Origin of the sequence: Pseudomonas sp. lyk4-R2A-10, assembly GCF_030209075.1 — a bacterium.
GTDB lineage: Bacteria > Pseudomonadota > Gammaproteobacteria > Pseudomonadales > Pseudomonadaceae > Aquipseudomonas > Aquipseudomonas glycinae.
On the sequence record NZ_JARVSR010000002.1, the window covers coordinates 283,579 to 394,789 of the forward strand.

General features: G+C 59.4%; 111 protein-coding genes and 3 pseudogenes (2 of these 114 running past the window's edge). 53 read left to right on the plus strand and 61 right to left on the minus strand.

The window, feature by feature from the left end; genetic code table 11:
* The 3 genes in view from QRN46_RS03535 to QRN46_RS03545 are tightly spaced (at most 51 nt apart) and all read left to right on the plus strand, a layout consistent with a single transcriptional unit that may run on beyond the window.
* On the plus strand, positions 1–438 hold the 3' portion of the coding sequence (locus QRN46_RS03535; RefSeq protein WP_201819846.1) for a lysozyme inhibitor LprI family protein. It extends 318 nt beyond the left edge of the window; the window shows 438 of its 756 coding nt (coding positions 319–756); its start codon lies beyond the left edge, outside the window; its stop codon occupies positions 436–438.
* Positions 439–489: 51 nt separating this feature from the next.
* Complete coding sequence (locus QRN46_RS03540; protein WP_236676646.1) at positions 490–1,482, plus strand: hypothetical protein; 993 nt, start codon at positions 490–492, stop codon at positions 1,480–1,482.
* Between the two features lie 28 nt (positions 1,483–1,510).
* Positions 1,511–2,599 (plus strand): hypothetical protein, encoded by a 1,089-nt coding sequence (locus QRN46_RS03545; protein ID WP_285354286.1) that lies wholly within the window; start codon positions 1,511–1,513, stop codon positions 2,597–2,599.
* A 62-nt stretch (positions 2,600–2,661) separates the two neighbouring features.
* On the opposite strand, the gene QRN46_RS03550 is transcribed toward QRN46_RS03545, so the two are convergent.
* Positions 2,662–3,039, minus strand: coding sequence for a DUF6124 family protein (locus QRN46_RS03550; RefSeq protein ID WP_285354287.1), 378 nt, complete (start codon positions 3,037–3,039; stop codon positions 2,662–2,664).
* A 587-nt stretch (positions 3,040–3,626) separates the two neighbouring features.
* On the opposite strand from QRN46_RS03550, the gene QRN46_RS03555 reads away from it, so the two are divergent.
* Positions 3,627–4,010, plus strand: a complete 384-nt coding sequence (locus QRN46_RS03555) for an SCP2 sterol-binding domain-containing protein (protein WP_039765176.1) — start codon at positions 3,627–3,629, stop codon at positions 4,008–4,010.
* A 36-nt stretch (positions 4,011–4,046) separates the two neighbouring features.
* Here QRN46_RS03555 and QRN46_RS03560 read toward each other — a convergent pair whose 3' ends face one another.
* The 8 genes from QRN46_RS03560 to exbB all read right to left on the minus strand — a co-directional run bounded on the left by QRN46_RS03560 (position 4,047) and on the right by exbB (position 11,998).
* Positions 4,047–4,808, minus strand: coding sequence for a Fic/DOC family protein (locus QRN46_RS03560; protein ID WP_285354288.1), 762 nt, complete (start codon positions 4,806–4,808; stop codon positions 4,047–4,049).
* Positions 4,805–5,062, minus strand: a complete 258-nt coding sequence (locus tag QRN46_RS03565; RefSeq protein ID WP_039765180.1) for a hypothetical protein — start codon at positions 5,060–5,062, stop codon at positions 4,805–4,807. The genes QRN46_RS03560 and QRN46_RS03565 overlap by 4 nt, the downstream gene beginning before the upstream one ends.
* A gap of 137 nt (positions 5,063–5,199) precedes the next feature.
* Positions 5,200–6,600, minus strand: a complete 1,401-nt coding sequence (locus QRN46_RS03570; RefSeq protein WP_085696810.1) for an aminoacyl-tRNA deacylase and HDOD domain-containing protein — start codon at positions 6,598–6,600, stop codon at positions 5,200–5,202.
* A 79-nt stretch (positions 6,601–6,679) separates the two neighbouring features.
* Entirely contained in the window at positions 6,680–8,755 is a 2,076-nt protein-coding gene (gene recG / locus QRN46_RS03575) for an ATP-dependent DNA helicase RecG (RefSeq protein ID WP_285354289.1), read from the minus strand.
* A 9-nt stretch (positions 8,756–8,764) separates the two neighbouring features.
* Complete coding sequence (locus tag QRN46_RS03580; protein WP_007954418.1) at positions 8,765–9,694, minus strand: hydrogen peroxide-inducible genes activator; 930 nt, start codon at positions 9,692–9,694, stop codon at positions 8,765–8,767.
* Between the two features lie 175 nt (positions 9,695–9,869).
* Positions 9,870–10,616: a TonB family protein gene (locus QRN46_RS03585; protein WP_085606139.1), complete on the minus strand. Its 747-nt coding sequence runs from the start codon at positions 10,614–10,616 to the stop codon at positions 9,870–9,872.
* The gene (exbD, locus tag QRN46_RS03590; RefSeq protein ID WP_011336565.1) at positions 10,613–11,041 is read right to left on the minus strand and encodes a TonB system transport protein ExbD; all 429 of its coding nucleotides are present in this window, start codon (positions 11,039–11,041) and stop codon (positions 10,613–10,615) included. The genes QRN46_RS03585 and exbD overlap by 4 nt, the downstream gene beginning before the upstream one ends.
* 6 nt (positions 11,042–11,047) lie before the next feature.
* On the minus strand, positions 11,048–11,998 hold the full coding sequence (exbB, locus tag QRN46_RS03595; protein WP_285354290.1) for a tonB-system energizer ExbB: 951 nt from the start codon (positions 11,996–11,998) through the stop codon (positions 11,048–11,050).
* A gap of 188 nt (positions 11,999–12,186) precedes the next feature.
* Here exbB and QRN46_RS03600 point away from each other — a divergent pair, with 188 nt between their 5' ends.
* A complete protein-coding gene (locus QRN46_RS03600; RefSeq protein WP_011336563.1) occupies positions 12,187–13,044 on the plus strand; it encodes an SDR family oxidoreductase in 858 nt (285 codons plus the stop codon).
* A 63-nt stretch (positions 13,045–13,107) separates the two neighbouring features.
* On the opposite strand, the gene QRN46_RS03605 is transcribed toward QRN46_RS03600, so the two are convergent.
* The 6 genes from QRN46_RS03605 to QRN46_RS03630 form a co-directional block, all read right to left on the minus strand.
* Positions 13,108–13,848: a putative periplasmic lipoprotein gene (locus QRN46_RS03605; RefSeq protein ID WP_007954437.1), complete on the minus strand. Its 741-nt coding sequence runs from the start codon at positions 13,846–13,848 to the stop codon at positions 13,108–13,110.
* A gap of 72 nt (positions 13,849–13,920) precedes the next feature.
* A complete protein-coding gene (gene ridA / locus QRN46_RS03610) occupies positions 13,921–14,301 on the minus strand; it encodes a deaminase RidA (RefSeq protein WP_285354291.1) in 381 nt (126 codons plus the stop codon).
* Between the two features lie 24 nt (positions 14,302–14,325).
* Positions 14,326–16,431 carry a bifunctional GTP diphosphokinase/guanosine-3',5'-bis pyrophosphate 3'-pyrophosphohydrolase gene (gene spoT / locus QRN46_RS03615; RefSeq protein WP_007954439.1) on the minus strand — a complete coding sequence of 702 codons (2,106 nt, stop codon included), beginning with the start codon at positions 16,429–16,431 and terminating at the stop codon, positions 14,326–14,328.
* A 57-nt stretch (positions 16,432–16,488) separates the two neighbouring features.
* Positions 16,489–16,752 carry a DNA-directed RNA polymerase subunit omega gene (gene rpoZ / locus QRN46_RS03620; RefSeq protein ID WP_003229503.1) on the minus strand — a complete coding sequence of 88 codons (264 nt, stop codon included), beginning with the start codon at positions 16,750–16,752 and terminating at the stop codon, positions 16,489–16,491.
* A gap of 168 nt (positions 16,753–16,920) precedes the next feature.
* Positions 16,921–17,541, minus strand: coding sequence for a guanylate kinase (gmk, locus tag QRN46_RS03625; protein WP_011336561.1), 621 nt, complete (start codon positions 17,539–17,541; stop codon positions 16,921–16,923).
* Between the two features lie 12 nt (positions 17,542–17,553).
* Complete coding sequence (locus QRN46_RS03630) at positions 17,554–18,417, minus strand: YicC/YloC family endoribonuclease (RefSeq protein ID WP_011336560.1); 864 nt, start codon at positions 18,415–18,417, stop codon at positions 17,554–17,556.
* Between the two features lie 267 nt (positions 18,418–18,684).
* Here QRN46_RS03630 and rph point away from each other — a divergent pair, with 267 nt between their 5' ends.
* Positions 18,685–19,407 carry a ribonuclease PH gene (gene rph / locus QRN46_RS03635; RefSeq protein ID WP_003229494.1) on the plus strand — a complete coding sequence of 241 codons (723 nt, stop codon included), beginning with the start codon at positions 18,685–18,687 and terminating at the stop codon, positions 19,405–19,407.
* Between the two features lie 29 nt (positions 19,408–19,436).
* A complete protein-coding gene (locus QRN46_RS03640; RefSeq protein ID WP_007954441.1) occupies positions 19,437–19,805 on the plus strand; it encodes a DUF4870 domain-containing protein in 369 nt (122 codons plus the stop codon).
* Positions 19,806–19,868: 63 nt separating this feature from the next.
* Here QRN46_RS03640 and crc read toward each other — a convergent pair whose 3' ends face one another.
* Complete coding sequence (gene crc, locus QRN46_RS03645) at positions 19,869–20,648, minus strand: catabolite repression control protein Crc (protein WP_007920349.1); 780 nt, start codon at positions 20,646–20,648, stop codon at positions 19,869–19,871.
* Between the two features lie 82 nt (positions 20,649–20,730).
* Between crc and pyrE the strand changes: the two genes are divergently transcribed.
* Positions 20,731–21,375 carry an orotate phosphoribosyltransferase gene (gene pyrE, locus QRN46_RS03650; protein ID WP_011336558.1) on the plus strand — a complete coding sequence of 215 codons (645 nt, stop codon included), beginning with the start codon at positions 20,731–20,733 and terminating at the stop codon, positions 21,373–21,375.
* 71 nt (positions 21,376–21,446) lie between these two features.
* On the opposite strand, the gene argB is transcribed toward pyrE, so the two are convergent.
* The 4 genes and pseudogenes from argB to coaBC all read right to left on the minus strand — a co-directional run bounded on the left by argB (position 21,447) and on the right by coaBC (position 25,684).
* Positions 21,447–22,352, minus strand: a complete 906-nt coding sequence (gene argB, locus QRN46_RS03655) for an acetylglutamate kinase (RefSeq protein WP_007954443.1) — start codon at positions 22,350–22,352, stop codon at positions 21,447–21,449.
* Between the two features lie 24 nt (positions 22,353–22,376).
* Positions 22,377–23,753: pseudogene (locus tag QRN46_RS03660) on the minus strand (phosphomannomutase/phosphoglucomutase); the annotation flags it as partial.
* Positions 23,754–24,014: 261 nt separating this feature from the next.
* Positions 24,015–24,470, minus strand: coding sequence for a dUTP diphosphatase (dut, locus tag QRN46_RS03665; RefSeq protein ID WP_011336556.1), 456 nt, complete (start codon positions 24,468–24,470; stop codon positions 24,015–24,017).
* A 5-nt stretch (positions 24,471–24,475) separates the two neighbouring features.
* Positions 24,476–25,684, minus strand: coding sequence for a bifunctional phosphopantothenoylcysteine decarboxylase/phosphopantothenate--cysteine ligase CoaBC (gene coaBC, locus QRN46_RS03670; RefSeq protein WP_285354292.1), 1,209 nt, complete (start codon positions 25,682–25,684; stop codon positions 24,476–24,478).
* Between the two features lie 135 nt (positions 25,685–25,819).
* On the opposite strand from coaBC, the gene radC reads away from it, so the two are divergent.
* The gene (gene radC / locus QRN46_RS03675) at positions 25,820–26,494 is read left to right on the plus strand and encodes a RadC family protein (protein ID WP_011336554.1); all 675 of its coding nucleotides are present in this window, start codon (positions 25,820–25,822) and stop codon (positions 26,492–26,494) included.
* 36 nt (positions 26,495–26,530) lie between these two features.
* On the opposite strand, the gene QRN46_RS03680 is transcribed toward radC, so the two are convergent.
* On the minus strand, positions 26,531–28,117 hold the full coding sequence (locus QRN46_RS03680) for an ABC transporter substrate-binding protein (protein ID WP_221615806.1): 1,587 nt from the start codon (positions 28,115–28,117) through the stop codon (positions 26,531–26,533).
* Positions 28,118–28,563: 446 nt separating this feature from the next.
* Between QRN46_RS03680 and rpmB the strand changes: the two genes are divergently transcribed.
* Both rpmB and rpmG read left to right on the plus strand, forming a co-directional pair.
* The gene (gene rpmB, locus QRN46_RS03685) at positions 28,564–28,797 is read left to right on the plus strand and encodes a 50S ribosomal protein L28 (RefSeq protein WP_003177273.1); all 234 of its coding nucleotides are present in this window, start codon (positions 28,564–28,566) and stop codon (positions 28,795–28,797) included.
* 11 nt (positions 28,798–28,808) lie between these two features.
* Complete coding sequence (rpmG, locus tag QRN46_RS03690; protein WP_003177274.1) at positions 28,809–28,964, plus strand: 50S ribosomal protein L33; 156 nt, start codon at positions 28,809–28,811, stop codon at positions 28,962–28,964.
* A gap of 73 nt (positions 28,965–29,037) precedes the next feature.
* Here rpmG and QRN46_RS03695 read toward each other — a convergent pair whose 3' ends face one another.
* A complete protein-coding gene (locus QRN46_RS03695) occupies positions 29,038–29,400 on the minus strand; it encodes a cupin domain-containing protein (protein ID WP_007954453.1) in 363 nt (120 codons plus the stop codon).
* Positions 29,401–29,634: 234 nt separating this feature from the next.
* Between QRN46_RS03695 and QRN46_RS03700 the strand changes: the two genes are divergently transcribed.
* Positions 29,635–31,128 carry an aldehyde dehydrogenase gene (locus QRN46_RS03700; protein ID WP_201818784.1) on the plus strand — a complete coding sequence of 498 codons (1,494 nt, stop codon included), beginning with the start codon at positions 29,635–29,637 and terminating at the stop codon, positions 31,126–31,128.
* 184 nt (positions 31,129–31,312) lie between these two features.
* The gene (locus QRN46_RS03705; protein ID WP_285354293.1) at positions 31,313–32,458 is read left to right on the plus strand and encodes an MFS transporter; all 1,146 of its coding nucleotides are present in this window, start codon (positions 31,313–31,315) and stop codon (positions 32,456–32,458) included.
* A 21-nt stretch (positions 32,459–32,479) separates the two neighbouring features.
* Here QRN46_RS03705 and QRN46_RS03710 read toward each other — a convergent pair whose 3' ends face one another.
* Positions 32,480–34,048, minus strand: a complete 1,569-nt coding sequence (locus QRN46_RS03710) for a phospholipase D family protein (RefSeq protein WP_201818788.1) — start codon at positions 34,046–34,048, stop codon at positions 32,480–32,482.
* Positions 34,049–34,108: 60 nt separating this feature from the next.
* Positions 34,109–35,530 (minus strand): aminotransferase-like domain-containing protein, encoded by a 1,422-nt coding sequence (locus tag QRN46_RS03715; protein ID WP_201818790.1) that lies wholly within the window; start codon positions 35,528–35,530, stop codon positions 34,109–34,111.
* A gap of 179 nt (positions 35,531–35,709) precedes the next feature.
* Here QRN46_RS03715 and QRN46_RS03720 point away from each other — a divergent pair, with 179 nt between their 5' ends.
* Positions 35,710–35,955, plus strand: coding sequence for a DUF1127 domain-containing protein (locus QRN46_RS03720; RefSeq protein WP_201818792.1), 246 nt, complete (start codon positions 35,710–35,712; stop codon positions 35,953–35,955).
* Between the two features lie 36 nt (positions 35,956–35,991).
* Here the strand turns inward: QRN46_RS03720 and QRN46_RS03725 are convergent, their stop codons facing one another.
* Entirely contained in the window at positions 35,992–37,302 is a 1,311-nt protein-coding gene (locus tag QRN46_RS03725; protein WP_285354294.1) for an NAD(P)/FAD-dependent oxidoreductase, read from the minus strand.
* A 145-nt stretch (positions 37,303–37,447) separates the two neighbouring features.
* Between QRN46_RS03725 and QRN46_RS03730 the strand changes: the two genes are divergently transcribed.
* Positions 37,448–37,801 (plus strand): YkgJ family cysteine cluster protein, encoded by a 354-nt coding sequence (locus QRN46_RS03730; protein ID WP_201818796.1) that lies wholly within the window; start codon positions 37,448–37,450, stop codon positions 37,799–37,801.
* A gap of 2 nt (positions 37,802–37,803) precedes the next feature.
* On the opposite strand, the gene QRN46_RS03735 is transcribed toward QRN46_RS03730, so the two are convergent.
* A complete protein-coding gene (locus QRN46_RS03735) occupies positions 37,804–38,292 on the minus strand; it encodes an Lrp/AsnC ligand binding domain-containing protein (protein ID WP_003177284.1) in 489 nt (162 codons plus the stop codon).
* A gap of 155 nt (positions 38,293–38,447) precedes the next feature.
* Here QRN46_RS03735 and dadA point away from each other — a divergent pair, with 155 nt between their 5' ends.
* From dadA to QRN46_RS03765, 6 genes are all read left to right on the plus strand, one after another.
* Positions 38,448–39,752, plus strand: a complete 1,305-nt coding sequence (gene dadA / locus QRN46_RS03740) for a D-amino acid dehydrogenase (protein WP_011336544.1) — start codon at positions 38,448–38,450, stop codon at positions 39,750–39,752.
* Complete coding sequence (locus QRN46_RS03745) at positions 39,724–40,077, plus strand: RidA family protein (RefSeq protein ID WP_039765240.1); 354 nt, start codon at positions 39,724–39,726, stop codon at positions 40,075–40,077. Before dadA ends, QRN46_RS03745 begins: the two co-directional genes overlap by 29 nt.
* Before the next feature lie 95 nt (positions 40,078–40,172).
* Positions 40,173–41,246, plus strand: a complete 1,074-nt coding sequence (alr, locus tag QRN46_RS03750; RefSeq protein WP_041475459.1) for an alanine racemase — start codon at positions 40,173–40,175, stop codon at positions 41,244–41,246.
* 88 nt (positions 41,247–41,334) lie between these two features.
* Positions 41,335–41,883: a cupin domain-containing protein gene (locus QRN46_RS03755; protein ID WP_003229444.1), complete on the plus strand. Its 549-nt coding sequence runs from the start codon at positions 41,335–41,337 to the stop codon at positions 41,881–41,883.
* 182 nt (positions 41,884–42,065) lie between these two features.
* The gene (locus tag QRN46_RS03760; RefSeq protein ID WP_039765242.1) at positions 42,066–42,482 is read left to right on the plus strand and encodes a c-type cytochrome; all 417 of its coding nucleotides are present in this window, start codon (positions 42,066–42,068) and stop codon (positions 42,480–42,482) included.
* A 136-nt stretch (positions 42,483–42,618) separates the two neighbouring features.
* Complete coding sequence (locus QRN46_RS03765; RefSeq protein ID WP_285354295.1) at positions 42,619–44,541, plus strand: acetyl-CoA hydrolase/transferase C-terminal domain-containing protein; 1,923 nt, start codon at positions 42,619–42,621, stop codon at positions 44,539–44,541.
* 131 nt (positions 44,542–44,672) lie between these two features.
* Here the strand turns inward: QRN46_RS03765 and QRN46_RS03770 are convergent, their stop codons facing one another.
* Together QRN46_RS03770 and rep are read right to left on the minus strand one after the other, a co-directional pair.
* On the minus strand, positions 44,673–45,245 hold the full coding sequence (locus QRN46_RS03770) for a xanthine phosphoribosyltransferase (protein WP_285354296.1): 573 nt from the start codon (positions 45,243–45,245) through the stop codon (positions 44,673–44,675).
* Positions 45,246–45,302: 57 nt separating this feature from the next.
* Positions 45,303–47,312 carry a DNA helicase Rep gene (gene rep / locus QRN46_RS03775; RefSeq protein ID WP_011336539.1) on the minus strand — a complete coding sequence of 670 codons (2,010 nt, stop codon included), beginning with the start codon at positions 47,310–47,312 and terminating at the stop codon, positions 45,303–45,305.
* Between the two features lie 264 nt (positions 47,313–47,576).
* Here rep and QRN46_RS03780 point away from each other — a divergent pair, with 264 nt between their 5' ends.
* Positions 47,577–49,247 (plus strand): putative bifunctional diguanylate cyclase/phosphodiesterase, encoded by a 1,671-nt coding sequence (locus tag QRN46_RS03780; RefSeq protein WP_201818800.1) that lies wholly within the window; start codon positions 47,577–47,579, stop codon positions 49,245–49,247.
* Between the two features lie 40 nt (positions 49,248–49,287).
* Here the strand turns inward: QRN46_RS03780 and QRN46_RS03785 are convergent, their stop codons facing one another.
* Positions 49,288–50,682 carry a NorM family multidrug efflux MATE transporter gene (locus QRN46_RS03785; protein ID WP_201818802.1) on the minus strand — a complete coding sequence of 465 codons (1,395 nt, stop codon included), beginning with the start codon at positions 50,680–50,682 and terminating at the stop codon, positions 49,288–49,290.
* A gap of 157 nt (positions 50,683–50,839) precedes the next feature.
* Between QRN46_RS03785 and QRN46_RS03790 the strand changes: the two genes are divergently transcribed.
* Positions 50,840–51,760 (plus strand): LysR substrate-binding domain-containing protein, encoded by a 921-nt coding sequence (locus tag QRN46_RS03790; RefSeq protein ID WP_011336536.1) that lies wholly within the window; start codon positions 50,840–50,842, stop codon positions 51,758–51,760.
* Between the two features lie 181 nt (positions 51,761–51,941).
* Positions 51,942–53,918 (plus strand): methyl-accepting chemotaxis protein, encoded by a 1,977-nt coding sequence (locus QRN46_RS03795; protein WP_285354297.1) that lies wholly within the window; start codon positions 51,942–51,944, stop codon positions 53,916–53,918.
* A 14-nt stretch (positions 53,919–53,932) separates the two neighbouring features.
* On the opposite strand, the gene QRN46_RS03800 is transcribed toward QRN46_RS03795, so the two are convergent.
* From QRN46_RS03800 to QRN46_RS03830, 7 genes are all read right to left on the minus strand, one after another.
* Complete coding sequence (locus QRN46_RS03800) at positions 53,933–54,646, minus strand: phosphocholine cytidylyltransferase family protein (protein ID WP_201818805.1); 714 nt, start codon at positions 54,644–54,646, stop codon at positions 53,933–53,935.
* A 19-nt stretch (positions 54,647–54,665) separates the two neighbouring features.
* A complete protein-coding gene (locus QRN46_RS03805) occupies positions 54,666–55,262 on the minus strand; it encodes a gamma-glutamyl-gamma-aminobutyrate hydrolase (protein ID WP_011336533.1) in 597 nt (198 codons plus the stop codon).
* Complete coding sequence (locus QRN46_RS03810) at positions 55,259–57,574, minus strand: PEP-utilizing enzyme (RefSeq protein ID WP_011336532.1); 2,316 nt, start codon at positions 57,572–57,574, stop codon at positions 55,259–55,261. The genes QRN46_RS03805 and QRN46_RS03810 overlap by 4 nt, the downstream gene beginning before the upstream one ends.
* Positions 57,575–57,580: 6 nt before the next feature.
* Positions 57,581–58,330, minus strand: coding sequence for a class I SAM-dependent methyltransferase (locus QRN46_RS03815; RefSeq protein ID WP_011336531.1), 750 nt, complete (start codon positions 58,328–58,330; stop codon positions 57,581–57,583).
* Positions 58,327–58,875, minus strand: a complete 549-nt coding sequence (locus QRN46_RS03820) for an adenylyl-sulfate kinase (protein ID WP_011336530.1) — start codon at positions 58,873–58,875, stop codon at positions 58,327–58,329. The genes QRN46_RS03815 and QRN46_RS03820 overlap by 4 nt, the downstream gene beginning before the upstream one ends.
* 74 nt (positions 58,876–58,949) lie before the next feature.
* Entirely contained in the window at positions 58,950–60,116 is a 1,167-nt protein-coding gene (locus tag QRN46_RS03825; RefSeq protein WP_011336529.1) for a hypothetical protein, read from the minus strand.
* A 368-nt stretch (positions 60,117–60,484) separates the two neighbouring features.
* The gene (locus QRN46_RS03830; RefSeq protein WP_285354393.1) at positions 60,485–61,186 is read right to left on the minus strand and encodes an ATP-binding protein; all 702 of its coding nucleotides are present in this window, start codon (positions 61,184–61,186) and stop codon (positions 60,485–60,487) included.
* Positions 61,187–61,194: 8 nt separating this feature from the next.
* Here QRN46_RS03830 and QRN46_RS03835 point away from each other — a divergent pair, with 8 nt between their 5' ends.
* The 4 genes from QRN46_RS03835 to QRN46_RS03850 are packed head-to-tail and all read left to right on the plus strand — an operon-like array spanning position 61,195 to position 65,789.
* The gene (locus QRN46_RS03835) at positions 61,195–61,854 is read left to right on the plus strand and encodes a TnsA endonuclease N-terminal domain-containing protein (RefSeq protein ID WP_285354298.1); all 660 of its coding nucleotides are present in this window, start codon (positions 61,195–61,197) and stop codon (positions 61,852–61,854) included.
* Between the two features lies 1 nt (position 61,855).
* Entirely contained in the window at positions 61,856–63,748 is a 1,893-nt protein-coding gene (locus QRN46_RS03840) for a TnsB C-terminal domain-containing protein (protein WP_285354299.1), read from the plus strand.
* Positions 63,745–64,635, plus strand: coding sequence for a TniB family NTP-binding protein (locus tag QRN46_RS03845; protein WP_285354300.1), 891 nt, complete (start codon positions 63,745–63,747; stop codon positions 64,633–64,635). Before QRN46_RS03840 ends, QRN46_RS03845 begins: the two co-directional genes overlap by 4 nt.
* Entirely contained in the window at positions 64,635–65,789 is a 1,155-nt protein-coding gene (locus tag QRN46_RS03850) for a TniQ family protein (RefSeq protein WP_285354301.1), read from the plus strand. The genes QRN46_RS03845 and QRN46_RS03850 overlap by 1 nt, the downstream gene beginning before the upstream one ends.
* A gap of 311 nt (positions 65,790–66,100) precedes the next feature.
* Here QRN46_RS03850 and QRN46_RS03855 read toward each other — a convergent pair whose 3' ends face one another.
* The gene (locus QRN46_RS03855; RefSeq protein ID WP_285354302.1) at positions 66,101–67,432 is read right to left on the minus strand and encodes a hypothetical protein; all 1,332 of its coding nucleotides are present in this window, start codon (positions 67,430–67,432) and stop codon (positions 66,101–66,103) included.
* Positions 67,433–67,601: 169 nt separating this feature from the next.
* Here QRN46_RS03855 and QRN46_RS03860 point away from each other — a divergent pair, with 169 nt between their 5' ends.
* Positions 67,602–68,900, plus strand: coding sequence for an RES family NAD+ phosphorylase (locus QRN46_RS03860; protein WP_285354303.1), 1,299 nt, complete (start codon positions 67,602–67,604; stop codon positions 68,898–68,900).
* A gap of 179 nt (positions 68,901–69,079) precedes the next feature.
* Here the strand turns inward: QRN46_RS03860 and QRN46_RS03865 are convergent.
* Positions 69,080–69,489 (minus strand): annotated as a pseudogene (locus QRN46_RS03865) (type I restriction endonuclease subunit R); the annotation flags it as partial.
* A 163-nt stretch (positions 69,490–69,652) separates the two neighbouring features.
* On the opposite strand from QRN46_RS03865, the gene QRN46_RS03870 reads away from it, so the two are divergent.
* A complete protein-coding gene (locus QRN46_RS03870; RefSeq protein WP_285354304.1) occupies positions 69,653–69,970 on the plus strand; it encodes a type II toxin-antitoxin system MqsR family toxin in 318 nt (105 codons plus the stop codon).
* Positions 69,971–69,973: 3 nt separating this feature from the next.
* The gene (locus QRN46_RS03875) at positions 69,974–70,405 is read left to right on the plus strand and encodes a type II TA system antitoxin MqsA family protein (RefSeq protein WP_100263836.1); all 432 of its coding nucleotides are present in this window, start codon (positions 69,974–69,976) and stop codon (positions 70,403–70,405) included.
* Between the two features lie 269 nt (positions 70,406–70,674).
* Here QRN46_RS03875 and QRN46_RS03880 read toward each other — a convergent pair whose 3' ends face one another.
* Positions 70,675–70,893, minus strand: coding sequence for a hypothetical protein (locus QRN46_RS03880; RefSeq protein ID WP_285354305.1), 219 nt, complete (start codon positions 70,891–70,893; stop codon positions 70,675–70,677).
* A 390-nt stretch (positions 70,894–71,283) separates the two neighbouring features.
* Between QRN46_RS03880 and QRN46_RS03885 the strand changes: the two genes are divergently transcribed.
* Entirely contained in the window at positions 71,284–72,015 is a 732-nt protein-coding gene (locus tag QRN46_RS03885) for a GIY-YIG nuclease family protein (RefSeq protein WP_285354306.1), read from the plus strand.
* A gap of 18 nt (positions 72,016–72,033) precedes the next feature.
* Here the strand turns inward: QRN46_RS03885 and QRN46_RS03890 are convergent, their stop codons facing one another.
* Positions 72,034–72,816, minus strand: coding sequence for an SIR2 family NAD-dependent protein deacylase (locus QRN46_RS03890; protein WP_285354307.1), 783 nt, complete (start codon positions 72,814–72,816; stop codon positions 72,034–72,036).
* 160 nt (positions 72,817–72,976) lie between these two features.
* Between QRN46_RS03890 and QRN46_RS03895 the strand changes: the two genes are divergently transcribed.
* Positions 72,977–73,519 carry an HAD domain-containing protein gene (locus QRN46_RS03895; protein ID WP_285354394.1) on the plus strand — a complete coding sequence of 181 codons (543 nt, stop codon included), beginning with the start codon at positions 72,977–72,979 and terminating at the stop codon, positions 73,517–73,519.
* A gap of 787 nt (positions 73,520–74,306) precedes the next feature.
* On the opposite strand, the gene QRN46_RS03900 is transcribed toward QRN46_RS03895, so the two are convergent.
* The 3 genes from QRN46_RS03900 to QRN46_RS03910 form a co-directional block, all read right to left on the minus strand.
* A complete protein-coding gene (locus QRN46_RS03900; RefSeq protein WP_285354308.1) occupies positions 74,307–75,170 on the minus strand; it encodes a hypothetical protein in 864 nt (287 codons plus the stop codon).
* A gap of 11 nt (positions 75,171–75,181) precedes the next feature.
* Positions 75,182–75,568 carry a hypothetical protein gene (locus QRN46_RS03905; protein WP_285354309.1) on the minus strand — a complete coding sequence of 129 codons (387 nt, stop codon included), beginning with the start codon at positions 75,566–75,568 and terminating at the stop codon, positions 75,182–75,184.
* 297 nt (positions 75,569–75,865) lie between these two features.
* A complete protein-coding gene (locus QRN46_RS03910; RefSeq protein WP_285354310.1) occupies positions 75,866–76,705 on the minus strand; it encodes a TIGR04255 family protein in 840 nt (279 codons plus the stop codon).
* A gap of 200 nt (positions 76,706–76,905) precedes the next feature.
* On the opposite strand from QRN46_RS03910, the gene QRN46_RS03915 reads away from it, so the two are divergent.
* Complete coding sequence (locus tag QRN46_RS03915) at positions 76,906–77,820, plus strand: hypothetical protein (RefSeq protein ID WP_285354311.1); 915 nt, start codon at positions 76,906–76,908, stop codon at positions 77,818–77,820.
* Positions 77,821–79,091: 1,271 nt separating this feature from the next.
* Here QRN46_RS03915 and QRN46_RS03920 read toward each other — a convergent pair.
* Both QRN46_RS03920 and QRN46_RS03925 read right to left on the minus strand, forming a co-directional pair.
* Positions 79,092–79,934: pseudogene (locus QRN46_RS03920) on the minus strand (YifB family Mg chelatase-like AAA ATPase); the annotation flags it as partial.
* A gap of 488 nt (positions 79,935–80,422) precedes the next feature.
* On the minus strand, positions 80,423–80,683 hold the full coding sequence (locus QRN46_RS03925; RefSeq protein ID WP_007920416.1) for an accessory factor UbiK family protein: 261 nt from the start codon (positions 80,681–80,683) through the stop codon (positions 80,423–80,425).
* 398 nt (positions 80,684–81,081) lie between these two features.
* On the opposite strand from QRN46_RS03925, the gene glnK reads away from it, so the two are divergent.
* The 4 genes from glnK to sutA all read left to right on the plus strand — a co-directional run bounded on the left by glnK (position 81,082) and on the right by sutA (position 83,865).
* Positions 81,082–81,420 (plus strand): P-II family nitrogen regulator, encoded by a 339-nt coding sequence (gene glnK, locus QRN46_RS03930; protein ID WP_002555808.1) that lies wholly within the window; start codon positions 81,082–81,084, stop codon positions 81,418–81,420.
* Positions 81,421–81,457: 37 nt separating this feature from the next.
* Positions 81,458–82,795 carry an ammonium transporter gene (locus QRN46_RS03935; RefSeq protein ID WP_007951904.1) on the plus strand — a complete coding sequence of 446 codons (1,338 nt, stop codon included), beginning with the start codon at positions 81,458–81,460 and terminating at the stop codon, positions 82,793–82,795.
* Between the two features lie 215 nt (positions 82,796–83,010).
* The gene (locus QRN46_RS03940) at positions 83,011–83,436 is read left to right on the plus strand and encodes a secondary thiamine-phosphate synthase enzyme YjbQ (protein WP_011336526.1); all 426 of its coding nucleotides are present in this window, start codon (positions 83,011–83,013) and stop codon (positions 83,434–83,436) included.
* Between the two features lie 102 nt (positions 83,437–83,538).
* Positions 83,539–83,865: a dormancy-specific transcriptional regulator SutA gene (gene sutA, locus QRN46_RS03945; RefSeq protein WP_007951900.1), complete on the plus strand. Its 327-nt coding sequence runs from the start codon at positions 83,539–83,541 to the stop codon at positions 83,863–83,865.
* Positions 83,866–83,930: 65 nt separating this feature from the next.
* Here the strand turns inward: sutA and QRN46_RS03950 are convergent, their stop codons facing one another.
* Genes QRN46_RS03950 through lptM form a run of 6 tightly spaced genes read right to left on the minus strand, consistent with a single transcriptional unit; the run spans position 83,931 to position 88,538 of the window.
* Positions 83,931–84,635: an HAD family hydrolase gene (locus tag QRN46_RS03950; RefSeq protein ID WP_011336525.1), complete on the minus strand. Its 705-nt coding sequence runs from the start codon at positions 84,633–84,635 to the stop codon at positions 83,931–83,933.
* Complete coding sequence (gene xerC / locus QRN46_RS03955) at positions 84,632–85,531, minus strand: tyrosine recombinase XerC (protein WP_011336524.1); 900 nt, start codon at positions 85,529–85,531, stop codon at positions 84,632–84,634. Before xerC ends, QRN46_RS03950 begins: the two co-directional genes overlap by 4 nt.
* A 2-nt stretch (positions 85,532–85,533) precedes the next feature.
* Positions 85,534–86,259, minus strand: coding sequence for a DUF484 family protein (locus QRN46_RS03960; RefSeq protein WP_007951894.1), 726 nt, complete (start codon positions 86,257–86,259; stop codon positions 85,534–85,536).
* A gap of 13 nt (positions 86,260–86,272) precedes the next feature.
* Positions 86,273–87,103: a diaminopimelate epimerase gene (gene dapF / locus QRN46_RS03965; protein WP_011336523.1), complete on the minus strand. Its 831-nt coding sequence runs from the start codon at positions 87,101–87,103 to the stop codon at positions 86,273–86,275.
* Positions 87,104–87,107: 4 nt separating this feature from the next.
* Complete coding sequence (gene lysA / locus QRN46_RS03970; protein WP_007951889.1) at positions 87,108–88,355, minus strand: diaminopimelate decarboxylase; 1,248 nt, start codon at positions 88,353–88,355, stop codon at positions 87,108–87,110.
* A 9-nt stretch (positions 88,356–88,364) separates the two neighbouring features.
* Positions 88,365–88,538: an LPS translocon maturation chaperone LptM gene (gene lptM / locus QRN46_RS03975; protein WP_007951888.1), complete on the minus strand. Its 174-nt coding sequence runs from the start codon at positions 88,536–88,538 to the stop codon at positions 88,365–88,367.
* Between the two features lie 239 nt (positions 88,539–88,777).
* Between lptM and cyaY the strand changes: the two genes are divergently transcribed.
* From cyaY to rnk, 3 genes are all read left to right on the plus strand, one after another.
* Entirely contained in the window at positions 88,778–89,110 is a 333-nt protein-coding gene (gene cyaY, locus QRN46_RS03980; protein WP_007951887.1) for an iron donor protein CyaY, read from the plus strand.
* A gap of 4 nt (positions 89,111–89,114) precedes the next feature.
* Positions 89,115–89,339, plus strand: coding sequence for a DUF1289 domain-containing protein (locus QRN46_RS03985; protein WP_045121669.1), 225 nt, complete (start codon positions 89,115–89,117; stop codon positions 89,337–89,339).
* A 128-nt stretch (positions 89,340–89,467) separates the two neighbouring features.
* Positions 89,468–89,878: a nucleoside diphosphate kinase regulator gene (rnk, locus tag QRN46_RS03990; RefSeq protein WP_007951886.1), complete on the plus strand. Its 411-nt coding sequence runs from the start codon at positions 89,468–89,470 to the stop codon at positions 89,876–89,878.
* Between the two features lie 6 nt (positions 89,879–89,884).
* On the opposite strand, the gene QRN46_RS03995 is transcribed toward rnk, so the two are convergent.
* The 3 genes from QRN46_RS03995 to QRN46_RS04005 all read right to left on the minus strand — a co-directional run bounded on the left by QRN46_RS03995 (position 89,885) and on the right by QRN46_RS04005 (position 93,644).
* Entirely contained in the window at positions 89,885–92,728 is a 2,844-nt protein-coding gene (locus tag QRN46_RS03995; RefSeq protein ID WP_285354312.1) for a class I adenylate cyclase, read from the minus strand.
* A 194-nt stretch (positions 92,729–92,922) separates the two neighbouring features.
* Complete coding sequence (locus QRN46_RS04000) at positions 92,923–93,168, minus strand: TIGR02647 family protein (protein ID WP_127648051.1); 246 nt, start codon at positions 93,166–93,168, stop codon at positions 92,923–92,925.
* 191 nt (positions 93,169–93,359) lie between these two features.
* Complete coding sequence (locus QRN46_RS04005; protein WP_027610447.1) at positions 93,360–93,644, minus strand: hypothetical protein; 285 nt, start codon at positions 93,642–93,644, stop codon at positions 93,360–93,362.
* 123 nt (positions 93,645–93,767) lie between these two features.
* Between QRN46_RS04005 and QRN46_RS04010 the strand changes: the two genes are divergently transcribed.
* Positions 93,768–94,427, plus strand: a complete 660-nt coding sequence (locus tag QRN46_RS04010; protein WP_201818816.1) for a glutathione S-transferase family protein — start codon at positions 93,768–93,770, stop codon at positions 94,425–94,427.
* 55 nt (positions 94,428–94,482) lie between these two features.
* Here the strand turns inward: QRN46_RS04010 and argH are convergent, their stop codons facing one another.
* Positions 94,483–95,877 (minus strand): argininosuccinate lyase, encoded by a 1,395-nt coding sequence (gene argH / locus QRN46_RS04015; RefSeq protein WP_011336517.1) that lies wholly within the window; start codon positions 95,875–95,877, stop codon positions 94,483–94,485.
* Positions 95,878–96,351: 474 nt separating this feature from the next.
* Between argH and QRN46_RS04020 the strand changes: the two genes are divergently transcribed.
* The 7 genes from QRN46_RS04020 (at position 96,352) to QRN46_RS04050 (ending at position 102,752) form a co-directional block, all read left to right on the plus strand.
* Positions 96,352–97,098 (plus strand): LytR/AlgR family response regulator transcription factor, encoded by a 747-nt coding sequence (locus QRN46_RS04020; protein ID WP_011336516.1) that lies wholly within the window; start codon positions 96,352–96,354, stop codon positions 97,096–97,098.
* Positions 97,099–97,236: 138 nt separating this feature from the next.
* Positions 97,237–98,178, plus strand: a complete 942-nt coding sequence (gene hemC / locus QRN46_RS04025; RefSeq protein ID WP_011336515.1) for a hydroxymethylbilane synthase — start codon at positions 97,237–97,239, stop codon at positions 98,176–98,178.
* On the plus strand, positions 98,175–98,942 hold the full coding sequence (locus QRN46_RS04030; RefSeq protein WP_201818818.1) for a uroporphyrinogen-III synthase: 768 nt from the start codon (positions 98,175–98,177) through the stop codon (positions 98,940–98,942). Before hemC ends, QRN46_RS04030 begins: the two co-directional genes overlap by 4 nt.
* 16 nt (positions 98,943–98,958) lie before the next feature.
* Positions 98,959–100,101: a uroporphyrinogen-III C-methyltransferase gene (locus tag QRN46_RS04035; protein ID WP_011336513.1), complete on the plus strand. Its 1,143-nt coding sequence runs from the start codon at positions 98,959–98,961 to the stop codon at positions 100,099–100,101.
* On the plus strand, positions 100,098–101,336 hold the full coding sequence (locus tag QRN46_RS04040; protein ID WP_011336512.1) for a heme biosynthesis protein HemY: 1,239 nt from the start codon (positions 100,098–100,100) through the stop codon (positions 101,334–101,336). The genes QRN46_RS04035 and QRN46_RS04040 overlap by 4 nt, the downstream gene beginning before the upstream one ends.
* Positions 101,337–101,556: 220 nt before the next feature.
* Positions 101,557–102,108 carry a disulfide bond formation protein B gene (locus QRN46_RS04045; protein ID WP_285354313.1) on the plus strand — a complete coding sequence of 184 codons (552 nt, stop codon included), beginning with the start codon at positions 101,557–101,559 and terminating at the stop codon, positions 102,106–102,108.
* Between the two features lie 185 nt (positions 102,109–102,293).
* Positions 102,294–102,752, plus strand: coding sequence for an Rsd/AlgQ family anti-sigma factor (locus QRN46_RS04050; RefSeq protein WP_041475458.1), 459 nt, complete (start codon positions 102,294–102,296; stop codon positions 102,750–102,752).
* A gap of 60 nt (positions 102,753–102,812) precedes the next feature.
* Here the strand turns inward: QRN46_RS04050 and QRN46_RS04055 are convergent, their stop codons facing one another.
* Positions 102,813–103,478 carry an FKBP-type peptidyl-prolyl cis-trans isomerase gene (locus QRN46_RS04055; RefSeq protein WP_011336509.1) on the minus strand — a complete coding sequence of 222 codons (666 nt, stop codon included), beginning with the start codon at positions 103,476–103,478 and terminating at the stop codon, positions 102,813–102,815.
* A gap of 192 nt (positions 103,479–103,670) precedes the next feature.
* Here QRN46_RS04055 and QRN46_RS04060 point away from each other — a divergent pair, with 192 nt between their 5' ends.
* On the plus strand, positions 103,671–104,813 hold the full coding sequence (locus QRN46_RS04060) for an AlgP family protein (RefSeq protein ID WP_201818822.1): 1,143 nt from the start codon (positions 103,671–103,673) through the stop codon (positions 104,811–104,813).
* On the opposite strand, the gene QRN46_RS04065 is transcribed toward QRN46_RS04060, so the two are convergent.
* Complete coding sequence (locus QRN46_RS04065) at positions 104,810–105,271, minus strand: TIGR02444 family protein (RefSeq protein WP_011336507.1); 462 nt, start codon at positions 105,269–105,271, stop codon at positions 104,810–104,812. The two genes, QRN46_RS04060 and QRN46_RS04065, sit on opposite strands and share 4 nt — an antisense overlap.
* Positions 105,272–105,321: 50 nt before the next feature.
* On the opposite strand from QRN46_RS04065, the gene QRN46_RS04070 reads away from it, so the two are divergent.
* From QRN46_RS04070 to QRN46_RS04080, 3 genes are all read left to right on the plus strand, one after another.
* The gene (locus tag QRN46_RS04070) at positions 105,322–107,232 is read left to right on the plus strand and encodes an ATP-binding cassette domain-containing protein (RefSeq protein ID WP_011336506.1); all 1,911 of its coding nucleotides are present in this window, start codon (positions 105,322–105,324) and stop codon (positions 107,230–107,232) included.
* Positions 107,232–107,813: a mechanosensitive ion channel family protein gene (locus QRN46_RS04075; RefSeq protein ID WP_011336505.1), complete on the plus strand. Its 582-nt coding sequence runs from the start codon at positions 107,232–107,234 to the stop codon at positions 107,811–107,813. Before QRN46_RS04070 ends, QRN46_RS04075 begins: the two co-directional genes overlap by 1 nt.
* Before the next feature lie 114 nt (positions 107,814–107,927).
* On the plus strand, positions 107,928–108,560 hold the full coding sequence (locus QRN46_RS04080) for a LysE family transporter (protein ID WP_011336504.1): 633 nt from the start codon (positions 107,928–107,930) through the stop codon (positions 108,558–108,560).
* A gap of 60 nt (positions 108,561–108,620) precedes the next feature.
* Here the strand turns inward: QRN46_RS04080 and QRN46_RS04085 are convergent, their stop codons facing one another.
* The 4 genes in view from QRN46_RS04085 to QRN46_RS04100 are tightly spaced (at most 36 nt apart) and all read right to left on the minus strand, a layout consistent with a single transcriptional unit that may run on beyond the window.
* The gene (locus tag QRN46_RS04085; RefSeq protein WP_201818826.1) at positions 108,621–109,364 is read right to left on the minus strand and encodes a penicillin-binding protein activator LpoB; all 744 of its coding nucleotides are present in this window, start codon (positions 109,362–109,364) and stop codon (positions 108,621–108,623) included.
* A 3-nt stretch (positions 109,365–109,367) separates the two neighbouring features.
* Positions 109,368–109,955 carry a penicillin-binding protein activator LpoB gene (gene lpoB, locus QRN46_RS04090; RefSeq protein ID WP_007951848.1) on the minus strand — a complete coding sequence of 196 codons (588 nt, stop codon included), beginning with the start codon at positions 109,953–109,955 and terminating at the stop codon, positions 109,368–109,370.
* 36 nt (positions 109,956–109,991) lie between these two features.
* Entirely contained in the window at positions 109,992–110,366 is a 375-nt protein-coding gene (locus tag QRN46_RS04095; protein WP_011336502.1) for a YcfL family putative periplasmic lipoprotein, read from the minus strand.
* Between the two features lie 15 nt (positions 110,367–110,381).
* A protein-coding gene (locus QRN46_RS04100) for a COG3014 family protein (protein ID WP_285354314.1) crosses the window boundary here: on the minus strand, positions 110,382–111,211 show its 3' portion. 565 nt of this gene lie beyond the right edge of the window; the window shows 830 of its 1,395 coding nt (coding positions 566–1,395); its start codon lies beyond the right edge, outside the window; the stop codon is at positions 110,382–110,384.

Genomic DNA, 111,211 nt, shown 5'->3' on the forward strand with positions numbered 1-111,211 from the left:
ACCTTGGTGCTCAATAAGTGCATCGCCAGAATGAGTCTAGAGCGTGCAGCCTTCCTGGATGCGGTCGTTCCGGATGGTCCGAGTGAAGTGGTCGATGTCGCCAAGGTTTCCAGTTCTGCTTCGCAACGATACGGCGATGTGGTGGCTCGTTATGTCACTACGTTTGGTAGCCCCTGCCTCAATGTTCAGATCCTCGCGCCCGAGGGCAATTGGCGGGAGCTCTCCTCAAAACGGTTTTGCAGTTTTAACGGCAAATCGTTTTGGGATGGTTACGCCAGTGCCTTGTTTGAGGATCATGCATTCACTTCGGATGGTTTACAGCTGACGCTCAGCTTGTTCGAGCTTCGTGAGGAGGCAGAGAAGCGCCTCGCCTGTGTAATTCCGATTCAAAACGAGCAAATCAAAGAGCTGAAATGCGGCGCACCTGAGTCATCGTGAAACCATCAGCGTAAATATTTAGAAGATTGATCAGCAGGGAAGTGATCGGAATTGAACAGGCTCTTAAGTTGTTTTGGTGTGCTCGGGCTTATCGTCGGCTTGTCGACTCAGCCGGCATCGGCAAGTGACCCTCAAACCATCGGTGAACTGCATCCTCCGGTGGTTGCTTCGTTGGGTGATCAAAAGATCACGGTGTTCTTTTTGAAGAACAACCTCAAGGGTCAGGTCAGGGGCGTGCATGTGCCACGTGCCGAGATTTTCTACGCGCCCATGAATGCGGTGAAACCTACGCTGAATTATGTGTGGAAGGTTGAGGATGAACAAATTGCCTCGGTGTTCTTCTTCGAGCGCAAATTCCCTGAGCGAGCGGGGAAGTCCATGTTTGTCCTGACAAAACACAAAGTTCTGGACGAACATTTCGAAGGAGATTCCTATTCGGTGCTGGAACTTCCAATCTTCAAGGACGGCGATCACTTGGCTTTGCAGTTCTTTCGGGGTGACCTGCCAGATCCTGAGTTACAGAACTGCCTTGACGGTATCAATCGGGAAGATGGCGTAGAAGTCGAGTGTGCTTACAAGGATGCGGCGAGCATCAAGAAGTACTTGGCGGATCTGGATGGAAGGATGATTTCGGATTCGAAACTGGATCAGGGCAACCGTCAGAAGCCACTCAAAACTGATGGTGACAAGGCCAGTGTTGCTTGCCCCTCACTCAACTTTTCAACGTTTCTCTCAGCCTTCTCTGAACGCGCGGACGTGCAGAAAGCTTTCGTCCAGCAGCCGCTGAAAATGGTCACGACTGTGGCCGGTGATCCCGAGCCCGAGATGCAAAAAAGCAGCCTCAGCGGCGATCAGCTCAATTTCCCGATCATCCCGGATGTAGCGAAGCGAGAGGCCCAGGGCCTGACGTTGACCGTCAAGGAAGAGCAGGGTGACCACGCCGTCGCCATCCTGCAGAAACCGGATACCGATTATGTCTTCGAGTATCGGTTTGCCCGTGGGCCATGCTGGCAGCTTGAAGAAGTGATGGATTACTCGCTTTGAAACAGGTGGCAAGTTGAAAAGATTAGGTTTGATTGCGTTATTGATGTGTTCTTTCTCTGCGGTGGCGGCGCCGATGTTCCCGTCTCTCACGTCGTGCAGGGATGCTGACAGCGACTGTGCGCTGGCGCTGAAAGACAACTTTCTGGTGGACGCACATTCCGGGCAGCGCCTTTCCGAGACGGCGGAGCCGGCAGGGGCGATGAGTGACTTCTGGCTGTATCGAGATGGCGAGCGCTACATCCTTCAGGAAGAAAATTACTCCCAGGCGAAGTCGCGCCGTTGGCTGGTTTTCACCTATGACAGCGGCAAAGTGGTGCTCGACGGCGCTTATGTTTTCTCGATCGACATTGATATGAACACCGGGCCCTACTGGCATGGCTACGACTGCCGAGGTGATGCCAAGCCGTTCGCCGTGCCTACGAAAGACTCGTTCAGTGAAGTCGCTTTGGATGCGTTATGCGGGGAGGCCGAAGGCTGGGTCGTCTCGGGCGGGGATACCAAGGTGCCGGTGTCGGCCAAAGGGCTGGCCGTCAGTGTTCCCGTTTATCACGCCCGCAACCGCGATGGTTCAGCGACTTACCTGTTCACTGAAAGCGATGATCCGGATCTTTCGAAGCTAATTTGCCTGTCCAACTGTGCTGATATCGCGAAAGCGCCGGAGCGCGTTTCGCAGGAGACGGCGCCGTTGAAGGGCGGGCAGGATGGAACGTTGTGCTCGGATGACGAAGACATTTACTTCAGCTGCCCGCTGGAGGGCGGCAAGACGGTTTCTGTTTGTGCGCGGGGAAACAGCAAGCCCACGGCCGGTTCTGTTCAGTATCGCTACGGTGTGCCGGGGAATATCGAGATGGTCTACCCGAAAAATGCTACGCCACCCAAGGGCAAATTTTTTGTTGTAGATGCGTCGGAAGGCAGCGTGAACCTGAACATCATCAAGTTCAAAAGCGGTGCGTATACCTACCTCGTTAACCAGGCCTTCGTGAGTTATCTGAAGGTGCTCAAGGGGGACAAAGTTGTATTCCGACAGTCTTGTAATGCCGGTGGTCATGCTTACGTACACCGGTTGGCGGATTTCGGGTTAGAGACACGACCAAAAAGAGCAGAGGACTTTCGCTAATCTCTGCTGCCGAAGATCAGGAAAGGGGACTCAACGTCCCCTTTTTTCCGCCCGCGATTCAGCTACGGCTTGGTCTGATACTCCCGAAACTCAATGTGATCGAGCGTGCCTTCCACCATCAACCGCACGCCATCCGCCATTCTGCTCAGGCCCAGTGCCATTGAGCGGCGGGGGCCGTCGAGGTCGTCGGCCAGGTTGGCGGCGAAGGCGCTGATGGACAGGAGGTCTTCGGAGGCGTTGGCCATGAGCGCTTCGGCGTCGGCGTTGGGGCAGAGGGCGAACAGGCCGCCCAGGCGCTTGGGGCGTGGGGCTCTGGGTTTGAAGTGGTGGTCGAGGGCGCGTTCGGCGGCTTCGTGGAGCTTTTTCGAATCGGGGGATTCGTAGGGGGAGGTTTCCGGGTTTTCCGGAATTTCGGGGGGATTCGGTGTTGGTTTGATCATTAGGTCTTGCTCCATGTTTTAGGAGCCGACACCGTTTTCGCTCGCACTTCGAAAGTGGTGGCAGCTGTGCATAGGTGTGCAAGACCGGTGGAGCTATCCGGCAGGCTCGGAAGCCTCCCACACACAGCCGCCATAACGATCCGCGAGCATAGGAAAATGCCCGATGAATTGCCATAAGCGATTGTGTGCCCCATCGGACTTGCACGTCCGAGTCACCGATTTTGCGGTGACACACAGAGGCTATCGACGATGGCCCAGCCTGCCTAGTTCATGGACAGCACCGCAGTTTGAAGGAGATTTCCCAAGGATTTGCGGGGTAGAGGAACAAGAAACCACAGCCTTCGGCAGCTCCTACAGGAATGTGTTTCTTCAGGTGTAGGACGGGGGGATGGTGTGACGCGTAGCGTCACGGGAGGCATTCCCACGCGGAGCGTGGGAAAGATCAGGTTGTGGGGCGTAAATCGTGACTTGGTAGTCATCATGCGAGAAAAGACCTACATCGTCTTCTATCAATCCAGGATGGTGGCGAATCCATCCGAATCCCTTACACTCCCCCAGCCGTTCATTTTCCTTTTGAGGCTGTGCGCATGAAATTTCGTTTTCTTCTGTGGATGCTGGGTCTGTTGATGGGTAAGGCCAGTCGGACAAATCCTGCGTTCCAGCAGCAGTTGGGTGACAAGGATCTGGTGTTTCAGCTACAGACTCTGGACGGGAAAGTGGCGCGGCATTTCGTGGTGAAGGACCAGCGCATTACCAGCAAGTCCGGGGTGGTGGCGGAGCCGGCGTTTGCGATTGCCTTTAAAGACGCGGCGTTCGGGTTTGCCACGATGCAGGCGAAGAACAAGCAGCTGGCGTTCATGCAGGGGATTCAGGACAAGTCGATACAGCTGAAGGGAAATCCGGCGCTGGTGATGTGGTTTCAGGGGTTGATGAAGTATTTGAAGCCGCGGAAGGCCAAGCCGAAGTCATAGGGCTTTCAGGCAGCTTGTCGGGACAGGCCTGCCTCTTCAGCTTTCGGGCTCGGGAGGCTCGGCGTCCAGTGGCTGGCCCCGGTATGTCTTGTAGATCTGCTGGACTTTCGGGTTGTCCAGCTTCTCGTAAGCGATGTCTTCCTTGTCAAGGCCATCCAGGCCTCGGATGCCACTGATGGTCTCTGGCCATTCGTCACGACTGCATATATCGATTACGAACGGGTTGAGGTAGTTATCGAGATGCCTTTCGCGAGGTTCTCGGATCTCGTCGCTGAGTGCCCGCAAGTAGTCGTCTTTGTTTGTTCTTGACCAGTCGATGGCGAACCCGGCTCGATAACAGAGTTCCATGAAGACCAATAGAATCGCGCGTCCATTGCCGTCCAGGAAGGGGTGTGCGAAAGCCAGTTGGCCCATCACTCCACCGGGATGGTCTCTGAAGCGTTTTTTGTCTGATGCGAACTTGAGCGCATAGTCGACAGACATTTTGATGGAGTCCGGGCGCTCGAAGACGGTGCTGCGAGGGTCGTCGAGAGAGCCCTTGAAGACTGCCAGGTGGGGGACAAGCTCGTTCCGGTCTTTTCCTGCCCAGTGATAGAAGCCGGAGAACAGGATTTCGTGAACCTTGAGTACAGTCTGGTAATCGATTGGCTTTTTCTTGGCCAGATAGGCAAGCGCCTCTTCGATACTCAATTCGAACGAAAGATGCTCTGACTCTTTTACTTCAACGGGATCTTTCAGTTGCAGCGAGTTTTGAAGATATCCAGCCTTGTCGAAGTCGCCGAACGGATCAAAAGTCATGCGCTACGTTTCTGTGCGCGCCTTTCTTGAAGATAGCGCCCTTGGAGCGCCAGGATTTCAGATTTGCTCAGAACGCCTTTTCGCTTGAGATTGACGAGCAACTGTTCGATGCCATCCAGCTCGACGACATCGCCAGACAAGCGGGTAATCCCCACGGCCATACGGCTCATGCCGTCACGACTGGCTGTAACCTTGTTGTCTTTGGCAAGCTTGCGCACTTCGCTCGCAACGCTGACAGCATCTGTTTGGGTCATCGGAAATTCCTCTGAATGCCGTCAAATCATAGCAGGGCGCTTGTTTGCTGTCGTTGCTGGCAAAGTGGCCGAAATCTGTGGAGCCAGGGCCCTATCTGCAATCAAAACAGGCCCTGGTTGACGTTCCGAAGAATGCTTTAAGCCTGGCTGAACTGCGAAGCCAGTTCCCGCAGCAGCACTTCCGCCTCAAGCACTTTGCTGACCACATCATTGGCCTTGTCACGAGTCAGGCCAACGCGCTCCAGCAGCGCATCCGGGATGTCTTCATCCGGGCCGGAGCCGATTCCGCGACTGCGCAGCAGGCGCACGGCCAGGCAGACGAGGTTCGGGTATTCGGCGTAGGCGCCGTCGTAGTTCGGGTCGTGCTGGAAGCGCAGGGCGGTGGCCAGTTCGTCCGGCATGTCCCAGTAGCGCATCAGCCAGGAGCCGATCTGTTCGCGGCTGATGCCCAGCAGGTGTTGCTCGACATAGCTGTGGCACAGGTGTGGGTTGACCTCCAGGTGGCGGCAGATCAGCGAGAAGTGCGGCGGGAACACGTGGGCCAGCAGCAGGTAGCCGAAGTTGTGCAGCAGGCCGGCGAGGTAGGTCAGGCCGGATTCCGGACGCTGGGCACGCGGCATGGCGCGGGTCAGGCCTTCGATGACGGCGGCGGTGTAGATCGACTGCTGCCAGTACGGCGTGGTGTGTTGCGGGTGGTCTTTCGGCAGGCTCAGGGTCTTGCCGAGGGCCAGGCCCAGCGCCAGGTTGATTACCAGATCGAAGCCCAGTACGCGGACGATCGCGTCTTCCACCGAACGGATCTTGCCCGGCGACGCGTAGTACGGCGACGCCGCCCAGCTCACCACTTGCGCAGCCAGCGCCGGGTCGGTTTCGACCACGCCGGTGATGTCGTCGATGGTGGCATTGGGGTCGACGCGCAGCTTGATGATTTTTTGTGCGGTTTCGGCCAGCGGTGGAATCTCGATGGTCGCTTCCAGACGCTGCTGGATGCGTCTCGCGGTGAACGCCTGAACGGCCTGGGTGATTTCCTCGCGGTCATCGTCCGGGCGGTCGAGGTTCGGGCGGATGCTGCTCAGGGCTTCGCCGAAGTTGGCGGCGCTGGCCTTGGTCAGCATGGTCTTGAAGTCTTCGCTGGCGATTTCCAGCAGCAGGCCCGGCTCGCCGGAGTTGATCAGCAACTTCGGTTCACGCAGCAGGCTTTCTTCGTAGAGGCACGGCGAACTGGTCAGCGCCGGCAGGCCCGGCAACAGGCTCAGGCTGTGTTTGCCGAGCATCTTTTCCAGGCGCTCGGTGGACACGGCGGTCAGGCGACGGCCCGTCAGTTCGGCGAGGCGGTTGAGATCCAGCAGCTGGCTCTGTGGAAACAGCACCATCAGCGCACCGACCGCGTCGTCCAGCAACACCGCCTGCACTTTGCGCGAGGCGTTGAGGCCGTGGTGGTCGAGCACTTCTTCGTAGGCGACGCCCAGCTTGTTGAGCAGCAGCCGAATAACAGACGGAGCGTGCGGTGATTCGGGGGCGAGAGCAGCTTCGGTCATGGTCTGTATCCGTTTTTGAAACAATTGCTGGAGTATAACCAGCTTGGTTGGAACGAGCTGTCAGAAACTGCGACGGTGCTCACACTTGGCCGTATTGCTGCCCGTGTCGCAGCCAGCGGTCGAGCAACGGGCTGACGTGGGTAGGCCAGCGTTCGAGCAAGGCCTGGGCGGCATCGCGCACGGCAGGCAACAAATCGGCGTCGCGCATAAGGTCCGCGACCTTGAATTGCAGCAGGCCGGTCTGGCGGGTGCCGAGCATTTCGCCGGGGCCGCGCAGTTCGAGGTCTTTTTCGGCGATGACGAAACCGTCGTTGGTCTCGCGCATGATGCCCAGGCGCTGGCGACCGATCTGCGACAGCGGCGGATGGTAGAGCAGCACGCAATGGCTGACCGCGCTGCCCCGGCCGACACGACCGCGCAACTGGTGCAGTTGCGCAAGGCCGAGACGCTCAGGGTTCTCGATGATCATCAGGCTGGCGTTGGGTACGTCGACGCCGACTTCGATCACGGTGGTGGCGACCAGCAGTTGCAGGTTGCCGGCCTTGAATTCGGCCATGACGGCGGCTTTTTCGGCAGGTTTCATGCGGCCGTGGATCAGCCCGACCTTCAACTCGCCGAGGGCGGCGGTCAGGTCTTCGAAAGTGGTTTCGGCGGCCTGGCAGGTCAGCTCTTCGGACTCTTCGATCAGCGTGCACACCCAGTAGGCCTGACGGCCTTCGGCGCAGGCGCTGCGCACCCGTTCGATGACTTCGACGCGGCGGGTGTCGGTAACCAGCACGGTGTTGACCGGGGTTCGACCGGGCGGCAGTTCGTCGAGGATCGAGGTGTCGAGGTCGGCGTAGGCGCTCATCGCCAGCGTCCGCGGAATCGGCGTGGCAGTCATGATCAGTTGATGCGGGCACATGCGCCCGCCGACGCCTTTCTGCCGCAGCGCCAGACGCTGCTGCACGCCGAAGCGGTGCTGTTCGTCGATGATCACCAGCGCGAGGTTCTTGAACTGCACTTCATCCTGGAACAGCGCGTGGGTGCCGACCACCATCGGTGTGCCGCTGGCGATCTGCTCCAGCGCGGCGATGCGGTTCTTGCCCTTGAGCTTGCCGGCCAGCCACGCCACGTCGATGCCCAGCGGTTCGAGCCAGCGTTTGAAGGTGATGAAGTGCTGCTCGGCGAGGATCTCGGTCGGCGCCATCAACGCGACCTGATAACCCGCCTCCAGCGCTTGAAGCGCGGCGAGGGCGGCGACCACGGTTTTGCCCGCGCCGACGTCGCCCTGAATCAGCCGCAGCATCGGTTCGTGCTGGCTGAGGTCGTAGGCGATTTCGTTGCCGACTCGTTGCTGGGCGCCGGTCGGGTTGAAGCCGAGGTTGGCCAGGTATTTCGCCGGTAGTTTGGTGGCTTTCGGCATCGCCGGCGCGCGCAGGGAGCGCATGCTTTCGCGCAGGCGCTGCTGGGACAGTTGATGGGTCAGCAGTTCTTCGAAAGCCAGGCGATGCTGGGCCCAGTGATGACCGAGGGCGAGTTCATCGACGTCGGCATCGGCGGGCGGGTTGTGCAGGTAACGGATCGCGTCGGCCAGCGGCGCCAGTTGATAGTCGCGAGCCAGTTCGGTCGGCAGCCAGTCGGGCAGGGTGGATGGCTTGAGCAGGGTCAGGGTCTGCATGCACAACTGACGCAGGCGCGCCTGGGTCAGGCCTTCGGTCAGCGGGTAGACTGGGGTCAGGGTTTCATCCACCGGCGGCGGTTCGTCGCCGTTGATGGCGCGGTATTCCGGGTGGTAGATCTCCAGCCCCGAGGCGCCGGGCCGGGCTTCGCCGTAGCAGCGAATCCGCGTGCCGCGCTTGAGGCCTTCTTTCTGCGCGTTGCTGAAGTGGTAGAAGCGCAGGCTCAAGCCGCCGGTGCCGTCCTGCAAACGCACGACGAGGCTGCGACGCCGGCCCATGACCACGTCGGCGCCGCTGACGGTGCCTTCGACCACGGCGTCCTGCCCGGGACGCAATGCGCCGATCGGCACCACGCGGGTGCGATCCTGATAACGCAGCGGCAGGTGGAACAGCACGTCCTGAAGGTTTTCCAGGCCGACCTTGGCCAGTTTCTCGGCCATGGCTTCACCGACACCCTTGAGTGCGGTGACCGAGACCTGCGACAGCTCAGTCATGACGCTGACTTACCCGGCCGTAACCGGCGCGGCAGGCTTGGCGACCGAGCACAGGCGAATGGAGTCGGCGAGGATCTCGATGGCTTTCGGCCGTGGGAAGCTGGCGCGCCAGGCGATGGCCACGGTGCGGAACGGCACTGGTGCCGACAGCGGGCGCACTTCGATCACGCCGGGGGCGTAGTGGTGGCTGTCTACCGCCGACAGCGGCAGGATCGAGATGCCCAGACCGGACGCGACCATGTGACGAATGGTTTCCAGCGAGCTGGATTCGACCGTGGTGTGCTTGGCGCCGTCGTTGCCCTTGGTCAGGGTAGGGCAGGCTTCCAGCACCTGATCGCGGAAGCAGTGGCCTTCACCGAGCAGCAGCAGGCTCTTGTCGTTGAGCAGCGCGGCGTCGATGGATTCTTTCTGCGTCCACGGGTGCTGGGCCGGCATCAGGACGTAGAACGGCTCGTCGTAGAGTTGCAGGGTCAGCACGTCGGCTTCGTTGAACGGCAGGGCGATGATGATCGCGTCGAGCTCGCCGTTGCGCAGTTTGTCGCGCAGCACGTGGGTGAAGTTTTCTTCGATGTACAACGGCATCTGCGGGGCGACCCGGTGCAGTTGCGGAATCAGGTGCGGGAACAGGTACGGGCCGACGGTGTAGATTGCGCCGACTTTCAGTGGGGCGGTCAGCTGGTTCTTGCCGGCCTGGGCCAGCTCGCGGATGCCTTGGGCCTGCTCCAGCACTTTCTGCGCCTGGGCGACGATGCCTTCGCCGACCGGGGTCAGGCGCACGGCGCTTTTGCTGCGCTCGAAAATCAGCACACCGAGTTCGTCTTCAAGCTTTTTCACGCCCACCGACAGGGTCGGCTGGCTGACGTGGCAACGCTCGGCCGCGTGGCCGAAATGCTGCTCTTGGGCGAGGGTAACGATGTAGCGTAATTCTGTGAGAGTCATAGCAAGCGTCCATGAAGATGCGGGCCAAGCATACCGGCTGCAATCGATAGACGCACGTTATCAGACTGAGTGATGAATGCGACACCGGGCAATGCCGGTTTGCCGTGGATGGATAAGCAAAAGGCACCTTTCGGTGCCTTTTTGGCTGAATCAGGCCGAGCTGCGTGAGTGCGAATCAGCGGCGGCGTTCCAGCGAGTACACAAACGGCGCAACGATTTCGATCGCGCCATTGGTCAGCATGTCGGCCGGTGGCTTGGGCAGCGGTTGGGCGCGGCGGATCATTTCCAGGGTGGCCCGGTCCAGATCGGCGTTGCCGGAGCGCCCCACCAGTTCGAACGACAGCACGTTGCCTTCGCCATCGACCACGAAACGCAACCGGTTCAAGCCTTCCTTGCCCCGTGCCTGAGCACTGGCCGGGTACTTCTTGTACTTGGCCAGGTGCGCGAGCAGGGTGCCTTGCCAGCTGGCCTTGGCGGCCAATTGTGCAGGCGACGGGCCCGGTGCAGGCTGGGCGGATTTCTCCGTCGGGGCCTGAGTCGGCTGGGTATCGGCGGGCTTCTCTTCGGACGGTTTCTCCTTCGGCGGATCGGGCAGTTTCTTCTCGATCGGCTTCGGCGGTTTTGGTTTCGGCTTAGGCTTCGGTTTCTGCACCGCGATCTCGGCTTTTGGCGCTTCAGCCAGTTTCGGGATCGGCAGTTCTTCAACCGGAGCCGGTGGCTGCGGTGGCGTGACGACTTTCGGCGGTGCGGGCGGTGGCGGGGCCGGAACCGGTGCCAGCTCGACCATCATTGCCTGCGGCGGCAATTCGATGGGCGGGCGGGCGGTCCAGTTCAGCGCCAGCGCGATGGCCAGCGCGTGAACACCCAGCACCACGGCCAGGCTACCGCTGTAACGCGTCAGCTTATGGCGCGTCGTGATCATTTCTTGACTGCGCTCTCAAGTCCGACCAGGCCGACCTTCAGGTAACCGGCGGCGCGCAGGTTATCCATCACGCTCATCAGGTCGCCGTAATCCACGCCTTTGTCGGCCTGGAAGAAGATCGTCGTGTCTTTCTTGCCCTGGGTCTTGGCGTCGAGTGCGGCGCCGAGGGTTTCGGCTTTCACTTCGTCATCGCCCAGGAACAGGCGCTGGTCAGCCTTCACGCTGAGGAACACCGGTTTCTCCGGCCGCGGTGCCGGTTTGGCGGTCGAGGCAGGCAGGTCAACCTTGATGTCCACGGTGGCCAGCGGCGCGGCCACCATGAAGATGATCAACAGCACCAGCATCACGTCGATGAACGGCGTGACGTTGATTTCGTGGTTCTCGGCCAGATCGTCGTCTGCGCCTTCTTTCAAATGCAGGCCCATGGCCGATTACCCCACTTTCACCATGTGCGGATGCGAGCTGCTGCGCTCAGGCTGGTGGTCGAGGTCGCGGCTGACCAGCAGCAGCACCTGAGCCGACGCATCGGACACCTGAGCCTTGTAACCGGCGATGGAGCGGGCAAAGACGTTGTAGATGACCACGGCAGGAATCGCGGCCACCAGACCCAGTGCGGTAGCCAGCAGCGCTTCAGCGATACCCGGTGCTACGACGGCAAGGTTGGTGGTCTGGGTTTTGGCGATGCCGATGAAGCTGTTCATGATGCCCCACACGGTACCGAACAGGCCGACGAACGGTGCGGTGGAACCAATGGTGGCGAGGACGCCGGTGCCGCTGCTCATGTTGCGGCCACAGGCTGCGACCAGGCGCTCGAGGCGGAAGCTTACGCGCTCCTTGATGCCTTCTTTTTCGCGGGCGTTGGTCGACAGGCGCATTTCTTCCAGCGCGTCGTGTACCAGCAGGTTGGCGAGGGTGCCTTCCTTCGCGGCGGTGGCGCTGGCCTCTTTGAGCGTGGCGGCTTTTTTCAGGGCGGCAATCTCGCCGCGCAGACGACGCTTGGCGCCCATCAGCTCGAAGCCCTTGGCGATCCAGATGGTCCAGGTGATGATCGAGGCGATGGCCAGGCCGATCATCACGGCTTTAACGATCACGTCGGCGTTCTGGTACATGCCCCATGGCGACAGGTCGTGGGCCATGCCCAGGGTGTTGTCGGCTTCAAGGACTTCCGGCGCGTCGGCGGCGCTGGCGTCTACGGCCTGCACCGGGTCGGTCGCGGCAGGTGCGGCGGCCGGAGCGCTCTGCTCGGTGGCGGCTGGCGCGGCCGGGGTTTGTGCGTCAGCGAAGGCGGCTGGCGCCAGCATCAGGCTGACCAGCAGGGCAGCCACGGCGCTCCAGGCGCGAGGTCGGTTGGTTGGCGAAGCGGAGTTTTGAATGCGTGTCATGCTGGCCGGACCTGAGATAGAAAAACGGTAATGCTCTTCCAGGCCTCGTGAGGCCGAGAACAAAAGTGGCGTGCATTATTGCAAGTAATTCTTGTTAACAGAAGTAATAGAGTTGCTTTTTTTCCTTCATTGCTAGCCGCTCGTCCCTTGCCGAGGCTAGTCTGTCGCTTTCCGATGGGAGATTTTTGATGTCCGCGCCTTCTGTTTTGATCGCCGGTTGCGGTGATGTCGGCAGCCGTCTGGCCACGCAATTGCTGGCTGCCGGCTTCCAGGTCTATGGCCTGCGCCGTGATATTTCACGTTTGCCGGACGGCGTTATCGGTGTCGCCGGTGACTTGTTCAATGAGGATTGCCCGGCAACCTGGCCGGTGGGCGCTATCGATTACCTGGTGTATAGCGCGGCAGCCACCGATCACGATGAGGCCGGTTATCGTGCGGCGTATGTGCAGGGTTTGCAGCATGTGCTGGGTTGGCTGAACGATTACGGGCAGGAGCCTGAGCGGCTGCTGTTCGTTTCCAGCAGCAGTGTTTATGGGCAGCAGAGCGGCGAGTGGGTCGATGAAAAATCCGAAACCGTCGCTGCGGGTTATTCCGGTCGGTTGATGCTGGAGGCCGAGCAGGTTGCGCTCAACAGCGGCATTCCCGCGAGCATCGTGCGCCTGACCGGCATTTACGGCCCCGGCCGTGAATGGCTGCTGACCCAAGTGCGTCGTGGCTATCGCGTGGCGGTCGATCCGCCGCTGTATGGCAATCGCATCCATGCCGATGACGCGGCGGGGTTGATGGCGTTCTTGCTGGACGCGGATCGCAAGGGCGTGACGCTGGATGACATCTATATCGGCGTGGACGATGCGCCGGCGCCGCTGGCCGAGGTGGTGGCGTGGTTGCGGGAATATCTGGGTGTCACCGAATGGTCGGAAGACGAGAGCGTACGGCGCACCGGCAGCAAGCGTTGCAGCAATGCGCGGGCGAAGACGCTGGGCTGGGTGCCGAAGTATCCGAGTTATCGTGAGGGGTATGCCGCGATTCTAGAGGGGCGTTGCTGACTTTCGAGTGTCAAAAAGGCGGGAGCAAATGTTTGCTCCCGCCTTTTTTGTCTCAAGCGCCGATCACTGCTTCTCGAGCAACCACTTGCGCTCACCCGGGGTGAACTGCGGTTGTTCGTCCGCCAGTGCCGTGTTCACGGCCTGCAGGATTTCCAGTTCCTTGCCCTTGCGCACAAAGATCCAGTTGTTGCCCTGACCGTTCTGCTGCAACCACATGCTGTCGTTGCCGCTGCTCATCGACGCGCAGTCGCCGGCGAGACACAGGGCATAGCGGTCGGCACCCGGCAGGCCGGAGACTTGACCGTCCGCTTGGAATTGCACGGTGGCGCCTTCGCCTTGGCCGCTGGTGATCGTCCAGTTGCCGCCCAGATAAGCGGAATACAGCGCGCGTTCGAAGCTGGCGCCGATCGGTGCGCCCTCCGGCACCGGAATTTGCGCGCGGTCGAAGACCTGTTCCGGTTCGTTTTCGTTGGCGGCTTGTTGCAGTTGACCACCGTCACGTTTCAGCTCGCTGGCGGAGCTGCCATAGAAGTCGACTTTCCAGGCGCCGGACTGTTCGCCGAGCAAGCGACCTTCGACGTTTTCGAAACCGTTGGTGTAGCGGGCCTGACCGGCCTTGGTGTTGACGTCCCACTCCAGGTTCGGGCCGTAAGCCTGAAGCGCTTCGCGCAGGGGGCCGCCCTTGGCAGCGGCATCGATGGCGACCTGATTGATCCAGGTGCCGCTGATGTCACGGTCGGCAGGGTTGCTGGCGCAACCGCCGAGGAAAATGGCGAGCAGCGAGAGAGCAAGCGCTTTGCGCATGGTGGAATCCTTTCAAAACCTTTTCTTTACCGCAGAGCAGTCGGCGCGGCGTCTGAGGCCGCGCCGTGCGCATTACTCGATGACCAGAATGGCATCCATTTCAACCTGCGAACCCTTTGGCAGGGCTGCCACACCGATGGCGGCGCGCGCCGGGTACGGCTGGTCGAAGTACTTGCCCATGATCTCGTTGACCTTGGCGAAGTGGCTCAGGTCGGTGAGGAAGATGTTCAGCTTGACGATGTCCTTGAACGAACCACCGGCGGCTTCTGCCACGGCTTTCAGGTTCTCGAACACCTGGACGGTCTGGGCTTCGAAGCCTTCGACCAGTTCCATGGTTTTTGGATCGAGGGGAATCTGACCCGACACGTAAACGGTGTTACCGGCCTTGATCGCCTGGGAGTAAGTACCGATGGCGGCCGGGGCCTTGTCGCTGGTGATAACGGTTTTGGTCATGAATGACTCCTTGTAATGGGGTGGTTATGCACGCATGCGGGTGATGCGGATCACCCCGGTCAGGGCGCGCAGTTTCTTGATCACGCGGGCCAGGTGCACACGGTCGTGGACGCTGACCACCAGTTGGACAACGCTGATGCGGCCATCGCGTTCGTCCATGCTGATTTTCTCGATATTGCCGTCGGCTGCGTTGACGCTGCTGGCTAGCAGGGCGATCAGGCCGCGCTGGTGTTCCAGCTCGACGCGCAGTTCGACGTTGAATTCGCCGGTGACATCCTTGGCCCACGAGAGCTGGATGCATTTTTCCGGGTTGTGACGGATTTCGCTGATGTTGCGGCAGTTGTCCAGGTGCACGACCATGCCTTTGCCTGCCGACAGGTGACCGACAATCGGGTCGCCCGGGATCGGTGTGCAACATTTGGCGTAGCTGAGGACCAGACCTTCGGTGCCGCGAATCGCCAGCGGGCCTTCCGGGCTTGGCAGTTGCTCGCCTTCGCCGAGCAGGCGGCGCGCCACGACGTAGGCCATGCGATTGCCGAGGCCTATGTCTTCGAGCAGGTCTTCGATCAGTTCGAGGCGGTACTCGGTGAGCATCGCCTTCACGCGTTCGGCCGGAATCTGTTCCAGCGCGCTGTCGAAGCCGTTGAGCACCTTGTTCAGCAGGCGTTCGCCGAGGCTGATGGATTCGGAGCGGCGCTGCAGTTTCAGCGCATGGCGGATGTGTGTGCGCGCCTTGCCGGTGACCACGAAGTTGAGCCACGCCGGGTTCGGCCGTGCGCCGGGGGCGCTGACGATCTCGACCGTGGAGCCGCTTTGCAGCGGTTCGGACAGCGGCGCGAGACGACGGTTGATCCGACAGGCGATGCAGCTGTTGCCGACGTCGGTGTGCACCGCGTAGGCAAAGTCGACCGCCGTGGAGCCTTTGGGCAGCTCCATGATCCGGCCTTTGGGCGTGAACACGTAGACCTCGTCCGGGAACAGGTCGATCTTCACGCTCTCGATGAATTCCAGCGAGTTGCCGGCGCGTTGCTGCATTTCCAGCACGCCCTTGACCCACTGACGGGCGCGGGCGTGAGTGCCTTTCGGCTGCTCGTCGCCGCTGGACTTGTACAGCCAATGGGCGGCGATGCCGTTGTTGGCCATCTCTTCCATTTCGCGGGTGCGGATCTGGATTTCGATCGGTACGCCGTGCATGCCGAACAGCGTGGTATGCAGCGACTGATAGCCGTTGGCCTTGGGGATCGCGATGTAATCCTTGAAGCGTCCCGGCAACGGTTTGTACAAATTATGTACAGCACCCAGCACGCGGTAGCAGGTATCGACCTTGTCGACGATGATCCGGAACGCATAGACGTCCATGATCTCGTTGAAGGCCCGACGCTTGCCGCGCATTTTCTTGTAGATGCCGTAGAGGTGTTTCTGGCGACCGCTGACTTCACCCTGGATGCCGTCGATGGCGAGGCAGTGGCCGAGGGATTCTTCGATCTTGTTGACGATTTCCTTGCGGTTGCCCCGGGCGCGCTTGACGGCCTGGTAGATCCGCGCGGAACGCATCGGGTGCATCGCCTTGAAGCCGAGGTCTTCGAATTCGATGCGGATCGCGTGCATGCCCAGCCGGTTGGCGATAGGGGCGTAGATCTCGAGGGTTTCCTTGGCGATGCGCCGGCGTTTCTCGCCGGACAGCACTTCCAGCGTGCGCATGTTGTGCAGGCGGTCGGCGAGCTTGACCAGGATCACGCGAATGTCGCGTGCCATCGCCATCGCCATCTTCTGGAAGTTTTCAGCCTGGGCTTCGGCCTTGGTCTCGAAGTTCATCTGGGTCAGTTTGCTGACCCCGTCGACCAGTTCGGCCACGGTTTCACCGAACTGCGCTTGCAGCGCTTCCTTGGCGATACCGGTGTCTTCGATCACGTCATGCAGCATCGCAGCCATCAGGCTCTGATGGTCCATGTGCATGTCGGCAAGAATATTCGCCACGGCAAGAGGATGCGTGACGTACGCCTCGCCGCTGCGGCGGCGTTGGCCGTCGTGGGCTTGTTCGGCGTAGAAATACGCTCGGCGGACCAGGTTGACCTGGTCGTTGCCGAGGTAGGTCGATAAGCGATCGGCGAGGGCGTCTATGCTCGGCATGATAACTCCTGCCGTAGGCTGTGATCCCGCGCCGTGCTACGTCGACCAGGCATAGGCTTAGACGGCCTCGTTGGACTCGTCCTCGAACGCAGCGAAGACAGGGTCTTCGTGGACGATTTCCTGCTCGGCGATGAACTCGTAGCTCATCAGGCCTTCAGCGATTTCACGCAGCGCAACTACGGTCGGTTTGTCGTTTTCCCACTGAACCAGGGGCTCTTTGCCGCCGGTGGCCAGTTGACGGGCACGCTTGGTAGAGAGCATGACCAGCTCAAAGCGGTTTTCCACGTGTTCTAGGCAGTCTTCAACGGTTACGCGGGCCATGGTATTCCTCGGAGCGAATGCAATATGCGCGCTGCCCGGTTGGGCGAGCGGACTCAACAGTTTAAAAAATCACCAGCGATTAGGGAAGCGCTGATTTTTTGACCAGACTCTTCAACGCGCTGCAAGTGCCAATGTAAAGCCCTTGCAGCGGTTTTGGGAAGTGCTGTTTCAGCCCAGCAATTCAGCCAGCAATTTGCCGAAACGCACTTGCTGACGTTTCTGTTGCAACTGATTGGCGCGGAAAATCGCCTTCAGATCGTCCAGCGCATGGGCGAAATCGTCGTTGATGATCAGGTAGTCGTACTCGACGTAGTGGCTCATTTCGCTGACCGCTTCACGCATCCGGCCATCGATGATCTCGTCGCTGTCCTGGCCACGGTTGGTCAGGCGCTGGTGCAGGGCCTGCAGTGATGGCGGCAGGATGAAGATCGAACGGGCCTGCGGCATCAGCTTGCGCACTTGCTCGGCGCCTTGCCAGTCGATTTCCAGAATCAGGTCGTGGCCTTCGTCCAGGGTCTGCTGTAGGCGGCTTTGCGAGGTGCCGTAGAAGTTGCCGAAGACTTCGGCGCGTTCCAGAAAATCGCCGTGCTCGCCCATTTTCACGAACTCTTCGCGGGTCACGAAGTGATAGTTCACGCCGTCCACTTCACCCGGGCGCATGGCGCGGGTGGTGTGGGAAATCGAGACGCGAATGTCCGGATTGGTGTCGGTCAGGGCCTTGACCAGACTGCTCTTGCCCGCACCCGAAGGGGCGGAAATGATGTACAGGGTGCCGGTGCTGTGGGTCATGTCGGGGTAGCCTTACTCAATATTCTGCACTTGTTCGCGCATCTGCTCGATCAACACCTTGAGGTTGACCGCTGCCTGTGTGCTGCGCGGGTCGAAGGCCTTGGAGCCCAGTGTGTTGGCTTCGCGGTTGAGCTCTTGCATCAGGAAGTCCAGGCGCCGGCCGGCGGCCCCGCCGGATTTCAGCACCCGGCGAACTTCAATGATGTGGGTGCTCAGGCGATCCAGTTCTTCGGCCACGTCGCTCTTCTGCGCGAGGATGACCATTTCCTGTTCCAGGCGCTGCGGGTCCAGTTCGGCCTTCATGTCGGCAAAGCGGTCGAGGACTTTCTGACGCTGGGTGGCGAGCATCTGCGGAACCAGTTCGCGCAGGGTCACCACATCTTCCTCGATGGAGGTCAGGCGATCATTGATCAGGCGGGCGAGCTCCGCGCCTTCGCGCTCGCGGCCGGCCTTGAGGTCTTTCAGAGCCTGATTGAACAAGGCCAGCGCCTCGGCGTTCAGCGCCTGCGGGTCGGTGGCGTCGGCGACCAGTACGCCTGGCCAGGCCAACACTTCCAACGGGTTCAGCGCCGCCGGATTCTTGATCAGGCCGGCAACCGTTTCGGCCGCGGCGACCAGTTGCGCGGCGCGCTCGCGATCCACCTGCAACGGCTTGCCGGTGCTTTCCTCGGTGAAGCGCAGGGTGCATTCCAGTTTGCCGCGCGACAGGCCCTGGCGGAGGGCTTCGCGGACGGCGCCTTCGAGGTCGCGGAACGACTCAGGCAGGCGCAGGTGGGGTTCCAGGTAGCGGCTGTTGACCGAGCGCAGTTCCCAGCTCAGGGTGCCCTGAACGCCGGCTTTTTCGACGCGGGCGAAGGCGGTCATGCTGTGCACCATGGGGTGACCTCGCGATACAGATCGGCGCGAATGGAAGCTCCGCAGCTCGATATCAATGAATTTAAGCCGACTGGCAGCAAAGGCGCAGGATTGTAGCGCAGTGCGGCGGATGCGCCCAAACACACGGTGTGACAAAGGGCTGCAGGCCGTCGGCAAAGCGCGTTTCAGGGCCTTCGGTCGTCGGCCGGATTTTTTAACGAGTGCCCAGGCGCGGTGCACAGCTCTATAATGCTCCGCAGTTTTCCGTCCCCAGTACAGGTATCTCCTATGAAACGTCCAAGTGGTCGCGCTGCCGATCAGCTCCGCTCGATCCGCATTACCCGCAACTACACCAAACACGCCGAGGGATCGGTACTGGTCGAATTCGGTGATACCAAAGTCATCTGCACCGTCAGCGTCGAGAACGGCGTGCCGCGTTTCCTCAAAGGCCAGGGCCAGGGTTGGCTGACCGCCGAATACGGCATGTTGCCGCGCGCCACCGGCGAGCGTAACCAGCGTGAAGCGAGCCGCGGCAAGCAGGGCGGCCGTACCCTGGAAATCCAGCGCCTGATCGGTCGTTCCCTGCGCGCCGCGCTGGACATGTCCAAGCTGGGCGACGTCACCCTTTACGTCGACTGCGACGTGATCCAGGCTGACGGCGGTACCCGCACCGCGTCGATCACCGGCGCCATGGTTGCGCTGGTCGATGCACTGAAAGTGATCAAGAAGCGCGGCGGCCTGAAAGGCGGCGACCCGCTCAAGCAAATGATCGGCGCCGTTTCCGTGGGCATGTACCAGGGCGAGCCGGTGCTGGATCTGGACTATCTTGAAGATTCCGCTGCCGAGACCGACCTCAATGTGGTGATGACCAGCACCGGTGGTTTCATCGAAGTGCAGGGCACTGCCGAAGGCGCGCCGTTCCAGCCTGAAGAGTTGAACGCGATGCTGGAGCTGGCGAAGAAAGGCATGAACGAGATCTTCGAACTGCAAAAGGCTGCACTGGCCGACTGAGCAGGTTCGTAACCCGCAAGGAGGACACGATGAGTGATGAGCAAGAGTTGCTGCCCAAGCCGAGCCAGGAGGTTCGCCAATGGGCCATGTTTTGTCACTTGTCCGCCTTGCTGGGGATCTGGATTCCGTTCGGCACGCTGATCGGGCCGCTGGTCCTGTGGCAGATGAAACGCGAGACCGATCCGTTCATCGACGCCCAGGGCAAGGAAGCGTTGAATTTCCAGATCACCGTGGCGATCGCTTCGATGATCTGCTTCGTGCTGATGCTGTTGCTTATCGGGTTCGTGCTGTTTGGCCTGCTGGCCATCGCGGCGCTGGTGTTGACAATTATCGGTGGGGTTAAAGCCAACGAGGGTTTCCCTTACCGCTATCCGTTCACCTGGCGGTTGATCAAATAACGAACGATCGCCCACAAAAAAACCGACAGTGATGTCGGTTTTTTTGTGTCTGCGAAAGGCCGCTCAGATGGTCAGCGTCCAGTCGTAGTCGACGATCAGCGGTGCATGCTGCGAGAACCGTGGCTGACGTGGCAGGCGTGCGCTGCGCACGAAGCGCCGCAGTCCCGGAGTCAGGATCTGGTAGTCGAAGCGCCAGCCCAGATTCAACATCTCGGCCTGTTCGTTGTCCGGCCACCAGCTGTACTGGTCGCCTTCGCGGCTGACTTCGCGCAGGGCATCTACGTAGCCCATGTTGCCGACAATCTCGTCCATCCAGGCGCGCTCCGGCGCCAGGAAGCCCGGGGATTGCTGGCTGTCGCGCCAGTTCTTGATGTCGAGCTTCTGCTGCGCGACGTACAGCGAGCCACAATAAATGTACTCGCGACGTTTGCGCCGCTGTTTGTCCAGGTACTTGCCGAAGTCGTCCATGAGCTTGAACTTCTGGTTCAAGTCCTCATCGCCGTTCATCCCCGAAGGAAGCAGCAAGGTGGCAATACTGACTTTGTCGAAATCTGCTTGCAGGTAGCGCCCGTAGCGGTCGGCCGTCTCGAAACCGAGACCGCTGATGACAGCCTTCGGTTGCAACCGCGAATACAAAGCCACGCCGCCTTGGGCAGGGACTTCAGCATCGCAGGCATAAAGGAAGTAGCCGTCCAGTTGGAAGGCTGGGTCATCCAGTTCAAAGGCGGAGGCACGGGTGTCCTGCAGGCAGATGACGTCGGCATTCTGTGCTTGCAGCCAACTGAGCAAACCGCGCTCGACTGCAGCCTGAATACCATTGACGTTCACACTGATGATCCGCATAAATGGCCCCAAAAATCGCGTGCGTGTATGATACACGGCGTCAAGCTAATTAGCTAAATCCGTGGTATTTGGGGTTTTTTTCATGCAAGCGTATCAGCGCGATTTCATTCGTTTTGCCATCGATCGCGGCGTTTTGCGCTTCGGTGAGTTCACCCTGAAGTCCGGGCGTACCAGTCCTTACTTCTTCAATGCGGGCCTGTTCAACTCGGGTTCCGCGCTGGCGCAGCTGGGTCGTTTCTACGCCGCAGCCATCGCCGAGAGCGGCATTCCGTTCGACGTGCTGTTCGGCCCGGCCTATAAAGGCATCCCGCTGGCGGCAACCACTGCCGTGGCACTGGCCGAACACCACAACCGTGACTTGCCATGGTGCTTCAACCGCAAGGAAGCCAAGGCCCACGGCGAGGGTGGCAGCCTGGTCGGCGCACCGCTGACCGGCGACGTGCTGATCATCGACGACGTGATCACCGCCGGCACCGCGATCCGTGAAGTGATGCAGATCATCGCTTCCCAGGACGGCGCCAAGGCCGCCGGCGTGCTGATCGCCCTGAACCGTCAGGAGCGCGGCAACGGCGAGCTGTCGGCAATCCAGGAAGTCGAGCGTGATTTTGGCATCCCGGTCATCAGCATCGTGTCGCTGAACCAGGTACTGGAATTCCTGGCAGACGACCCGCAACTCAAGCAGCACCTGCCAGCCGTTGAAGCCTATCGCGCCCAGTTCGGCGTCTGATCGCTTCTTCAAGGGCAAAAAAAGACCCCGCTCAGCCAGGCTGAGCGGGGTCTTCTTGTTTGCGCTATCGCTTACGGACGCTTGCGATTGCTGATCAGCGTACCCACACCGGTGTCGGTGAAGATTTCCAGCAGGATCGCGTTCGGTACGCGGCCGTCGATGATAAGCGAGCTGCCCACACCGCCCTGAACCGCTTCCAGCGCGCAACGGATCTTCGGCAGCATGCCGCCGTAGATGGTGCCGTCGGCGATCAGGTCGTCGACCTGCTGGGTGCTCAGGCCGGTCAGCACGGTGCCCGACTTGTCCATCAGGCCGGCGATGTTGGTCAGCAGCATCAGCTTCTCGGCTTTCAGCGCTTCAGCAACCTTGCCGGCCACCAGGTCCGCGTTGATGTTGTACGACTCGCCGTTTTCACCCACGCCGATCGGTGCGATCACCGGGATGAAGTTGCCTTTGACCAGCAGGTTCAGCAGTTCGGTGTTGATGCCGACCACTTCGCCCACATGGCCGATGTCGATGATTTCCGGCTGGGTCATCTCCGGGGTCTGGCGGGTGACGGTGAGCTTCTTCGCGCGAATCAGCCCGGCGTCTTTACCGGTCAGGCCGATGGCGCTGCCGCCGTGACGGTTGATCAGGTTGACGATGCTTTTGTTGACCTGACCGCCGAGGACCATTTCCACCACGTCCATTGTCGCGGCATCGGTGACGCGCATGCCGTCGACGAAATGGCTTTCGATCGACAGGCGCTTGAGCAGATCACCGATCTGCGGGCCACCCCCGTGCACCACTACCGGGTTGATGCCCACGGCCTTCATCAGCACGATGTCGCGGGCGAAGCCGGTTTTCAGCTCCTCGCTTTCCATCGCGTTGCCGCCGTATTTGATCACCAGGGTCTTGCCGACGTATCGGCGGATATAAGGCAGCGCTTCGGACAGGACCTTGGCAGTGTTGGCGGCGGCATCGCGTTCGAGGGTCATTCAGGGCTCCGGGTGAATCAGCAATCAGAACGGTAGTTGGAGATCAGGTGCAACGCGTTTCAGTTGGGCATGGAACACAGCCTTGATGCGCTGCAGTTCAGCCTCGTCATCGGCCTCGAAACGCAGCACCAGCACCGGTGTGGTGTTGGATGCGCGCACCAGGCCCCAGCCTTTGGCGTAGTCGACCCGCACGCCGTCAATGGTGGTCAGGTCGGCGCCTGGGCCCCACTGCGCATCGTGCAGTGCATCAATGATGCTGAATTTGCTCTCTTCGGTCACATGGATATTGATTTCCGGCGTGGAAATATCGTTCGGGAAGGTCGCGAACAGCTCCTCGGCCGAAGATTTTTCCTTGCTGAGGATTTCCAGCAGCCGCGCGGCGCTGTAAATGCCGTCGTCGAAACCGAACCAGCGTTCCTTGAAGAAAATGTGCCCGCTCATTTCGCCGGCCAGCAGTGCGCCGGACTGTTTCATTTTCTTTTTGATCAACGAGTGACCGGTCTTCCACATTAGCGGCCGACCGCCATATTCCTTGATCAGCGGGATCAGGCGACGGGTGCATTTGACGTCGAAGATGATTTCCGCGTCCGGGTTGCGCGCCACCACGTCACGGGCGAACAGCATCAGCAGGCGATCCGGGAACACGATGGTGCCGGTGTTGGTCACCACGCCGACGCGGTCGCCGTCGCCGTCGAAGGCCAGGCCGATGTCGGCGTTGGTTTCCTTGACCTTGGCGATCAGGTCGACGAGGTTCTCAGGCTTGCCCGGGTCCGGGTGATGGTTCGGGAAGTTGCCGTCGACTTCGCAGAACAGCGGGATGACTTCGCAGTTCAGCGCTTCGATCAGTTGCGGGGCGATCACGCCGGCTGCGCCGTTGCCGCAGTCGACCACGACTTTCAGGCGGCGGGCCAGTTTGATGTCCTGGACGATTTCAGTGGTGTAGCGGTCGAGGATCTCGACCTGGGTCACGCTGCCCGTGCCGCTGCTCAGATTACCGGTCTTGATGCGTTCATGCAGGACCTGAATCTGTTCGTTGGCGAGGGTGTCGCCGGCGATAACGATCTTGAAGCCGTTGTAGTTCGACGGGTTGTGGCTGCCGGTGAGCATCACGCCGGATTTGCCGGCCAGCACGTTGGCGGCATAGTACAGCGCCGGCGTCGGCACCAGGCCGACGTCGCTGACATGGCAACCGCTTTCGGCGATGCCGCGGATCAGTTCGGCAACCAGTTCCGGACCGGACAGACGGCCGTCACGGCCGACGGACACGTTCGGTTCGCCCTGGGCCAGGCTCTGGGAGCCGATGGCGCGGCCGATCCAGTAGGCGGTTTCGCCATTGAGGAATTCCGGCACGGTGCCGCGAATGTCGTAGGCGCGGAAGATGCTGTCAGGAAGCTTCGGGGCGACTTGGGCGGGGGTGCTCATCTGCAAAAATGCTCCATCTCGAAAGTGGCTGGACACACCGACGATTATTCGACGGCAAGCTCAAACTGAAGGGTATGACGGCGGTTTTCACAGAGAGTTCGTGGTGTGAAAGGGCCATGACGCCTTGTCCGGCGTGGTGTTGGCCTGCCAATGCGTTGATTTTCAGCGCTAAACCTTGCAGATGACATTTTGAAGTTCGTGGCGGGGAATGCCTCCTCGCCACGACGGGTTTTCAGCCGATCACTTGGTGCCGGAATGGCCGAAACCACCCGTGCCGCGCTCGGTCTCGACGAACTCTTCAACCATTTCGAAGTGCGCCTGCACCACGGGTACCAGTACCAGTTGAGCCAGGCGCTCGCCGACCGGCATGGTGAATTCGGTCTGGCCACGGTTCCAGCAGGACACCATCAGCGGGCCCTGGTAGTCGGAGTCGATCAGGCCGACGAGGTTGCCCAACACGATGCCGTGCTTATGGCCCATGCCCGAACGCGGCAGGATCAGCGCGGCGAGGTTCGGATCGCCGATATAGACCGACAGACCGGTCGGAATCAGCACGGTTTCACCCGGCTTGATCACAATGTCCTCTTGCAGCATGGCGCGCAGGTCGAGGCCGGCGGAGCCCGGTGTGGCGTATTGCGGCAGCGGGAATTCGGTACCGATGCGTGGGTCGAGGATCTTGGCTTGCAAAGCGTGCATGTAAATTAAACCTGGTTCAGACGTTCGGCGATAAAAGTGACCAGTTGGCGAGCGATCTTGCTCTTGCTGGTCTGGGCGAAAACGGTGGCGTGAAGCTCACGGTCGATCACGCTGCAGGCGTTTTCTTCGCTGTTGAAACCGATGCTCGGATTGGCCACGTCGTTGGCGACGATCAAATCGAGATTCTTGTCTTTCAGCTTGCGTGCAGCGTAGTCGAGCAGGTGTTCGGTCTCGGCGGCGAAGCCCACACTGAACGGACGGTCGGGACGGGTCGCTATGGTGGCCAGGATGTCCGGGTTACGCACCATTTGCAGGACGAAGCCGTCGCCGCTCGTAGGGTCTTTCTTCAATTTTTGCGGGGCGACGACTTCCGGACGGTAGTCCGCAACTGCCGCCGAGGCGATAAAGATGTCGCAAGGGATCGCGGCTTCACACGCGGCGAGCATGTCGCGGGCGCTGACCACGTCGATGCGGGTGACGCGATCCGGCGTCGGCAAATGCACCGGGCCGCTGATCAGCGTGACGCGGGCGCCGGCTTCCACCGCCGCTTCCGCCAGGGCGAAACCCATTTTGCCGGAGCTGTGGTTGGTGATGTAGCGCACCGGGTCGATGTTTTCCTGGGTCGGGCCGGCGGTGATCACTACGTGTTTGCCGGTCAACGCCTGACGCTGGAAGCAGTCCGCCGCGAGCTGGGCCAGGTCGGTGGCTTCCATCATGCGGCCCATGCCGACGTCGCCGCAGGCCTGGCTGCCGGAGGCCGGGCCGAAAGTCTTCAGGCCGCGACTTTCAAGGAGTTGCAGGTTGGCCTGAGTCGCCGGGTCGCGCCACATGGCCTGGTTCATGGCCGGAGCGACCGCGACGATGGCATCGGTGGCCAGCACCAGCGTGGTCAGCAGGTCGTTGGCAATGCCTTGGGCCAGACGGGCCAACAAGTCGGCGGTCGCCGGCGCGATCAGCACCAGATCGGCCCATTTGGCCAGTTCGATGTGGCCCATTGCGGCTTCAGCAGCCGGGTCGAGCAAGTCCAGGTGAACCGGGTGGCCGGACAGGGCCTGCATGGTCAGCGGGGTGATGAATTCGCTGCCGCCGCGGGTCATGACCACGCGCACTTCGGCGCCCTGGTCGATCAGGCGGCGCACAAGGTCGGCGCTCTTGTAGGCAGCAATGCCGCCGCCGACGCCCAGAACGATGCGTTTCCGATACAGCCGCTGCATAGGTCTGCCTTTCATTTCGTTGGTGACATACGTGGCGAAACCCCCTCCCCAGAGTGAATTCGCCCGCAAAAAAGATGGGCTACGATATCACAGCGACCGCTACGGAACAGCGGCGCCCACAGACAAGGAATGTGTATGAGTATTCGCGATTGGCCGGCGGCGGAAAGGCCGCGGGAAAGGTTGTTGGAACAGGGCTCTGCGAGCCTTTCGGATGCGGAACTGCTGGCGATTTTTCTGCGAACCGGCGTGCCGGGGAAAAGTGCAGTTGATCTGGCGCGGCACTTGTTGAATCAGTTTGGCAGCTTGAGATTGTTGCTTGAGGCCGATCAGGAAGCATTCAGCAAGCAATTGGGTCTCGGCCCTGCAAAGTTCGCCCAGCTGCAAGCTGCTCAAGAAATGAGCAAGCGACATCTGGCCGAGCGTTCACGGCAAAAAACAGCGCTTGAAAACCCACAAGTGGTTCGTGATTACCTCAAAGTCATGCTGCGCCACGAGCCGCACGAGGTATTTGGTTGCTTGTTTCTGGATTCCAAGCATCAAGTGCTCACCTTCGAGGCTCTGTTTCGCGGCTCGATCGACAACACCGCCGTGCATCCCCGGGAAGTCGTGAAGCGTTCCCTGGCCAACAACGCGGCAGCGGTGATCCTGTGTCATAACCATCCGTCGGGAAACAGCGATCCGAGTCAGGCTGATCGATTATTGACCAAGCGTTTGCAGAAGGCTTTGGAGCTGATCGATGTGCGGGTGCTCGACCACTTCATCGTTGGCGATGGGGAACCGTTATCGATGGCGGAGTGTGGCTGGATGTAGCTTGCAGCGACTGTAGTCGCTGCAAGCCGGGGCGGATTACTTGAGGGTGACCTTGGAGTAGTCCTGCCGCCCGAACGGGCTCACCGAGTAACCCTGCACGTCTTTACGCGTCAGCGCATACGCAGTCGGATGCGCCAGCGGCAGCCACAAGGCCTGCTGCTGAATCTGCGCCTGTGCCTGTTCGTACAGTTTGGTACGTACGCCTTGTTCGCTGGTGGTCTTGCCGGCGCTGATCAGCTTGTCCAGGTCGGCATTGCAATAGCGGGCGAAGTTGGTGCCGGATTTGACCGCCGCGCAGGAAAACTGCGGGGTGAGGAAGTTGTCCGGGTCGCCGTTGTCGCCGGCCCAGCCCATGAACAGCAGGTCATGTTCGCCAGCCTTGGCGCGACGGATCAGTTCGCCCCATTCGATCACGCGGATTTCCGCCTGAATGCCGATTTCTGCCAGATCCGATTGCAGCAGTTGTGCGCCGAGGCTCGGATTCGGATTGAGCAGGCTGCCTGACGGGCGCGTCCAGATGGTGGTCTGGAAACCGTCCTTCAATCCAGCCTTGGCGAGCAGTGCCTTGGCCTTGTCCACGTCGTGGGCGTAACCCGGCAGGTTTTTCGCGTAGCTCCAGGTATTCGGCGGATACGGACCGTTGGCGGCTTCGGCGGTGTCTTCGAATACAGCCTTGAGGTAGTTGGCCTTGTCGAAGGCGAGGTTGATCGCCTGGCGCACTTCCGGTTTGTCCAGCGGCGGATGCTGGCTGTTGATGCCGACGAAGGCGGTCATGAACGCGTCAGTCTTTTCGACTTTCAGCGTCGGCTCCTGCTTCGCGGCCTGTACGTCCAGCGGTTTTGGCGACAAGGCAATCTGGCACTCGTTGCGCCGCAGCTTTTGCAGGCGCACGTTGGCGTCCGGAGTGATGGCGAAAATCAGCGGGTCCACCGCAGGCTTGCCACGGAAGTAGTCCGGGTTGGCCTTGTAGCGGATCGAGGCGTCTTTCTGGAAGCGGGTGAACACGAACGGGCCAGTGCCGACCGGTTGGCTGTTGAGCTTATCGGTCGCGCCAGCCTTCAGCAGCTTGTCGGCGTATTCAGCAGAATAAATGGAGGCGAATCCCATGCTCAGGGTGGCCAGGAACGTCGAGTCCGGGTGGTCGAGAGTGAAACGTACGGTCAGCGGATCCAGTGCGTCGATCTTCTTGATCAGGCTCGGCAACTGCATCGACTGGGCGTGCGGGAAGCCGCTCTGAGCGACCTTGTGCCACGGGTTGGCCGGGTCGAGCATGCGGTCGAAGCTGAATTTGACGTCTTCGGCGGTCAGTTCGCGGGTCGGCTTGAAGTAGTCGGTGGTGTGGAACTTCACCTGCGGGTGCAGCTTGAACACGTAGGTCAGGCCATCGGTGCTGACTTCCCAGCTGTCGGCCAGGCTCGGGACGACCTTGCCGCTGGCGGTGTCGAAATCCACCAGGCGATTCATCAGCACGTCGGCGGAGGCATTGGTGGTGGTCAGCGAGTTGTACTGCACCACGTCGAAGCCTTCGGGACTGGCTTCGGTGCAGACGCTCAGGGCGGCGGCCTGGGCCAGTGGACTCAGTAACAGCGGGGCGAAGAGCAGGGGGAGGGCAGCGAGGCGCATGGTCGGCTTCCTTTACAGATCGAAGGCCCATCTGCAAGTGCAGTCTGGAAAAGGCCTACCCTAGTGGTCGCGATTGCAAATGACTATCCCCTTTTTGCATTTTCGGGGCTGCGCGGCGGAGGATTTGTCGCAAGTGACGGCAGGAAAAGTCGCGATAGCGGGTATGATCGGTTTTCTTCGACGAATGGTAAAAATTGCCGGCAGCCTTTGTCCAAGGCGCTTGCGGCCGGGAAAAGCGGCTTTTTAGCCATTCTTTGCGCACGGAAAGTTGTTGCTCCGTGGTCTTTCTGGTATAAAGCAGCGCTCTTTTCTAGGGGCCCGGTTCCTTCGCTTGTAGGTGTAGCCGGTAAGACCTCTAAAGAATCGCGGCGCCTGGCGCCACAATGACTAGAGATTAAGCGGCCAACCCATGCCGGGTTGGGCATGTGGTTTTAGAGGGCTGAGGCATGTCTAGAGTATGTCAAGTTACCGGTAAGGGTCCGGTGACTGGGAACAACATTTCCCACGCAAACAACAAAACCCGTCGTCGTTTCCTGCCGAACCTGCAGCATCACCGCTTCTGGGTTGAAGAAGAGAAACGTTTCGTACGCCTGCGCGTTTCCGCCAAAGGCATGCGTATCATCGACAAGCGTGGCATCAGCGTTGTGCTGGCCGAGCTGCGTCGCGACGGCAAGGTTTAAGGGAGCTAATCATGCGTGAATTGATTCGTTTGATCTCGAGCGCCGGTACTGGTCACTTCTACACTACCGACAAGAACAAGCGTACTACCCCGGACAAAATCGAGATCAAGAAATATGATCCGGTTGTTCGCAAGCACGTGATCTACAAGGAAGGCAAAATCAAGTAATTGATTTTTCCCGACTTACGAAAAAGGCCCGTATCTCACGATACGGGCCTTTTTTGTTGCCTGGCGAAAGGCCTCAGGCCTTCTGTTCGAAGATCACATAGACCTTGCGGCAGGCTTCCAGCACTTCCCAGGTGCCACGGAAACCGGCCGGAATCACGAAGCGATCACCGACGCGCAGGGTCTTGGCATTGCCTTCGCCGTCACGCAGCACCGAAACGCCTTGCAGGATCTCGCAGTATTCGTGCTCGGTGTAGTTCACCGTCCACTGCCCGACCGCACCTTCCCACACGCCGACGCCCATCTGCCCGCAAGGGCTGTCGTACTGATTGAACACCGCTTGTTCGGGATCGCCCTTGAGCACTTTGGCCGGGTCCGGGCGATAGCGTTCGGCTTCGGTTGTGGTCAGGCTGATGTCGACGACGTTCTGGATGTTCATTGTTGTTTTCTCCCGTAATGACGGCGCGATGGCGTGAAAGGGCCAAAGTCTATGTTGATTAAATTGAACGCCGCAAGGCCGTATGGCGAGCTTATGTCAAATATATTGAAACAACCCCGGCCGCTGGTTTAGGGTGGCGGATGCCTTGGGCCGAAAGCAGGCTGGCCGGGCAGTATTCCTGAGGACGACCGCGACGATCGCGGCGCTCGTATTGAACAAGAGGAGGACACTCGAATGACCACCCTGACTCGTGCCGACTGGGAACAACGCGCCCGCGACCTGAAGATCGAAGGCCGCGCCTACCTCAATGGCGAGTACACCGATGCCGTCTCCGGCGAGACCTTCGAGTGCATCAGCCCGGTCGATGGCCGTCTGCTGGGCAAGATTGCCAGCTGTGACGCCGACGACGCCCAGCGCGCCGTGGAAAACGCCCGCGCCACCTTCAATTCAGGCGTCTGGTCACGCCTGGCACCGACCAAACGCAAAGCCACCATGATCCGTTTCGCCGGCCTGCTCAAGCAGCACGCCGAGGAACTGGCCCTGCTCGAAACCCTCGACATGGGCAAGCCGATCAGCGATTCGCTGTACATCGACGTGCCGGGCGCTGCGCAAGCCCTGAGCTGGAGCGGTGAGGCGATCGACAAGATCTACGATGAAGTCGCCGCCACCCCGCACGACCAACTGGGTCTGGTAACCCGCGAACCAGTGGGCGTGGTTGGCGCCATCGTGCCGTGGAACTTCCCGCTGATGATGGCCTGCTGGAAACTCGGCCCGGCCCTGTCGACCGGTAACTCGGTGATCCTCAAACCGTCGGAAAAATCCCCGCTGACCGCCATCCGCATCGCCGAACTGGCGGTCGAGGCCGGCATCCCGAAAGGCGTGCTGAACGTGCTGCCGGGCTACGGCCACACCGTCGGCAAGGCGCTCGCGCTGCATAACGACGTCGATACCCTGGTGTTCACCGGCTCCACGAAGATCGCCAAGCAGCTGATGATCTACTCCGGCGAATCGAACATGAAGCGCGTCTGGCTGGAAGCCGGCGGCAAGAGCCCGAACATCGTGTTTGCCGATGCACCGGACCTGCAGGCCGCCGCCGAATCCGCCGCCAGCGCCATCGCCTTCAACCAGGGCGAAGTCTGCACCGCAGGTTCGCGTCTGCTGGTCGAGCGTTCGATCAAGGACAAATTCCTGCCGATGGTGATCGAGGCGCTGAAAACCTGGAAACCCGGCAACCCGCTGGATCCGGCCACCAACGTTGGCGCGCTGGTCGACACCCAGCAGATGAACACCGTGCTGTCCTACATCGAGTCGGGCCACTCCGATGGCGCCAAATTGGTGGCCGGCGGCAAGCGCATTCTTCAGGAAACCGGTGGCACCTACGTCGAGCCGACGATTTTCGACGGCGTGAGCAATGCGATGAAGATTGCCCAGGAAGAAATCTTCGGCCCGGTGCTGTCGGTCATTGCGTTCGATACCGCCGAGGAAGCGATCAACATCGCCAACGACACGCCTTACGGCCTGGCGGCAGCGGTGTGGACTCAGGACATTTCCAAGGCGCACCTGACAGCCAAGGCCCTGCGGGCCGGCAGCGTGTGGGTCAACCAGTACGATGGCGGCGACATGACCGCACCGTTCGGCGGCTTCAAGCAGTCGGGCAACGGCCGTGACAAGTCGCTGCACGCGTTCGACAAATACACCGAGCTGAAGGCGACCTGGATCAAGCTGTAAATCGCTGAGGGAGCCTGCCGATGCGGGCTCCCGAACGATACAAAGATCCCTGTGGGAGCGAGCGTGCTCGCGAAAGCGGTGTATCAGTCAGCACATTTGCTGAATGTGAAACCGTTATCGCGAGCAAGCTCGCTCCCACAGTCTTTTGTGGTGCACATAAAAATTATCCACAGGAGCGTGGAACATGCGTTGGGCGACGTATTTCGCCGTGTTGGCGTCTGTCTTGAGTGTTGGCCTGGCCCTTGGGGTCAGCATGCCGCTGGTGTCGTTGCGCCTGGAGAGCTGGGGCTACGGCTCGTTCGCCATTGGCGTGATGGCGGCGATGCCGGCCATTGGCGTGTTGCTGGGGGCGAAGGTTTCCAGTCATCTGGCCGCGCGCTTCGGCACCGCGAACCTGATGCGCCTGTGCCTGTGGGCCGGGGCGTTGTCCATCGGGTTGCTGGCGCTGCTGCCGAGCTACCCGATCTGGCTGGTATTGCGGCTGATGATCGGCGTGGTTCTGACCATCGTGTTCATCCTCGGCGAGAGCTGGATCAATCAACTGGTGGTCGAGCACTGGCGCGGGCGATTGGTCGCGCTGTATGGCAGCAGTTATGCGCTGAGCCAACTGTCTGGTCCGTTGCTGTTGGGCGCACTCGGCACCGATCACGATTACGGTTTCTGGGTGGGTGTCGCTCTGCTGATCGCTTCGCCGTTTCTGCTGCTGGGCCGCAGCGGCGCGCCAAGCAGCGAGGCCAGCAGCGTGACCTTCGGCGATCTGTGGGGCTTCGCTCGCGAGCTGCCGGCCATCGCCTGGGCGGTGTCGCTGTTCGCCGCATTCGAAGCAATGATCCTGACGCTGTTGCCGGTGTATTGCCTGCAACAGGGCTTCACCGCTGAAATCGCGCTGGCGATGGTCAGCACCGTGGTGGTGGGCGATGCGCTGCTGCAATTGCCCATCGGTGCGCTGGCCGATTATCTGTCACGGCGAACCCTGTTTACCGGTTGCGCCGTGGTATTGATGTTGTCGAGTCTGGCGATTCCGATGCTGCTCGACACCTTGCTGATCTGGCCGTTGTGGGTGCTGTTCGGCGCCAGTGCGGGTGGCCTGTTCACCCTGTCGCTGATTTTGATTGGCGAGCGCTACCGCGACGATGCGCTGGTGCGCGCCAACGCGCACGTCGCGCAGCTGTGGGGCGTCGGTTGTCTGATCGGGCCGTTGATGGCGGGGGCTGGCAGTCAGTGGATCAGCGGGCATGCATTGCCGTGGCTGATGGCGGCCGGGGCGTTCGGGCTGGTGATACTGCTGTCGCGGCAAGGGGCGTTCGGCAAGGTGCCGGAGCCCGCTTGATAAGCCGGCTGGAGCGGGTTGCTACAGCATCCGCTCCAGTCCCACCGTAGTGCTGAACCACGCATTGAAGCGCCGCCACCAGTTGCCGGGCTCCTTGGTCAGCGTGTGCATCTGGCCGTTGTCCTCGGTGACCCACACCACTTTTCCGTCCTGCAATTTCGCTTCGTAGCTCAAGGCAGGAGCCATGCCTTGCAAGGCCAGTTCGCGCACGTGGGCTGCCAGTTCGGGACTGTCCACCAGCACCCCGACTTCGGTGTTCCACAGCACCGAGCGCGGGTCGAAATTGAATGAGCCGATGAACGATTTCTTCCCGTCGAAGATCATCGCCTTGCTGTGCAGGCTCGAATCCGAGCCGCGATAGGACTTGCTGTAAAACAGGTGCGGGCCGCTGCCGTCGTTATCCCCAGGCTGACGCCGGAGTTCGTAGAGCTTCACGCCATGTTCCAGCAGCGCCTTGCGATACGGCGCATAACCACCGTGCACCGCTGGCACGTCGGTGGCTTCCAGCGAGTTGGTCAGCAGGCTCACCGCCACCCCGGCATCGGCGCGGCCGGTCAAGTAGACCAGCCCCGGCTGCCCCGGCACGAAGTAGGCAGAAATCATCACCAGGTCCTTGCTGACGCCGATCAGCTCCGGCGCCAGTTGGGTCGTCAGCAGCAATTGCGGATCGGGTTCGCCCTTGGCCAGCACTTTGCTCGGTGCATCCCACAGCGCCTGGTTCCAGGCCCAGATCAGCTCTTTGCGCCAGATGTCCATGCGCGGATCGGTGCGGTAGGTCATCAGTTGCTGATACAGCGCGTGATTCTGTTTGCGGGTCTCTTCCAGGGATTCTTCCAGGCGCGTGCGGGTGTTCTGCAGGTCTTTGGCCGAGGGTTTGCTGGAGAGGAACTCGTCGATCGGCTTGCTCAGGGCGCTGTTCCAGTACTGATCGAAACTGTGCCCGAGCTGCTCGGCGACCGGCCCGACACTGAGCATGTCGATATCGGTGAAGTTCAGGTTGGGCTCGGCATCGAAGTACTCATCGCCCAGATTGCGTCCGCCGACGATGGCCGCGCTGTTGTCCGCCAGCCACAACTTGTTGTGCATCCGCCGGTGTTGCAGCGACAGATTGAACAGCCGCCCGGCCGCCCGGGTCACGCCGGTACTGCGCCCCAGGTGCAGCGGATTGAACAGACGGATCTGGATCTGCGGATGCGCCGCCAGCGTGGCGATGATCAGATCGAGGCCGTCACTGGTGGTGTCGTCCAGCAGGATCCGCACCCGCACGCCACGATCGGCCGCCTTCAGCACTTCTTCCACCAGCATTCGCGTACTGATGCCGTCATGGACGATGTAGTACTGCAAGTCGAGGCTGCGTTGCGCGTTGCGGATCAGTTCGGCGCGGGCGGTGAAAGCTTCGGTGCTGTTGGACAGCAGGCGAAAGCCGGACTGGCCCTTGTAGGGCGCCGCCTGGGCCAGGATCGAACGGCCGAAAGCGGAGTCGGAGGCCGGCAAGGCCTGGCTTGGTTCGCGCGGTACGTCGAGGGACGCACAACCGCCCAGGAACGAGGCGAGCAGCAGCAGAGCGAGTAGGGGCTGTCTGAAACTCACGTGGGATCGTTCCGGTTGGCGGCAGAGTTGGGCATATGGACGCTTTTTGCTCGGTAAAAGTCAGTCGGCCTCGGCCAGCAGTCTGATCGCTGCCGCACCGACCTTGCGCACCGCTTCTTCGATCAGCGGTGTCGGTTTGGCAGCGTAGTTCATGCGCAGGCAATTGCGGTACTTGCCCGAGGCGGAAAAGATGCTGCCGACGGCAATCTGTACGCCCTGATCGTGCAGCGCACGATTCAGTTTCAGCGTATCGAAACCGTCCGGCAATTCGACCCAGAGCATGAAGCTGCCCTGCGGGCGGCTGGCGCGGGTGCCGGCCGGGAAGTAGCGGGTCACCCAGTCGATCATTACGTCGCGGTTGCGCTGGTATTGCGTGCGCATCCGCCGCAAATGCGGTTCGAAGTGTCCGGACTTGAGAAATTCGGCGATGGCAATCTGCGGCTGGGGCGCGGTGGAACCGGTGCTGATGTATTTCATGTGCAGCACCCGCTCAAGATAACGACCCGGCGCGACCCAGCCGATGCGCAGCCCCGGCGCGAGGGTCTTGGAGAACGAACTGCACAGCAACACACGACCGTCTTCGTCGAAGGATTTGATCGTGCGCGGACGCGGGTAGGTGTAGGCCAGTTCGCCATACACGTCGTCCTCGATGATCGCCACGTCGAAGCGCTGGGCCAGGTTGAGCAGGGCGCGTTTGCGCGACTCCGGCATGATGTAGCCGAGCGGGTTGTTGCAGTTGGGCGTGAGCTGGATGACCTTGATCGGCCATTGTTCCAGTGCCAGTTCCAGCGCTTCGAGGCTGATGCCGGTGAGCGGGTCGGTGGGGATTTCCAGGGCTTTCATGCCCAGCCCTTTGAGGGTCTGCATGGCGCCGTGGAAGCTCGGCGAATCCACCGCGACGATGTCACCGGGCTCGCAGATTGCGTGGATGCTGGTAGACAGCGCTTCATGGCAACCGGTGGTGACCACCAGATCGCTGGCGCTCAACTGGCAGCCGGAATCGAGCATCAGTCGGGCAATCTGTTCGCGCAGTTCGAGGGTGCCGTGGATGTTGTCGTAATACAGACCGGGCATGTCCTGACGGCGGCTGATACGGGCCAGCCCACGCAGCAGCGGTTTCATCGTCGGCGACGAGATGTCCGGCATGCCGCGACCCAGCTGCACCACGTCCTTGCGCGGCAGGGCGCGAATCAGTTCCAGCACCTGATCCCACTGGGAAATCTCCACCGGCCGCTGCGCGGGACGCCCGACTGCCGGCAGTTCAGGCAGCTCTCGACCCACTGGCACGAAGTACCCTGACTTGGGTTTCGGCGTGGCCAGGCCGCTGTCTTCCAGCATCCGATAGGCCTGCTGCACCGTGCTCAGGCTGACCCCGTGTTCGACGCTCAAGGCGCGCACCGACGGCAGTCGGTCGCCGGGGCGGTAGAAGCCTTGTTCGATGCGGGTGCCGAGCAGTTCGGCGAGATTCACATAGAGCGTCATGGCACTGCCTCGATGCAGATGATTCGTTAAACCAGTACAGATGTGGCGTAAATCGACAATTCAGTCGCAGAGACAGCAAATCTGTATGGAAATAATACAGATGTGTTGAATCTGTAATGCTTTTGCTCGCCCGCGCATCATGGAATCTCTGGCTACCCAAGTAAACAGGAGCAACGAAAATGAACGGCTTGAGCGATGTGCGGCTGACGTTACACAGTCAGGAACTGGAGGCAGGGCAACAGGACAACGCGCGCAACGAGAGCATGCGCAACGCACCGTCCGGCCTGAGTCGCTGGGACCTGTTCTGGCATCGTCTGCACACGCGCAAGGTGTTGCTGCGTCTGACACCGGAACAGCTCAAGGACATCGGGTTGACCCGGGAGCAGGCGCTGGAGGAGGGGTTGAAGCCGTTCTGGCGGGTCTAGAAAGGAGCGTTCCCACGCAGGAGCGTGGGAACGATCTCAGACCAGCTCTTTAAGCCGATGCCACAACATCCCCAACGCCAACAGCGGCGAGCGCAGATGCTTGCCGCCGGGGAAGGTGATGTGTGGCACTTTGGCGAACAGGTCGAAGCCGCCGCTGTGCTGGCCGCTGATGGCTTCGGCCAACAGCTTGCCTGCCAGGTGCGTGGCATTCACGCCGTGGCCGGAATAGGCCTGGGCGTAATATACATTCGGCTGATCGGCGAGCCGGCCAATCTGCGGCAGACGGTTGGCACCGATGCCGATCATCCCGCCCCACTGATAATCGATCTTCGCTGACGCGAGCTGCGGGAACACTTCAAGCATCTTCGGCCGCATGTACGCGCCGATGTCCTTCGGATCGCGCCCTGAGTAATGGCAGGCGCCGCCGAACAGCAGGCGACGGTCGGCCGAGAGCCTGTAGTAATCGAGCGCCACCCGCTGATCGCAGACCGCCATGTTCTGCGGCAGCAGGGCGTGGGCCTGCTCTTCGCTCAGCGGTTCGGTGGCAATGATGTAGCTGCCGGCTGGCAGTACCTTGCCGCTGAGTTGCGGATTGAGGTCATTGAGATAGGCGTTGCAGCCGAGCACCAGTGTCTTCGTCCGCACCGAGCCTTGTGCCGTATGTACCCGGACTTCAGTGCCGTAGTCGATGCGGGTGACCGCCGATTGCTCGAACAGCTTCACCCCGAGTCGTTGGGCCGCTGCGGCTTCGCCGAGTGCCAGGTTCAGTGGGTGCAGGTGCCCTGAGCCCATATCGATCAGACCGCCGACGTAGCGGTTGGAGCCGACTACGGTGTGCATCTCGTTCGCTTGCAGCAGGCGGGTTTCGTAGCGGTATCCGAGGCTGCGCAATTCTTCGGCGTCTTCGGCAAAGCCTTCCAGGTCGGAAGGTTTGTTGGCGAGGTCGCAGTAACCCCAGGTTAGGTCGCAGAGGATCTGAAATTTTTCGACGCGCTGGCGGACGATTTCCACCGCTTCCAGGCCCATGAGCTTCATCTGACGCACGCCGTCGGCGCCGATCACGTTGGCGAACTGATCGAGACCGTGACCAACCCCGCGAATCAGTTGCCCGCCGTTGCGACCGCTGGCGCCCCAGCCGACCCGGTGCGCTTCCAGCAACACCACGCTCAAGCCGCGCTCCGCCAGCTCCAGCGCGGTGTTCAGCCCGGAGAAACCGCCGCCGACCACGCACACGTCGGCGATCAGTTCACCTTGCAGCACCGGATGGTCGGGTTGCGGCAGGCTGCTGGCGGCGTAATAAGAGGCAACGTGGGGTTGGCTCGCGGTGGCGTGGGCGCGGGCATTCATGGGCGTCATCCTGAGCGGGTGTCGAGAAAATTTGACGGAGCATAAGCCGCAGGCCCGAGGACGGGCAACATTGGTCGGCCCGTGGTGTCTGGATCACGGCTTTTGCGGCACAATTGCCGCCTATTTCGCTCCGGTTACCGCTGCAATGAGCTGCAACAGTCAGACAATCCGCACCCTGCGTCAGCAGATTCCCACGTTCGAATGCGTGCCGGGCTGTCATGACTGTTGCGGGCCGGTGACCACCTCACCCGAAGAAATGTCCCGCCTGCCGCGCAAGACGCACGCCGAGCAGGACGCGGCCATGGACGCACTTGACTGTGTGCACCTAGGGCCGAATGGCTGCACGGTGTATGACGAGCGGCCGTTGATCTGTCGGTTGTTCGGAACGACCCAGACCTTGCCGTGCCCCAACGGCCGGCGGCCGGTGGAGCTGATTCACCCACGAGTCGAGAAACAGGTGTTCGAGTACATGGCCGAAAACCGGCAGGTGCTGGTCTGAGCTCAGTCCGGAATCGGCAGGCTCAAGCTCTCTTTCACTTCTTCCATCACGATGTAGCTCTTGGATTCGCGCACGTGCGGCAGCTTGAGCAGGATGTCGCCCAGCAGCTTGCGGTACGAGGCCATCTCGGAAATCCGCGCCTTCACCAGATAGTCGAAATCCCCTGAAACCAGATGGCATTCCAGCACGTGGGGCAATTTCAGCACCGCACGTCGGAACTCTTCGAAAGTATCGCCGGATTTGTAGTCGAGACTGATCTCGACGAAAACCAGCAGACTACCCTTCAAATGCTGGGGATTGAGGCGGGCGTTGTAGCCCATGATGATCCCCTCGCGCTCCAGGCGCCGCACCCGCTCTGTGCATGGCGTGGTGGAGAGCCCGACCTTTTCGCCCAGTTCGGTGAATGAAATCCGTCCGTCCGCCTGCAGGATCCGCAAGATGTTGCGGTCGATCTTGTCCAGCTCACGTTTGGTCTGAGTGTTGGTACGCATAGGGGATGCGCCTCCGTGAAAAGGGTTTTTGCCGAGAATTGTCGCCAAATATAGGCGCTTATACAGTGAAAAGCACTGGCAAATCTTTTTTACACTGCGCGCATCATTGCTCTGACAACACACATGCGCGGCACGCCGCGATGAGGGATACAAAAATGCGCGTTATGGTCTTGGGTAGCGGCGTCATCGGTACCGCCAGTGCTTACTATCTGGCCCGTGCCGGGTTTGAAGTGGTGGTGGTCGACCGGCAGCCCGCCGCGGCCATGGAGACCAGTTTCGCCAACGCCGGCCAGGTCTCGCCGGGCTACGCCTCGCCGTGGGCTGCGCCGGGCGTACCCCTCAAAGCCATCAAGTGGCTGCTGCAACGCCACGCGCCGCTGGCAATCAAGGCCACCGCCGACATCGACCAATACCTGTGGATGGCGCAGATGCTGCGCAACTGCACCGCCAACCGTTACGCGGTGAACAAGGAGCGCATGGTGCGTCTGTCCGAGTACAGCCGCGACTGCCTCGACGAACTGCGCGCTGAAACCGGCATCGCCTACGAAGGCCGCAGCCTCGGTACGACCCAGTTGTTCCGCACACAAGCGCAACTGGATAACGCCGCCAAGGACATCGCCGTATTGAAAGAGTCCGGCGTGCCGTTCGAAGTCCTCGACCGCGCCGGCATTGCCCGCGTCGAACCGGCGCTGGCCGGTGTCACCGACATCCTCGCCGGTGCCCTGCGCCTGCCGAACGACCAGACCGGCGACTGCCAGATCTTCACCACCCGCCTCGCCGAAATGGCCATCAAGCTCGGTGTGGAATTCCGTTTCGGTCAGGACATCCAGCGCCTCGACTTCGCCGGTGACCGCATCAACGGCGTGTGGATCGACGGCAAGCTGGAAACCGCCGACCGCTACGTGCTGGCCCTCGGCAGCTACTCCCCGCAACTGCTCAAGCCGCTGGGCATCAAGGCCCCGGTGTATCCGTTGAAGGGCTACTCGCTGACTGTGCCGATCACCAACCCGGCCATGGCCCCGACTTCGACCATTCTCGACGAGACCTATAAGGTCGCGATCACCCGTTTCGACAACCGCATCCGCGTCGGCGGCATGGCGGAGATCGCCGGTTTTGACCTGTCGCTCAACCCGCGTCGGCGCGAAACCCTGGAGATGATCGTCAACGACCTTTATCCTCAGGGCGGCAATCTGGCCGAAGCGAGTTTCTGGACCGGCCTGCGTCCAACTACCCCGGATGGCACGCCGATCGTCGGCGCCACCCCGTTCAAGAACCTGTTCCTGAACACCGGTCACGGCACCCTCGGCTGGACCATGGCGTGCGGTTCCGGTCGCTTGCTGGCCGACCTGATGGCGAAGAAAAAGCCACAGATCAGCGCCGAAGGCCTCGATATTTCCCGTTATGGCAACACCACCCAGGAGTCCGCAAAGCATGGCAATCCAGCGCCAGCTCACCAATGAGCGCATGAGTCAGATCGTCAGCCACAACGGTACGGTGTACCTGTCCGGGCAGGTCGGCGATGACTTCAACGCCGGTGTCGAACAGCAGACCCGTGACGTACTCGCCAACATCGAGCGCCTGCTCGATCTGGCCGGCACCGACAAACAGCACCTGCTGTCGGCGACGATCTACCTGAACGACATCGAGGCGCACTTTGCCGGCATGAATTCAGTGTGGGACCAGTGGCTGCCCAAAGGCGCCGCTCCGGCCCGTGCTACGGTTGAAGCGAAGATGGCCAAGCCGAGCATTCTGGTCGAGATCTCCATCGTCGCCGCGTTGCCGTAACCCGTTGTAAAGATCCCTCTCCCGGTGCTGTTGGCGGTTCACGCCGCCAGCCAGCGCCGGTTTTTATTCCCATGACCGCCAAGAAGTCTGCTGCCATGCGTCCTGCCCGTGCCCTGATCGACCTTCAAGCCCTGCGTCACAACTACCGTATCGCCCGTGAAGTCACCGGTGCCAAGGCGCTGGCGGTGATCAAGGCCGATGCCTACGGCCATGGCGCGGTACGTTGCGCCCAGGCGCTGGAGGCTGAAGCGGACGGCTTCGCGGTGGCATGCATCGAAGAAGCCCTGGAGCTGCGTGCCGCCGGGATTCGCGCGCCAGTGCTGCTGCTCGAAGGCTTTTTCGAGGCCGACGAGCTGGCGCTGATCGTCGAGCACGATTTCTGGTGTGTGGTGCATTCGCTGTGGCAGCTCGAAGCGATCGAACAGACGACGTTGAGCAAACCGATCACCGTGTGGCTGAAGCTCGATTCGGGCATGCACCGGGTCGGCCTGCATCCGAAGGATTACCCGGCGGCATACCAGCGTTTGCTGGCCAGCGGCAACGTGGCGAAAGTCGTGCTGATGAGTCACTTCGCCCGGGCCGATGAATTGCACGAGCAGAGCAGCGCCGATCAGGTTGCAGTGTTCGAAGCTGCGCGTCAGGGCCTGGCGGCCGAAGTCAGCCTGCGCAATTCGCCGGCGGTGCTGGGCTGGCCACAGATTCACAGCGACTGGGTGCGCCCGGGCATCATGCTCTACGGCGCAACCCCGTTCGAAGAAGCCAATGCCGTGGCCGAGCGCCTGCAACCGGTGATGACCCTGGAGTCGAAAGTCATCAGCGTGCGCGAATTGCCGGCCGGCGAACCGGTGGGTTACGGTGCGAAATTCATCACCGACAAACCGATGCGCATCGGCGTGGTTGCCATGGGTTATGCCGACGGTTACCCGCGTCAGGCACCGACCGGCACGCCGGTGCTGGTGGCCGGCCAGCGCAGCCGCATTCTTGGCCGGGTGTCGATGGACATGCTGTGCATCGACCTGACCGATGTGCCGCAAGCCGGCCTCGGTTCGACCGTCGAGTTGTGGGGCAAGAACATCCTCGCCAGCGACGTGGCGAAGTGGGCGGACACCATTCCGTACCAGATTTTCTGCAACCTGCGGCGGGTGCCAAGGCTCTATTCCGAGGGTTGACGCGCAAGCGGGGCCCAAGTGTTGTAAATACTGAACGCTGTCGCCATGATAACGCTCAATATTTCTACAACATCAGGAGGCTCCAGCCTTGGACGTCGGTGAACGACTGCAATCGATCCGCAAGCTCAAAGGGCTTTCCCAGCGTGAACTCGCCAAGCGCGCGGGCGTCACCAACAGCACCATTTCGATGATCGAAAAGAACAGCGTCAGCCCTTCGATCAGTTCGCTGAGGAAAGTTCTGGGCGGGATTCCCATGTCCATGGTCGAGTTCTTTTCCGAAGAAATCCTGCAGGAAAAACCGACCCAGATCGTCTACAAGGCCAACGAGCTGATCGACATTTCCGACGGCGCCGTGACCATGAAACTGGTCGGCCGCGCGCACCCGAGCCGGGCCATCGCGTTCCTCAATGAAATCTACCCGCCGGGCGCGGATACCGGCGAGGAAATGCTCACCCACGAAGGCGAGGAAACCGGGATTCTGGTGGAAGGGCGCCTGGAGCTGGTGGTGGGCCTTGAAACTTTTATCCTCGAAGCCGGCGACAGCTACTACTTTGAAAGTACTAAGCCGCATCGTTTCCGCAATCCGTTCGATGCACCGGCGCGACTAATCAGCGCAGCCACGCCGGCGAATTTTTAAACAAAGAGGCGCCAGGCCATACCGGCGAAGGCACCCGAAACGTTTTTCCACAGCGCGATATAACCCCTTCGACTTTGGGGTTGTTTCAGTGAAGCGGGCTAACCGCTATACTTGCGCCCGCCTGCGAACCGTGGCCGCAGGCGTGAATAGCCACCATTGAGGGTGAACGCGTGAACCTAATTATGAAAATGCTGGCTGCACCAGCAACCGTACTGGCCCTCTGGGCTGTCAGCGCTCAAGCTGCGACGAATGACGACATTGCCAAGCGCCTCGAGCCGGTCGGCCAGGTGTGTGTTCAAGGGCAAGAGTGCAAGGGGATGGAAGTCGCTGCTTCGGCAGGCGGCGGTGGCGGCGCCAAGACGCCGGATGAAGTGATTGCCAAGCATTGCAACGCTTGCCACGGCTCTGGCCTGTTGGGCGCGCCGAAAATCGGTGACACCGCGGCCTGGAAAGAGCGCGCCGATCACCAGGGCGGCCTCGACGGCATCCTGGCCAAGGCCATCACCGGCATCAACTCCATGCCGCCGAAAGGCACCTGCGCCGACTGCTCCGATGAAGAGCTGAAGGGCGCCATTCAGAAGATGTCCGGCCTGAAATAAGCCGCGCTTCTGACGAAAAAAACCGTCTCCGGACGGTTTTTTTGTGCCCGCGGTTCAGGCCTGAGGCTGTTCTTTGCAGCAAACAACCGGCAATCTCGGTCGTACCTCTATTCACGGAACGGGCAGGAGGCTTCAGATGGTGCAGTTGTGTTCTATCGAACAGGCTGTGGACGACGTGCTGGCGCGGTTGCCGGCGCACATCCACATGGGTCTGCCGCTGGGGCTGGGCAAACCCAATCCCTTCGTCAACGCGCTGTACCGGCGGGTCGCCGGATTGCCCGAACGTCAGCTGACGATCTACACCGCCCTGTGCCTCGGCCGCCCGACCCTGGGCGATGGTTTGCAGAAGCGCTTCATCGAGCCCTTCGTCGAGCGGGTGTTCGGTGATTACCCGGAACTGGAATTCCTCGCCGATCTGCACCGCGATAGTCTGCCGGCCAACATCCGCATCGAGCAGTTCTTCATGCAGCCGGGCAGCCTGCTCAACAGCGCGCCGGCCCAGCAGGATTACGTCAGCAGCAATTACAGCCACGCCGCCCGCGACATCAACGCCGCCGGCCTGAACCTGGTGGCGCAGTTGCTCGCCAGCAGCAGCGAACATCCGGATCGTCTTAGCCTGAGCTGCAACCCGGACATCACCCTCGACCTGTTCCCGATGATCGCCAAACGCCGGGCGGCGGGGGAGACCATTTTGCTGGTCGGCCAGGTGCACACCGAGTTGCCGTACATGCCGGGCGACGCCGAAGTCGACATCGATACCTTCGACCTGCTGATCGACGAGAAGGACAGCAGCACGCTGTTTTCCACACCGAACATGCCTGTCGGCTTTCAGGATCATTTCATCGGTTTGCACGCCAGCACCTTGGTGCGCGATGGCGGCACCTTGCAGATCGGTATCGGCTCGATGGGCGATGCGCTGACCGCAGCGTTGCTGGCGCGTCAGGCCGACAACGCCGGATATCAGGACTTGCTGACCGATGTGAACCTCAGCCAGTGGGCGCAGTTGATCGAACGCGAGGGCGGCATCGAGCCGTTCGCCAAAGGCCTGTACGGTTGCAGCGAAATGTTCGTCAACGGCCTGCTGGTGCTGGCCGAAGCCGGGATCATCCGGCGCAAGGTTTACCCGGATGTACAGACTCAGGAGCAGGCCAACGCCGGGACCCTCGACGAGGCGGCGCAAACCGACGGCATCTCGATCCACGGCGGATTCTTCCTCGGGCCGCGCAGTTTCTATGAACGCTTGCGTGAGTTGCCGCTGAGCAAACGCCTTGAATTCAACATGACCCGCATCAGCTACATCAACGAGCTGTACGGTCAGGAAGAGCTCAAGCGTCTGCAGCGTCTGGACGCGCGGTTCATCAACACCGTGTTCACCATGACCCTGCTGGGCGCCGGGGTGGCGGATCAGCTGGAAGACGGGCGGGTGCTCAGCGGCGTCGGCGGGCAGTACAACTTCGTTGCCCAGGGCCATGCGCTGCACGATGCGCGCTCGATCCTGCTGCTGCGCAGCTGGCGCGAATCCGGCGGCGATGTCAGTTCGAACATTGTCTGGGAGTACGGCCACTGCACGATTCCGCGACACCTGCGTGACATCGTAATCACCGAGTACGGTATCGCCGATTTGCGCGGCAAGTCGGATGCGGTGGTGATCGAAGCGCTGCTCAACATCAGCGATTCACGCTTCCAGCAGGGCCTGATCGAACAGGCACAGAAGGTCGGCAAGCTACCGAAGGATTTCCGTCTCGACCCGCGCTTTACCGACAATACCCCGCAACGCTTGCAGGCGATTGCCGCACGGCATCCGAACCTGTTTCCGGAGTATCCGCTGGGCTGCGATTTCACGGAGGTCGAAAAGGATCTGTTGCGGGCGCTGAACTGGCTCAAGAGCAAGTTCAAGCTGACGGAGATTCTGGAGTTGGGCAAGGCCGCGCTGGATGCGCCGCAGGCTTCGCTGTATCCGGAGCATCTGGCGCGCATGCAGCTCACCGATCCGGAAGGACTGAAGGAAGACCTGTTTCAGCGGTTGCTCCTCACCGGCCTCAAAGCTACCGGGCAATAATGTTCACCGTAAAACCAACTGTGGGAGCGGGCTTGCTCGCGAAGACGCCGTGTCAGTCGACCTATACTTTGACTGACACAACGCCTTCGCGAGCAAGCCCGCTCCCACAGGGATAATGCGATGAAGCCGGGTTACTCGATGAAGGTAACCACGCCATCCTTCAGCGACTTCACGCGAGCCAGCGACTCGACGCGGTAACCCTGCGAATCCAGCTCCGCACGGCCGCCCTGGAACGACTTCTCGATCACGATGCCCAGGCCCGCGACGGTGGCGCCGGCCTGCTTGATGATCGAGATCAGCGCCTGGGACGCCTTACCGTTGGCCAGGAAGTCGTCGATGATCAGCACACGGTCGCTGCTGGTCAGGTGGCGCGGGGAGATGGCCACGGTGCTTTCGGTTTTCTTGGTGAACGAGTAAACGGTCGCCGACAGCAGGTTTTCAGTCAGGGTCAGGGACTGTTGCTTGCGGGCGAAGATCACCGGCACGCCGAGGTTCAGGCCGGTCATGATCGCCGGGGCGATGCCCGAGGCTTCGATGGTGACAATCTTGGTGATGCCCGAATCCTTGAACAGCGTGGCGAATTCGTCGCCGATCAGCTTCATCAGGACCGGGTCGATCTGGTGGTTCAGGAAGGCGTCGACCTTCAGGACCTGGTCGGAAAGCACGATGCCTTGTTCGCGGATTTTCTGGTGCAATGCTTCCATGAAGCTGTCCTCATTTGACGCTTTGTGCGTCGAAGGTCTAGTAAAAAGTGGTCAATTCTAGCGCTTTAACATCGCGCGTATATCAGCCAGTGCGCTGTTGCCCCGCACGGCTTTGACTTCGGTCGGTGTGTCGTCGTTGCCTTCCCAGGCCAGGTCGTCCGGCGGCAGCTCATCGAGGAAGCGGCTGGGCGCGCAGTCGATGATCTCGCCGTACTGTTTGCGCTTGGCGGCGAAGGTGAATGCCAGGGTCTGGCGCGCGCGGGTGATGCCCACGTAGGCCAGGCGGCGTTCTTCTTCGATGGTGTCGGCTTCGATGCTGGAGCGGTGCGGGAGGATTTCCTCTTCCATGCCCATGATGAACACGTAAGGGAATTCCAGGCCCTTGGACGCATGCAAGGTCATCATCTGCACGCCTTCGGCACCCTCTTCCTCTTCCTGCTGACGTTCCAGCATGTCACGCAGGACGAGTTTGCCGATGGCGTCCTCGACGGTCATTTCGCCGTCTTCGTCTTTTTCCAGGGTGTTCTTCAAGGCTTCGATCAGGAACCAGACGTTGCTCATCCGGTAGTCCGCGGCCTTGTCGCTGGAACTGTTGGTGCGCAGCCAGTTCTCGTAGTCGATGTCCATGACCATGCTGCGCAGGGCGGAGATCGGGTCTTCGCCGGCGCACTGCTCGCGCACCTTGTCCATGAAGCGCTTGAAGCGCGACAGGCGGTCGGTGAAGCGGCTGTCCAGATGCTCGCCCAGGCCGAGTTCATCGGTGGCGGCGTACATCGAGATCTTGCGTTCGGTGGCGTAGTTGCCGAGTTTTTCCAGGGTCGTCGAGCCGATTTCCCGGCGCGGCACGTTGATCACCCGCAGGAAGGCGTTGTCGTCGTCCGGGTTCACGATCAGGCGGAAGTAGGCCATCAGGTCTTTCACTTCCTGACGGCCGAAGAAGCTGTTGCCGCCGCTCAGACGGTACGGCACCTGATGGTGCTGCAGTTTCAGCTCGATCAGCTTGGCCTGGTAGTTGCCGCGATAGAGGATCGCGAAATCGCTGTACGGGCGGTCGGTGCGCAAGTGCAGGCTGAGGATTTCCATGGCCACGCGTTCGGCTTCGGCGTCCTCGTTGCGGCAGCGGATCACGCGGATCTCGTCGCCGTGGCCCATCTCACTCCACAGCTGTTTTTCGAATTCGTGCGGGTTGTTCGAGATCAGCACGTTGGCGCAGCGCAGGATGCGGCTGGTGGAGCGGTAGTTCTGCTCGAGCATCACCACTTTCAGCGACGGATAGTCGTCCTTGAGCAGCATCAGGTTTTCCGGCCGCGCGCCGCGCCAGGCGTAGATCGACTGGTCGTCGTCGCCCACCACGGTGAACTGGTTGCGTTTGCCGATGAGCATTTTCACCAGCAGGTACTGGCTGGCGTTGGTGTCCTGGTATTCGTCGACCAGCAGGTAACGCACCTTGTTCTGCCACTTTTCGAGGATGTCGGCGTGCTCTTCGAAGAGTTTCACCGGCAGCAGGATCAGGTCGTCGAAGTCCACCGCGTTGAACGCCTTGAGCGTGCGCTGGTAGTGGGTGTAGACGATGGCGGCGGTCTGTTCCTTGGGGTTGCGGGCGTTTTCCAAGGCCTGGGCCGGCAGAATCAGGTCGTTTTTCCAGGCGCCGATCATGTTCTTGATCTCGTCGACGCCGTCGTCGCCTGCATATTCCTTCTGCATGATGTCGGTCATCAGCGACTTGACGTCGGTTTCGTCGAAGATCGAGAAACCGGGTTTGTAGCCCAGCCGTTCATGTTCCTTGCGGATGATGTTCAGGCCCAGGTTGTGGAAGGTGCAGACCGTCAGCCCGCGTCCTTCGCCTGGACGCAGCAGGGTGCCGACCCGCTCCTTCATCTCGCGCGCGGCCTTGTTGGTGAAGGTCATGGCGACGATGTACTGGGCGCGGATGCCGCAGTTCTGGATCAGATGCGCAATCTTGCGCGTGATCACGCTGGTCTTGCCGGAGCCAGCACCGGCGAGCACCAATAGAGGGCCGCCGACGTAGTTCACGGCTTCTTGCTGCCGGGGATTGAGTCGGGACATACGAAAATTCGGGAGTCGTTGACGAAATGGGCCGGCATTTTAACAGGCTCAGCGATTTGTGCTGCTCTCTCCGACTTGTGACGCAGCACGCGATTCAAATTTGCCGGTTTTGTTACTTTCACGCAGGATGCGCGGTGATTTTGCGGCTAATGTTCTCATTCGTGACACAAAATAACGTTTTGCTTACCGTTGTCGTTTGGTCATTGGTTGCCGCAACGGCATAATGCCCGCCGCCCACATCATTGCAGAGTCTAGGGAGTCAGCTTGACTACGCCTGTCGAACCCTTGCGTTTGCTGCTACTGGCCGAAGAGCCAGCGTGGACAGCGTTATTGCGCGAGTGTCTGGCTCCGTTGGGGAGTGCGGCGGTGCTGATCAGCGCGCCGAGCTGGGAGTCGGTCAGCAGCCTGTTCGAAGACAACCGCCATGCGGTGCTGTTGACCGTTCCCGCGTTGCAGCCGGCGCCCGGCCGTTGCAGCCTGCCGACAGTGTTGCTGCTGGAGCACGAACCGGCAACCGCGCCCGACGGCGTCAGCGACTGGCTGGTGTTCGATGCCCTCGATACCGACATGCTCCGGCGTTGCCTGCGGCATGTGCGCGAACGCGGCGTGCTGGAAAACACCCTGCAACGCCTGGCCGAGCAGGATCCGCTGACCGGCATCGCCAATCGTCAGGGCTTCCAGACCCTGCTCACGGCGCGTCTCGCCGAAAACGACGGCCGCGGCCTGGCCCTCGGGCACCTCGATCTCGACAACTTCCGCCACGCCAACGATGCTCTCGGCCACCAGGCCGGCGACCGCCTGATCCTGCAAGTCGTCGCACGGCTGAAAAGTCAGCTGGAAATCGGCGATCAACTGGCGCGCCTCGGCAGCGACGAATTCGCCCTGCTGATCGACACTCGCCGCGCCCCGCAACGGGCAGAATGGATGGCCGAACGCATCACCGAAGCGCTGGCTGAACCTTACTGGGTCGATGGCGAAAGCCTGCTGATCGGCTCCAGCCTCGGCATCGCCCATGCGCGGGCCCAGGGCGGCGCCGATCCGTTGATGTGGCACGCGCACATCGCCATGCAGCAGGCCAAGAGCACTCAGGGCTGCACTTTTCACATCTTCAACGAGCGGATCAACCGCAACGCGCGGAGCATGGCCGACCTCGAAAGCGAGCTGCGCCGGGCTTTGCGTCGCGATGAATTGGAGCTGCATTACCAGCCGCGCCTGAACCTGCAGGACGGCCAGATCGTCGGCCTCGAAGCGCTGGTGCGCTGGCGTCACAGTGAGCGCGGCCTGCTGCCGCCGAGTGAATTCGTGCCGCTGGCCGAGCAGAGCGGTCTGATCGTGCCGCTGGGTTACTGGGTGATTTCCCGGGCCCTGCGCGACATGCAGGCGTTGCGCGAGCGCGGACTGCCGGCGCTGCACATGGCGATCAACCTGTCGTTTCGCCAGTTTCAGGACAGTCAGTTGCTGCCGACGCTCAGTCGTCTGATCGCCGAGCGCGGCGTCGAGGCGCAGTGGCTGGAATTCGAACTCACCGAAACCGCCGTGATGCGCCGCAGCGATCTGGTCAAGCAGACCATGGACGCCCTCGGTCGCCTCGGCGTGCGTTTTTCGCTGGATGATTTCGGCACCGGGTTCTCATCGTTCGTGCACCTCAACAGCCTGCCGATCACCTTGCTGAAGATCGACAAGAGCTTCGTCGGCGGCATGGAGCAGCGCGAAGAGAACCGCAAACTGGTGCACGCGATGATCAATCTTGCGCACAACCTGCACCTGGAAGTGGTGGCCGAAGGGGTGGAAACCCGGGAGCAACTGGATCTGTTGCGCGGGTTCGGCTGCGATCAGGTGCAGGGCTACCTGATCAGCAAGCCGCTGCCGTTGGCGGAACTGGTTGATTACCTGGTGGCTGATGCCAGTCAGCCTCCGCTGGGCATTGTGGTCTGACGAACCAATAAGCGGGAGCGAGGTTGCTCTCGCCGACCTGTCATTCCGGCTGAGCGATCTTGAAACCTTGAGGTTGCGGTTCGAGCCGAATCATCCGCTTCATCTTCCATTCGAACGCCAGCGTCAGGCTCACCGCCGCACACGCCAGCCCCAGCGCCAGACCCCACCAGACGCCGGTCGGCCCCCAGTGCAGATGAAACGCCATCAGCCACGCCGCCGGCGCGCCGATCAGCCAGTAGCAAACAAGCCCGACCAGGAATGTGGTCTTGGCATCCTTGAGCCCGCGGATGCAGCCCATGGCAATCGTCTGCGTGCCGTCGAACAGCTCGAACCAGGCCGCCACGGCCAGCAGGCTCACGGCCAGACGAATCACTTCGGCAAACGCCGGGTCGTTATGGTCGAGGAACAAACCGACCAACTGATTCGGCAGCAACCAGAACACCATCGCAAACCCCAGCATCACCACTGCACCGAAGACGATGCCGACCCGCCCGGACATCCGCGCATCACTCAATTGCCCGGCGCCGTAATGCTGGCCGACACGCATGGTGATCGCATACGACATCCCCGCCGGCACCATGAACGCCACCGAGACGATTTGCAGGGCGATCTGGTGCGCCGCCAGTTGCGTGCTGCCCATGGTGCCCATGCACAGCGCCGCGAAGGCGAACAGCCCGACTTCCACCGCGTAGGTCCCGCCGATCGGCAGGCCCAGGCGCCAGAGTTCTTTCAGGTACTGCCGGTTTGGCCGCGACAGACCCTCGCGCAACGGGTAGGCGTCGTAGGCCGGATGCCGACGGATATGCCAGGCCAGCGCCAGTGCCATGCAGTTGGCGACAATCGCCGTGACCAGGCCGATACCGGTCAGCCCGAGTTTCGGCAGGCCGAACAGGCCGGTGATCAGCGCGTAGTTGAGCAGGAAGTTGGCCACCGTGCCGGCGAGGCTGATGACCATCACCGGTGTCGCCCGGCCGATGGCGCTGGTGAAACCGCGCAGGGCCATGAAGCTCAGGTAGCCGGGCAGGGCGAATGGCAGGGCGATCAGAAACTGCCCGGCGGCGTTGACGTTGGTCTCGGTCTGGCCGAACAGCAACAGCACCGGTTTCAGGTTCCACAACAGCAACCCGGCACCGAGCGCCATCAGCCACGCCAGCCACAGCCCGGCCTGAGTCAGGCGGGCGGCGCCGATGATGTCGCCGGCGCCCTGACGAATCGCCACCAGAGTGCCGACCGCCGCGATCACGCCGATGCAGAAAATAGACACGAATGAATAAGTGGCCGCGCCCAGACCACCGCCGGCCAGCGCTTCGGGACTGAGGCGCGCCATCATCAGGGTATCGGTCAGCACCATCAGCATGTGCGCCAACTGCGAGGCGATCAACGGCCCCGCCAGCCGCAGGATGGCCCAGAGTTCGGTACGCACAGGACGCTGCATGTTTTCACATCCTTTTAAAAGAGGGGGCAAGAGACCGTCGATTCTCAGGGTTTGGCGCAGGTTGCACAAAGGGATAAAAAGGATGGGTGGCATGATTAAAACTCATCCTGCCGCGATTCTGCTAAGTTGACGCAATCCCGCCATTGGAGCGTTGTGCATGTCCCGTCGTCTTCCACCCTTGTATGCCCTGCGCGCATTCGAAGCGGCGGCCCGCCACAGTTCGTTCACCCGGGCGGCTGAAGAATTGTCGATTACCCAGAGTGCGGTGAGCCGGCACATCCGTACGCTCGAAGAGCACTTCGCCTGCCGCTTGTTCCACCGCAGCGGGCGCAACCTGCAACTGACCGAGTCGGCGCGCCTGCTGCTGCCGGGCATCCGCGAAGGCTTCGCCGCGCTGGAGCGAGCCTGCAATACCTTGCGCGCCGAAGATGACATCCTGCGCATGAAAGCCCCGTCGACCCTGACCATGCGCTGGTTGCTGGCGCGGCTCAGTCGCTTCCGGCATTTGCAGCCCGGCAATGAGGTGCAACTGACCAGTGCGTGGATGGATGTGGATTCGGTGGACTTCAACAACGAGCCCTTCGATTGCGCAGTATTGCTGAGCGACGGGCATTTTCCGCTGGACTGGGAAGCCAGTCTGCTGTTTCCCGAAGAGCTGATTCCGGTCGGCGCGCCGAACCTGCTCAACGATCAGCCCTGGGATGTGGCGCGACTGGCCAGCGCCGAGTTGTTGCACCCGACGCCGGATCGCCGGGACTGGCGTAGCTGGCTGGAGCACATGGGGCTGTCGGATCAGGTGTCGCTCAAGGGCGGGCAAGTGTTCGATACCCTGGAACTGGGCATGATCGCGGCGGCCCGGGGCTATGGGGTGTCCATGGGCGATCTGCTGATGGTGGCCGAGGATGTCGCGCAAGGACGCCTGAGTCTGCCGTGGCCAACGGCGGTCGCCAGCGGACTGAATTATTACCTGGTGTGGCCAAAGACCCGTCCTGGAGGTGAACGTTTGCGCCGCCTCAGCGACTTTCTGCAAAACGAAGTGCGCGCCATGGCGCTGCCGGCGGTCACGCGCTTGAGCTGAATCGTTCGAGCCTACACAATGCCGGCCTTTCGCCATAACCCTGTTTTTCGCTCAAGTATTCGGTTTTACCGCCGAATACGTGCATGTGGAACCGTCGTGCCGGTCTCCACGATTCACCCCCCATTAGAAAATTATCCGAGCTGCGATCAAGGAGGATCGGAAGTTCGGCCAGGAGCTGTCCATGTCTCAACCTCGCGCTCGGATCGCCTCGCAGCTGGGCCTCGCGCTCGCCGTGATACTGGCGATAGTCATCAGCGGCAGTACGGTGTTCGCTCTGCGTTCGCTGGACACTGCCAACCTCGCCACCCGTGAAGAACACTTGGCCAGCGAGGCACGCCTGCTCGCCGACCAATTGAGCACCTTCCACGGCACGCTGCGTGAAAGCACCCAGCGCTTGAGCGGGTTGTTCGAGAAGCGCTTCAGTGCAGGTCTGAGCATTCATCCGAGCGAGCCGGTGACCGTGGCCGGCACCCAGACCCCGGGCCTGCACCTGGGCAGCGAAGTGTTGAACAACAATTTCAAGGAAGTCGACGAGTTCAAACAGATGACGGCGGGTGTCGCCACGCTGTTCGTGCGCAGCGGCGAAGATTTCATCCGCGTCAGCACCTCGCTGACCAAACAGGATGGCACCCGCGCCATCGGCACCGTGCTCGATCACGCCCACCCGGCCTATGCGAAGTTGATGGCAGGGCAGGGCTACGTCGGTCGTGCTCTGCTGTTCGATCGCTCCTACATGACCCAATACACCCCGGTGCGTGACAGCAGCGGCAAGGTGATTGCGGTGTTGTTCGTCGGCTTCGATTACACCGACGCGCAGAACGCCCAGTTCGACAACCTCAAGCGCTTCCGCATCGGCCAGACCGGTTCGCTGGCATTGCTGGACGAGAAAAACCAATGGCTGGTGGCGCCGGCGGGCGTGCAGGCGCTGGATCAAGCGATTCCTGTGGTCAACGATTTGGCGAAGGCGCCGGGTAAAGGCCGGTTCTGGAGCGACAAGTCCGAAGATTTCTACAGCATTGCCGTGCCTTTCGAAGGCGGCCCGTGGTCGGTGGTGGCGAGCATGCCGAAGGCTGAGATCCGCGCGGTGACCTGGAGCGTCGGCACTCAGCTGGCCATCGGCAGTCTGCTGGCGATGTTGCTGGCGGTCGGTTCCGTGGTCTGGTTGCTGCGCAGCAAACTGGCGCCGCTGGGCGATCTGGTCCGTCAGGCCGAAGCCTTGGGCGCCGGTGATCTGAGCGTGCGTCTGAGCGTGTCGAGCAACGACGAAATCGGTCAACTGGCTCGCGCGTTCAACCAGATGAGCCAGGCCCTGTCGACCATGGTCGAGCACATCCGCCGCGCCTCGGAAGAGGTCAACCGTCGGGCTCAAGCGCTGTCCGGTCTGTCTGGCGGCGCCTATGAAGGCATGGAGCAACAGTCTGGCGAAATTACCAGCATGGCCGGTGCGGTTGAAGAGTTCTCCGCTACGTCGCTGAACATTGCCGACAACATGGGCAACACCCAGCGTCTGGCTCAGGAAAATGCCCAGCAGACCCAGATCGGTCGCACCTCGATGGAAGAAGCATCTTCCTCGCTGGAGCAGATTGCCGGTGCGCTGAACACCACCGCGACCGTGATCAACACCCTGGGTCAGCGCTCCCAGGAAATCGGCGGCATCGTCAGCGTGATTACCTCGATTGCCGAACAGACCAACCTGCTGGCACTCAACGCTGCCATCGAAGCGGCCCGCGCCGGCGAGCAGGGTCGCGGCTTTGCCGTGGTGGCCGACGAGGTGCGCAGCCTGGCCTCGCGTACCCGTCAGGCGACGGATGAAATTTCCAGCATGATTCACAGCATTCAGCAGGAAACCGGCAACGCCATCAGCAACATGGAGCAGGGCAACCTGCTGATGCAGGAAGGCCTGTCGCGCAACGCCAACGTCGCTTCGGCGCTGGCGCGGATCGATGAGCAGAGCCGTTCGGCAGGCCAGCAGTTTGCGGCGATTACCACCGCGACCCAGGAACAGAGCAGTACCGCGACGCTGTTGAGCAGCAACCTGCAAAGCATCGCGATGGCCAACAGCGAGCAGCGCGAAGTGGTGTCGAACCTGGCAATCACCGCCAAGGAACTGGAAGGCCTGGCAGCCGACCTGCGCCAGGAAGTCGACCGCTTCCGTTGAGGCGCCGTGCCCGCTTACTGGTAAGCGGAGAGGTCTTCGCTGGAGTCGACCTCTCCCCATTCTCCGCTGTAGGCCACGGCCGCGACCGGAACCCGACCCGCATCGATGACACGTTGCAGGGTGTTGGTCATGTGCATCTTGTCGCGTTGTTCCGGGGTCAGTTCGGCTCGTAGCCGAACGACTTCTGCCCAACCCTCAGGGGTGAAGCGCAGCAGCCCCATGTACTGACCCTGAACTTCGTCCACCGATTGCGGCTTGTTGCCGATTTCGGCCAGCGTACCTGCGTCGGTCAGGCGGAACGTTTCGGCATCCAGCAACGGATCGCCGAAACGCTGCGTCCACAATTTCAGCCAATGGGGGTCGTAGGTGACGGCCAGCGATGCTTCGTTGGTCACCAACGAACGAACGGCGTCCGGGCTGTAGAAAATATCGGAATAACTCACGATGCACGGCTGGCCCTGCAGCCAGGATTCGGCGCACGCCAGCGACGACACCATGTTGGTGTCCGCCCAGCGTGGGTTGTGGAATTCGATCAGGTCACGCTCGGCCAGCCACTCTCTTTTATAGCCGGTCACTATGGCGATTTCGCTGATGCCCGCCGCGCGCAAGGATTCCAGCTGCCATTCGAGCAGGGCTTTGCCTCGCAGCTCGACCAGGCACTTGGGGCGCTCATCCGTGAGGCTTTTCATGCGACTGCCACGTCCGGCAGCCAGAATAATGGCTTTCACAACACGTCTATCCCGTGGGTTATTGAATGGAGTCAGGTTCGCCGAACAGCTGCCGGATACGTTCTAGGTCGTGGGTGGCAAAATCCGCTTCGCGCTCCGGGTGCCACATCCAGCCTTCCCAAGGCAGTTGAAGGTGGCGGATGGCTTCGATTTCACCGTCCTCGCTGCGCGCCATGACGTCGAAACCCTGCGGGCAACCGGCAAGAGCGAGGCCATGATAGCTGTTCACCTCGGCGACGATCCGGCCGGACAGCTGATGCCGGGTTCGCACATGACCGGTCACCGGTTTCAACTCGCCGCCAGCCTCGTGCGCCAGCATCTGCATGCCGCGACAAATGCCCAGTACCGGCAACTGACGTTCGCGAGCGTGATCCAGTAACTCGCTCTCGGTACGGTCGCGGGCCGGCCACTGACCGATGTCATTGCCACCCGACAGCACGATGGCGTGTGGCGCGACGGCCGCCAGCCAGTGATCGAGCGGAAAGCCGTTGGGTACTGGCACCGGGATGAAGCCGGCTGTCAGAAGGAACCCGATCAGTCGCTGATCCAGTGCATCACGGGTTTCTTCGCGCTCGGGATGGCTGTCCACCCGTTGACTGACTGCGACCACCTTCATGTCATCATCTCCACCCGGCGGCCCGGGCAATCCAGGTGCAGGAAGTCCGCGGTCGACCAGCGCCGGTAAAGCACTTCACCCGCACCAATGACGGCCGGCAAGCCCAGTTCGCCCGCACGAATCGCCATGTGCGAGTTGGCGCCGCCCCAGGCGGTGATCAATCCGGCAATCGGGTAGGCGAACAGCCAGTCGAACCCCGGATCGGCATTGGGAATGCAGACGATCGCCCCGGCGAGTTTGTCCCGGTCATCGCACAGCACAACCGGCGCGGTCACGCGTTTCTGGGTGATGAAATTGGGCGCCGTTTCCGGCCACTCGAAGCTCCAGACATCTTCCGGGCGGGTGATCACCGGCGGCAGGGAGACCTTGAGCGTCTCGGCATAACGCGCCTTGCCCTGTTCGATGCTGCGCAGCAGCACCTCTTTCGGATCCGCCGCCGCCACGTGCAGTTCGGTGAAGGCGCGGATGTCGCAGTAAGCCAGGTCTTCGCGATCGATGCCGTGCTCGGCACCGACTTGTGCAATCAGGGCAAGGGCATCGGAGAGATTGCGGGTGAAGTGAAACTTGGCCAGCTCCCGCAGTTCGATACCGTTCTGCAGGAAGTCCAGCAAACCCACTGGATCAGGCTGCAAACCATGGGCTTCCAGCAGCTTCACGATCTCGCGCATCTGCGGCAGCGTCAGCGAAAACGGCTGAAGGGGTTCCGGGGCGGAGGGACGCTGTGTCCAGTCGAAATAGAGTTCCGGTGCTTCATCGTAACGGGGAGACAGAATGTCGTAGGTGCCCGGTCGCAAATGGCCGTAACGCGCAAGGAATTCTGACTTGCCGAGCGTCGCCCGGTCGCGCGCCAGCTGCCCGCTGACGGTTGAAACACCGGCCATGAACGCATCGTAGTCGGCCTGAGAGAACACGCCCACGGACACCAGCGACCTGAGCATCTGCACGGCGACGAAACCCGCACGGGCCAGACCGGCGAAGGGCAGGGTGCCATAGCGTTTCGCATCTTCCAGCAGCCAGTAAATGCGCTCCAGCGGATCGGCATCGGAAGCCAGCAGCTCCTCACGACGTGCATTGAGCACATCCAGCTTGTTGGCATCGCTGCGCCACAGACCGTCCTTGGGATGGACGATGCGGTTGGTCAGCTGGCGCAGGCTGGTGCTGATCGCTTCCAGCTCGTGGGGCTGAAAGCCTGCATCGGCGAGGCGTTCCAGCTGCTGCGAGAGGTCCAGGGTGTAGCACGAGAACACGATCTCGAACTCCACCTTGTCGTGGAGTGTCGGTTCGGCCAGCAACCGGTCGATGTAATAGTCGACCAGTCGTCCCGCCAGATCCTCATCGAGGTCCGCCGGAATGAACGAGTTGAACGACAGGCGCACATCGATATAAGGCAGGCCGAAAAAGTGCGGCATCAGCGGAAAGCTGCGCAGGTTGCGGTAGCCGTAGTTGTGCCGCTGGTAAGCCCAGATGGAATCGGTCACCAGGTCCCGGTACAACGAGAGCGCCAACGGTTTGGGCCGGATACCGATGATTTCCGCCGGGTTCCAGTCAGGCATCACGCCATAGACGGTGCGCTGTCCGATCAGGAACGGATGCGGTCGCATGCCGCGCGCCACTTTGCGCTGAATGCTGTCCAGCCGGGCCGATTGCTCGGCATCGGTCTCTGGACGGGAAGGCAGGATCAGGGGTCGGGCCTGCAACAGCCAGAGCACTTCGCCTTCGGCTTCCCGTGTGACGGCAAACTCACAGTCGACGGGCTCGCCACCGAACAGTGCCAGCAGCTCTTCGAGCAGGCCAACCACGGGCGCGAGGGCGGCGGGCGCTGCAACCTTGCTCTGGGCAGCCTGCTGCCAGAGCCGACCGCCCATGCCACCGGTCACCGAGGCCGTGTCGTTGCCTTCCGACCAGTTAACCACGCGATAGGGCGCGCAGGTGTTGGGGTCATGGGAAAACGCCACGCCGGATCGCAGCACATTCTCCAGCATGGGCTGGATCAGTATTTCATCCGCCGGACACGCCTCGCCATAACTGGCGATGACCTGTTCCACCGCCGGGCTCAGCCCTGCATCGTCGACATTCGGGATCGACAGGAAGGCGCCCGCTAAGGACGCTTGGGCACTGTCCTCGCGCCCGCAACTGGAGCGCACGATCCACGGGGCGGCCGGCAGTCGTTCCCGGATCGCCTGGACACAGGCTTGCCGGTCCCGCCGCCAGTCCGCCACTGTGAATGCCAATAGCGGAGCAATGCAGGCCGAGGTGAGCCGTCCTTGCAGGCTGGACAGCGTCCCGGCCTTGGTAGAGAAATGCAGGGCCATCAGGCGTTATCTCAGCTGGGCGACCCAAATGTTCGTCGAGTACGGAATCTGGATCGAAGGCGTCTTCAGGCCCTTGAGGTAGTCGTCGATGGCGCTGATCACTTCATGGAAATTCGCACCGGCCTGACGCTCCAGCGTGGCGTGGGAGCGCCAGGCTTCCAGGCATTCTTCGATGCTCTGCTGGTGAACGACGCGGGCATCCAGATGCACGACCGGGCCGAACAGTTCGCTGGCGTCGATCACGGCCGTCTGGTCTTCGCGGCGGGTGCCGTAGCCATAACCGGGTACGCGTTCCTTGATGATCGCTTCGATTCGGGCCTGGATCGGGTCTTCCAGGTTGCGGTGGTTCCACATGCAGGCGAACCAACCCCGTGGCTTGAGAATGCGCGCGGTTTCCTTGAGGGCCTGCTGGCGGTCGCAGACGTTGAACGAGCTGCCGAAGGTGACCATGTCGAACGCCTGGGTCGCTTGCCCGGTCGCTTCGCCGGTGCCTTCGTGCCATTTGACATTGGTCAGTTCGGCAGTGCGCTTGATGCCGTTGCCGCGCATTGCATCGTTGGGCTCCACGGCGGTGACGTCCAGACCGCGAGCGGCCAGCATCAGCGTCAGGTGCGCAACGCCGGCGCCGACGTCACAGAATTTGTCGCCCTGTTCGGCACCTGCGATCGAGAGCATGGCATCGATGGCAGCATCGGCGTAGTCAGGACGCTTCAGGTAAGCGTCGGCCAGGGTGGTGTAATCCCATTCGGTTTTCATGCCGGATTCCTTGTATTGATTTTATTGAGTAGATCGTCTGCCAGGTCGTGCCTGGAGCGCAGCGGGTCGAATTCAACCAGCCAGTCCGCTGCCTGCGGTTCATCCACAGGCAGGTCGAGACCGGCAACGTTGTGCAGTTCACCGGCATGAAACCGACGGTAGATGCCCTTGGGATCCCGGCGACCGAGTTCCTCTAACGGTACTTTGAGATAAACCTCGAAATAGCCGGGCAGGTGGGCACGGTTCCACGCATGAACTTCACGAAACAGCGAAATCGTTGCGATCACCACGGTGTGGCCTTGTGCGGCGATCATTCTGCAGAGGTGGGCGTATTGCATGGCCAGCGCGAGTCGCCCTTCGCGGCCATGGTTCTGCGAGCTGGCTGCGGTGGCGCCGAACACCTCGCGCAGCTCGTCGCCGTCGAGCATCACGACCGATTCGCCGCGGCTGCGCAGACGGTCAACGAGATCACCGGCCAGCGTTGATTTGCCGGCGCCTGAAAGGCCCGTAATCCAGATCACCTGCGCGTGAGGGTTACATTTCATAGCATTCTGACCAGTGTCCGGTTTGGATACCTGGCGTGATGAACCTGCACCGGTTCAATACGCGATACAAGTATTCAGTCACGTTCTTTGATGTTGCCAAAAGAGTCGATGGTTAGTTGGCAGAACATCGAGTCGTGCCTGTTTTCAATCAAGTCGTGAAACACATCCTGCGGTAATGGCAAGTTGCTGTATTGACTCTCATAGAACTTCTTGTAAATGAAGTAGCAGTCTTCAGGGGACATCAGGCTGAAACCGAGTGCCAGCTCTTTGAGTTCTTCGCCGTTCTTGGCGATGGGCAGCAAGTTGTTCATTTGCTGCAACCAGACGTCGACGGTCGGGTTGGACTCGTCGGTCGTCGGAACGTAATAGATTGGCAGCCTGCACGTGTTGAGCATGAACGAGACACCGCCGGTCGAGGCATCGGTAATGATGGTGTCGCACTGCTGGTAGAAAACCGTGCTGCTGGTGCCCGTCGTGTCGATGGTGATCCATTCATACGCCGAGAGCTGGTTGCACAGGTCCTTCAGGGTTGGATGCTGAAGGTCGGCCATGTACGGACGCAGGATGAACCGGGCGTGAGGGATCTGTGATTTGACCGCGTTGATCACGGTTTGCAGGTTCTCGTACAGGGAGGCGCCGCTTGGGCAGATTCCCAGTTGGGTCGGCAGCAGTCCGACAACGAAATCATCCGACGCCTTGTTTGACCCGGGAGCGGATTCAAAGAATTTCGGAACCTTGATGGGCAGAGTCGCGACCGGACTGGTCTTGCGCAGGTCGGAGCGCAAGGCTATGCCATCGGCAATCAGCGATTTCAGGGCCTTTCTGTCGGGTCTGTAGCGTTGCAGGCCCGATCTGATCAGATCAAAACCCGATCGGGACGAAGAAATGACCACATCCCAATAGGACGTCAGTTCGGCGTAGTAATACTTGTCTTTGGTCGGCATTCCCACATTGCCGTGGGTCAGGAAAATACCGAAGTTCGAATCGTCGAGCAGTCGGCCAATCCAGGCATCGTTTGAAATGACGACTTGCGAGGCCAGGTTCGCGATGACTTCGACTTCAACCTGCTCAACCGGATAGTCAAGGATCTCTTCTGCCTCCTGCCTGCTCAGGCCGGTCTTGTCGGTCTGCAGCACGATGCAGTTGTAGGCGTGGCGCAGGGCATTGAGCGCCGGGATCAGGTATTCGAGGTAGGTTTTTCCGCCACGGGTGACATTGCTGATCAAATAGACGTTTTTCATTATTGACTTGTACTTTTAAAATTTGCCGTGGCAAAAAAGTTGGATCAGCTGGATTGCGCGTAGACAACTGATTGATATTGTCTTGACGCGTTCGCCATTGAAGATCTGTCATCGGCAGTTGTTTTAAGTCCGCCGTCTCATGACGATTTTATTGATCAAGTGTATTGCGCCCGCTGGGCTGAAGAGTTCTTTTCCATGATGTGTCGCCTCCATTTTATATTGCTTTAAAGTTTGAAGTTTTTAACTAAAAGCTCTGGCGCCTGATGAAAAGCGCCGTCGTTATATCACATCTTGGCTAATGGCTATCAGCGCGCGCGGACTTTATTTTCAGCTGGCACAGGTCGCCTGTAAGCTGCCTGTCCATCCCGTCATTGCGTCGCTGGGCGATATTGCAGCGCTTCGGCCAGATGCTCACGTGATATGGCATCAACCTTCTCTATATCGGCCAGTGTCCGTGCAACCTTGAGCAGCCGATGTGCTGAACGCAGCGACAGGGTCAGTCGCTCACAGGCTGACTCCAGCCAGGTTTCATCGGCTGTGGATAACTTGCAGTGCTTCTTCAGCCCCGGCAAATCGAGAAACGCATTGGCACAGCCCTGACGTTTTTGCTGACGCTCGCGGGCCTCGGCGACCCGCGTGGCCGCGCTGGCGCTGTCCTCTCCCGGTTTCACCGCAGGGTTCAACGCTGTGGCCTCCCGCGCCACCGTCAGGTGCAAATCGATCCGGTCCAGCAACGGCCCCGACAGTTTGTTGCGATAGCGCTGCACCATGTCCGGCGTGCACGAGCACTTGCCGCTCGGTTCGCCAAGATATCCACAGGGGCAGGGGTTCATCGCCGCGACCAGCTGGAATCTCGCGGGAAACCGCACCCGTTCCTTGGCCCTTGCGATCACGATGCAGCCGGATTCCAGCGGTTCGCGCAGAACCTCCAACACCTTGCGATCAAACTCGGGTAGCTCATCGAGAAACAGCACGCCGTGATGGGCGAGGGTGATTTCACCGGGTTGCGGTTTTGAGCTGCCACTGTAAAACCCATGAATAAATGAGAATATGATTAAAAATCTAGAGATAGCTGCGAATGAAGCGCGAAGTCAATAGTCAGCCTGTACGAAAAATTGGGGTTAGGCAGCGGAGTGTTAGGGGCACTGTTCCTAAAATGGGACAGTATGAATCTACGCTGGAACGCGATTTGATGGAGCTCATTCGATTCAATCCAAGCGTTCATAGTTTTCTTGCCCAACCACTAACCATCGAATACAGAACGGCTGAAGGTGAGAAACGCAAATTTACGCCAGATGGGCTCATCCATTTCAAAGAGGGCAAGATCCTAGAGCCATCGGTGCTTTATGAAGTTAAGTTCAGAAGTGATTTTCGTGAACAATGGAAGATCCTGATGCCCAAATTTCGTGCAGCCAAAGCCTATTGTGATCTGCGAGGATGGCGCTTTCAGGTCTTCACTGAGCGTGAAATCAGAACCCACTATCTCACGAACATAAAATTTCTCTGGCCATTTCTGGATCGGATTCCCTCTTCGAGCGCGGCTGACCGGTTGATCTCCGCTCTCGACCAACTGGGGGAAGCCACGCCTGAATCTATATTGACCCATCTAGCGGAAAGCGCGGCCCGTAGAATTGAGCTAATACCGGTTCTATGGCATCTGATTTCGATAAAAAAAATAGGATGTGATCTGGAAGCGCCGTTATGCATGGCTTCTAGGCTTTGGAAGTTGGAGGATTGATATGAAGACTCTCGGTCCCGGGCAACTGGTATATCGACATACAGATGCGGCGGTGCTGGTGGAGATCAAGGGACTTACCGAGGCAATTGTCCGCATTATAGAAACTGGGGCAACTGAGCTAGTTCGTGTGAGTGACTTATCACTGAGCCTGCCAAGCGCAAAATTAGTAAAATCGCCCCTGCTTCTTAGTAAAAATGAAGAATGGAATGAAATTATTCGCCGATTTGAGATTATACGCCCGCTTTTGAATAATAATGGGCGTGTGGCAGCGGATGTTAAAAAAATTGCAGACGCCTCCGGTGTTAGCGTTCCCACGATCTACCGATGGTTAAAAAAATACAATGATCAAGAATTGGTGTCTTCCTTAGCTCGTGCGGAGCGCGCGGATAAAGGAAGGCAACGTTTGGGTGAGGAAGTAGAAGCTATTATACAAGATAAAATTAAGAATTTTTATCTTACAAAGGAAAGGCCAAGAGTTTCGGATCTCTGTAATGAGATAGGTGTAGCTTGTCGTGCAACTGGCTTGCCGCCCCCCCATTTGAATACTATATATTTTAGAGTCAAAAATATCGACAAGGAAACACTTGTCCGAGAGCGTTTCGGCTACGAAAAAGTTCGAGACGATCTTACGCCGCATCGCGGTAGATTCCCAGGCGGAGATTATCCGAACGCTGTTGTTCAAATCGACCATTCACCAATGGATATCATTATTGTTGATGAAGAGCATCGTTTGCCGATCGGCCGCCCGTTTCTAACAATCGCAATCGATGTGGCAACTAAAATGCTTACAGGGTTTTATTTAACTCTCGACAGTCCTAGCGCTATGTCCGCCGGCTTGTGTATTGCTCATGCTGTTTTGAGAAAGGAGCACTGGCTTGCCAAAAGAGATATATTAGCTGATTGGCCTATTTACGGGAAAATGACCAAAATTCATGTAGATAATGCTAAGGAGTTTCAAGGCAACATGCTCAAGCGAGCTTGTGAACAGAATAATATTATCCTTGAGTTTCGGCCTAAGAAACAGCCTAATTACGGCCCGCATGTGGAACGTGCATTCAGGACGTTTATGCAAGAGGCCCACACTATACCGGGTACGACTTTTTCTAACGTCCAGTCGAAGTTGAAATATGACTCCGAAGGCCATGCTTGTATGACATTAGAGGAGCTCGAGCTTTGGTTTACCGTATTCATAGTATATCGATATCACCATAAGGCTCATTCTGGGATTAATGATATCCCTCCGATAAATCTTTATAATAAGTTTGTCCACGGTACAGATGTTCAGCTTGGTGTGGGCTTGCCAGCACCTGTGCAAGATGAAGAAAAGTTCCGACTTGATTTCACTCCCTATGTAGAGAGAACAATTCAGCAAAACGGGGTTTTGATAAATTATATAAATTATTATTCTCCTGTTTTGCGAAAGTGGATTGGTCTTATGGATCCAGTTACAAACAGGTCTCGTAAATTCATATTTGCTTACGATCCTAGGGATATTAGTTCAGTCTATTTTCTTGATCCTGATACTCACGCGTATGTGCAGATTCCTTATCTTAATAGCGCGCATTCAGCTATAAGCCTTTGGGAATTGAAGGCGGTAGTCAAAAAGGAGAAAGAGAACCCTCATGCTCATATTAATGAAGATATGATATTCAAAGGCGTCAAAATCATGAGGGATATGATTGATGAGGCTATCCAAAGAACCCGTTTGGCCAAGCAGAGGCGCACGTCAGAAAAAAGAAGCTTAAGGCGCAAAGAAAAGATGAAGAGTTGGGGGGTTGTCCAACAGAGTCGAGCGCCGGTAAATTTAGCAACTGAAGAAATTGGCAAATCAAATTTTTCTGAAGAAGAAATCAAGCCTTTCGAAAATATTGAAGTTGGGAAGTTTTCAGGATGACCACTTACTCACACCTACACCCTAACACTTTGGGGTGTATCGAGCTTGACGCGGCTTCTCGGCTTCGTTGGCTCGATCAGCCTCGTTGGATCGGTTATCCTCGAGCGCTAGAAACTCTCAATAAGTTAGAGCGTTTGTTAAGCTTCCCTCGGCAAACTCGAATGCCGAACATGCTTTTGATTGGAAGTAGTAATAATGGAAAATCAAATGTAATTAACCATTTTTATGATCAGAACCGCCCTCAGGAGAATCCGGGCGGTGAAAGCATTATCTGTCCGGTTTTGAGAATTGAGTCTCCGTCGACTCCATCTGAAGCAAGTGTCTACTCTGAAATACTCGTTCATTTGTTTGAGAGCGTGCCGCGCTCATCACTAGATGTAAAGCGTCTGCGTGCAGTTAGGGTGATGAGAAAAGTGCAGCTCAAGATTTTGATTATTGACGATTTACACAATATGTTGGCGGGATCATCTGTGAGGCAGCAGCAGTACCTCAATATGCTTAAATATTTGAGTAATGAGTTGCAGATTTCAATTGTTGGTTGTGGGACAGGTGATCTTTTGCGGGCGGTGAGTATCGATCCTCAGATCCAGAACCGCTTTCAGCCAGAGTTTTTGCCTAAATGGGAAATGGACAAAGAGTTCAGGCAACTGCTGGCATCGTTCGAGCGTTTGCTTCCTTTGCGTAAATCTTCTGGTCTTCATGAGAGTCGTCTAGCGGCTAAGGCGCTGGCAATGAGTGGGGGTACTATCGGTGAACTCTCATTACTGCTCAACGCTGCCACTGAGCATGCCATCATGACAGGTACCGAGCAGATTACGATGGAGGTCATGAACGAGTGTCGCTACATCCCGCCTGATGAGCGAACCCGGTTAGCATCGAGGGTCTGATGATACTCCCTGTTCATCCTCAACCATGTCAGGGTGAATTGCTTTCGTCCTGGATGGTGAGGTTGGCGTTTTCAAACGTATTTGCGCTACACACCTTCTACTTCAGTCTGCTGGAGTGCAAGGCGCCGATTTGGAGTCGGGATATCGACCGGCACCCTCCGCGAGCGCTACTGGACGTTTTGAAGAATCATACCCACCAATCTGAGCTTGCAATTCAATCAATGACCCTTAGCTATTACGAGGGCATGCTGTTTGAAACGCTGCCAGTCTTTGGCGATGCAATCTGGTTATTGCCAGCGGGCGTCTATCATCGGACTCGACGCCGCGAGGGGATGCAATTCTGCCCTTTATGTCTTTTAGGTGATTCGGAGCCCTACTACCGGCGTGCCTGGCGCCTCGCGATTTATACCGTCTGCCGGGAACATCAATGTCTGATGCTGCGACACTGCCCCTACTGTGAGTCTCCAGTGGCATTTCACCGCCATGGAATGGGTTGGCTCAAATCCCTGGCGCCACTTTCACTTCGTTTGTGCCACCAGTGTGGATTCGATCTGGGGATGGCCCAGCCGACACAAGTTAAATGGCCCTATGCTCAATCCCGCGAGCTCATGTGCGGCATGCTGAATATGCTCGAAGCAAATGAATGGAGTGGATGGCCGCTCTCTATTTGCTCCAGCCTTTCTTTCTTCAACGGGTTGCGAATTTTGCTTGGCGTCATTGGGGGGCGTCATGGCGAAAGGGTTAGGGCGGTTCTGAATGAGCGCATAGGTGTTAGGTTCGACATCGAGCCGAATCGAGACTTTGAGTACCAGAGCACGATTAGACGTTTTAACCTTCTGGCAGCTGGTCTGTGGCTGACTTCTGACTGGCCATCGCGTTTTCTAGAGGTTTTCAAGGAGGCGCGTTTCACTCGATCACGCTTTGACGACAGCCTTCGCATGTATCCGTATTGGCTGCAACTTCAGGTTTCACTTCACCTAGATACCAGACCATACCTTCCATCTTACGAGGAGATTGAAGCGGCCGCGAATTACCTGCTCATCACCAACATTGGTGTCTGCACTGACTCGTTGGGAGCATTGATGGGCATTAAAAGGGACGTAGCACGTCGGGCGGTTGGACTCTGGAAGGACAGCCGTAGAGGGACTCTCTGACTCCCGACGAGTCCGTAGGAGCTGCCACATACGGCAGTAAGTGAATTTATTGCATTTTGAAGTTCTGGATATTTGATTTTGGCCTTTTATGCGTTCCCTACAAGCGAAGGATATGTGTGATTTTTTGGATTTAACTGTAGGACTGCGTAATCGCAATGACGTGACCACCAATTTGCATCGTCCTGACCAGTCGTTTGCATCAGGCTGATCAGTTCAAGGAGAAACCTTGACCGGCAGAAATCACCAACCCACGCGGGCATTCGCTACACACCACTTACCTTCAAGTCGCTACGACTGAATTAGCCGCATGGTCACGGCTTGGGTGGGAGGTTCGCCACGCCGCGATTGAGCAAGTCGAGCAGTACGATTTCACGGGACTGCTGTGCTTGCGCCATGTTAACTAGGGCGTTTGCCGCTTCGCGTGCAAGGCGACGTGCCAAAACCCGCTGTTGGGTTGAGATAATGCGACTTTCAGGGCGCCCGTGAACGTAGGTGCATCGCATATCGTATAGTTCCAGATACTCTTTGGCTGCTCTCGGCTCGACAATGGCGGCGCTCAGTCTTGCAGCAACCCTGCGCGTCGGCGATTCGTCGTGATTATCGCCAGTCAGTCGCAGCTTGCGTCTGTGGTCTGCCTCGGCGCCAAACGCGGCCTCAATCATGATGAGATGCGCCATCACTTCATCAATACTATCGGAAAGGAACGCGCGGACCAGGAAGTGCTCTACCGGAGTTGAGAAAAGTTCCGATGCTTGACTCGCTGTCTGCAGCAGCTTCCACTTGGCTTCCAGTACCTGCCGCACATCCTCGGCGGTTGCCCAACTTCGCAGACACAGCGGGCGTTCAGATTCCTCCCATTCGTCGTAGTCCACTTGGTAGAAGTAAGGCTCCCACGACAGCCGCTCAGGAGTCGGTGGCGGGTGCGGGACAGCGCACAGGTCATCGTCGACGGTGTAGATCCAAGGTAGCTGAAAACCCCGCCAGTCCACCTCGGGCATTTCGGCCCAGTCTTCCCATGGCGCCAGCAGTAGGCAGAACAGCGCGCGCTCTACCGCCGTGGGGAAACGCCCGCGGTGGGGAACAATCTCACCCATATCCTTTCCGATGGGGAGGTCAAGCCAAGAGAACTGGCGAGCGCCCGGCTCGCCGCGAATAGATATGTCTTCTTCTACGACCATCCAATGAAACTGGGACAGACGCTGAGCGTCCAGCCGTACGCCTGGATAAAAGCGCTCTAAGCGAGACGCATTGAACAAACCTTCAAGTTCGGCAGCGTCAAAGCGACCTATACGGGCATTGCCAAACTGGAAAGACGGGAGCTGATCAGCCATATCGAGCGGGCAGAGGTAACGTCGCTTAGTGGTGGTTCGTTGAAACTCGTAAGCCAACGCGGCAACAATCTCATCCATGTCTGGCTTGGGGTGGATGGGAAGATGTGGGGTGCTGCAAGGCAGACCCAGCGACGTAAGCGCATTGCCGATGGAGACCTCCAGCCCGAGGGTGGATTTTCCGCTGCGGTAGCGCTTTTTGAGTATCTCCTTAAGTGCGACGAACTCGTGGTTGCTCCAGAGATTCTGTGGGCCGGATGGTGGTATGTCCCACAGAGATTGAAGGGCAGCAACAAGAGGTTGATCTGCGGACATGTGGCTCGGCCCTCCTTGGAATGTCTGCTTAAATGATCCCAGTTGGAGATTACCTTAATGGCGCCGCGCAATCAGCTGTCGCTTTTGGAGGCTACACGGCGCTGCCAGCTTTGCAAAGTAAAATGGCTGCAGCCGTATATATGAGAAAAAGAATCTTCGGGAAGAAGCGATGATTTGCATTGAATGCGTAACTCCGGAACCACTCAAGAAGCTGTTCGATGCGCACGGGCAGGAAGCTGCCTGCAAGTACTGCTGGCGCCACAAGAAGTCAATTAAGTCCCAGATTCTATTTGAATACATCTATGCTCGGGTTGGCGAGAATATTGCCCGTAAGGAGGATCTCTCGGACTACGAGCTCAGCATGCTGTATGGGGCCAGGGTTGAGCTTTTCCCCATTGCAGAAATAGATATTGTTCTCTCGGAATGGTTTGATCTCGGTAACGAACCATATTTCGACGATTTGTGTAGCGCTGTTCCAGACGAATTCAAACTAGATGATAACGGCGATTCCACGCACTTTTATGGCGAAGATGACGCGATGGAGGTAAACCTCTACGAAGGTCCTTGGAACCAGTTCGTTGAGGGGGTGCAGTATACGCACCGGTTCTTCAACGCGAATGCCGGAAAATTTCTCGATTCGATTTTCTCCTCGTTGGTCGCCGATAAAGAAGGCCTTAAGTCTCAAGCTATACGGATCATGGCCAATGGCGACTTGATGTACCGTGCGCGCCTTGCTAAAGGTTTCAGCGATGCGGAGAAGATAATTAATGATCCCGCTGGCCAATTCGGCCCTACTCCGAGATTCCTAGCAAGCAGTCAAAGGATGACGCCGAACGGTATCTCTGCTCTGTATTGCGCTCTGGAGAGAGAGACCTGTCTTAGCGAAATCCGCTCCATCACCGGGGATCATGTGGTGAGTACGGCGCTGACTCCAGTCGCCGAACTTAAGCTCCTTGACCTCACTGTTTTGGACCAGCTTGAACCTCCGGATCTGTCGCTCCTAGACGTAGGGTTTCGTGAGGCGCTACACCGCAAAGTGTTCTTGGGCTCACTTGTCAAAAAAATGTCCAGGCCAAAAGCTCGTAATGATGAACTGAGCTATCTGTCGACTCAGGTGGTGTTCGAGTACCTGCGGCTGCGCTTTGGTAGGCAGGTCGACGGTCTGGTCTTTCCATCCGTGCAGACTGGTGAGGTAGGGACAAACGTAGTCTTATTTCCCGAGGCCAGCCGCCTTGCCTATGTCCCCCCGCCGGAGGCTGATGATGAAAGAATTGGCGACGAAAAGCCCCCCGTTGTAGTCGAAGTCGAATTGGACAATCCGTTTAAGCCGCCTACTAAAGTAATTGTTGTGCACGGCTCAATTCGGTACCACAAGGTCACGGCGATTGAGACTCAGGCCCGCGAGTACAGTCATATCTACGATATTTTTATGAGTGAGGAGACACGCAAGCGGCTGAACTTAGACTAGGAAGCAGAACTACTCCGCAGAGGTACCGGCTTTGCAACCAATGCCTTATAGGCGACCTTTTGGCCGATTGCTGCTATCACCAACGGCAGCTATGGGGCAAGCGACTGCTTTTAACCCATTGCAGCCGGTGACAATGGGCAGATATCGGCGCGTATTTCGTTGATGCGACCTACATGGCTTTAGGCATTGCGGAGGCCGGACTCATCGAAGACGGCTACCGATTTCAGGATCTCAAAATCACCAAGGCAAAAGCACGGTTCTTGGTCTCGTTATCCAGCAATTCTAGCGACAGCTTCTCGTGATCGGTCATTGCATCCAAAACTGTGTCCAGAACGCTCTTGGGGAATAGTCCCTGCATCACGTGATCCACCGAGTGCTTGCTCACCTCAGCCATCACATCGTCCTGGCGGCTGATGCGCTGAGCGATACCAGTAAGGAACTGCAGCTAGTCATCATCGCTCACCTCAGCAACGCAGATATCGTTCAGCGCCTTGATGATTTCCGATAAGCGCTTCTTTTCTGGGTCATGTGGCTGCCGATGCCCACATCCACTGCCAGGTTTGAAGATGTATTCGCCTTGTGCCTCGTTCCGGTTGACAGAATCACCCTTTGAGGGTAATCTTGATCTTGCTACCTAATGTAGCTTCTACCTAAGAGAAAAGTACTACTAACGTATCGGCCGAATAAGGCTATTGGAGATTCACCATGAAAATATTTAGACGAAATTCAAACCACAGAGGAAGACCTGAAAGATGGACGTCAAGAGAAAGCAAGCCGTAGTACCTACCTATGACCTTGATACGCTGAAGGTTGTTGTTGCAGAAAAGGGCCGTCTGGCATTTACCGGCAGTTCTTTGACGGGGATGGCCGAGTTGGGCATGTCCGTGGCAGATGCCATTGATTGTATCGATCGTCTGTGTCTGGACGACTTTTACAAAACAATGCCATCTAAGCAAGATCCGGGTCATTCTCAAGATGTTTATCATGGGAAATACTGGAATGAAGAGGTGTACATCAAGTTCACTGGATACTCAGTTGGGCCGGTTGTCATTTCCTTCAAGGAGAAGTAGCAAATGAAAAAGTCCCCAGGACTTCGGGCTTCATGCCCAAATTGCGGGGCAAATGACTCCTTGACCGAATTCACGAGCCTCACTCGTGAATTCGGGCCAAGTGGTCATAAGCACGCCGTGCATGATCTATCTGGAGTGCGGTGCACTCAGTGTGACGAAATCGTCTATTCAGATGAAAGCAATCGTCGAGTGGCTGACGCAATCGACGAACTAGCCATTAGACGAAATGCAAATTTAATAAAACATGTAAGAAAAGACATACTTAATTTAACGCAAAAAGATGCAGTTCATCTACTTTCAGGTGGCGGACATAATGCCTTCTCACGATACGAACAAGGCCTAACTCCTGCGCCGAAGCCATTGATGGTACTCATCAAACTTCTCCAAAAAAATCCTAGTCTTTTGGATGAAGTTAAAAAATTAAGGATGGCATGATGAGAAGCGATTCTTGAAAAGCGACTTAATTGTCGCTTTTTTATTTCTAAAAATCAGTGAAGCAATGGCTTTCCGCCTTTAATCCGGCGTCAATTAACACCTCGGACTTGCGTTCTCTCACTAACTCCAAGCCATTTATCCGTGCCGAATACGCACGCCGGCTGCTCCGACGTTTGCAGCGCTGCATCCTGCAATCAAGCCGTGTTCATGTCGTCTAGCTGTCAGCTCTTTTATCCGCTATTGGCTGATTGCTGCCTGCAGAGGCGATATTAGGATTGCCGTATCCGCATAATCGCATCTGTGATCGCTTTTGCATTTGTGTCTAAGGTCTCCATAGCCATCACAGCATTATCTGCAACTACTGCCACGCCGTTGGCTGATAGCCAAACGGCGACCTCTTCGATTGCCGCCGCCAGTGCATGCTGGTTGTGCAGGAGCAATGTAAGGGCGTCAGCAGTAGCGATACTATAAGCTGAGTTATTTGGCATGCGATCCATCCTGGCAATGAAGGGTTCGCAAAGCCTAGCTCATGTGCTCGCAGCAGAGAGGCTTAGATATCGCATGCTTAAAAATTGCTGCGCCGCGCAGATGATTTGAGACTTTAGGCAATCAGTTGGGGGAGGCGGGCTACTGCATTCCAATCCATCATCGGAGCCAGCCAGCGTCCGTTTTCGGCCAAGGTCAATCGCTAACATATCATGGAAAAAATGCAGACCCGCTCGCTGGTCAATCCGGGCAAATTGTACAGTCTGATCAGCACGGAGCATGCGCATGGCATTCTGGGTTCTTCATGACGATCGACACTACTTATGTTGTCTCGGTTGATGATCAGTCCTAGGCTTCCGTCGGAATTTTATCTATACAATCCTGGAGCAAGCATGAATAGAGAAGCGATCAAGGGCGCGTTGGCGTTGAAGAGCTCATTGCAAGCGGCGATCGACTCTGGGGAGATCAAAAACCGTGATCACTTGATGGAGATTGCTGCCAGCCACGGTTTGACAGTCACGAGAAATGGTATCGATTACGCAGGTTTTCAATGCGAGAGCGGGCAGCGGCTGCGAGTCCGCTTACAGTTCAACGACCGCCCACCGAAAGTGCCTCGCGTGAAAGGTCCAAAACCTCCCAAGATTAAAGACGGGTTCTGGATCTACGCTCTCATTGCCTATAGTAAGGATGGAAAGCGAAAAGCCTGTTACGTGGGACAGGCTGCCAATCCACCCAAGCGTTTTCGAGAGCATTTTCGTAGTCAACGAGAGGGGCGCGGCTCCTACGCTCTATTCCAGTGGGCGGCGCTTGAGCAAGTTGAAGTTCAAGCCGTTGTTCTCACTTGGGCAGCAGAAACGCAAAGTAATGCCACTTATTTCGAAGGTTACTGGCTACAGCGAGCGCAGATTGCCGGGTTTGAAACTCCGGATTCGCAAAACTGGGGTCAACTACCAAGACCTGAGAGCTTGCCCGGCCAGCCTACCCACTGGCCAACAGCAGAGGTGCAGGCCAACTCAATACTTCTTTCTGAAGTGGTTCTCCAGGGAATCACACCTGAGGTCCTCAAGTTCAAGAGCAAACTCTTGCAAACAACGGTCACGGAGGGAGCTGACACCTTGGGTTGATGAGGCCCACAGGTAACTTCAATGCTCAAATTCTCTCGGCGTACCCGGCGCTTTGCTGTCCAGAAGCTTCGGCAGTATTGCCGCTGCGGCCCCTATAAGCATGTATTCATTTTGCTCTCCCATTGAGACGTCTGTCTTGTTCACATGAATGACCGATGCGCCGTAACCTAACGCGAGGTCTGGAATGTTGGCAGCCGGCATGACGATCCCAGATGTACCCACTGATATCAAAAGATCGCAACCCTTCACCAAATTCATGGCTGTCTTCCAGGCTTTGGGAGGTAAATCCTCGCCGTACCAGACTACTCCGGGACGCATTCTGCCGTTACAACGTTGACACCGAGGAGGCTCGATCAGTGCGCCCACATTTGGCAATTCTTTTTGATCTGGTGGTACTGGCGCGAGTCGATGGCAGGCATAGCACTCGGGTATAGCCAGGCTGCCATGCAAGTGCACAACATTTAGGGAGCCTGCTCGTTCATGGAGGTCGTCAACGTTCTGAGTAATAACCGAAACTTGGCGGTGTGAGCTTGCCATGCGTGATACTGCAAGATGCCCTGCATTTGGTTCTGCCTGAGCGACTCGCTGTCGCCGCCAAATGTACCATCCCCAGATTAATGCTGGATTCTCTTTGAAGGCCTTAGCCGTCTCCAAATCCCGAGGGTCGTAGCCTGACCATATTCCAGATAGCTTTTCTCGGTACGTGGGAATGCCGCTATCAGCAGAAATACCTGCACCCGTGAAGAAAACTACGTTTTTGGACCTCTGAAGTAGGTCTGCAGCTTGCTCAATGACACTCATAGCATGGCTCCTTTCCTCCTCAGCTTTGCCATCGCGAGCCGCTGAACATTCTTGGACTAGGTTCCGCCGATCAGATGCCCGTCGGGCTTTGAGATCGATGACCATGTAAGGCAAGAGGAAATGGAAGAGAATGTTTGTGCCCATCGCAGTCGATTCATACATGGGCCCCACGGGAGAATTCTCAGTGCAAAATAGTACCCATATATTATTCCTTGATTTTGACGGCGTCTTGCACCCCGATGCCGTCTATCTAGGTCGTCAAGGGCCTACATTGAAGTCAGACGGCGCGCTTTTTATGTGGGCACCGATTCTTGCGGAAATACTCAGTGATTTCTCTGAAGTCTCGCTGGTCTTAAGCACCAGTTGGGTGCGGCTTCTTGGCTATAAGCGCGCGCGTAGCTACCTGCCTCCTGAGCTCCAAGAGCGTGTGATCGGAGCCACTTGGCACAGCTCTATGGATAAGGGCTGGGTAGACGAAATCCAGTGGGAAGGGAAGACAAGGTACGATCAGATTTGTCGATACGCTGCTCGCTCAAAGCTTCAACACTGGACCGCCCTGGATGACGATGCACTAGGCTGGGCAGAGAGCTTGGCAGGCAAACTAATAGCATGTGCGCCCGAACATGGGCTCAGCTCCCGCGAGACTCAATCGGAGCTTAAGAGGCGATTGGGCGAGATGTGTTCGCTTTCAAGGCAAGCTTAAAACTGCCCTTACGGACCAAGCCTATGGTTCGCCCAATCTGGCTGCTTCAACTGTAAGTCGTTGGTTTTGATGGGGGGATTCAAATCAGCGGCTCACAAAAAATTGGATTTATAACAGCGTTTTTCTAGGAAGCCTGAGCAAGCTATGTCGGGAGCTTGTATCAATCTGCTCAGTCAAATGGTGACAGGCTGTAAATTGCCGGTGGCAAGAATACAAAAAAAAGCCCGGCAAGACGTATCTTGCCGGGCTTTTGGTGCATCAGTGAGGCTTGGGAGATACGTTATCGTCCTCAAGGTCGAGCGTACCTTGCTCACCGGCTCCTTCAGTTGGCTTAGCCTTCCGAACTTCATCTACCTCAAAGCAGAACGCGGTTTTGCCAACCTCGTGTGCGAAAAGGCGTTTGCCGTTGCGGAGGGTAATAAAGGGCCTACAAATCATGGTCATACGGATTCTCCTAAATGAGAACCCGGAAGCACGGGCGACACTGCAAATGCCGCTAGTCAAGCAGGTATTGTAAAGAGATAGATATGTAAGTAGAATCTCTTCCCGAGTATGGAAACCTGACCTCCGGGTTTGTTTTCTAATTGTGCTTTGGGAGTTCTGCAAAACATCCATCGCACGGTTCAAATGACCTACCAATGCTGCAAACATTGGTGGGTTTTTTTGTCGATAGAAATAGATATCGGCAATTATAATTATTGCTGAATGGTTCTCTTGTTGTCAATCCCTCCATTTCAATTTTTCTTTGGTTTTCAGGCTCTTGACTGAAAAATCGAAGCGTTTTGGCTCATTCGTCAAAAATTGGCTGTTCTGGATCGTTCCGCAGGCTCACATAATCGGCCTGCCAGCGAGTCAAGTTAAGCGATTGCCCGTATGTTAGAGCCTCGTCTGAGATTACATTTATCTCAATGAGCTCGATCCATTCCCAGGTTTGGCCATCACCGGTTCTGCATCGACGCAGGAAAAGATCTTCAATATTTTTTGCTGTGGTTAGAGCGGCTGTTTCTGCGGCCTCTGGGTCGTCATCAGTTTTGTAGAGCACCAAGATCGAGAGCTCATACGGGTCGTGTGATCCGTCTCTAGTTATTTCTATCCCTTGGTCAACGTCAAAGAATACTGCTGGAATGTGATTGCCGGAGTCTTTGAACAATTGGGCAAGTCGTTCGGCGATTTTTGTTGTCCGCAGTCTGCGGTCGAACTCATCTGGGAATGATGATCGGCGATATCTCGCTGCCAGCCAGCGTTGAAAGATGCTTCGTTCTTGCCCATTCATTAGATGGAGGCGAGCCGGGGTGTGGGATGCAAGGGCTTTAGATGGATCCTCATGCTCTTTCGGGACTTGAATTCGCTTGCTTGCGGTGAATTCACATAGCAGGTGATTATCTGTGCCGGTCAACTCCAAATGAAGTCGTCTGGCTGTTTTGCAATGCGTGTAATTGCCATCCAGCTTGCCTGTGAGAATCTTCCCGAGGATAAGCTCTACTTCCGGTTCTGCTGCTGCTAGCTGTGCGAGATCGCAATCGTGCGTAGCAACAACTGCGATTGCTTTGTCCTTGTCATCGCCGTCGATGATGATGCCGAGCTGGGCGAGTGTCTCGCTATCGACAATATAACCTTGTCGCCACGGTGTTGATCGACTCCAGCTCGTCATCAGCTGCTACCTCATGTTCTGTCTTGCATATTCGGCGAACCAACCGACGCGAGATCTATTACGGCCCGGTTTCGGTTTTTCAGTCTGGACTCCATGGCTGCTCGCTGTGCGCCTTCCTTTTCGGCCAGGGCGATGAGTTTTCCGGCTGCCTCCACTCCTGACATGCCGCTGGCAACGGCCTCAAATAAAGACTTGCCGCCAGAGAGCTTGCGCTTGGCGTTCACTTGGCCTGCTAGGGGGTGGGCTACGATACGATCTGCCGCAGCGGCCAGCTCGTAGAGCAATGCTTGGTTGCCTTCTGAAATGTGCTCACCGGCTTGCCAGTTGTAGATCGCTTGTCTCGAAACTCCGAAGATTGATGCCAATTCTGTCACCGCTGGTTTTAGGGTGCTGCGCACGTAAGATAGAGCCTCTGCAGCGGTCCGCGGAGCCGCCGTAGGCTGAGGCTTGGAAATGCTCTGAGCCGTTTCTTTGTATTCCTTGGTGGCTCGGTTCTCACGAGGTTGGGGTTGCGGTGACAGTGTGCCGAGGCATAGGGCGAAGGCGACAGTTAGGCCGTAGCCCCATGCCAGTGCGGTGTTACTTGCGCTGCGTTTGGCCTTGTCTCGCTCTGATTCGAGGTGGCGGCTAGCTATATCGAATGATCGGTTTGCCAATCCCGGACTTGGGGATGGCGCATATATTGTGCTCATAGGTTAACTCCATGCTTTCCTTGCGTGATCCGTCACGGTCGCGTTGAAAAACAACTTAACTAGATCGTGAAGGTGTTGAAACCTATCTCTGACTTCGTTCGAATCGTATTTCCGGCGCTCAGAAAAACTGGCATCGACATCAACGGTTGCATGCTGGCATTTGAGTCCGTTGAAGCGTTGGCTTATTTTGAGCGGGTCGGGGGTCAGGTCTGGTGGGAAGCGCAGCTCACTGTTCTGGAGGATCACCCGTGACACCACTTGTCCTATGTTGGGAATGGTTGCCGCCGATTCTGCAAAGGAGTGGTTGTACTGCAGTGGCTGCCCTTCGAATTGATAGATCTGATCCACATCGAGTGAAGCTGGCGTGCCCCACACTTCGCGAGCAAGGTACTGCTGCAATGTTTCCCCTTCTGCAGGAACAATCGCATCCAGATATCTCAGCCCTAAGCGTTCAAAATATGCGAGACCGTCAACCGCTTCCTCTAGGATTCCAAGGCCTCGCTCCAGCTCGGCATAGAACTCTGGAAAGGTTTCGTATTCTGTGCAGCGGAACGAGAGTGCGTTTGCTTCAAGCAAGAACCCTTGGGTGCCTTCGAGGTTGGAAAATGTGTAGTTCTCGGTTTGTTGGACGCCTGGTTGAAATGGTGACGAGTCATCGCCGCCGGTGACGGCACTGAAGGCAAATTGCATTTGCTGAGAGCTTTTGAAATCAGGGTAGCCAGCCTTCCGCATGCGCTCCTGGATCGCTGGAAGGTAGCTCTTCAGCGAAAGCAGAGGGTTGTGACGCACCTGGCCAATGGTGAAGTAAACAGGGGCGTTTGCGTATTTTGTTCCCATTTTCATTACTCAGCTTGACACTTTGATTGACAGTTTACAGATAGGTTTACACACTTGCAAATGAGTAGGCCACTTCGCTGTGCCCGTCGTGGCCTTGCGAGCCGACTGACGCTCATTGAATGGGGTGTCGGTGAGGGCCAGCTTAAAATCAACTGTTCATAGCCGGCCAAAAATGTGGGCAGAGGCGATAGAAGGAAGGAAGGCGAATGGACCAAGATCTGCGAAACGCGTTTAGTGCTCTCAGCCAGATTCAAAATCAGTTTGAGGCCGTCGTTCTAGAGCTGTATAGAATGTTTCCTCATGATTCAAACCCGCTCGCGTGGAATGACAAGATCTACACTGAGCAGCGCAAATGGCAATCCGGACCTAATGATCCACACGATTATCAGATGCAGATAGCACTTCATTTTTTAGAGTTGGCCCGTAAAGGTCGATTAAAGGTAGCGCTGGATCATCGTGGATTTTCAGTGATAGAACTGGATGCGAAGCCTCTGGAAAATGTCGATCTAAAGAAAATTATTTTCAATGAGCTCAGTAGGTTAAACAGTAATTGGCTGCCGTATGTGGACCTTTATGCAGCCGTTCACCAATATTTGGGGCTCTCGCTGAGCCAGAACTTGAGCGTGCTTGAAGCAGTGCTCGAAGAGCTGTCGGACAAAAGATATATCCGCAGCGACCAAACACGCTCCCGCATGCTTCGGATTACTCGGGGGCTTAATTTTGATGAGTGGAAAAGTACGATGACCAAGCCTCACACCCCGGCGGTAACCCACAACGCATTTACTTTCAACGGACAGGTTGGTGCTGTGCAAACGGGAGAGGGCTCGGTGGCCAATGTGCAGCAGGCTACTGATGTTAGTCAATTTGCGGACATTAAAGCAGCGCTTCAATCTCTGCTACAGGAGCTCCCCAAATCCAACCTGTCAGCGTCAGAGCGCCAAGACGCCGAAGAGCTTATAGGTAAGACGATAAAGGAGATTGACAGCGAAAAGCCTAGCAAGGGTGTTGTAAAGGCACTGTGTTCAGGTTTAGCCACAACGGTCCAAACTTTGGGATCGACCTCTGCTGCTTACGCACTTGTGAGTGCCGCTTTCGCTGCTTTTGGAGTCTCCTTGGGCTAGCGGCAGATCCTGAAGGGGCATGCACAGTCTGCGGTGCTGCTTTATAGCTTGGAGCGGTTACCGCTCCAGGCCCGGTCTCCGTTTACCATGACATCCGGGGCCATTGCTTCATCGAACTCCAAAGATTTGCGAATTCGATTCAAACGTTTGCCGCGTATTTGTATGCGGCCGAGTACTGGATTGGAGAGTCCTTGGCAAGACTCTTATCGGGCGGTCTCAAGCGCTATCGTGCTTCACCGCTAGCGCCTGAGAAGTTCGCATAAAAATCAAGCCTTTCAGCGGCAGAAGGGTGGAGGCGCGTGTGATTGGGCTGAGGTTAAGATGCTTGAAGAATTGATGTATAAATAAGGGGTTGCACGTTTTTAACTAAGATATAACATCTTAATAACCTAAAGAATATCTCGTGCTTCCATGTAGCTGCACGGCGACGGCGTCATCAGTAGTACCTGCAATCACGGTAATTAGAATATTTATCTCGTGAGAGGTGGGGAAGATGGCGGATAGTAGAACAGGAAAATAGTTTCGTGTTGCCATTCTATTGATATACGACATCTGAAGAGATTTGAAAGGGTATCGAGCTGCTCTTATGCCTTCCGTGGAAGAGCTTAAATATCTTGTCGTGATTTCTTCATTTTTTGTTACACGGCGCTGAGCAGAATTAGGCTCTGCTTTATTGATGCCTACATATTCGTCGAACTGGCCCTTCATAATCGATGTTCCAAATCGCAGCGTCGGAAACAAAAAAACTCTGATCAATTCTGAGCATGGTATTCGCACTGTGTAATGACTGCCTCTGTAAAATGCGTGATTAATAATCTTTATAAAGGAAAGATGAGGATCTTTTGCGCGAGAAATTCTTTTTATTACATCGTCTGTAGAGTAAAGCTGTCGGCAGAGAATCAATTTTGCCTGCGACGCCTCTATTAGGCGAGTCCTGCTCCATCTAGGTGAGCTAGGTACCGGCTCGCCACTTTTCCAACGAGAACCGGGTTTGACGTGCTTGATGGCGGCTACAGGTAGGTCTATGACACATACGTGTCTCTTGGCTCGTGGCGGCGGATCTTCATCACAAAAGCAGAAGAACTGTAGGGAAAGCGCAGACGGGTCGCCATCGACGCAGCTGACTTCTCTAATCCCGAGGATTTCCCAGGTGCGATAGTCGTCGGCTAGCTGGTGGATAAATTTCAAGCCAGTTCCAGAGCATCATTCTCAATTAAAGATAGAATTTATCACGCTCTGTTGTGCATTTGCATTTATCAGTAGGTTTTACAGCCACCGACCAATGCCGGCCCGGAGGCCGAGTGATGCGGTTGGCGGAACGGGCGCTGCGGCCAGTGGGTCAACGGTGCGCCGCTGGCGACGGATTGAATCGCCGCCACTTCCAGCGCTTCGCTCTCGGCCAGCGGTGGCAGCAATCCCGGTAATCGGCTGGCCAGCAACGTCTTGCCCGTCCCCGGTGGCCCGCTGAACAGCAGATTGTGCGCACCGGCGGCGGCAATCAGCAGCGCCCGTTTGGCGGCCAGTTGGCCCTGTACCTCATTCAAGTCGGGATAGGGTTTGGCGGCATGGATCAACCCATCCGAGACATAAGGCTCGACCGGTGTATGCCCGTTGAAATGCGCCACGGCCTCCAGCAGATGATCCACTGCGATCACCCTCAGTCCTGACGCCAGACACGCCTCCTCGGCATTCGCCCGCGGCACCACCAGCGTCCGCCCTGCCTTGCGCGCCGCCAGCGCCGCTGGCAACACCCCACGCACCGCCCGCACTGCACCGGATAACGCCAGCTCACCCAGGCATTCCACGTCATCCAGGGTCAACGTCGGCACCTGCACACTCGCCGACAGAATTCCCAGCGCAATCGCCAGATCGAACCGCCCGCCATCCTTGGGCAGATCCGCCGGCGCCAGATTCAAGGTGATCCGCCGCGCCGGAAACTGCAGCCCGGAATTGATGATCGCACTGCGCACCCGGTCCTTGCTCTCCTTCACTGCCGCTTCGGGCAGGCCGACCATGGTCAGCGAGGGCAAGCCGTTGGCCAGGTGAACTTCGACGGTGACGGCGGGGGCATCCACGCCTATCTGGGCGCGGCTGTGGACGATGGCGAGGGACATGGTCGTTCCTTGAGTTGAATCGGGGGCCGCTTCCTGCGGTTTTTTAAGGGTAGTCGGGGAGGAGAGAGTTGGAGGGACGGCTGCCTGGGCAAACCTTCACTGGATGTTGCTGGAGTCGAAATGATTAATCGTCAGGCGTAAAAAAACCGCCAACTAGGCGGACTTTTAATTCGGGATTCAGGTTCCGCCACCGGCGAGCCAGCCATCTGGCTCCAATTCTTTGCCATAGGTCGCGGCGACCTTCAAAAAGTGCCGCTGACTGGCAGAAATCGTATCGGCCAAACTGGGCGCAAACCCAGTGCTGAACATTCAGCATTGGGTGAGCTTAGGAATCTGGGCTTCACGACGCAATCGGACGGCGGGGTTGCCAGCTGTAGGATTCTGCCGAGATTCGGCAGCGAATCCTGAATGGCGGGAAGGTCGTTCCGACCTTCATTCGCGGGCAAGCCCGCTCCCACAAGGGGCCGCATTCACAAAGACACGAGGTGTTACTCCGCCGGCGGCGTCAGCTTCGCTTCCATCTCCGCCACCTTCGCTTCAAGGCTCTCCAGCCTGGCCCGAGTGCGCGCCAGCACCACCATCTGACTGTCAAACTCTTCGCGGCTCACCAGGTCCAGTTTGCTGAAGGCGCTTTGCAGCAGCATCTTGAACTGGCTTTCGATTTCGGCTTTTGGCAAGGGCGTGTCGCCGCTGAACAGGCGGGAGGCGGTGCCGCTCAGGGCGTCGAGGAAGTCTTTGGGCGCGAGCATGGGATATGTCCTGGAAACTATGGCCGGCAGTGTATCACGCAGTGTCTATAGTCATTTGCGCAGGCACGGATGCACGCTTTTCGCGCAACTGGATGCACGGCCACGCACCGTTGTTGTGCGTATCCCGAGTGCCATTTGGGTGATGGCATCTGCCGCAGCGGCCAAGGGATTGAAATCAGTGGTTTTTGGCGAGATGGCAAGCTTTCTGCTTAGACACCTTCGACCCATGCACTGATGCAGTCGCTGTGACGAATGCAGTGCGGCAGACGGAGCGGGGAGTTTCGTCTGGAGCGGTTAGCTGGCGTCGACAACGAAGCGTTACAAAGCCAGGCACTGCGCTTAGACTTGAGTCGGGTTTGTTTTCCTGGGGCAAGTCCACCAATTCGGGAGAGAGTTTCATGAAGCTAGTCACTGCCATCATCAAGCCGTTCAAGTTGGACGACGTGCGCGAGTCGCTGTCCGAAATCGGCGTGCAGGGCATTACCGTTACTGAAGTCAAAGGCTTCGGTCGGCAGAAGGGTCACACCGAGCTGTATCGCGGCGCGGAGTATGTGGTCGATTTTCTGCCCAAGGTGAAAATCGACGTTGCCATCGACGACAAGGATCTGGATCGGGTTATCGAGGCGATAACCAAGGCTGCCAACACCGGCAAGATCGGTGACGGCAAGATCTTCGTGGTCAATCTGGAACAGGCGATCCGCATCCGTACCGGCGAAACCGATACCGACGCGATCTAAGCGCCGCCACAAACCCAACGCCCCAGGAGAAAACAATATGACTCTGCGTAAATTCGCAGGGCTAGGAGCCCTGTTGTCTATCGTAATGCCCGGCCTGGCCATGGCGGCAGACGAAGTGGCAGCTCCAGTCCTGAACTCCGGCGACACCGCCTGGATGCTCACCTCCACAGCCCTCGTGCTGTTCATGACCATTCCCGGCCTCGCGCTGTTCTACGGCGGCATGGTCCGGTCGAAAAACATTCTTTCCGTGATGATGCAGTGCTTTGCCATTACCGGTCTGATCAGCGTCCTGTGGGTCATTTATGGCTACAGCATCGCGTTCGACACCACCGGCATGGAGCAGGGCGTCGTCAACTTCAATTCGTTCGTGGGCGGTTTCGGCAAGGCGTTCCTGGCCGGTGTCACGCCAGCGAGCCTGACCGGCCCGGCGGCGCTGTTCCCCGAGGCGGTCTTCATCACCTTCCAGATGACCTTCGCGATCATCACCCCGGCGCTGATCGTCGGTGCATTCGCCGAGCGGATGAAGTTCTCCGCGATGCTGATCTTCATGGGCATCTGGTTCACCCTGGTTTATGCACCGATCGCGCACATGGTCTGGTCCGGCAACGGCGGCCTGATGTGGGACTGGGGCGTACTCGACTTCGCGGGCGGCACCGTGGTGCACATCAACGCCGGTGTGGCCGGTCTGATTGCCTGCCTGGTACTGGGTAAACGCAAAGGCTTCCCGACCACGCCGATGGCGCCACACAATCTGGGTTACACCCTGATGGGCGCGGCGATGCTGTGGGTCGGCTGGTTCGGCTTCAACGCCGGTTCCGCTGCGGCCGCCAACGGCACCGCCGGCATGGCGATGCTGGTGACCCAGATCGCGACCGCCGCTGCTGCACTGGGCTGGATGTTCGCCGAGTGGATCACCCACGGCAAACCTAGCGCACTGGGTATCGCATCCGGCGTCGTTGCAGGTCTGGTGGCGATCACTCCGGCCGCTGGCACCGTGGGCCCGATGGGTGCCCTGGTCATCGGTCTGGCGGCAGGCGTGGTGTGCTTCTTCTGCGCCACCACCCTGAAACGCAAACTCGGTTATGACGACTCCCTGGACGCCTTCGGCGTGCACGGTATCGGCGGTATCCTCGGCGCGATCCTGACCGGTGTGTTCGCCGCACCGTCGCTGGGTGGCTTCGGCACCGTCACCGACATCGCCGCACAAGTCTGGATTCAGTGCAAAGGCGTCGGCTTCACCGTGATCTATACCGCGATCGTCACCTTCATCATCCTCAAGGTGCTGGATGCCGTGATGGGTCTGCGCGTGACCGAGGAAGAAGAATCGGTCGGCCTGGATCTGGCACAACACAACGAGCGTGGCTACAACCTGTAAGCACGCGCCGCAAAAAACTTGCCCGGCTCGCCGGGCATTTTTTTGTCTGGAATTTGTCTTCCCCGATACAGCTGAAAGGATTTTTCGTACTGCTTTGGTCGTGTTTACGACGAGTGTTTTTCTGCGGCCAAAGGCTTACATCATTGAAGGAATATTAGGGCCTTTGTTTTTTTCCAGAGCGCGCTAGAATGCGCCCCGAACGTGCGGAGAACTGTATGTGGCAACAGACTCTGATAACCCTGCGGGCACGGCCCCGGGGCTTTCATCTGGTGACCGACGAGTTGCTCGCCGGCCTGCCTGAACTCAAGGCATGCCGGGTCGGTCTGTTGCATTTGTGGCTGCAGCATACCTCGGCGTCGTTGACCATCAACGAGAACGCCGATCCGGCGGTACGTCGCGACTTCGAACGATTTTTCAATCGTCTGATCCCACAAGGAGCAGACGGCTATGAGCATAACGACGAAGGCCTGGACGACCTCCCGGCGCACTTCAAGGCCAGCGTGCTGGGCTGTCAGATCAGTTTGCCGGTAACGGCGGGCCGACTGGCACTGGGTACCTGGCAAGGCGTTTATCTGGGCGAGCACCGTGATCATGGCGGTGCCCGTAAAGTCCTCGCCACCTTGCACGGTGAAGGGGCATAAACCGTTGGTCACCAATGGTTACCGATTTTTTTCCGGCGACTTTCGACAGTCGCCAAAGCTGGTCTATAACTAATCTGCTTTTCGCAAGTCATGAGGTAGAACATGAGCGACGATGATCTGGAAAACGACGACCTCGAAGTAGGCGACGAAGACGAGGCCGAAGACGGTCTGGAAGCAGCAGCGGAAGACGTTGCTGAAGACGATGGCGGTGACGATACGCCGGCCCCGGCTGCCAAAGGCAAGGCCAAGGCTGCGGTGTCGGTCGACGAGTTGCCGAGCATTGAAGCCAAGAACAAGGAGCGCGACGCCCTGGCCAAGGCCATGGAAGAGTTCCTTGCACGCGGCGGCAAGGTGCAGGAAGTGGAGGCCAACGTGGTCGCCGATCCGCCCAAGAAACCGGACAACAAGTACGGCAGCCGCCCTATCTGAGGCGTGTCGCTCGCTTGCTGAAAAAGCCCGCCGTCGCTGCGGGCTTTTTCATGGGCGAAAGAAAGTTAGCCGCGGCTGTTCCAGCGGGCGAGCACTGCGGGCAGATCGTTCAGGCTACGAATCTCGGCATCCGGCAGGCGCTCCGCTTCCCAGACCTTGCCGGCGGGGTTGAACCAGATCGCTCGCAGACCGGCCTGCTGCGCCCCGGCGATGTCATCCCCCGGGTGATCGCCAATATGCACCGCCGCTTCGGCGCTGACGCCGCCGCGCTGCAACGCTTCATGGAACAGTCGCGCATCCGGCTTGGCGATGCCGATGTCTTCGGCGCACAGCGCAAACTTGAAGTAGTCCGCCAGCCCCAACCGACGCACATCGGCGTTGCCGTTGGTGACCACGCCGAGGGCGTAGTGTTTGGCCAGGGTTTCCAGGATCGGCTCGACTTCCGGGAACACCTCGATCTGATGCCGCGCATGCAGGAACACTTCAAAACTCTTGTCTGCCAGCTCCGATGCTTCGCCGTGGGCGTACCCGGACTCTTCCAAAGCATGGAACAGCACTCGCCGGCGCAGCGCGCTGATGCGGTGCTTGAGTCCCGGTTCGCTGCTCAGCACGCGCTCGCGGATCGACCACAGATGCTCCACCGGCACCGCGCCCAGCTTCGGTGCATGTTCGCTCAGCCATTCGCGCAAAACCGCTTCTGCGCTGACGATCACCGGGGCGGTATCCCACAGGGTGTCGTCGAGGTCGAAGGTGATCAACTGGATGCTCATGAATCATCGCCTTTCATGCGTTTGGCCCGTGGATGGGCGCTGTCATAGACCGCCGCCAGGTGCTGGAAGTCCAGGTGGGTATAGATCTGGGTGGTCTTGATGTCCGAGTGGCCGAGCAGTTCCTGCACCGCACGCAGGTCCTGGGAGGACTCGAGCAAATGGCTGGCGAAGGAGTGCCGCAGCATGTGCGGGTGCAGGTTCTGCCCCAGTTCGCGCTCGCCCGCCAGTTTGACCCGCACCTGAATCGCTCGCGGGCCGAGGCGGCGGCCTTGCTGGCTGACGAACACGGCGTCGTCCGACGGGTTGGTCAGCGCCCGCAGCGGCAGCCATTGCTCCAGCGCTTCCCGAGCCTTTTTGCCGACGGGCAGCAGGCGTGTCTTGCTGCCCTTGCCGAGCACCTGGACCATGCCGTCGGCCAGATCGAGCTGATCGAGATTGAGCCCGGTCAGCTCCGACAGCCGCAGGCCGGAGGAATAGAACAATTCCAGAATCGCCTGATCGCGCCGGGCCAGAAAGTCGTCCTCGACTGCGCCTTCGAGCAGTTGCAGCGCTCGGTCGGTATCGAGGGTTTTCGGCAGGCGACGTTCACCTTTCGGTGGTGCGAGACCCGTTGCGGGATCGTGATCGCAGAGACATTCGCGATTCAGATAGTGATAGAGCCCGCGCACCGCCGAGAGCAGGCGGGCCAGACTGCGCGAGGACTGGCCTTGGGCATGCAGGCGGGCGATCAGGCTGCGCAGGCGCTGGATGTCGAGCGCCTGCCAGCTGCCGATGTTCTGTTTGATGCACCAGCCGAGGACTTTATCGAGATCGCGCCGGTAGGCCGACAGCGTATGCGGCGACACCTGCCGCTCACTGCGCAGGTGTTCGCAGTAAGCGTCCAGTTGCCGTTCCATGGTCAGCGTACCGAGCGCAGGGAGCTGTTGACCCGTGGCAGCACGCGACCCATGACTTCGGCGATGTAGCTGAGGAACAGCGTGCCGACCGAACTCTTGTAGTGCTGCGGGTCACGGCTGGCGATGGCCAGGATTCCGTGGATGCCCTGGTGGCTGACGGCGACCACGGCGGTGGAGCCGATCTGCTTGCGCTGCTCTTCGCCGAACAGGAAGTCCAGTTCATGTTCGCGCAGGCTGCCGCTGACGCTCTTGCCTTCAGTGAGCAATCCGCCGATGGCGGTTTGCGCGTCGGCGTGGGTCACCCAGCGGCCGACCGGGGCCGGGTTGTCGCCGAGCAGGATCAGGCTGACGAAGGGCACTTGGAAATCCTGGCGCAGGCTGTCTTCGACGCTGATCACCACGTCTTCCAGGGTGGCAGCGTCCATCAGTGCAAGGATCAGGCGACGGGTCTTGTCGAACAGGCGATCGTTGTCCCGGGCGACGTCCATCAAATGCGAGAGGCGATGACGCATCTCGATGTTGCGGTCGCGCAGGATGGCCATCTGGCGCTCGACCAGCGAGACGGTATCACCGCGCTGATGGGGGATGCGCAGGGACGGCAGCAATTCTTCATGCTCGACGAAGAAGTCCGGATGAGCCTCCAGGTACGCGGCAACCGCTGCCGCCTCCAGGCTCTCGGACGCTGATTCACCGGACTGTCGGGCGGGTACCTGAGGCTTATCGGTCATGGCTTCTGCTCACTCAAAGACGCACTTGTCCTTCGTATACGCGCACTGCCGGGCCGGTCATCAACACCGGTTGGCCGGGGCCTGCCCACTCAATGGACAGACGCCCGCCCGGCAGGTCGATCAGCAGTGGCGAATCCATCCACCCCTGACTGATCGCCGCTACAGCAGCAGCGCAGGCACCGGTGCCGCAGGCCTGGGTTTCCCCGGCGCCGCGTTCCCAGACGCGCAGTTGCGCGCGATGGCGGTCGATGACCTGGAGAAAACCGACGTTGACCCGCGCCGGAAAGCGCGGATGGTGTTCGATCTTCGGCCCCAGTTCATGCACCGGTGCAGTGTTGATATCGCTGACTCGCAGCACCGCATGGGGGTTGCCCATGGAGACCGCCGCCAGATCGACCGGCGTACCGTCGACATCGACCTGATAACTCAGGGCCTGCTCCGGCGCCTGGAACGGAATGTCCGCCGGCACCAGGCGCGGGGCGCCCATGTTCACGCCGATCTGGCCGTCGTTACGCACGTCCAGCTCGATGATGCCGCCCTTGGTTTCGACGCGGATCTGTCGCTTGGCGGTCAGACGCTTGTCGAGCACGAAGCGGGCGAAGCAGCGCGCACCGTTGCCGCACTGCTCCACTTCGGAGCCGTCGGAGTTGAAGATCCGGTAACGGAAATCCACGTCCGGATTGCTTGGCGCCTCGACGATCAGCAACTGGTCGAAACCGATGCCGGTGTGCCGGTCGCCCCACATTTTCGCGTGCTTGGGCTGAATATGCGCGTGCTGACTGACCAGGTCGAGAACCATGAAGTCGTTGCCCAGGCCATGCATCTTGGTAAAACGCAGCAGCATGGGGTCACTCCGGCAGCAGGCTTTCGCCGGCAAACAGCTCGGCCACGGTTTCGCGGCGACGCACTTCAAAGGCCTGATCGCCATCCACCAGCACTTCGGCGGCGCGGCCGCGGGTGTTGTAGTTGGAGCTCATCACGAAACCGTAGGCACCGGCCGAATGCACGGCCAGCAGATCGCCTTCTTCCAGCGCCAGTTCGCGTTCCTTGGCGAGGAAGTCGCCGGTTTCGCAGATCGGGCCGACGACGTCGTAGGTACGCGCAGCGGTCTCGCGTGGCTTGACCGGGGTCACGTCCATCCAGGCCTGGTACAGCGCCGGGCGGATCAGGTCGTTCATGGCCGCGTCGACGATGGCGAAGTCTTTGTGTTCGGTGTGCTTGAGGTACTCGACCTGGGTCAGCAGCACGCCGGCGTTGGCGACGATGAAGCGGCCCGGTTCGAACACCAGCGCCAGATCACGGCCGACCAGACGCTCGCGCACAGCCTTGATGTAATCGGCGGCCAATGGCGGCTCTTCATCGCGATAACGCACACCCAGGCCGCCACCGAGATCGATGTGGCGCAGGTGGATGCCGCAATCGCCGAGGCGATCGACCAGATCCAGCAGGCGGTCGAGGGCATCGAGGAACGGAGGCAGAGTGGTCAGTTGCGAACCGATGTGGCAGTCGACGCCGACCACTTCCAGGTTCGGCAGGTGCGCGGCACGCACGTACACGTCTTCGGCGTCGGCGATGGCGATGCCGAACTTGTTCTCTTTGAGACCGGTGGAAATGTACGGGTGGGTGCCGGCATCGACGTCCGGGTTCACGCGCAGCGAAATCGGCGCGCGAACGCCCAGCTCGGCGGCGACCACTTGCAGGCGCTCGAGCTCGTCAGTGGATTCGACGTTGAAGCAATGCACGCCGACTTCCAGCGCACGGCGCATGTCGTCACGGGTCTTGCCGACGCCGGAGAACACGATCTTGTCCGGGCTGCCGCCGGCGGCCAGAACGCGTTCCAGCTCGCCGCGGGAAACGATGTCGAAACCGGCGCCGATACGGGCCAGGACATTCAGGACGCCGAGGTTGGAGTTGGCCTTGACCGCAAAGCACACCAGGTGCGGCATGCCGGCCAGCGCATCGGCGTAGGCCAGGTACTGGGCCTCGATGTGCGCGCGGGAGTAAACGTAGGTGGGAGTGCCGAAGCGATCGGCGATGGCGGACAGCGCCACACCTTCCGCGAACAGTTCCCCGCCACGGTAGTTAAAAGCGTCCATGGCGATCCCTTAGTAAACGTCGTGCTTGTGTGCCTTGGAGACAGGCTGCTTTTGCGAAGACTGGGCTTGCTCGGCCGGGTCCTGATCTTCATCGGGCAGGTACAGCGGGCCTTTTTGACCACAAGCCGAAACAAGGCAGGCAACCGCGACGAGCGCAGCAAGGGAAGAGATCAGGCGCTTCATGGCGAAATCCTTGAAAATGCGTTAATTGCGCCGGAGTATACCGGCCACCCGGCAGCTTGCCTATGCGACGGAACTCCCGTCCGGCGGGGCTCGGGCTGCGGCACGGAAACTTTTCCCGCGTGGCGGGTGGATATTTCGTCGCCGGGCAGGGCGCTTGGTCGTTATCCTTTGCAATCGGCTGGCAGCGTCCGTATCTTGCGGCGCTTGAGCCTGATCAGACATTTTTTGAGGTTGCCGCAATGAGTTTGTCCGAAGCCCGTTTCCACGATCTGGTCGATGAAACCCAGGAAAAACTGGAAGACATCTTCGACGACAGCGACCTGGACATCGACATGGAGAACTCGGCCGGTGTGCTGACCGTCAAGTTCGAGAACGGCACCCAGCTGATCTTCAGTCGTCAGGAACCGTTGCGTCAGCTGTGGCTGGCCGCGGTGTCCGGCGGTTTCCACTTCGACTACGACGAAGAAAGCGAACGCTGGATGTGCGACAAGAGCGAAGAACAGCTGGGCGAAATGCTCGAGCGCATCGTCAAGCAGCAGGCCGGCACCGAATTCGATTTCGAAGGCCTGTGATTTCGTGACTGATACTGCGCCCGTCCGTCCGCCGAAGCCGCTCTACAGCAACGTCAGCCCGGCCGTCCCTTCTCCGTGCACCGGCGTGTGCCGGCTGGATGAACAGAAGGTCTGCCTCGGCTGCATGCGCCATGTCGAAGACATCCGCGAGTGGCGTTCGGCCGATGACGAGCGCCGCCGGGTGATTTGTGCGCAGGCGGCTCAGCGCCGGCAGCTCGCCGGAGCGTAGCTTGTATATTTTTTGAGCTGTGATAGTGTCCGGAAACGCCTCAACCCATCGAGGCCTGGTGAGAACCCCGTCTTTTTTGGCGGGGTTTTGCTTTTTTTGTGTGCAGAAGAAAGGAGTCTGCCCGGATCATGACCGCACCTTCCATCACCCTTACCCGTCTGGACGTGCAACGTCTGGAGCGCCTGATCGACAGCCTGGATGACACGCTGCCGGGCGTGATCGCGCTGCAAACCGAACTGGACCGCGCCGATACCCTGGTCGGTCACGATGAAGTGCCTGCCGATGTCGTGACGATGAATTCCCGCGTGCACTGCCGTGAAGAGAGCAGTGGCAAGGACTACCACCTGACCCTGGTCTATCCGAAGCACGCCAATGCCGACGAAGGCAAAGTCTCGATCCTGGCTCCGGTCGGCAGTGCGCTGCTGGGCCTGAAAGTCGGTCAGCACATCGACTGGCCGGCTCCGGGTGGCAAGACCCTGAAACTGACTTTGCTCGAAGTCGAATCGCAGCCGGCCAACGGCGGTGATTTCCCGGAGTAACCCGCGTCAGACCTGCTCGAGCGCCTCGTTCAGAGAGCGTTCAAGGTCGGCCTTGTAACGCAGATACAGATTGCTCGAACTCTGCCCGTCACCGATCACACCCGACAGGTCCAGGTCGGTGATATAGCAGCGGTAGCGCTCGCTTTCCCGGCGCTGTCCGACGATCTCCCGGGCGACCACGCTGAACAGCTGGTCGCCATGTTCCAGCTCGCTGAATTCCCGTTGATTGCAATACAGCGTGACCTGCACTTCGCCGGGCGCGGCTTTGCCGACGATCGCCTGCACGTCGTAGAACGGTTTGTTGACCGGTGTCTGCGGCGCCGGGCGCATTTCGACCCGTCGCGCGCGCCCCGGCCCTGATGGCAATAACTGGTAATACAAGATTTCAAGGCTGGCGGCATGACCCGAATCCATCGGCAGCAGCGCTTCGCGGCGGAACTGGATCGATTGCAGGAACCGCTGCAACGGCACCAGCAGGCTTTGCTCGTCGTGATAGGGCAAGTGCTGTTGCCACAGCGCATTGAACTCGTCGAGCACGTACAGCTCGGCGGTTTGTTCGGTGATCCGGTAGAACACCTGAATGCATTCAGGCTGGCCCATCGGCAGGATCAACGCCAGGTCGTGGTCTTCCAGCGCCATCGGATCCAGGTGCAGCGGGCTGTAGCGCGGCTGTTCCTCGCCAAGGTAATCGAGCAGTGCCGGCAGGGTGGCGAGGGCGACATGGCTGACCTGGCCCGGCACCAGTTCCAGCACGTGGTAATGCTGCTGCACCTGGATCAGGTAGCGGTGATTCAGGTCGCTGAGCAACAGGGTCTGCGCGGTGTCGACGATTTCTTCCACCCGGCGCGCAATGAATTGCGCGCGGTTGTGACAGAAACAGCGCACTCGCAGCGATGGTTGTTGCGACCCGCGCGGCAGGTTGTTGAGGTAATCGCGCAGGCAGTCCATCAAGGCATGCGGGCCGTCGAAGCGGTTGACCAGCACTTCGTTCCAGCTGTTGAGCGTGACCTGATCCAGGGTCAGCACCAGATTCTCGCGCACGCCGGCGTAACTCAGCGAATCCGTGCGTTCGGTGGTCATCAGGATGTTCAGGTCGCGGTGATGCTTGAGCGGATCGACCCCGACATTCACCAGCATCAGCACTTCGCTCGGCACGGCGGCACGCAACAGCGGTTCTTCGGCAACGGTCGACAAGGGTAGGGCGATGCTCTGTTGCAGGCTGCCGAGCAGGTTGAACAGCTCGAACTCGCTCATATCGCTGGTGCCGGGGTGCAGCGCCAGTCGGGTGCTGCTGTCGATCACGCCGTTGCGGTGGCACCAGGTCAGCAGTTCCAGCAACTCGCGGCTGCGCTTGATCGGCGCGAAGTGTTCCCACTCCAGCGCCGTCAGGCTGCCGTTGTACAGGCCCCACTGGGTTTGGCCCGGTTCCTTTTTGTTCGGCGATTGCACCAGGGTCAGGGTGTCTTCGGCCAGATCCGGGGCGATGCCGGGGTTGATGAACTCGACCTTGTCGGCCTTGCGTTCGAACGCGGCATACAGCCGTCGTCCGAGAACGTTGAGGTCGCGCTTGTTGATCAGGCTGACAGTCTGTTCGGTGCGGGCGAACTGGGTCAGGAAGCGGTAGCTGTAGTTCAGCTCGTTGACCAGCGCCCGGCGCTCGGCGCTGACCTGGCGGACTTTCCACTGGCTGCGGCTGTCGAGCAGCGCCAGTTGCCGCTGATCCCAATGCCATTCGCTGGCCAGCCTTTCCAGCAGTGAGCGTTGCCAGCTCTGGGTGCGAGTGTTGCCGGTGAGCTTGCGGTTGATCTTGAGGTACAGCGCCCGGCGTACCAGCTCAAGCCGTTCCGGCTCGTTGCGCGCAGTGAGGTATTCCTCGATCCGGCGGTAGACCACCATGTACGGGTCGAGCTCGTCGAGGTCCAGCCGGTTGGCAAATACGGCCTGCTTGAAGCGCAGGCTCAGGCACTGCACCTGGGGATGTTCGCTGGCGTAGACCTCGGTCAGCAGCAGCTTGAGCACCGATTTGTAAGGCGATTCGATGCCCTTGAACAGTTGCCACAGCCCGGCGCCGACAAACTCGCCCGGCGGAATGTGCGCCATCGGCCCCAGGTCGAGGGTTTCATCGTTGCGGATGAAACGCTTGGAAATCAGGGTGTGGGTGTACGCATCGTAGGCGCGTTCTTCATAGACCGGCACCAGCCACCAGATCGGCGTGCGCCCGGCGAGCCAGATCGCGGTGCGGTAGAACTCGTCCAGCAGCAGGTAATGCTGGGTGGTGCCGCAATCTTCGGAGCTGAGCTGGGTGTCGCGTTCGCCTTTGACGAAGCGCACCGGGTCGATCAGGAAAAAGTGCGCCTCGGCCCCCTGGCTGGCGGCCCAGGTTTCGAGCAGCTGGCATTTCTTGCGCAGCTCGGCCAGATCACTGTCGCTAAGGTCGGGGGCGTGGCAGACCCACACATCCATGTCGCTCTGGTCGGCCTGGGCCAGCGTGCCGAGGCTGCCCATCAGGAACAGCCCGTGAATCGGCCGTGGCGGGTTGCTGCCGTGACGCGGCTTATAGGAGAACGAGCGCGTCAGGCGCTGAGCTTCGGCCAGCACATCGGCGTCGGGTTCGTAATTCGACAGCCCGGCCGGCGTACTGCCCGAGACATAACCGGGCAACAGCGGATGATTGACGTGGAAAAACAGTGGCAGCAGCGTGAGCACGCTTTGCTGGCGCGTCGACAGACCTTCCAGCGCCCGGTTCAGGCGGCCTTCATTGAGTTTCAGAAAACGCGCGCGTAGCTGGCTGAGTACCTTGCGGTCGATGCCTTCGTCCAGGTCGGGGCGGATTTCATGGGTGCGGGTCATGTCGGCTCAAACCGGCGCGCAGGGCTCGGAGGCAAGGGGTCTCGGGTGTCCGGGAGTTTAGCGCCTGAGCGGCAGGAGTTTTAAGCTGAATTTGTTTTTTGACGTCAGATTTCTATCGCGCGGCGATGGGGGACGTTCATGGCTGGCCCGCGGAAATCCCGTGGCAGGGGTTTCCGTGGGCAAAGTCGGGAGGATCAGGCGGTTTGCTGCTCTCTGAGAATCGTCAGTACGGTTTGCACGTTTTGTGCGGCATCGCGACCGAGGCTGGTCAGGTAACCGCCATCAGGCTGGTCTGTCAGTTCTTTTTCGAACAGGCGTTGTGCGGCGGCAATGTGCTTCGGGGCAGCGGTCTGATGAATTTTCAGACCTTCCTGGGAACTGTCCAGGTTGAAGAGTGCGAGGACTTCCAGTTCGGCAACCAACTCAGGGGTAAGCGACATAAGGACTCCAGACTTTCTAGGAATTGGACGACAGCGCCCCTAAGGTGAACCTGCCGGCGCGGCCTGTCCAGTGCGCGTGTCAGGGTTTTTGTCCCGGGGTGGATTCCAGTGTAGTCAGGGGGTGGCGGAAGGCCGCAGAGATGGGTGACAAATTGTGTGGGAGCAGGCCTGCTCCCACGGGGCAGGGCCGTTTACTGCTTTTCCGGTGGCAGTTCCGGCAGCGCGCGCAGCGCGGTTTCGTACCACTCGGTATTGAACGCGCGGTCTTCGTCGAGCATCGCGTCGATTTCGTAGGCCAGCACGTGGGCCATCAGATTCAGGATGTCGTCACGCTCGTAGCCGACCAGCGTCAGCTTGTTGAAGGTTGCCTTGGCCGCTGGCGGGTTGTCACTTTCGATCTGGTTCTCGATCGCTTCGATCAGCGTCGATTCGGTGAACTCTTCTTCATCATTGTCGATGTCAGTCGGCTCGCTCATGGCAGGCTCCTCAAGGAAAGGCGCCAGTTTACCCGCATTCAGCGGCGTGATGCTGCTGGCGCGAATCCCCGGTGCAATCTATAAACAGGCACTGCCCACCCCGCACGGCCTGGAGGCTATGTGATGTTCAAGCTCTATGGATTCTCCGTCAGCAACTACTACAACATGGTCAAACTGGCGTTGCTGGAAAAAGGCCTGCCGTTCGAAGAGGTCACGTTCTACCCGACGCCTACGCCTGAATCTCTGGCCATCAGTCCGCGCGGCAAGGTCCCGGTGCTGGGGGCCGAAGGCGGCTACATCAATGAAACGATGGTGATGCTCGAATACCTCGAAAGCAGCCAGAAGGGTGTCCCGCTGCTGCCGACCGAGCCGTTTGCCCGCGCTCAGGTAATGGCGGTGGCCAAGGAGATCGAACTGTATATCGAGCTGCCGGCCCGTGCCTGTTACGGCGAAGCGTTTTTCGGCACGGCGCTGCCGGAGGCGATCAAGGAGAAAACCAAGGCTGAATTACTGCTGGGCTTTGCGGCGTTGGGACGTCACGGCAAGTTCGCCCCGTATGTGGCGGGCGACCGCCTGAGCATTGCGGATTTGTACTTTCTCTACAGCGTGCCGCTGGCGGCTGCGGTGGGGCACAAACTGTTCGGTCTGGATCTGCTGGCGGACATGCCGAAGGCCAAGGCGCTGCTGGAGCGGCTTGAGCGGAATCCTCATGTGCAGAAGATTGCAGCGGACAAGGATGCGGCGATGCCGGCGTTTTTGGCGATGATCGCCGCCAAAAAGTAGAAAACCTTGAGCAAGTTCGCGGGCAAGTCGAAAACTCGACTTGCCCGCGATGCTTTTAGCGGCTGGCGATCAACGCCTGACCACGAACCACGGCAGCCTTGACCTGCGCCGGCGCAGTGCCGCCGATGTGGTCACGGGCATTTACCGAACCTTCCAGGGTCAGCACTGCAAACACGTCCTGCTCGATCTGGTCGCTGAACTGACGCAGTTCTTCCAGGCTCATTTCCGCCAGATCCTTGCCGGTGTCGACGCCGTACTTCACGGCATGACCGACGATCTCGTGGCAATCACGGAACGGCAGGCCACGGCGTACCAGGTAGTCGGCCAGGTCGGTGGCGGTGGAGAAACCGCGCAGTGCCGCTTCACGCATGATCGCGTGCTTTGGCTTGATCGCCGGGATCATGTCGGCAAAAGCCCGCAGCGAGTCGCGCAGGGTATCGGCGGCGTCGAACAACGGTTCCTTGTCTTCCTGATTGTCCTTGTTGTAGGCCAGTGGCTGGCCTTTCATCAGGGTCAACAGGCCCATCAGGGCGCCGAACACACGGCCGGTCTTGCCACGTACCAGCTCTGGCACGTCGGGGTTTTTCTTTTGCGGCATGATCGAGCTGCCGGTGCAGAAACGGTCTGGCAGATCGATGAACTGGAATTGCGCGCTGGTCCACAGCACCAGCTCTTCGGAGAAGCGCGACAGGTGCATCATCGCGATGCTCGCGGCCGAGCAGAATTCGATGGCGAAGTCACGGTCGGACACGTTGTCCAGCGAGTTGCCGCCGACGGCGTCGAAGCCCAGCAGTTGTGCGGTGTATTCGCGGTCGATCGGGTAAGTGGTGCCGGCCAGTGCGGCGCTGCCCAGCGGCATGCGGTTGGTGCGCTTGCGGCAGTCGACCAGACGCTCGTAGTCGCGGCTGAGCATTTCGAACCAGGCCAGCATGTGGTGCCCGAAGGTCACCGGCTGAGCGGTCTGCAGGTGAGTAAAGCCCGGCATGATGCTGGCGGCTTCACGCTCGGCCTGCTCCAGCAGGCCTTTTTGCAGGCGGGTGATTTCGCTCAGGATCAGGTCGATTTCGTCACGCAGCCACAGGCGGATGTCGGTGGCGACCTGGTCGTTGCGGCTACGGCCGGTGTGCAGCTTCTTGCCGGTGACGCCGATGCGGTCGGTCAGGCGTGCTTCGATGTTCATGTGCACGTCTTCGAGGTCGACGCGCCAGTCAAACTGGCCGGCCTCGATTTCGCCCTGGATGGTCTTCAGGCCATCGATGATGCTGTCGCGCTCGGCATCCGTCAGCACGCCGACCTTGGCCAGCATGGTGGCGTGGGCGATCGAGCCCATGATGTCGTGGCGATACAGGCGCTGGTCGAAAGTGACGGAGGCGGTGAAGCGGGCGACGAAGGCGTCGACGGGTTCACTGAAGCGGCCGCCCCAGGACTGATTGGTCTTGTCAGTGCTCATGAATTCGCTCGTATCGGCTTGAAGAAAGAAGGCGTGAAACGCTGGCGCGGATAATAACAGGGTTGCCAATCCTGTCGCTGACACTGGTCGATACGTTTTTTTCTCATCTCCTCCTCCATAGTCGCCGGTGTCGCGGGAGGATTTGCGCAAGGATATTTTCCGATTGAGCAATATCGGTCCGACGAGCGTCTACAGTAGGACATAGGGGTCGACGTGGCGGCGGATCGCGCAAAGGTCCGGCCACCGACTATAAGAAGAGAGAGGGGTGGGTGTATTGGCCATTGGCATACCCTGCGTAAAACGCAGTCGGCGACGGGCTTCAGGCGGTACGTTGCAGGTGTCGGCAAATATTGCCAGCCGACGTACGGCACTTTTTGGCGCTCGCGCTAGTCTTAGCGTGGATCGCGGTGACGGACGTCACTCCACTTGTCTACGCTATCCTTGTGCGAGACTCACGCAGGAATCCAGCGCAATATGAATGTCCTGATCGTTGATGACGAACCACTGGCCCGCGAGCGACTCAGCCGAATGGTGAGCGAGCTCGAGGGCTACACAGTCCTGGAGCCCAGCGCCACCAATGGCGAAGAGGCGTTGGCACTGATCGACAGCCACAAGCCGGATATCGTACTGCTCGATATCCGCATGCCGGGCCTCGATGGCCTGCAGGTGGCTGCCCGTCTGTGCGAACGCGAAACCCCGCCGGCCGTGGTGTTTTGCGCAGGTCCCGATGAATTTGCCGTGGAAGCCCTGCAGGCCAGCGCCGTGGGCTATGTGGTGAAACCCGTGCGAACCGAACATCTGCATGACGCCCTGAAACGGGCTGAACGTCCCAACCGGGCCCAGCTCTCGGCCCTGACCCGTCCTGCCGCCGAAAGCGGTAACGGCCCGCGCAGCCACATCAGCGCCCGCACCCGCAAAGGCATCGAACTGATTCCGCTGGATCAGGTGGTGTACTTCATTGCCGACCACAAATACGTGACATTGCGCCACGAAGCTGGCGAAGTCCTTCTGGATGAGCCGCTCAAGGCGCTGGAAGACGAATTCGGCGAGCGCTTCGTGCGGATCCACCGCAACGCGCTGGTCGCCCGCGACCGCATCGAGCGTCTGCAACGTACACCGCTGGGCCACTTCCAGTTGTTCCTCAAGGGCCTCAACGGTGACGCGCTGATCGTCAGCCGCCGGCATGTGGCGGGCGTGCGCAAAATGATGCAGGGGCTTTAGTCCGCAGGCTCCGGGCGGTTCTTCGTTCTTTTCACCAGGCATTGCAGGCCAGGGAGGCCACGCCGTTTCTGATTCAGGTCAAAGTGGATTTGGCTGAGCTGTTATTATCCGCCGTATCTATTCAGTACGGATTGATCCATGTCCTCTCGCGAAATCCGCATCGCCACCCGCAAAAGTGCTCTGGCCCTCTGGCAGGCCGAATACGTCAAAGCCCGTCTGGAAGCAGCCCACCCGGGCCTGCTGGTGACGCTGGTGCCCATGGTCAGTCGCGGCGACAAGCTGCTTGATTCGCCCCTGTCGAAAATCGGTGGCAAGGGCCTGTTCGTCAAGGAACTGGAAACCGCGCTGCTGGAAAACGAAGCCGACATTGCCGTGCACTCGATGAAAGACGTGCCGATGGATTTTCCCGAAGGCCTTGGTCTGTTTTGCATCTGCGAGCGCGAAGATCCGCGTGACGCGTTTGTCTCCAATACGTATTCCAGCCTCGATGCGTTGCCAGCCGGCAGCATCGTCGGCACGTCCAGCCTGCGCCGTCAGGCGCAGTTGCTGACGCGCCGTCCTGATCTCGAGATCCGTTTCCTGCGCGGCAACGTCAACACCCGTCTGGCCAAGCTCGACGCCGGCGAGTACGACGCGATCATCCTCGCGGCAGCGGGCCTGATCCGCCTCGGTTTCGAAGATCGCATCACCTCGGCCATCAGCGTCGACGACAGTCTGCCGGCCGGTGGCCAGGGCGCCGTCGGTATCGAATGCCGCAGCGCCGACACTGAAATCCATGCCTTGCTTGCGCCCCTGCATCATGCCGACACCGCTGACCGTGTCACGGCCGAGCGTGCCCTCAACAAACACCTGAATGGCGGCTGCCAAGTGCCGATCGCCTGCTACGCCGTGCTCGAAGGCGATCAGTTGTGGCTGCGCGGGCTGGTGGGCGAGCCGAGCGGCGGCAAGCTGCTCAACGCACAAGCCCGTGCACCGCGTGCGGCAGCCGAGACGCTGGGCGTGCAGGTGGCCGAAGACCTGCTCAGCCAAGGCGCCGACGATATTCTCAAGGCAGTCTACGGCGAGGCAGGTCACGAGTGACCGCCTGGCGCCTGCTGCTGACGCGCCCGGCGGAGGACTGTTCGGCGCTCGCCGCCGTGCTGGCCGAACAAGGGTTTTTCAGCAGCTGTCTGCCGCTTTTGGAAATCGCCCCTCTGCCGGTCTCTGACACAATGCGCCGCACGATCATGCAACTGCCGCGCTACAGCGCGGTGATCGTGGTCAGCAAGCCAGCGGCGCGGATCGCGGTGGATCTGCTCGACGCTCTGCGGCTGGCGACGCCGACGATGCCGTGGTTCAGCGTGGGCGCGGCGACCGCCGCTATCCTTCGGGATCGGGGGCTGGATGTGAGCTTCCCGGACGCGGGCGACGACAGCGAAGCCTTGCTGCAATTGCCGCGTCTGCTTGAGGCGGTGGCCATGCCCGGTTCACAGGTATTGATCCTGCGCGGGGAGGGCGGACGCGAGCTGCTGGCCGAGCGCCTGCGCACGCTTGGTGCTAGTGTCGAATACTTGGAGTTGTACCGTCGCGACCTGCCGGACTATCCGCCGCAGGAGCTGCCCCGCAGGATTGCAGCGGAACGCCTGAACGGGCTGGTGGTCAGCAGTGGACAGGGTTTCGAGCACCTGCGCCAACTGGCCGGCGACAGCTGGCCTGCACTGGCGCAGTTGCCGTTGTTTGTTCCAAGCCCAAGGGTTGCCGAGCAGGCAAGTGCCGCCGGGGCCCGAACAGTTGTGGATTGTCGCGGCGCCAGTGCTGCGGCCTTGCTGACGGCGTTACGGGAGCATCCCGTGCCCGTTCTCTAATGCAAAGGATGGATACGTGAGCGAAACAGCCTTGCCTAAAGATGACGTTCAACCTGTGATCGATACACCGGTTGATGCACCGCCACCGGCCGCGGAACCGCGCCGAGGCAACGGATTGGCCATTCTCGCGCTGCTGCTCGGCGCCGCCGGTGTTGCGGTGGGTGGCTGGGGTGTCTGGCAGGTGCGACATCTGCAGGCCAACACGCAAAATCAATTGAGTCAGGTTCAGGCATTGAGCGATCAGGCCCAGACCCTGAAGCTCAACGAGCAACGACTGACCGAGCGCCTCGGGCAATTGCCTGGCGCCGATGAGCTTGCTGATCGCCAGCGTCTGGTGTCGCAACTTCAGGGCGATCAGCAGCGCCTCAATCAACGCCTGGAAACCGTCCTCGGCGCCAGCCGCAAGGACTGGCGCCTGGCCGAGGCCGAGCACTTGCTGCGTCTGGCCAGCCTGCGTCTTTCCGCCCTGCAGGACATCAGCAGCGCCCAGGCGCTGGTCCAGGGTGCCGACGAAATCCTGCGCGAGCAGAACGATCCCGGCTCGTTCGCCGCCCGCGAGCAAGTGGCGAAAACTCTTGTAGCGCTGCGCAGTACCGAGCAGCCGGATCGCACCGGGCTGTTCCTGCGCCTGGGCGCCTTGCGCGATCAGGTCGTCGGTCTCACCGAGCTGGCGCCGGAGTACAAGGATCGCGGCGATTCGCTGTTGGGCCTGACTTCCGATGGCGACGGTGCCAGTCGTTGGGCGCAGTGGTGGGATCAGATCTCGCGCTATATCCGCATCGATTTCAACGCCGACAAGAACGTCCGGCCGCTGCTCGCCGGCCAGAGCCTGAGCCAGGTGCGTCTGGCCCTGAGCCTTGCGCTCGAGCAGGCGCAATGGGCCGCGCTCAACGGTCAGGCGCCGGTGTACACCCAGGCCCTGGCCGAAGCGCGTGACGTCCTCACGGGCAACTTCAACCCGGACAACCCGCAGAGCAAAATCATGCTCGAACAGGTCGCGGAACTGAGCAAGCAACCGGTTACCGTCAACACGCCGGATCTCACCGGAACCTTGAGCACGGTGCAGGCCTATCTGGAGCGCCGTAACGTCAACGCCGAAGACTCGGTGAAACCCTTCGCCAAACCGGCCGCAAGTACCGCGCAGGAGGCGACACCATGAAGCGCCTGTATGTGATCGTGTTTCTGGTGATCGCGGCAACGGCGGCGCTGGGTCTGGCGATTGCCGAGCATTCCGGTTACGTGCTGGTCGCCTACAAAAGCTTTCGTTATGAATCGAGCCTGTGGGCAACCCTGGCAGTGGTGGCGGTGCTGTGGCTGCTGGTCTGGGGTATCAAGGCGCTGGTCGAACTGGTGCTGACCTCCGGCGGCGTGGTCAATCCATGGTCGCGTCGCAACCGCAGCCGTCGCGTGCAGGTGGCGATCGAGCACGGTCAGCTCGACCTGGCCGAAGGTCGCTGGGCCAGTGCCCAGCGTCACCTTTACCGGGCCGCCGAAGCCGAGCGTCAACCGTTGCTGTATTACCTGGGTGCCGCCCGCGCCGCCAACGAACAAGGCAACTACGAGGAAAGCGATCGCCTGCTGGAGCGCGCGCTCGAGCGTCAGCCGCAGGCCGAACTGGCGATCGCCCTCAGCCATGCGCAGTTGCAGACCGATCGTGGCGATACCGATGGTGCGCTGGTCACATTGCAGGCGATGCACGAGCGCCATCCGCACAATGTCCAGACCCTGCGTCAGTTGCAGCGCCTGCATCAGCAGCGTGGTGACTGGTCGTCAGTGATCCGGCTGTTGCCGGAGCTGCGCAAGGACAAAGTTCTGCCACCGGCCGAACTGACCGAACTCGAGCGTCGTGCCTGGGGAGAAAACCTCTCCCTGGCGGCGCATCGCGAAGAGGATGGTGCGGTGGGTTTGCAGTCGCTGAACCGGGCCTGGCAGCAACTGACGTCTGCCCAGCGTCAGGAGCCTGCGCTGGTGCTGGCATACGCCGAGCAACTGCGTCAGCTGGGCGCTCAGGTCGAGGCGGAAGAAGTTTTGCGCACGGCGCTCAAGCGCAAGTACGACAGCCATCTGGCGCGCCTCTATGGTCTGGTACGTGGCAGTGACCCGGCGCGGCAGTTGCAGACGGCGGAAGGCTGGCTCAAGGATCATCCGGGCGATGCCAGCCTGCTGCTGACGCTGGGACGTCTGTGCCTGCAAGCCAGTCTTTGGGGCAAGGCGCGGGATTACCTGGAAAGCAGCCTGCGCGTGCAGCGCAATCCGGAAGCGTGCGCGGAACTGGCTCGTCTTCTGGCACGGCTTGGCGACACTGACCGTAGCAACATGTTGTTCCAGGAGGGCCTCGGTCTGCTGGACGAGCGCTTGCTCGCAGCACCGCTGCCGGTGGCGGCTCGCGCGTGATCGGGATGGAGGAGCTTGCTCCTCCGTTTCTTCCCGAGTGATTGAATAACCTTCGGAAAACCACCTCCGGAACAAAGTCCTACAGCGGACTTCGCAGAATCCTCTCGTCTCTGTCGGGATTTCCCTACACCTCTGGTGAAGTGTCGCCATTACCCTGTCTTGAAAGCCCGAGGCCCTTTCCTCTACCGTAACTGCCTGTCTTTATTGTTACGGATAAGCCATGTCGTTGGCCTGCTCACGCTCCCTGTTCTTTATGGCTTTCACTGCGGGGATTCTAGCCCCGGGAGCTTCCTATTACCTCGAATACGCGGTTGGTCTGGTGCCCTGCAGTCTGTGCCTGGTCCAGCGCCTGTTCATGAGCGTCCTCACCTTGTGTTGTGGTTTGGCTGCGGTCCATGGTCCGCAGCGTGTCGGCCTGTCGCTGTATTGGATGGTGACGTTGCTGAGCAGTCTCGGCGGCACGACGGCGGCGTGGCGGCAGGTGTTATTTCAAAGCGATTCACTGCAGGAACTGGCGCACTGTGCGCCCAATCCAGAAGAAATGTTCAGCAGTCTGCCGTGGTTATGCGCGCTGATGCGGATGTTCAACGACACTGCCGATTGCGCGGAATTGTCCTGGACGCTGTTCGATCTGAGCATTCCGGAGTGGAGTCTGCTGTTTTTCGTGGGGATGTCGATCCTCGCCGTTTACCAGTTATTGCGACAGGTCTGGATGGCTTTGCAGCGACCACTCAGCGGCCAACCGTCGCACCCGGCGCTGGTCAGGGATTAAACACTTGTATGAACTTTCTCTCCTGCGTACCTTGAAGCCATAGGCGTGCGGGCATAATCTGGCCCGCACGTGTCATTGGAATTGTGTTGCTCGATGACGCTCTGCCCGGCCGCCTCTCAAAGCAATATTCACAAGAAGAGGCGCGGGTGTAGAGCAGCATGACCCACAAGGGAAGAGAGATCGCCATGCTCGAAAGTTGTCAGAATGCTCAGGAACGTTGGGGTGGAGTTCATCTGCTGATCGACCGCTGGCTGCAGGAGCGTGAGGAATTGATCGCTGCCTATGACAGGCTGGGCGCCAAACCTCAGGCACTGTCCGAGGATCGAAAGCCCTTGCAGGAATTCTGCGGCGTGCTGGTCGATTACGTCTCGGCCGGGCACTTCGAGATCTACGAACAGCTGACGGGCGAGGCCAAGGCCTTCAACGACAAGCGCGGCCTGGAACTGGCCGAGACGATCTATCCACGGATCGATGTCATTACTGAAAAGCTGCTCGCGTTCAACGACCTTTGCGATGAAGGCAAATGCGTTGCCGAGAAGTTCAAGGAGTTGGGCGGTCTGCTCCACGAACGCTTCGAACTGGAAGACTGCCTGATCGAAGTGTTGCATACCGCACACAAGGAAGAGGATTCGGTTCAGGCCTGAATCGAACCTCGCAAGACACAAAAACGGTGCGCCCCAGGCGCACCGTTTTTTATTGGGCGATCAACTGGTCGCGCCGCGCAATTCCACTTCGAACACCAACGGTGTGAACGGCGCGATCAAGTCACCGGCACCGTCGGCGCCATAAGCCTGATCCGATGGAATCACCAGTCGCCACTTCGCGCCGACCGGCATGTTCTGCAGCGCGGTGCGCCATCCGGCGATCACGCTGTCGAGATTGAACCACTGCGGCTGACTGTTCTGATCGAACACGGTGCCGTCAGGCAGTCGACCGATGTACAGCACCTGCACTTTTCCATCCGGGCCGGCCTTCGTGCCATTTCCCGGTGTCAGCTCGGTCAACAGGATGCCGTCGGCCAGCTCCTTTACACCCGGCTTGGCTTTTTCGGCGGTGAGAAACCGTCGCTCGTTTTCCATCGCGGCTTCAGTCGAAGGCATGGCTGCCTGCTCGGCTGTCTGCGATTCGTGATCGGCGAGGATCTGCTCGATACGTGCTTCGCTCAATGCCAGCGGCTTACCTTGATAAGCCTGTTGCAGACCTTCGATCAGTGCCTGGATCTGTAGCTGCGGCACTTCCTGACGCAGTCGTTCACCGAGGCTGGCACCGAGGCTGTAAGCCAGATCATGGGCATCGTTCGCGGTGGTTTTTTCGTCGGCCTGAGCCATGGAGAAAATCATGCAGAGGGATAAAAAAAGGTAGCGCGACATGGGCACTCTCCGTCCTGAATTGCGGAGGATTATGCCAGCGCGAACGTCTGCAACGGTGAACTGCTTTTGCCAAGGTGCAGAAGTTTTTCGCAAGCCTGCAACCGAGTGCTTTCGATACTGTCAACATGCCCTAGCGGCGGTAGCAGCAGAGGTCTAGTATGAGCCGCACTCACGTCAGCCAGGAGGTAAACCATGTCGGCCACCAAGAAGCCTGTAAACACTCCGTTGCATTTACTCCAACAACTCTCGGGCAGCCTGCTCGAGCATCTGGAAAACGCTTGCTCCCAAGCCTTGGCTGATGCTGAAAAACTGCTCGCCAAACTGGAAAAGCAACGCGGCAAGGCGCAAGAAAAACTGCACAAATCCCGCACCAAATTGCAGGACGCAGCAGCAGCCGGTAAAGCCAAGGCGCAGACCAAGGCCAAGGCTGCCGTGAAGGAACTCGAAGATCTGCTCGATGCGCTGAAGGAGCGTCAGTCCGATACTCGCAGCTACATTCTGCAACTCAAGCGCGATGCCCAGGAAAGCCTGAAACTGGCCCAGGGTGTCGGTCGTGTTCAAGAAGCTGTCGGCAAGGCGTTGTCCCTGCGTTCGGCTAAACCTGCAGCGGTGCCTGCGAAAAAAGCGGCCGCCAGACCTGCTGCAAAAGCACCGGCCAAAGCGTCAGTGAAAGCCGCTGCAAAACCAGCCGCGAAGAAACCCGCAGCCAGCGCTGCCAAACCTGCGGCTAAAACCACAGCGGCCAAACCGGCTGCTGCAAAACCAGCCGCCAAACCTGCGGCGAAAACCGCTGCTGCGAAAGCGGCTCCGGCAAGAACTGCCGCTGCAAAACCAGCTGCCAAGCCAGCCACCAAAGTGGCCGCTAAACCGGCAGCAAAACCAGCCGTTAAAGCGGCTGCTAAACCAGCTGCCAAAACTGCTGCTGCCAAGCCTGCGGCGAAAAACGCTGCCAAGCCGGTTGCTGCCAAACCAGCAGCCAAAGCGGCGGCGAAACCAGCGGCCAAGCCTGCGGTAAAAGCTGCGGCCAAACCTGCTGCTGCAGCGAAGCCTGCAACGACCGCAGCCAAGCCAGCGACCGCTGCCAAACCGGCCGCCAAGCCAGCCGCGAAACCTGCGGTGAAAAAACCTGCCGCTGCCAAGCCGGCTGCCGCCAAGCCAGCAGCAAAACCAGCTGCAGCAAAACCGGCCACTGCGCCTGCTGCCAAACCTGCCGCACCGGCAACCCCGGCTCCGACCGCAGCACCGGCATCCGCCGCCCCTACCTCGACCACCGCAACCACGCCATCGTCGGCGCCGGTGTCGAGCGTCGCCAGCAACCCGTCCAGCGCTTCCTAAGCGCCGGTCGCCGCGACGCGCAGCACCTGCAGCGCGTCGCGGTTCAGGTTGGCCGCAGGGCCGGCCAGTACTTCCAGCCAGTCACTCGATTCTTTCGAATGACGCTTCCAGCCTTGCGCGGCGCCTTCCAGTCGTGACAGCAGAGCGCGCTCCGCCTCCAGCTCCAATCCCTTGATCTGCTCGCGCATCCCCTTGAGCACCGGATCGGTGTCGGCCAGGGTTTTCCACTGCATGCGCAATGCACGCAACGGTTGGACCACTTCCCGGTCCCAGGGCTCTGTCAGTTCCAGAAGCTGCCGCGCACGCGCCTCGTCACAAGTCGCATCGCGTTGTTCCAGCCATAAACCGCACAGCATCAGGCACACGTTGGCCCCCGCCGATTGCAGGCGCAGGCAGGCATCCTCCACGCCGGGACGGGCGTAGACGGCAAGGGCAAAGCTCCACAGGTCAGAGGACATCGTGCTACTCGCGCCAGTTGCGGGGGAAGCTGGTAGACTCCGCCGCCATTATGATCCGACTTCAGAACCTGACTTTACAGCGTGGCCCGCAACGTCTGCTAGAAGACGCCGAGCTGACCCTGCACGCCGGCCACAAAGCCGGCCTCATCGGTGCCAACGGCGCCGGCAAATCCAGCCTGTTCGCCTTGCTCCGCGGTGAGTTGCACCCGGACTCGGGCGACTGCCTGCTGCCGGCCGACTGGCGTATCGCCCACATGCGCCAGGAGGTCGACACACTCGAGCGTCTGGCGGTCGACTATGTGCTCGACGGCGACCTGCGCCTGCGCGAAGTGCAGCGTGAGCTCGCGGCAGCCGAAGAGGCCCACGACGGCACCGCGCTGGCCCGTCTGCACGCCGAACTCGACAGCGCCGACGGCTACACCGCCGATGCGCGTGCACGCAAGTTGCTCGCCGGCCTCGGATTCACCAACGAGCAGATGGATCGTCAGGTAGGAGATTTCTCCGGTGGCTGGCGGATGCGTCTGAACCTTGCGCAGGCTTTGATGTGCCCATCAGACCTGTTGCTGCTCGACGAACCGACCAACCACCTGGATCTCGACGCCATCATCTGGCTCGAAGAGTGGCTGAAAAGTTACCCCGGCACCTTGCTGCTGATTTCTCACGACCGGGACTTCCTCGATGAAGTGGTCGATCACGTGGCCCACGTCGATCAGCGCAAGCTGACGCTCTACCGTGGCGGCTACACCGCGTTCGAACGCGCCCGTGCCGAGCGTCTGGCCCAGCAGCAACAGGCCTACGAGAAGCAACAGGCGCAGCGTGCGCACATGGAAAGCTACATCGCCCGGTTCAAGGCCCAGGCGACCAAGGCCCGTCAGGCCCAGAGCCGGATCAAGGCGCTGGAGCGCATGGAAGAGCTGTCGGCTGCCCACGTCGACTCGCCGTTCGATTTCGTGTTCCGCGAGTCGACCAAGATCTCCAGCCCGCTGATCGATCTGTCCGATGCACGTCTGGGTTATGGCGAGAAAACCGTGCTGGAGAAGGTCAAGCTGCAACTGACCCCCGGCGCGCGGATCGGCTTGCTCGGCCCCAACGGCGCGGGTAAATCGACCCTGATCAAGAACCTTGCCGGCGAGCTGTCACCGCTGGCCGGGCGCCTGACTCGCGGTGAGAACACCGTGGTCGGTTACTTCGCTCAGCATCAACTCGACTCGCTGGATTCCAAGGCCAGCCCGTTGCTGCACTTGCAGCGTCTGGCGCCGACCGAGCGCGAGCAGACCCTGCGCGATTTCCTTGGTGGTTTCGACTTCCGTGGCGCACGGATCGACGAACCGGTGCTGAATTTCTCCGGTGGCGAAAAGGCCCGTCTGGCCCTGGCGCTGATCGCCTGGGAACGGCCGAACCTGCTGCTGCTCGACGAACCGACCAACCACCTCGACCTGGAAATGCGCCTGGCGCTGACCATGGCGTTGCAGGAATTCAGCGGCGCGGTGTTGGTGGTTTCCCACGATCGGCATCTGCTCAAGAGCACCACCGACAACTTCTTCCTGGTCGCGGACAGCAAGGTCGAGGAGTTCGATGGCGACCTTGAGGACTACGCCCGTTGGCTGGTCGAGTACCGTCAGCGCAACGCCCCGGTCAGCAACACACCGGTCAACCCGGACAAGACCGACAAGAAGGCCCAGCGTCAAGCCGCCGCTGCGTTGCGTCAGCAACTGGCGCCGCACAAGCGCGAAGCCGACAAGCTCGAAGCCGAGCTCGGCAAGCTGCACGAGAAGCTGGCGAAGGTCGATGCCAGCCTTGGCGACAGCGACCTCTACGAGCCGGCGCGCAAGAACGAATTGCGTGACTTGCTGGCCGAACAGGCCAAGCTGAAAGTCCGCGAAGGCGAACTTGAAGAAGCGTGGATGCAAGCCCTGGAAACCCTGGAAAGCATGCAGGCGGAGCTGGAGGCGTTGTCCTGATGGAAGCCTTCAAACTTCCATTGCCGGCGATGTGGGTCGAGCCGATCTGGCTCGGCGTGCAGATTCTGCTGATCCTGTTGGCCGGCTACTTCGCCCAGCGAGTCGTCGCCCGATTCCTGACTCGCCTGGGCGAGAAGTATCCGTTCCCGCCGCAGTTGCTGATGCCGCTGCGCGGTGGTCTGCGCTGGCTGATCATGGGCAGTGCGCTGATCTTCGTGCTGGAACGACTCGGGGTGTCGGCCACGGTGCTGTGGACCGCGTTGTCGGGTTTCGTCGCAGTGGCGGCGGTGGCGTTCTTCGCCATGTGGAGTGTGCTGTCGAACCTGCTCTGCGCGATTCTGATCTTCACCGTCGGCCCGTTCCGTCTTGGCGATGTGGTCGAACTGGTCGACACCACCGACAAGCCCGGCGTCAAAGGCCGCGTGGTGGCGATCAATCTGCTCTACACCACCTTGATCGAAGCTGAAGAGCTCGGCACCGGCAGCGCCATGGTGCAAGTACCCAACAGCCTGTTCTTCCAGCGTTCGGTGCGACGCTGGCGCGGCACGGATGTCTTCCCTTCCAGCGGTTTCGAAAAGTGACCGGGCGCCGGCCACGTTGGTCGGCGGCCACAACATCCGACAAAAAAACGGTAGTCATCCAGTCCAATCCGCATTAGTTTTGAGGATTGTCACGAGTCCGAGTCGAGGTGTGCGATGGAGCTTCAAACATGGCTGGCGTTTTTTGCCGCCTGCTGGGTGATCAGTCTTTCTCCGGGTGCCGGCGCCATTGCGTCGATGTCCAGCGGCCTGCAATACGGTTTCTGGCGTGGTTACTGGAACGCCCTGGGCCTGCAGATCGGCCTGGCCGTGCAGATTGCCATCGTCGGCGCCGGTGTCGGCGCGATCCTCACCGCTTCCGCCACAGCGTTTCACGCGATCAAATGGTTTGGTGTCGCCTATCTGGTTTATCTCGCGATCAAGCAATGGCGCGCACAGCCGATGGACATGAGTGACGACGCGGCGGTCCGGCCGATCGGCAAACCGCTGGCTCTGGTGTTCCGTGGCTTTCTGGTGAATATCAGCAACCCCAAGGCGCTGGTGTTCATGCTGGCGGTGCTGCCGCAGTTCATCAATCCGCATGCGCCGTTATTTATCCAGTACGTGGTGATCGGTGTGACCATGATCGCGGTCGATCTGATCGTCATGGCCGGCTACACCGGTCTGGCGTCGAAGGTGCTGCGTCTGCTGCGCACACCGACCCAGCAAAGACGTATGAACCGCACCTTTGCCGGGCTGTTCATCGGCGCGGCGGCGTTCATGGCGACGTTGCGCAAAGCGGCCGCATAAAGCGTACAGGCACAAAAAAGGCGACCTTTTCAGGTCGCCTTTTTCGTTTCCGGCGGTTGATCAGCGCAGGATTACCGGCGCGGTATCTCGCGGCAGATTGTTGCGTTGCTGCGGCTCACGCGGCTGCTCGTAGCTTCCACCGCCCAGCTGCATGCTCAGCTGTCCGGCCACGTCTTCGCCCAGCGCCTTCGACACGTCACGCACCACCCGCGGGCGGTTGAGCGAGATCTTGATGTCGCGGTGGTTCACCAGTTTGGTGTCCTGCGCTTCACCCATCGCCGTGAAGGCCGAAGTGATTTCGAAGGTCTTGGTGTTGATCAGGCTGAAATCGGCCACCAGCGTCAGGCCCAGTACGGCGGAATAGCTGTCGGTGTTCGCCAGCTCATTCACGTCCTGGGTGAAGTCGATGTCCGACACCGTGCCGAACAACACGTAGTCGGCACCCTTGAAGTTGCCGGCCTTGATCCGCTTGATCACGTCGTAGACGTCACCCTTGGACGACGCGGTGTACGGCGTGCCCTGCACCAGCTGGAACATGCCGGTGCGCAGGATTTCACCCTTGATGTCGCCGGTGAACTTACGCAGCTCGGTCTGTTCGATGTAGCTGGTGGTGGCTTCGAGCTCGTTATAGCTCGAAGACCCACTGGCGCTGTAATAACCCTCGCGGTAATTGCTCTGGGCCGAAACGATGTGGATGTATTGCTCCACACGTTCCTGGTACGCCAGATCCGTCACCGCGACTTTCGGGGCCGCTTGCACGCTGAACGCGCAAGCCAGGGCCAACATGCCAATCCATGTGCGCATCGATTAACGCTCCGTGGTTTTGCGGATCTCTTTCTCGTCCATCCACTCGGCCAGACCGCTTTCAACGTCGATCAGTTGCAGGCTGAATTTGTAGAAGACGTCCTTGTAGTCGCTGCTGCGCTTGACGATCGAGCTGATCGAACCTTCAAGACGGTATTTGGCGGCGATCATGTTGCCAGTCTTGGCCACGGTGCTCTTCTTGTACAGGCCGCTCTGGTTTTGCAGCTTGAGCTGGTCGACCTGGCTCTGCATCGCGGTGTTGTCGCTGGCGAAGCGGGCGGTGCCGGACTTCATCAGCTGGGTCTTGATGCTGGTGGTGATTTCGCGAGTGTCGATGTATTCGCTGGTCTTGTTCTTGACGTCGTAAACCTGGACCACAGGGCGACCCTGCAGAATGCCGGACTGGGCCAGAGAACGGGTCATCGACTCGGCGATCATCTGCAGGTCGGTCGAACCGAACTCGTTGGTTACGGTTTCAACGGCCTTGGTGTCGCCGTAGCTGATGTTCTTGCTGCCCAGGGTCGGCGAAGTGTTGGCGCAACCGCTGGCCAGCAGGGCGAGGACGGCGATGAAGGAAAAGCGTGCAAACATGGGAATGCTCTCTGAATCGGGAATAGGGTGTCGGGCTTACGGCGTCTTGAGTTCCAGACGGAAATCCACGGCTTTAGGCGTCGGGGCAATGCCCTGGATGAAGCTGGTCTGGGCGCCGTACATCATCTGGCTTTTCCAGACTTCTTCTTCGGCGATCGGGAAACCTTCCGGCCCGAGCCAGGCGAAGCGGTAGTAGAACGTCTTGTTGCTGTTGAGGGTGTTGCTCAACTGCACGTTGACGGTCATGAAGCCGTTTTCCCGGGCCACGCGCATCGCGCCGACCACGATGTGTTTCTGCGGGCCCATGGCCACTACCTTGCTCGCGGCACTGCCCGGCTCCGGTGGTGGCGGGGTGGCGCAACCGCTCGCCAGCAGGGCGAGTGCGGCGACGGCGATGAGTTTGAAGCGCATGCAAAGACTCCGTTCTTAAGGTTGTTTGAGGCTGGCCACGGCGGTAGCGCCAGCGCTCGGGGTGACGTGGGCGGCGATGCCGGCAGCGAACACCTGATTGCCGACGGCGCGCAAGGTGATCACCTGATAACGCTGGTCGACGGTGATCTTGACCTGAGAGCCACCGACGGCGCTCGGCAGAGTGACTTGGTGCTCACCTTTCTTCAAGCGCAGACGGACCACTTGTGTGGTGTCCGGCAGGGTACGCCACGTACGGGTATCGGCACCTTCGAGCACAGCTGAAGAAATACCCACCGCCAGACCCGCCAGCGGGTTGGTTTCGTTGATCTTCTTCTGCGCCACACCTTTGGTGATCGCGCGCACGGTGGTGCGCAGGATGATCCCCGGCATGTCATCGCGCAGGGCGCGACGGGACATGGCGGTGGTGCTGTTCAGTGCGGTCAGGTCGACCTGTTGGCCATCGACGCCGATCTGCGCGAACGTCGCGGTGGAGGTGTCAGGCTTGATGATCGGGAACGACAGCGGAGTAATCACTACGTTGTTGGAGATTGGCAGCGGCAACGGCACGCGGATCGAATCGCGGGCCGGCGCCAGACCGCTTTGCACCACGATCAGAATGTCGCTGTCGTCGCTCTTGACCGGCTTGTCGAGATTGACCAGCGCCTGCTCCAGCAGCGGGGTGTTCGGGCGCAACTCGGCAGCCTTGCGGTAGCCCGGCGCAGCGAGGTCTTTCTCGCCCAGGGCTTCATAGACGAAACCGGCCAGGTAATGGCTGAACGCACTCTGGTAGCTGTTCTTCAGGCCGACCACTTCCGGCGCGTCGAGGCTGGCGACCGGGTAGCCCT

Excerpts from the sequence above, each read along its gene's own strand:
- QRN46_RS03585 (WP_085606139.1), bottom strand. The coding sequence starts at position 10,616 with ATGATCACGACGCGCCATAAGCTGACGCGTTACAGCGGTAGCCTGGCC.
- lpoB (WP_007951848.1), bottom strand. The coding sequence starts at position 109,955 with ATGTTTGCACGCTTTTCCTTCATCGCCGTCCTCGCCCTGCTGGCCAGC.
- QRN46_RS03695 (WP_007954453.1), bottom strand. The coding sequence starts at position 29,400 with ATGAACATCCAGAACGTCGTCGACATCAGCCTGACCACAACCGAAGCC.
- QRN46_RS03850 (WP_285354301.1), top strand. The coding sequence starts at position 64,635 with ATGATACTCCCTGTTCATCCTCAACCATGTCAGGGTGAATTGCTTTCG.
- QRN46_RS04040 (WP_011336512.1), top strand. The coding sequence starts at position 100,098 with ATGAAGCGCCTGTATGTGATCGTGTTTCTGGTGATCGCGGCAACGGCG.
- QRN46_RS03790 (WP_011336536.1), top strand. The coding sequence starts at position 50,840 with ATGTCCCGTCGTCTTCCACCCTTGTATGCCCTGCGCGCATTCGAAGCG.
- QRN46_RS04000 (WP_127648051.1), bottom strand. The coding sequence starts at position 93,168 with ATGTCGCTTACCCCTGAGTTGGTTGCCGAACTGGAAGTCCTCGCACTC.
- QRN46_RS03560 (WP_285354288.1), bottom strand. The coding sequence starts at position 4,808 with ATGACTTTTGATCCGTTCGGCGACTTCGACAAGGCTGGATATCTTCAA.
- QRN46_RS03925 (WP_007920416.1), bottom strand. The coding sequence starts at position 80,683 with ATGCTCGCGCCCAAAGACTTCCTCGACGCCCTGAGCGGCACCGCCTCC.
- rph (WP_003229494.1), top strand. The coding sequence starts at position 18,685 with ATGAAACGTCCAAGTGGTCGCGCTGCCGATCAGCTCCGCTCGATCCGC.
- rpmB (WP_003177273.1), top strand. The coding sequence starts at position 28,564 with ATGTCTAGAGTATGTCAAGTTACCGGTAAGGGTCCGGTGACTGGGAAC.
- exbB (WP_285354290.1), bottom strand. The coding sequence starts at position 11,998 with ATGACACGCATTCAAAACTCCGCTTCGCCAACCAACCGACCTCGCGCC.
- QRN46_RS03785 (WP_201818802.1), bottom strand. The coding sequence starts at position 50,682 with ATGCAGCGTCCTGTGCGTACCGAACTCTGGGCCATCCTGCGGCTGGCG.
- QRN46_RS03875 (WP_100263836.1), top strand. The coding sequence starts at position 69,974 with ATGAAAAAGTCCCCAGGACTTCGGGCTTCATGCCCAAATTGCGGGGCA.
- QRN46_RS03910 (WP_285354310.1), bottom strand. The coding sequence starts at position 76,705 with ATGAAAATGGGAACAAAATACGCAAACGCCCCTGTTTACTTCACCATT.
- dadA (WP_011336544.1), top strand. The coding sequence starts at position 38,448 with ATGCGCGTTATGGTCTTGGGTAGCGGCGTCATCGGTACCGCCAGTGCT.
- argH (WP_011336517.1), bottom strand. The coding sequence starts at position 95,877 with ATGAGCACTGACAAGACCAATCAGTCCTGGGGCGGCCGCTTCAGTGAA.
- QRN46_RS03805 (WP_011336533.1), bottom strand. The coding sequence starts at position 55,262 with ATGAAGGTGGTCGCAGTCAGTCAACGGGTGGACAGCCATCCCGAGCGC.
- QRN46_RS03735 (WP_003177284.1), bottom strand. The coding sequence starts at position 38,292 with ATGCGTACCAACACTCAGACCAAACGTGAGCTGGACAAGATCGACCGC.
- QRN46_RS03820 (WP_011336530.1), bottom strand. The coding sequence starts at position 58,875 with ATGAAATGTAACCCTCACGCGCAGGTGATCTGGATTACGGGCCTTTCA.
- radC (WP_011336554.1), top strand. The coding sequence starts at position 25,820 with ATGAGTATTCGCGATTGGCCGGCGGCGGAAAGGCCGCGGGAAAGGTTG.
- hemC (WP_011336515.1), top strand. The coding sequence starts at position 97,237 with ATGTCCTCTCGCGAAATCCGCATCGCCACCCGCAAAAGTGCTCTGGCC.
- rep (WP_011336539.1), bottom strand. The coding sequence starts at position 47,312 with ATGTCCCGACTCAATCCCCGGCAGCAAGAAGCCGTGAACTACGTCGGC.
- QRN46_RS03770 (WP_285354296.1), bottom strand. The coding sequence starts at position 45,245 with ATGGAAGCATTGCACCAGAAAATCCGCGAACAAGGCATCGTGCTTTCC.
- sutA (WP_007951900.1), top strand. The coding sequence starts at position 83,539 with ATGAGCGACGATGATCTGGAAAACGACGACCTCGAAGTAGGCGACGAA.
- argB (WP_007954443.1), bottom strand. The coding sequence starts at position 22,352 with ATGACCCTCGAACGCGATGCCGCCGCCAACACTGCCAAGGTCCTGTCC.
- spoT (WP_007954439.1), bottom strand. The coding sequence starts at position 16,431 with ATGCCGAGCATAGACGCCCTCGCCGATCGCTTATCGACCTACCTCGGC.
- coaBC (WP_285354292.1), bottom strand. The coding sequence starts at position 25,684 with ATGCAGCGGCTGTATCGGAAACGCATCGTTCTGGGCGTCGGCGGCGGC.
- QRN46_RS04075 (WP_011336505.1), top strand. The coding sequence starts at position 107,232 with ATGGAAGCCTTCAAACTTCCATTGCCGGCGATGTGGGTCGAGCCGATC.
- QRN46_RS03815 (WP_011336531.1), bottom strand. The coding sequence starts at position 58,330 with ATGAAAACCGAATGGGATTACACCACCCTGGCCGACGCTTACCTGAAG.
- lysA (WP_007951889.1), bottom strand. The coding sequence starts at position 88,355 with ATGGACGCTTTTAACTACCGTGGCGGGGAACTGTTCGCGGAAGGTGTG.
- xerC (WP_011336524.1), bottom strand. The coding sequence starts at position 85,531 with ATGGAACGGCAACTGGACGCTTACTGCGAACACCTGCGCAGTGAGCGG.
- QRN46_RS04085 (WP_201818826.1), bottom strand. The coding sequence starts at position 109,364 with ATGCGCACATGGATTGGCATGTTGGCCCTGGCTTGCGCGTTCAGCGTG.
- QRN46_RS03960 (WP_007951894.1), bottom strand. The coding sequence starts at position 86,259 with ATGACCGATAAGCCTCAGGTACCCGCCCGACAGTCCGGTGAATCAGCG.
- QRN46_RS04070 (WP_011336506.1), top strand. The coding sequence starts at position 105,322 with ATGATCCGACTTCAGAACCTGACTTTACAGCGTGGCCCGCAACGTCTG.
- QRN46_RS03730 (WP_201818796.1), top strand. The coding sequence starts at position 37,448 with ATGAGCTGCAACAGTCAGACAATCCGCACCCTGCGTCAGCAGATTCCC.
- QRN46_RS03915 (WP_285354311.1), top strand. The coding sequence starts at position 76,906 with ATGGACCAAGATCTGCGAAACGCGTTTAGTGCTCTCAGCCAGATTCAA.
- QRN46_RS03845 (WP_285354300.1), top strand. The coding sequence starts at position 63,745 with ATGACCACTTACTCACACCTACACCCTAACACTTTGGGGTGTATCGAG.
- QRN46_RS03600 (WP_011336563.1), top strand. The coding sequence starts at position 12,187 with ATGTCCGCGCCTTCTGTTTTGATCGCCGGTTGCGGTGATGTCGGCAGC.
- QRN46_RS03795 (WP_285354297.1), top strand. The coding sequence starts at position 51,942 with ATGTCTCAACCTCGCGCTCGGATCGCCTCGCAGCTGGGCCTCGCGCTC.
- QRN46_RS03605 (WP_007954437.1), bottom strand. The coding sequence starts at position 13,848 with ATGCGCAAAGCGCTTGCTCTCTCGCTGCTCGCCATTTTCCTCGGCGGT.
- recG (WP_285354289.1), bottom strand. The coding sequence starts at position 8,755 with ATGACTGAGCTGTCGCAGGTCTCGGTCACCGCACTCAAGGGTGTCGGT.
- QRN46_RS04060 (WP_201818822.1), top strand. The coding sequence starts at position 103,671 with ATGTCGGCCACCAAGAAGCCTGTAAACACTCCGTTGCATTTACTCCAA.
- QRN46_RS03765 (WP_285354295.1), top strand. The coding sequence starts at position 42,619 with ATGGTGCAGTTGTGTTCTATCGAACAGGCTGTGGACGACGTGCTGGCG.
- QRN46_RS04095 (WP_011336502.1), bottom strand. The coding sequence starts at position 110,366 with ATGCGCTTCAAACTCATCGCCGTCGCCGCACTCGCCCTGCTGGCGAGC.
- QRN46_RS03940 (WP_011336526.1), top strand. The coding sequence starts at position 83,011 with ATGTGGCAACAGACTCTGATAACCCTGCGGGCACGGCCCCGGGGCTTT.
- QRN46_RS03630 (WP_011336560.1), bottom strand. The coding sequence starts at position 18,417 with ATGGTGCACAGCATGACCGCCTTCGCCCGCGTCGAAAAAGCCGGCGTT.
- QRN46_RS03550 (WP_285354287.1), bottom strand. The coding sequence starts at position 3,039 with ATGATCAAACCAACACCGAATCCCCCCGAAATTCCGGAAAACCCGGAA.
- QRN46_RS03900 (WP_285354308.1), bottom strand. The coding sequence starts at position 75,170 with ATGACGAGCTGGAGTCGATCAACACCGTGGCGACAAGGTTATATTGTC.
- QRN46_RS03700 (WP_201818784.1), top strand. The coding sequence starts at position 29,635 with ATGACCACCCTGACTCGTGCCGACTGGGAACAACGCGCCCGCGACCTG.
- rpmG (WP_003177274.1), top strand. The coding sequence starts at position 28,809 with ATGCGTGAATTGATTCGTTTGATCTCGAGCGCCGGTACTGGTCACTTC.
- QRN46_RS03570 (WP_085696810.1), bottom strand. The coding sequence starts at position 6,600 with ATGACCGAAGCTGCTCTCGCCCCCGAATCACCGCACGCTCCGTCTGTT.
- QRN46_RS03725 (WP_285354294.1), bottom strand. The coding sequence starts at position 37,302 with ATGAATGCCCGCGCCCACGCCACCGCGAGCCAACCCCACGTTGCCTCT.
- crc (WP_007920349.1), bottom strand. The coding sequence starts at position 20,648 with ATGCGGATCATCAGTGTGAACGTCAATGGTATTCAGGCTGCAGTCGAG.
- QRN46_RS04005 (WP_027610447.1), bottom strand. The coding sequence starts at position 93,644 with ATGAGCGAGCCGACTGACATCGACAATGATGAAGAAGAGTTCACCGAA.
- QRN46_RS03950 (WP_011336525.1), bottom strand. The coding sequence starts at position 84,635 with ATGAGCATCCAGTTGATCACCTTCGACCTCGACGACACCCTGTGGGAT.
- lptM (WP_007951888.1), bottom strand. The coding sequence starts at position 88,538 with ATGAAGCGCCTGATCTCTTCCCTTGCTGCGCTCGTCGCGGTTGCCTGC.
- QRN46_RS03640 (WP_007954441.1), top strand. The coding sequence starts at position 19,437 with ATGAGTGATGAGCAAGAGTTGCTGCCCAAGCCGAGCCAGGAGGTTCGC.
- QRN46_RS03840 (WP_285354299.1), top strand. The coding sequence starts at position 61,856 with ATGAAGACTCTCGGTCCCGGGCAACTGGTATATCGACATACAGATGCG.
- cyaY (WP_007951887.1), top strand. The coding sequence starts at position 88,778 with ATGAGTTTGTCCGAAGCCCGTTTCCACGATCTGGTCGATGAAACCCAG.
- QRN46_RS03705 (WP_285354293.1), top strand. The coding sequence starts at position 31,313 with ATGCGTTGGGCGACGTATTTCGCCGTGTTGGCGTCTGTCTTGAGTGTT.
- QRN46_RS03580 (WP_007954418.1), bottom strand. The coding sequence starts at position 9,694 with ATGACTCTCACAGAATTACGCTACATCGTTACCCTCGCCCAAGAGCAG.
- pyrE (WP_011336558.1), top strand. The coding sequence starts at position 20,731 with ATGCAAGCGTATCAGCGCGATTTCATTCGTTTTGCCATCGATCGCGGC.
- QRN46_RS04050 (WP_041475458.1), top strand. The coding sequence starts at position 102,294 with ATGCTCGAAAGTTGTCAGAATGCTCAGGAACGTTGGGGTGGAGTTCAT.
- QRN46_RS04010 (WP_201818816.1), top strand. The coding sequence starts at position 93,768 with ATGTTCAAGCTCTATGGATTCTCCGTCAGCAACTACTACAACATGGTC.
- QRN46_RS03680 (WP_221615806.1), bottom strand. The coding sequence starts at position 28,117 with ATGCGCCTCGCTGCCCTCCCCCTGCTCTTCGCCCCGCTGTTACTGAGT.
- QRN46_RS03715 (WP_201818790.1), bottom strand. The coding sequence starts at position 35,530 with ATGACGCTCTATGTGAATCTCGCCGAACTGCTCGGCACCCGCATCGAA.
- QRN46_RS04080 (WP_011336504.1), top strand. The coding sequence starts at position 107,928 with ATGGAGCTTCAAACATGGCTGGCGTTTTTTGCCGCCTGCTGGGTGATC.
- QRN46_RS03935 (WP_007951904.1), top strand. The coding sequence starts at position 81,458 with ATGACTCTGCGTAAATTCGCAGGGCTAGGAGCCCTGTTGTCTATCGTA.
- QRN46_RS03885 (WP_285354306.1), top strand. The coding sequence starts at position 71,284 with ATGAATAGAGAAGCGATCAAGGGCGCGTTGGCGTTGAAGAGCTCATTG.
- QRN46_RS04065 (WP_011336507.1), bottom strand. The coding sequence starts at position 105,271 with ATGTCCTCTGACCTGTGGAGCTTTGCCCTTGCCGTCTACGCCCGTCCC.
- QRN46_RS03880 (WP_285354305.1), bottom strand. The coding sequence starts at position 70,893 with ATGCCAAATAACTCAGCTTATAGTATCGCTACTGCTGACGCCCTTACA.
- QRN46_RS03720 (WP_201818792.1), top strand. The coding sequence starts at position 35,710 with ATGAACGGCTTGAGCGATGTGCGGCTGACGTTACACAGTCAGGAACTG.
- QRN46_RS03835 (WP_285354298.1), top strand. The coding sequence starts at position 61,195 with ATGAAGCGCGAAGTCAATAGTCAGCCTGTACGAAAAATTGGGGTTAGG.
- dapF (WP_011336523.1), bottom strand. The coding sequence starts at position 87,103 with ATGCTGCTGCGTTTTACCAAGATGCATGGCCTGGGCAACGACTTCATG.
- QRN46_RS03745 (WP_039765240.1), top strand. The coding sequence starts at position 39,724 with ATGGCAATCCAGCGCCAGCTCACCAATGAGCGCATGAGTCAGATCGTC.
- QRN46_RS03555 (WP_039765176.1), top strand. The coding sequence starts at position 3,627 with ATGAAATTTCGTTTTCTTCTGTGGATGCTGGGTCTGTTGATGGGTAAG.
- ridA (WP_285354291.1), bottom strand. The coding sequence starts at position 14,301 with ATGACCAAAACCGTTATCACCAGCGACAAGGCCCCGGCCGCCATCGGT.
- QRN46_RS04045 (WP_285354313.1), top strand. The coding sequence starts at position 101,557 with ATGTCGTTGGCCTGCTCACGCTCCCTGTTCTTTATGGCTTTCACTGCG.
- QRN46_RS03995 (WP_285354312.1), bottom strand. The coding sequence starts at position 92,728 with ATGACCCGCACCCATGAAATCCGCCCCGACCTGGACGAAGGCATCGAC.
- QRN46_RS03890 (WP_285354307.1), bottom strand. The coding sequence starts at position 72,816 with ATGAGTGTCATTGAGCAAGCTGCAGACCTACTTCAGAGGTCCAAAAAC.
- gmk (WP_011336561.1), bottom strand. The coding sequence starts at position 17,541 with ATGACCCACAGCACCGGCACCCTGTACATCATTTCCGCCCCTTCGGGT.
- rnk (WP_007951886.1), top strand. The coding sequence starts at position 89,468 with ATGACCGCACCTTCCATCACCCTTACCCGTCTGGACGTGCAACGTCTG.
- dut (WP_011336556.1), bottom strand. The coding sequence starts at position 24,470 with ATGCACGCTTTGCAAGCCAAGATCCTCGACCCACGCATCGGTACCGAA.
- QRN46_RS03810 (WP_011336532.1), bottom strand. The coding sequence starts at position 57,574 with ATGGCCCTGCATTTCTCTACCAAGGCCGGGACGCTGTCCAGCCTGCAA.
- rpoZ (WP_003229503.1), bottom strand. The coding sequence starts at position 16,752 with ATGGCCCGCGTAACCGTTGAAGACTGCCTAGAACACGTGGAAAACCGC.
- QRN46_RS03870 (WP_285354304.1), top strand. The coding sequence starts at position 69,653 with ATGGACGTCAAGAGAAAGCAAGCCGTAGTACCTACCTATGACCTTGAT.
- QRN46_RS04055 (WP_011336509.1), bottom strand. The coding sequence starts at position 103,478 with ATGTCGCGCTACCTTTTTTTATCCCTCTGCATGATTTTCTCCATGGCT.
- alr (WP_041475459.1), top strand. The coding sequence starts at position 40,173 with ATGCGTCCTGCCCGTGCCCTGATCGACCTTCAAGCCCTGCGTCACAAC.
- QRN46_RS03760 (WP_039765242.1), top strand. The coding sequence starts at position 42,066 with ATGAAAATGCTGGCTGCACCAGCAACCGTACTGGCCCTCTGGGCTGTC.
- QRN46_RS03825 (WP_011336529.1), bottom strand. The coding sequence starts at position 60,116 with ATGAAAAACGTCTATTTGATCAGCAATGTCACCCGTGGCGGAAAAACC.
- QRN46_RS04020 (WP_011336516.1), top strand. The coding sequence starts at position 96,352 with ATGAATGTCCTGATCGTTGATGACGAACCACTGGCCCGCGAGCGACTC.
- QRN46_RS03855 (WP_285354302.1), bottom strand. The coding sequence starts at position 67,432 with ATGTCCGCAGATCAACCTCTTGTTGCTGCCCTTCAATCTCTGTGGGAC.
- QRN46_RS03895 (WP_285354394.1), top strand. The coding sequence starts at position 72,977 with ATGGGCCCCACGGGAGAATTCTCAGTGCAAAATAGTACCCATATATTA.
- QRN46_RS03565 (WP_039765180.1), bottom strand. The coding sequence starts at position 5,062 with ATGACCCAAACAGATGCTGTCAGCGTTGCGAGCGAAGTGCGCAAGCTT.
- glnK (WP_002555808.1), top strand. The coding sequence starts at position 81,082 with ATGAAGCTAGTCACTGCCATCATCAAGCCGTTCAAGTTGGACGACGTG.
- exbD (WP_011336565.1), bottom strand. The coding sequence starts at position 11,041 with ATGGGCCTGCATTTGAAAGAAGGCGCAGACGACGATCTGGCCGAGAAC.
- QRN46_RS03860 (WP_285354303.1), top strand. The coding sequence starts at position 67,602 with ATGATTTGCATTGAATGCGTAACTCCGGAACCACTCAAGAAGCTGTTC.